The following is an 87,079-nucleotide window of genomic DNA, read 5'->3' as shown; positions in this document are numbered from 1 at the left end:
CAAGCAGGCCCGGCTTTTTCATATTCGCCCTTGCGAGTCGGCTGTCAGTCGTTCTGTCGGATGACTGATTCCATGCTCGTGTGCTTAAGGCGCTTTATTCCTTGTGATCCTTGCGCTTGCGGGCTTCGTCGGACGCTTCCTCCAGAACTTCCTCGATCATGGTGGTGGAAGATGGATTTTCTTTGTCCGGTTCCGGAATCGGATCCACTCCCGGGAATCGTTCTTCATGTTCGTGCGGATCATGTTTTTCCATGACAATCCCTTCCTTTCTCTATCGGCTTCGTATAGGTTGAACCAAAGATTATATCCCTATGCAGCCGGAGCTGTGCTATATGTAACGATAAACCGGAAGGAGAGGGCTTGAATCAATCCGTTGTTCATGACGGCAAAAGAAAAAAACTGCCGCATCCGCAGCAGTCGAGTAGTTGTTATTTAATATGGATCAGGCGCGACACATGGCTTACTTCATCCATAGGGATCCAGAAGGAGCCAAGGGCGGTACGCATTTTTAATTTGTTCGGGTCACTCGATTGTTCCGGGATGCCTGTCAGTGTGCTGCCGTCTACACTTTTGACGAATACGTAATGTCCGCGTTTGATGGCGAGCTCGATTTCCTTTTCCATGCGACTATTCTCCTGTAATAAAGACTTTGGAATCATTTTCTATTCCTATCATACGGGAAACGAAGCCGGATATAAAGCATTAATTTGTTACAATACTAAGAAAATAGACCTACAAAATTGCAATCCTTTCAATACTGAAAAAAACCTGGCTCACATCCATTAAGCGGTTTTCTTGGGATTGGGCCCATATTGATTTTCGTCTTCCTCGCTATCTTGGCACGTGAATATGAGTAAAATAAGGGTGCCGACGATGGGAAGGAAATTGATAAAAAACCAAAACCCGCTTTTCCCGGTGTCATGAAGCCTCCGGACGGTAACCGCTAAGGTCGGCATAAAAACAGCCAATGTATACACCCAAGAAAGCCCCGACGATAGACCTCTAAATGTTTCGTACAAGGACAATGCAATGGAGATGATACCACTGATTAAAGTAAACATCCAATATTCCTGGCGTCTTGCTCTACCTTGAAAACCTATATAATTTTTTAACACTTTAAAATACCATATCATGTAAATGGCCCACCTCAGAGAACATTATACCTTGACGATATTTACTCTTCATATGAGTAAAATATTCCATCCTAGTAATATGATCCCCATCGATCCTCCCCCAAAGGTCACAGGGTCAGCTGGTGAGTAATAGAATAATAAAAAGAAAAAAGCCCTTGATTATCAAGGGCTTTTTGTGTATGATCTGCAGTGGGCTCGAACCACTGACCCCCACCCTGTCAAGATGGTGCTCTCCCAGCTGAGCTAGCAGATCATGTGAAGCAAAGAAGATATTTAATATATTATCAGCGAGAAGAAGGGGTGTCAATTGTTTTTTTGCATAACGAATGAATGAATACATAACAGCATGAGGCGTGAATACTGAAGTCATCCTGTCGTTATAATAAACAGGGTGTTAGAAGCAGTGAATTAGGTTAAGAATATCAGGTATACGGACTTTAAAGGAGTGGCATGACATGCCCAGAAAATGGTGGTTAGCCTTGCTCAGCGGACTCCTGTGCGCTGCGCTCGCAGGCTGTTCGGGCAGCTCGTCCAGCAAAGGCTCAAGTTCTCCGGTCATGAAAGATATGTACAACAGCGGTCAATCCGTCTCCGGAGACGTTTATTCCAAGGGTCAAATTTCACCTCCGTGATCATGCATAATATAGCAGCAGAACAGCAAGAGAGCCGGCGGCATGCCGGCTCTCTTCGTTTTATTCCTCATCCCATTTGCGGGAATATCCTTTTTTCGTCACGTATATGAACGAGTAAATCAATGCAGCAGCCATAACTGCGCAAATAACAATGGTGGCTCCCATACCCATCGATCCTGCCGCTCCTCTCCTCATGGCTCTAGCCTAAACTATACATGAAAATCTTTTTTTTGTATAATAATTCAATCGTGTTTTATCGAAAGACCGAAGAGAGGCAATACGGAATGACGAAAGTGAGGGGTATTGGATGGCTGCCGAAATCATCAACGTAACAACGCAAGATCAGCTGCAACACGGACTGGAGATCCGAAAAAAGGTTTTTGTCGAGGAGCAAAAGGTTCCGGAGGACCTCGAAATTGACGAATACGACGTGATCAGTGACGATGTGCATCATATTCTGGTTCAGGACGAGCATGGCGAATATGTCGCGACCGGCCGCGTGATTTATTACAATAACGAGACCGCCAAAATGCAGCGGATCGCCGTGCTTCAGCCTTACCGGAAGGGCGGCTATGGCCGCATTCTGCTCATGGCGATGGAAAAACGCGCGCGGGAGCTGGGCTTGTCTTATTCGATTCTGGATGCGCAGTGCCAGGCAGAGCCGTTTTACGCCAAGCAGGGCTATGAAACGATCTCCAAGGAGCCGTTTGACGATGCGGGAATTCCGCATGTGCGCATGAAAAAATCGCTATAAAAGGGATAGCTTCGGTCATGTCAGGGGAACCTAACGATAGCCCACAGGATGGGCATCTCACCTGACAAAGGAGCGGATCACGATGGGAACTGCAGGGCGTGAACAATTTATCGCAGTGCAAAAAAACGGCGACGGTGACTTGACCGCCTTCAAAACCTCTTCTGGACGCGTGCTCAGCTACGACGAGGCGCTGCAGGAAGTTAAAGCCGGAGCCATTGCCGGCGTGAATGTATTCAAAGGAAGAGACGGAGGCATGTATATCCGCGGCGACGCCGACGGAGATCCGTCGAACAATTTGGATCAGCTGCCCCGCTTTGAATAGAAGTAAGCTGCGCGACAACTTAAAAGCCGGCAACAAGCATGGACGATGCCTGTTGCCGGCTTTTTTCTGGTATGAGGGCCAATGGAGGATGTCTATCATCTATAGCAAATACGTGCGCCCCTGCTCCATAAAGACCATCTCACCGGTTCTCCCTGCGAATTCATCCTTGGTATCTCCGTAATGCATCAAACGGATGATGCGGCGGATTTCCTCCGGCAAAGCCATCAGCTCGGTGAGCGTAGTATGTACGACTCCGGGACCTTCGAGCTGACAGTCATGGAAAATCACGCTGCAGCCGCGCTCCTTCACAAGTTGCTGCAGCAGTTCGGGGTGATGGATCATGTCGGCGCTATAGAAGATATGATCGTTCACGTACAATGAATAGCTGTTTTTGCCGGGGATATGCTCGGTTCGGATCAGTTCGATCCGTATATGCTCTGACAACTCGTAAGGCTTCCCGGGCACAAGCGGACAGACCTCGAACAAATCCTCCAGGGAGGCGATTTCGCCTGCTTGATACAGTCCGCCTTTGAGGGAGTGATCCCATAAAATCTGCGTCAGCGTTTCGGCAATATACAGCTTGATTTTGCGTTTATAAGTAAATTTCATCTTGAAGGCAAGCTCCTCTAGACCCCCGACATGATCCGCATGGATATGGGTGATCAGCACCGCGTCGATGTCCGCGAAGGATTTGCCCAGCTGATGCAGCGCAAGGGGGGCGGTAACTCCGCAGTCGATCAGCAATGTGAACTCCCCGTCCCGCAAAAGGGCGTTGTTGTTGAAATACGATTTGGCAAAGGCACTGCCGGTTCCGATCATTTGCAGTTCCAAATTCAAGGTTCCTGTCACCTCCTCATGTTGATAACATCATTATAACTCACAGTTCCACATTGTCATAAATCTCCATACTATGCACCATAGGCTTTTAGGAAATGGGGATTGAGGCATGGTTAAGTCAAAAGGTAAAAAACCGTCGCAGGCCAAAGGCGAAAAAATGCATAAAGGCATGAAGCTGGTCACCTCCCAGGTATGCGAGGCTTGCAAAACGCCTTGCACGCGAGGAATGGCTTATGCGGAGCGCATGAGAGAGCCGGGTGCCGTCGGCAAAGGCGTTCCCTGCATTTTAACCAAAGTCAACTAGACTACGCAGACCGTAAAAAGCCTGTGCCCCCAGCCGGGCTTTTTTCATTTTTAATCGGATTAAAAAAATCATCACGGAATGTACCGAAGCACCGCAACTTGCATACTTACTTTTCGTATATACATACAACATCATGAAGGAAATGGAGGGAATTCAAGGGTGAGAAATTGGAAAAAGATTTTGGTATGCGTTTTTGCTTTCTCTCTGATGGGCAGTTCCGTCATGTTCGCGGACTCCGTATCCCAGAAAATCAGGGTTTGGATTAACGGTCAGGAAGTGCAGGACGGCGGCTATGTGATCGATGGTAAAACTTACGTCCCGATTCGGGAATTCAACGGTGTGGTGAATTGGGATGGAGATGCCAACAAGGTGAATTTCATCAAGCCGAACGTACATATTTTCCTGTTTAAAGGCGATACCGTATTTGGCAACGTCAATAAGGGCAAGCTGAAGTTCAATGTATTCTGTCAGGTGGACAGCCTCTCCGAGCGCGTCTCCTCGGTTAAGGTTGCGATTACGGATCCGTCGGGCAACGTGAAGGATATCCAGTCCCAGGACCTGAGCGAACAGAAGGATAATTTCTGGTTCCGAACGTACGACTTTACGTATGATTTCAAAACAGCAGGCAAATATAAGGTTGGGTTCTACGTTAAGGCTTCCAAAAATGACGACTATGCATTGGTTTCGGAAAAAGTGATTACGGCCCTGAATTAGTGATGCCAGGAAAACAGGATAAATTGACCAGGGAACGGGTACGTGATACGATACGATGGTATGACTATATAACCTAAAGCGAGGTTTTTTGTAATGAGCGATCACAACCACGTGCATGATGAAAATTGCAACCATGATCACGATCATGAGCATGAGGAATTTGTACTGACTTTGACTGACGAGCAAGGCAACGATGTGGAAATGGTGCTTGTCGAAACATTTGACGTTGGCGAGAAACTGTACGCACTGCTGCTGGAGCGCGAAAACCCGGAAGCCGATGGCATCATCCTGCGCGTTGAGGAAGAAAACGACGAAATGATGCTTTACAATATTGAAGACGAGCAAGAATGGAACGAGGTTGAGGCGGCTTATAACGAGCTGGTCGCTCAGCAGGATTCCGAAGACTAATTTTCTCAGCATGTGATAAAAACCCGGACCGCGCTTCTGCGGGACCGGGTTTTTTGTCTGCTTTATTAAAAAATCGGATCGGTTTCGACAATAACTTTTACGTTATTGATATAGCGGTCTTCCGGGCCTTTTACAGGCAGCCCCACGTCAACATGATCCACGATATAATCGATGTTGTCCTGGGAGATGACTTCACCCGGCAGCAGGATCGGGATGCCCGGCGGATAGACATAAATGAATTCGGCGATGATCCGGCCGGCCGATTCCTTGAACGGAATCACTTCGGTGTCTCCGTAGAAGGCGTCTCTTGGAATCAGCGACAGCTGCGGAATCTCCGGAATTTTGACGATCAGCTCATTGGCGGTGTTCACGTTATAATACGTTCCGGCAAGCTCGCGAAGCGCCGTCAGCAGAATCGAAACGGTTTCTTCGTTATCGCCCGGAGTGACCAGGCAGAGGATGTTATACATGTCGCTCAGTTCGACTTCGATATTATAATGCTCGCGCAGCCAGTTTTCGGTTTCGTATCCGGTGATGCCCAGATGCCGAACGTGAATGGTCAGCTTGGTCGGGTCATAATCGAAGGTTGCCTCTCCGCCGAGAATTTCTTCACCGAAGCAGTACAGCCCCTCGATCTGATTGATGCTCCGGCGGGCATTTTGCGCGAGATCGATCGCTCTTTGCGCCATTACGTGACCGTTGATCGCCAGATTGCGTCTGGACGTATCCAGGGAACCGAGCAGAATGTATGATGTTGATGTGGTCGTCAGCATGCTGATGATCGTTTGCACGCGCTGCGGGTTCACAAAGCCGTTTTTCGTGTTGAGGTTGAGTACAGAGCTCTGCGTCATGGAGCCTCCAAGCTTGTGAACGCTTGTTGCGGCCATGTCCGCACCAGCTTCCATCGCGGAAATCGGAAGATCTTCATGGAAGTGGATCAGAACGCCGTGGGCTTCGTCAACCAGGACAGGCACATGTCTGCTGTGCGCGAGTTCCACGATCTCTTTCAGGTTGGCGCATACACCGAAATAAGTCGGGTTGATGACCAGGACCGCTTTGGCGTCCGGATGGCGGTCCAAGGCGCGCTGAACGGATCTGGTGGTAATGCCGTGATCGATACCCAGATTCTCGTCCTGAGCGGGGGATACGAATACCGGCTTCGCTCCCGAGAAAATAATGGCGGACATGACTGATTTGTGCACGTTGCGAGGCACGATGATCTTGTCTCCGGGCGAGCACATGGAGAGGATCATGGTCATAATGGCACCGCTTGTCCCCTGGACGCTGAAATAAGTATAATCCGCGCCGAAGGCGTCGGCTGCAAGCTTCTGGGCTTCCTCGATCACGCCGGTCGGCTGATGGAGATCGTCCAGAGGCGCAATATTGATCAAATCTATGGATAGGGCGTTATCACCTATAAATTCTCTGAACTCGGTGTCGGTTCCCATGCCCTTTTTGTGTCCGGGAATATGAAACTGTACGGGATTGCTGGCCGCATGTTCCTTCAGAGCAGTAAATAGCGGCGTACGGCGGTGGTCCATTTTATGCTGTCACAACCTTTCGTCTGTTAAAATTACAAGGATGAGTATAGCAAAATGGGGGGCGATTGCAAGCGTACATTTCGTCAAGAGTGAAAATATGGAGGGAATTCGGGGTACATTATAAATATGCTCTGTTCAGACAAGCGTTCAGCAATACGAGTAGAGGATGTGAAAAAGATGCCGCAAAGAGCAGAAGCAGCTGCCGTTAAACGGCTCAGATCCCCATTTTTTGTCGGACTGCTCATAATCCTATTTCTAGTTGAATTTATGAAAGGCTCGCTGCTGGTGGCGGTACTGCCCGTCTATATGAAAAATTCGCTCGGGCTGTCCGCGCATACGATCGGCATCGCGTTTTCTCTGCAGTATATCGGGGATAACCTGTTCCGGAGTCCCTTCGGTTGGATCGGGGAGCGTCTCGGATACCGCAAAACGATGGCCGGCGCGCTCCTGATGACCGTCATCGCCGTATGTATCATCGCGTTTTCCTCCGGGGCTTTCTGGCTGGCTGTTGCCTGCTTCATCCTCGGACTGGGAACCTCCCCGCTGTGGCCGACCGCCATGACGGGAACGACGGAAATATCGGGGCCAAACAACAGCAACGGCCAGGCGATGGGGACGCTGGAAATGGCTTCGCTCGCAGGTACGGGGTCCGGACCGATCGTCATGAACTTACTGATGGACCGAACGGAGAAAAATTATCATACGGCATTCCTGATTCTGATCGGCGTCGGCATCATTCTGGTTCTGGTCGCGCTGACGCTGCCGTCCAAGGTCAGAATTCCGCTTCAGACGGCAGCTTCGTCCGCTGCGGGAGCCGGAAAAGGCTTTGTGGCACTCATGGGCCATAAGCTCTTGCATCTATGGGAAAGTGTGAAAAAAACGCTGCATGAGGTCAGACATACGCTCAAGGTCAGCTGGATGGTATATCCGGCGCTTTTTCTCCAATCATTCGTCATCGGTCTCCTCAGCCCGGTCATCACGCTTTACGTGCAAAATGAGCTCCACATTTCGCCTAATATGTACAGTCTGCTGCTCGTCGCGGGAGGAGGCATCACGGTGCTTGCTTTGATTCCATGCGGAAAGCTGATCGACAAGTTCGGCACGAGGCCGTTTTTGAATGCCGGGTTTCTGCTCGCCGCCTGTTCGCTGAGCATCTTTTCCATGGTCCATTCGCTCGCACTCGTGTTCATTTTCGTATGTATCGTCGGCGTGAGCTATGCCATGATTCTGCCGGGCTGGAATACGTTTGTGTCGCATCTGGTTCCAGAAGGAGAGCGCGGCGCGGTATGGGGATTTTTCCTGACGCTTCAGGGCTCGGGCATGGTGGTGGGTCCGATCGTGTCCGGTCAGCTGTGGGATCGCCTGGGACATTCGTCGCCGTTCATGGCAAGTGCCATCGTGATGGCTCTATTGTTTGTGATCCACTTTATTCTGTCGCGCCGAATGAAAACCGCAGGCTGAGTGAAGAAATGGGTACGACGCAAAAAAACTGTACCGGCAGGGGATGCTTCCCATGCACCGGTACAGCTTTTTGTTGTCCGCGGCTTTAAAATGCCATTTTATACAGCGGCAGCAGCTTCTCGAACGTGGATTGGATGACGGAAATGAGCTCCGGTCCTTGATCGAGGACGGCTTCGCCCTTCGGTATGCGCAGTCCGCACAGCACTTCGGATTTTTTGACACTTTCGAGCTTCTCGGCCATCTGCGTGAAATCCTTGGAGCTCATATCGCCATGCGGCGTAAAGCCGGGATCCATATGGTCCATCGACCAGTAGAAATCATCCGGCAGGCTCTTTTTGACCTTGCTGAGGTTTTTCTCGAGATGCTTGGCGAAAATGGTCTTGTTCGAGCTCTCGTAAATGACGGCGAATATAATGAACAGGTGGGATTCAAACATGCCGACCTGAAAATGCGGCAGTGCCTTATAACCTCTTTTGCTCGCGGCCCATGCGACCCAGGTATCATTCGGGGGATTGATGGTGCGGCGGGCGTGCTTGGCTACATGGGGGAACATTTCTTCCCCGCAAAGCGCGGATAGAAACGGGGCAAGCTCGCTACCCAGCATTTCCAGCTTGGGACGCACGTTTGCGATCAAGGCCTCCATGCGGGGCGCAAGTCCGGGAACGTTGAATACTTCGAAATCCTTGGTGTTAAAACCTTCAAATGACATGCTGCGGCCTCCTATGATCAATTACGGTGTATAAGTTGTCCTATGATATCATACCCCTCCGGGCTGTTTGGCTCCAATACGGAAAGGGTAAAAATAGTCAATAAACCAAGTTACCGTTACATAAGATAAAGTATAAAATAGATCAAAGCTTTTAATCAATTTCAATCTGCAGGGTTGTTTTTTTGAAGCGCAGGTTTCTCTTGGATTTAGCGGTCCAAAACTTAAGGGAGGGAGTGCCGTGAACAAGAGCTATGAAGTGGAATACTGCAATCTGGAGCTTCGGTTTAACCGGCGGCATATTCAGGACCTGATTAAGGATTTGATTCAAGAGGGATATTCCCTCTATTGGAGTGAAAACGAATCTTTATTCATCGTTTCCGTCAGAAAGGGGCGCAAACTCGTCAAGCTGCGGTTTAATCGTACCAAAAACGGTTATAAGATGGTGGGAGATTATATTATCCGCGATGCCAAACTGGCGGAATGGATGGAGAAGCTGATCGAGGATACACGCGGCCATGCGGTCGTGAAGCGGTTCAAGGACCGTCAGATTCTGGTGGAGAGCATTTTATTCGGCGAAGTCATCCGCTTAGTTGAAATTTCCGGATACCAGCAAAGGGTGCTGTATCAAAAGGGACCGTTCATGACGGAGCAGGAGATTTCCAAGCTGTATTTTTCGAAGGAAGGGGAAATGCGGCTGCTGCTGCTGAAGCTTGAGGTGGATGATGAGCTTGAGCGTCTTCATGAAGCGCTACAAAACGGAGATGAGGAGAAAGCTGAGCTGTGCCGCAAGAAGCTTTCCGAATTGTCGAAACAGCTGTTCATGCTTGAATGGTAAAGCTCCGTTTGTATGACAATATAAAGAAGTGATGAAAGCACCTCAGCCCAAGGCGAGGTGTTTTGTCACGCATCATTTACAGGATGAGGGGTTCACTTTCACGCGTAAACACGCTAAAATAGCTGTATTCTAGATTTTTTCACAAAATAAAGAGGTAAAGGATGGAGGACCATATGTCGAAGCAACAAATCGGTGTCATCGGCCTTGCTGTTATGGGCAAAAACCTGGCTCTCAATATTGAAAGCAGAGGCTTTACTGTTTCCGTGTTCAACCGTTCCCCGGAGAAAACGGAAGCCCTTTTGGAAGAGGCGAAAGGCAAAAACCTGACCGGTACGTTCTCTATTGAGGAATTTGTCGAGTCGCTTGAAAAGCCGCGCAAAATTTTGATCATGGTACAAGCCGGCAAAGCGACGGATGCTACGATCGACCAACTGATTCCGCATCTGGATCAAGGTGATATCATTATTGACGGCGGCAACGCCTACTTCCCTGATACGCAGCGCCGCAGCAAGATGCTGGAGGAAAAAGGCTTCCGCTTTATCGGAGCAGGCGTTTCCGGCGGCGAAGAAGGCGCCCTCAAAGGTCCTTCCATCATGCCGGGCGGGCCGAAGAGCGCATATGAGCTGGTACAACCGATCCTCACTTCGATTTCCGCTAAAGTGAATGGTGAACCATGCTGTACATATATCGGACCAGACGGTGCCGGACACTACGTGAAAATGGTGCATAACGGTATCGAATACGGCGACATGCAGCTGATCGGTGAAGCTTACCATCTGCTGAAGGACGTGCTGAACCTGGGCGCGGACGAACTGCATGAGATTTTCAGCGACTGGAACAAGGGCGAGCTCGACAGTTACCTGATCGAAATCACCGCCGACATTTTCGCGCAAAAGGATGAAGACACCGGCAAACCGATGGTTGACGCCATTCTGGACGCAGCCGGACAAAAAGGCACCGGAAAATGGACAAGCCAAAGCTCCCTCGATCTTGGCGTGCCTTTGTCCATGATTACCGAATCGGTGTTCTCCCGTTTCCTGTCCGCCATGAAGGAAGAGCGCGTGGAAGCAAGCAAAATCCTGAGTGGTCCTAAAACGGAAGCATTCCAGGGCGACAAAGGGGAATTCATCGAAAATGTGCGCAAAGCGCTGTTCGCGAGCAAAATCGTATCTTATGCCCAAGGCTTCGCGCAGCTGCGCGTGGCATCCGATGAGTACGGTTGGGATCTGAAATACGGCGAGCTGGCTAAAATCTGGCGCGGCGGCTGCATTATCCGCTCCCGTTTCCTGCAGAACATTACGGATGCTTACGAGAAGGATCCAGGCTTGAAAAACCTGCTGCTGGATCCGTTCTTTACAGATATTATCGAAAATTACCAGGGCGCATGGCGTTCTACGGTGTCCGCTGCTGTAAGCCGCGGCATTCCGGTGCCGGGCTTTGCCAGCGCGCTGGCATATTTCGACAGCTACCGCACGGAAAGACTTCCTGCGAACCTGCTGCAAGCGCAGCGCGACTATTTCGGCGCGCATACGTTCAAACGTGTGGACAAGGAAGGCGTCTTCCACCACAACTGGATTCAGGAGTAACATCCGTAACCGGAGGATCTATGGCTTGTCTTCATAATCATCCGGAGGGATAAGTCCGTGCATGGCTTCCTGAAGGCAGGTCCGGATGCGTTCATCCTGCGCATGTCCGGATGAGGTTCGGCTTAGCAGCAGCAGTGCCGCTTCGCCGAAATACTGGAAGTTTAACAAGATTCGTGGCTTAGAGAGCTCCAGCAGCGCTGGTTCTCTCTGAGCCACTTTTTGTTGCACATAATGCAGCACCCAATGCATGTCTTCGCGGCAAAGAATATGCCGCGGATCGGCGATCTGCCGGATTCTTGCGGCCGTTTCCGGCGAAAGGGGACGGAATTCTGGCATAATGGTACGTTCCACTCCTTACGAACAGCGGATTTTCCTAGCGGGGCAGCTGAGGAACCAGGAAATTATGACGGGATCTATGAAATGAACTAAAGCTTGATCTTCCGGCTCTTCCGATTCATGATCACTCTTTCTTTAGTTCAATGTATCTATATGATAGACTCAGAGAAAATAGACTTCTTTGCTGCAAGGGAGTTTGCAAGATTGTCGAAAGTTTTTGGCCTGTGTTATGATATGAAAAAGCTTTTGGGGATGGCAAGGGAACAGAAGGGGTGTCGCATTTGCATCAATTGAATTCACATATCATACTGATCGGAATGATGGGAACCGGGAAATCCACGGTCGGCGGGATCCTGGCTGAACAGCTCGGCTATTCGCTCGTCGATTTGGATGCGGCGGTCGTGGCCGAAGCGGGGATGACCATTCCGGAGATGTTCGATCTGCACGGCGAAGCCTTCTTCCGGCAGGCGGAAACGGACATGCTCCGCAAGGTTCTATCGAGAGGCGGACGGCAGATCATTGCCACAGGCGGAGGAGCCGTGCTGAACCCGGCCAACTGCGAGCTCATGGTTAACGGAGGTTTCGTCGCCGCGCTGACGGCGGAGGCGGAGACGATTATTGAGCGGGTCAAGGAGGATACGAATCGTCCGCTGCTGGCAGGCAATGCCGAAGAGCGGATCCGTACCATTCTTGAGGAGCGGAAGCACGCCTATCAATTTGCCCACTGCACGGTGGATACGAGCGGCCTTAGTGCGGATGAAGTTGCGCAGTTTATTTTAACGCATTACCGCGTCTAAGCTTTTTGTGGTAAAATCTATAGGAGGCGGCATTCCGAATAAAAAACGGCAGGCCCTTATAGGACCTGCCGTATCATTGCGGTTTATTCTTCTTCGTTCCAGCGAAGCATGCCGCCGGTCATGTTCGTGCACTCAATACCATGCTGCTGGAGAAATTGGCAGGCTCTCATGCTGCGGCCGCCGCTGCGGCAGATCATGATGACTTCGCCTTCCTTCGGGATTTCATCCAGACGATCCGGAATTTGTCCAAGCGGGATATGTTTGGCGCCGCTGATCATTCCCTGCGCGACTTCTTCGTCCTCGCGGACGTCGATCATTTGCGGGGTCTCTCCGTCCATCAGCCGTTTTCTGAGCTCGGATGGATCTATTTCATGGATGGGTGTCATATGGAATAACCTCTTTTCAATGGTTTTATCTGCAGTTAAGTATATGATAACCAAGCTCTAAATGGGCTGTCAAATCAAGCGCGTGCCTTTTTGGTACATGAAAATAAAAGAGAAGGAGACAAGGGGATATGGATTTGATTGTTAAACCGACACCGCGTTTAGAGGGGGAGATCGGAGCGCTTTCTTCCAAAAATTATACTACCCGTTATTTGCTGGTCGCAGCTCTTGCCGAAGGAACGAGCACGGTATATTTCCCAGCCCATAGTGAAGATAGTGATGCGATGCGCCGCTGTATTCAGGACTTGGGAGCGGTGCTGGTGGAAGATGAGGAGAAGGCGGTAATTACCGGCTTTGGACGCCATCCGAGGGATGTCAAAGAGCTCAACGTCGGCAATGCAGGAGCCGTTCTCCGTTTTTTGATGGGCATTGCCTCGCTTTGCCCGGATGTAACGTTCGTCAATACATATCCTGACTCGCTCGGCAAACGACCGCATGATGATCTGATCACGGCTTTGGGCCAAATGGGCGTTCAGGTGGAACACCATGACGGCCGCCTGCCGATCCGTATTCGTGGCGGGCAGCCGAAGGGCGGCTTGATTCAAGTATCCGGCACCGTCAGCTCGCAGTATTTGAGTGCATTGCTGTTCTTGACGCCGCTGCTGGCCGAGGATAGCGAAATCGAGGTTCTGGATGACCTGAAATCGAAGGTTGTCGTTGGACAAACGCTCGAGGTGCTGGCACAGGCGGGAATCGTGATTCACGCAAGCGAGGATTACATGCATTTCCGGATTCCGGGCAATCAGTCGTACCAGGCCAAGACGTATACGGTCCAAGGCGATTATCCGGGCTCTGCGGCCGTGCTGGCTGCTGCGGCAGTTACGGAGTCCGATGTCCTGTTGAAGCGCCTGCCCGTGGAGAGCAAGCAGGGTGAGCGCGCGGTCGTAGACGTGCTGCGCATGATGCAGGTGCCTTTGACGCATGACAACGATGAAGTTCATGTCCGGGGCAACGGCAAGCTGAAGTCCGTGGAGTTTGACGGTGACGCGGCTACGGATGCGGTGCTGGCGATGGTCGCCGCTGCCGTGTTCGCTGAAGGAACCTCGCGGTTTTATAACGTCGAAAATTTGCGCTACAAGGAATGCGACCGCATCACCGATTATTTGGCCGAGCTGCGCAAAGCCGGCGCCAACGTAGAGGAACGGCAGGCGGAGATCATCGTTCACGGCCGTCCGGAAGGGGTCGAAGGCGGCGTGGAGATCAACGCGCACTACGACCACCGCGTCATTATGGCGCTCACGGTTGTCGGGCTGCGGGCCAAGCAGCCGCTCAAAATCAAAGACGCGCATCACGTGGCCAAGTCGTATCCGCAGTTCTTCGATCATATGCAGGCGCTTGGCGCCTGGGTGGAATGGGTAAAATAACTGCGAAGAAGAACATAACATAACATAACATAGGAATAAGGGAAGGGCGGGCTGAAGCATGTCATTTGAAAATCCGACTCGCGATGAGATCAAAAAGATTTTGGAGAATGCAGGCAATATCGCCGTTGTCGGTTTATCCGACAAAACGGACCGGACATCCTTTATGGTAGCCCAGGCGATGCAGAGCCGCGGTTATCGTATTATTCCGGTGAATCCGGCAGTGGAAGGCAAGCAAATACTCGGCGAGAACTGCTATGCATCGCTGAAGGATATCCCCGAGCCGGTGGATATCGTCAACGTGTTCCGGCGCAGTGAATACTGCGCTGACGTGGCCCGCGAAGCTGCCGAGATTAAAGCGAACGTGCTGTGGCTCCAGCTTGGGATCGTCAATGATGAAGCGGCGGCGATCGCTGAGCAAAGCGGCATGAGAGTGATTATGGACCGGTGCATCAAAGTCGAGGAAGCCGTCACGCAGCCTGACAGATCCGGCAAACGGTAAATACCTCGTTGTAATCCGGCACCCCCGCCACGTTGGATGGCCCGGGGGTGTTTTTTCTTTTTGACAAAATCTTGATGAAAGCTTACCATTTGAAATATGTGCAGATTTTGCAGGAATCGGCGAGCATGAATTTTGCAAACTCTGATGTGCTTTTTGAAAGGAGAGTGCCTTTCTTGAATTGGCTCGGATCTCTGCAGCAGCTCGGAAGAGCGGTCATACTGCCCACGATGGTACTGCCGTCGGCCGCCATACTGCTGAGCGTAGGCAGTCTTCCCTGGGCCGCCTGGGGCCTCCCTCATGTCGCTGAGGTAAGCACCTGGGCAGGACAGGGCATCTTCTATTTTCTACCTTATTTATTTGCGGTCGGCGTCGCCTCAGGGCTTGCGAACCAGGCAGGACTGGCGGGGCTTGCAGCTCTGGCAGGCATGTTTATTTATGATCAGATCACAAGGCATATGGGGAACGGCCACATCCAGCCTACGACCCTGGTCGGAATCCTTTTCGGAATCGTATCGGGCGTAGCTTATAACCGGTACAAGCATATTAAACTGCCCGAGGCTGTGCAGTTTTTTGGCGGATCGAGGTTCGTCCTGCTGTTTATGGGATTATTCTCGGCCATATTTTCATGGGCGCTGCTGTTCATAACCCCTTATTTACAGAAGGGGTTGGACGAGCTGACGCTGATGATGAGTCATCTCGGGGGCTTCGGCCTGTTTTTGTACGGTATTTTATACAGAATCCTGACCGCGTTCGGTTTGCACCATCTTCTGAATAACATCTTCTGGTTTCAAGTGGGATCTTATCAGACGCCTTCAGGCAATATCGTCCAAGGCGATCTGCCGCGCTTTTTTGCGGGAGACCCGACGGCGGGGAACTACATGGCCGGCCTGTTTCCGATCATGATGTTCGCGCTGCCGGCCATTGCGCTGGCGATTATTCAAGAAGCGCGGGAAGACCTGAAACCGAAGATTAAGAAGACTTTTTTGACGGCAGCCCTCGTATGCTTTTTAACAGGAGTGTCCGAGCAGATCGAATTTGCGTTCCTGTTCGCGGCGCCTTATCTGTTTATCCTGCATGCCGTGCTCTCGGGCGCGGCGATGTGGCTCACTTACGAGCTGGACATTCATCACGGCTTTTCCTATTCGGCCGGGGCAATCGATTATTTTCTGAACCTGCATTTGTCGCATCACGCCTGGCTGCTGATCCCGATCGGCATTGGCTATGGTATGGGATACTACTTCTTGTTCAGATGGGCTATAAGGCGGTTTCAGATTCCGACGCCGGGGCGTGAGGAAGGATCGAACCTCGAGGATTGGGCAGGCAGCATTCCGTATCAGGCTCCGCTTATTCTTGAGGCGCTGGGCGGTAAGGAGAACATCGTTCAGGTGGAATCCTGCATCACGCGTCTGCGGCTGACGGTTAAAAACGACAGGCTTGTGGATGGAAACGCGCTGAAGATGCTTGGCTCCGCCGGTCTCATTAAGCTGGGAGGCGGAAACGTTCAGGTCGTGTTCGGCACATATTCGGAGCTGATCCGCGAAGAAGTGAACAAGCTGATGCAGCGGGATCTGCCGCAGGTGCTGTTCAGCGCGCCCGTGCAGGGCCGGATGCTGCCGATCGAGGAGGTTCCGGATCAAATTTTTGCCGCCAAGCTGGTCGGGGACGGCGTTGCCTTCATGCCTGAACGCGGGGAGCTTGTTTCCCCGGTTTTCGGGACCGTGATGCACATTTATCCGACGATGCATGCTGTTGGCATTTCCACGCCGGAGGGTCTTGAAGTGCTGCTGCATATCGGCATCGACACATCCCAGCTCAAGGGCGGTCACTTTCAGGCTGTCGTCGAGGAAGGCGATTCGGTCGAACCGGGGCAGCTGCTCGTCAAATTCGATCTGGCCTTTATCCGGGAACATGCCACCTCGATTGCGACGCCGATGGTCATCACGAATCCGGATCGCGTCAAATCGTGGAGCTTCGCTCCGTTCAAAGCGGTGAAGAAGGGACAGACGTCCGTCATGTCCGTAGTATTACACGACAGAAATGTTGGAGGTTTGGAATCATGATACAAGGCATCGGAGCATCTGCCGGCATCGCAATTGGAAAAGCATTCGTTCTGCCGAACTGGGAATGGGATCTGCCTGAGACCGGAATAGACGCAGTCGATCTGGCCAATGAGTTTGAGCGGCTGTATGAAGGGATACGCACCTCCAAAAATGAAATCGAGTATATCAAAAACGAATTCCGGGATATGGTCGGGGAAGAGGAATCCAGTATTTTTGACGCTCATCTGGCGATTCTGGATGATCCGGTCTTCATGAACGAAATACAGGGGGTCATCGAGCGTCAGTACAAAGCAGCCGAAGTGGCTGTAAAAGAAGCGATTGACCATTTCGTAACGATGTTTGATCTGCTGGATGACGAATACATGAAAGAGCGGGCCATGGATATCAAGGATGTCGGCAACCGACTATTGAAGCATCTGCTCGGCGCACCGGAAATTACGCTGCCGTCGGATACGCAGCCTTATGTGCTCGTTGTCAAGGAATTGTCCCCGTCTCAATTGGCGCATCTGAATCCTAGCCATGTGCTTGGCGTCGTGACCATGCTTGGAGGCAAAACCTCGCATTCCTCCATCATGGCGCGTGCGCTGGGCATTCCGCTTGTTGCGGGACTGGAGGGCAAACTGGCTGCGCCGATTCAAACCGGCGATTTAATCGTGCTTGATGGGGAATCCGGACATTTGTTCGTCAATCCCGATCAACGGACCGTAGAGCAATTTGAGCTTGCGCGAACGGAGCAGCAAGCCAAACGGGAGCAGCTGGAGCTGCTGTCCATGGTCGAATCCGTCACGAAAGACGGTACGGCCATGCGCCTTTCGGCCAATATCAGTTCGGTCAAGGAGCTGGATATGGCCGTGAAATACGGCGCCCTTGGCGTCGGATTGTTCCGAACCGAGTTCTTGTACATGGACCGGAGCAGTTTCCCGAGCGAAGAGGAGCAATTCGAAGTGTACCGGCAGGTCGTTCAAAAAATGGACGGCCGCTCAACCGTCATCCGTACGCTCGATATCGGCGGAGATAAGCAGCTGGATTATTTTCCGCTGCCGCAGGAGGACAATCCGTTCCTCGGCTTCCGGGCGATCCGCATCAGCCTGGAGCGTCAAGAGCTGTTCCAGACGCAGCTGACGGCCATTCTGCGTGCGAGCGCATATGGCAAAGCCAAAATCATGTATCCGATGATTTCCTCGGTGGAGGAGGTCAGACAAGCCAATCAAATTCTGCGCCGCGCCATGGCAGATCTCGATGCCCGGGGCATCGCTTATGATACCGACATTCAGGTCGGGGTCATGATTGAGATTCCGGCAGCCGTGATGATTGCCGATCTGCTCGCGCAGGAAAGCGACTTCTTCAGTATCGGCACCAATGATCTGGTGCAGTATGTGCTGGCTGTTGACCGGATGAACGAGCAGATAGCCCATATGTATCATCCCTATCATCCGGCGATACTGCGCATGCTTCGTACAATCGTCGACGCCGCTCGTCAGGCGGACATTCCGGTCAGCGTGTGCGGGGAAATGGCAGGGGATGAACGCTCCATTCCGCTCTGGCTTGAGCTTGGAGTTCATGACTTGAGCATGTCGATCCAATCGCTGCTTCGGGTGAAGCACCGGATATTGAATACATCGGCACAGGATGCACGCGAGACGGCCCGGCAGTGCTACAAGCTTTCGACGAACGCTGAAATCGAAAAGCTTCTGACGGACTTCAACGAATCCATGCGAACGGCTAAGCAGGCCGAAACGGAACAAGGGAAAGACAGCCACGTATCGTAAACATAAATTTCATGTGCGAAGGCCGGAACATCGATGGATGTTCCGGCCTTTTTAGATGTCAGAAAGTTTAGTATCCGGAGCGGCACCATCCAGACTTCGCAAGAAAAACATCATCTGAATGCGCTCTGCGGAATTCTGTTGATCACATTTTTTTACTGGCTGCTCCAGTGCGGGGGAGATGTAGGAGATGGGCTATTTGGTAAATAAAACAGCAGGCCCGGACAGGAAGGAATCAGGGGAGTAGGGAGCGAATAACATCAGCAGCTGAAATATGTGCTCTCTTGAGCCGATATATAGAAAAAGCCTGAGGTGGTAACATGTCTATGAAGTGTAGCTGCGAGCAAAAAATGAAACTGGAGCTTCGCACGGTGATGTACACACGGAGCGTCATGATTCGTCATGTTCCCGTGCTTGTCTGCGACCATTGTTTAACGTATGAACTGATTCCTTCCATGAGGCCGGATTTGAAAAAATGCGTAGATTTGCTCGGCCCGGACCCCTCGATAAACAGCTTTTCTCTGACTGAATACCATGAGCTGGCCCGATTGATATACGAAGTGCTGGCTGAAGGGGACTATTCAGAAGATAGTTTGAAACAGATATTGGAGCATGAAATCCAGGAACGCATCAATTTGCTGCTTGATTTGTACGGCATGGCCGAGTCTCTTCAGGATCAGGCATGGGTTTCGGACCTGCGCCTTCGCCTGTCCCAGCTGTCGGTCATTCTTCCGGAAATGAATGTATTTCATGCGGATGTTTGAAAATTTAACGATTTTCAGATAATTTTCATAGTAAGTTGGATTTTTCACGAGGATTTTGTTACGATAGAGTAAGGAATTTAATCGAAAAAAGGGGATGTATATCAAATGGCGACGATGACCAAACTGACTACTAGCGATCAGCTGCAGACCGCATTGGAAGCCTCAAAAGATAAGCCTCTGCTTCTTTTTAAACACAGCACGCGCTGCCCGATCAGCAGCAGGGCCTATCAACAGGTAATGTCATACTTACAAAACGAGCCGAACGAAGCCGTGGAGTACGGTTTAATCCATGTCGTCGAGGATCGTCCGGTTTCGCTCGAAGCTGCCGATCTTCTCGGTATACAGCATGAATCCCCGCAGGTGATTCTGGTTAAGAATCAGGCGTCTGTCTGGCATACATCTCATTCCCATATTACTGTGGATGCTCTGAAACAGCATTTAGAAGGCTAGTAAAGCGTTATCATTGCAGAATGCGACAATTTGTCGTATCATTATTTTAATGGGTTGACGAATGAAAATTTATTGGCAATGGAGAGAAGGAATTTGACGGTAACCATTTACGATGTGGCGCGTGAAGCAGGCGTATCGATGGCGACGGTATCGCGGGTTGTGAACAACAATCCCAACGTAAAGCCTCAGACCCGGAAAAAAGTATATGAAGCAATCGAACGTTTGGGATATCGTCCGAATGCGGTGGCCAGAGGCCTTGCCAGCAAAAAGACGACAACGGTCGGGGTTGTAATTCCCGATATCTCGAACTCTATTTTCGCGGAAATTGCTCGGGGCATTGAAGATATTGCCAACATGTACCACTATAATATTATTTTGTGTAACGCTGACAAGAAGAAGGAAAAGGAAATCCGTGTCATCAATACCCTGCTCGAGAAGCAGGTGGACGGGCTGCTGTTCATGGGCGGCACCGTAACGGAAGAACATATTCAGGCGTTCCAGACCTCTGCGGTTCCGATCGTGCTGTGCGCGACACGGGATGAGAACGGAACATATCCGTCCGTGGATATCGATCATGAGGCTGCTGCCTTTGATGCAGTGAATACACTGATTCGCCATGGTCATCGTGAAATTGCCATGATCAGCGGCACGCTGCAGGATCCGGCGAATGGTTATTCGCGTTTCCAAGGCTACAAGAAGGCGCTGGAGAATGCGGGTATTGAATATCAAGAGGATCTGGTGCGCATCGGTAACTATCGTTATGAGTCCGGCGTGGAAGCGATGAAATATTTCCTCGGTCTGAAGAAAAAGCCTACGGCTGTTTTCGCGGCCACGGACGAAATGGCGATTGGTGCCATTCACAGCATTCAGGATGAAGGTCTCAAGGTTCCAGACGATTTCTCCGTCATCAGTGTGGACAATACACGTATGGCGTCGATGGTTCGTCCGCTTTTGACCACGGTGGCTCAGCCGATGTACGATCTTGGCGCGGTTGCGATGCGTCTGTTGACCAAGCTGATGAAGAAGGAAAACGTGGACAACCCGCGGGTTATTTTGCCGCATGAAACGATTCTGCGCCTATCCGTAAGCCATGTGAACGAATAAGAAATAGATGCTTTGACATGAGATGAAAAAGGTTGGAAAACGCTGAAAAAAGCTCCTTACGGGAGCTTTTTTTAACGTGCGGAGCAATAAACTTTAATGAAAAGGGAGAATGCAAAGATGCCTGAAACGATCGGAATTATCGGGGCCATGGACGAAGAAGTGGAGCTGCTCTTGGCCGGGATGCAAAATGCGGAAACGATGGATAAAGCGGGCATCCGCTATTATAAAGGCACATACCTTAATCGAAATGTTGTCGTGTGCAAATCGGGGGTGGGTAAAGTCAATGCGGCTGTCACGACGCAGGTCCTCATCGACGCCTTCGGAATATCCAAAGTGCTGTTTACGGGTGTCGCAGGGGCTGTACATCCGGAGCTGAACATTGGGGATATTGTCATATCTTCCGAGTGCTTGCAGCATGACATGGATGTCACGGCTTTGGGGTATGAACGAGGAGTCATCCCGTATCAGGAGGTTTCGGCGTTTCAGGCGGACAAGGACTTGATGCTGCTGGCCCAAAAAGTCTGCGGGGAGCTCGGCGAGGTGAACTGCAGAGTCGGACGCGTGCTTTCCGGAGATCAGTTTATTGCCAGCGTAGAGCAGGTATCCTGGCTCTATGAGCATATGCAGGGCGCATGCGTCGAAATGGAAGGGGCTTCCGTCGCGCAGGTATGCTTCATGAACGGGGTACCGTTTGTCGTGATCCGTTCAATGTCCGATAAAGCGGACGGCTCCGCACACGCGAACTTCGCGGAATTTACAGTTGCCTCATCGCGCCGCTCCCATGCGATACTGGATTCTATGCTCGCTCAAATGTAAGTGAGCGTAAAAAATCATCAACATACAAACAACTCCGGAGGATTCTCCGGAGTTGTTGTCATATATGCGAATGGACATCCCTAGTACATAAAACGCTGCTGAAAACGAATTCGGTCAAACTGCTCTTTGGAGGAAATCGGCACGTCTCGGCCGATTCGAACCATCAGGCAGTTGGCCGGATGCGAGCATATTTCCGGATCATCGGTTGCGTACCAGACCATGTCGACGACCTTCATGAGCCGTTCCATCATTTTGCGGTAATCCCACACATTCAGGCCGCTGGTTTTTAAGTCCCAGTGCCAATAATATTCGGTGGTGAACACGATATATTGTTCCATTTGGCCATCCTCGAAGGCGGTTTTGATCATTTTTTGCCCCAGGCCAAGCGAGCGGTAGTCATTGGCAACTTCTATAGCTCCCAGCTCGATCAGATCCTCCATATTGCCCTGGGACCAGCGTTCCTGCTCGTCCGGGTAATGAAAGGTCACGTATCCGACGATTATGTTTTCCTCACGGGAAATGATGATCCGGCCTTCCTTGAGGCCTGCGATCTCCACTAGCGCCTTATGCTGCTCAGCCGGGCGGCGGAAAGCATCAAGGTCGGGGTGCATGGTCAACTCTGCCAATCTCTCGGGCGGTACGGGCCCTTCGACGACCAGGCAGCGCTCTTCTTGAGGTATGGTTTGTACATGGTACAGTTTAAGGTGTTCCATCTGGACGCTCCTTTCTGCTTCTAATCCTACTTATAGCAAAAAAACAAATAAATGAAAAGCGATGGCAGGAACTTTCATCCTATGCTATAATGATTCCTGACATAAAATAGCCACAACTTTTGATTTTTATAACCATCAGCCAGACCTGCTGTACCATATGTTTTTACGCTTACCTAAATAAATTGAACCACAGAATGGATAGCCCGTTTTTGTTTGTGAACTCTATCAAAGTTTAAAGGGTTAAACTTTCGGTTTAATTTATATAGCAATCAAGAGAAATTTTGTTTTACAGAACTGATTTCGTGTGTATGTTGTCATTTCCATGGCATGAATTCATACAAGATTGTAAGCGCTGCCCTAGCAATTGGGAGAACAGAGGGAGGATGAAAGTATGGAACAAAATCAAAATGAAATTTTACCTAGCGTAGCTGAAACGTCCAATTTGGGCGATTATGAACAGGCCCGCTCGCAATTCCAATGGGAAGAGGTGGAGAAGCATTTTAGCTGGTATACGACCGGCAAGGTTAATATGGCGTATGAGGCCATTGACCGCCACGTGGAAGAAGGACGTGGCCATAAAAATGCTTTGCTCTATAGCGACGCGAATCGCGATGAGAGCTATACTTTTGCCGATCTGAAGGAGCAGTCCGATAAATTCGGTAATGTTCTCCGTGAGCTTGGCGTCGGTAAAGGTGATCGGGTATTTGTTTTTATGCCGCGCAGTCCGGAGCTTTACTTCTCTCTCATGGGCATTTTGAAGGTAGGGGCTGTCGTAGGTCCGCTTTTTGAGGCTTTTATGGAAACGGCTGTTAAGGACCGTCTTGAAGACAGCGGTGCAGTTGCACTGGTGACGACGAGCCAGCTTCTCGGACGCGTGAAGCGTGACGAGCTGCCTGACCTGAAGCATATTATCGTGGTGGGCGACGGCGTTGAAGAAGATGACAAGGTCGTGGACTACGCGAAGGCGATGCAGGGGGCATCCTCGGATCTCCAAATGGAGTGGCTGGACCGCAATGACGGATTAATTATACATTATACTTCTGGATCGACGGGTAAACCGAAAGGCGTATTCCATGTACAGAATGCCATGATACAACATTATTACACGGGCAAAATGGTCCTGGATCTGCAGGAAGACGATATATACTGGTGTACGGCTGACCCGGGCTGGGTAACAGGTACTTCCTACGGTATTTTCGCACCTTGGCTGAACGGCGTTACAAATGTGATCCGCGGCGGGCGATTCAGTCCGCAGGACTGGTACGGAACGATTGACAAATACAAGGTGACGGTATGGTACAGTGCTCCAACGGCATTCCGCATGCTGATGGGGGCAGGCTCGGACGTTATTTCCCAGTTCTCCTTGAACAGTCTGCGTCATGTCCTCTCCGTAGGTGAGCCGCTTAACCCAGAAGTGGTTCGCTGGGGACAAAAGGTATACGGCCAGCGTATCCATGACACTTGGTGGATGACGGAAACCGGCGGACATTTGATCTGCAACTATCCATCCATGGATATCAAGCCAGGATCTATGGGACGTCCTATTCCGGGTGTGCAGGCAGCGATTCTGGACGATAACGGCAATGAAGTTCCGCCTTACACGATGGGGAATCTCGCCATTAAAACACCATGGCCGTCCATGATGAATCAAATTTGGAAGAATCCTGCCAAGTATCAGGAATACTTCCGTATTCCTGGCTGGTACGTTTCGGGCGATTCCGCTTATATGGATGAAGAAGGCTACTTCTGGTTCCAGGGCCGGGTCGATGACGTGATCAACTCCTCCGGTGAACGGATCGGACCGTTCGAGGTCGAGAGCAAGCTGGTCGAGCATCCTGCGGTGGCTGAAGCCGGCGTTATCGGTAAACCGGATGCGACCCGCGGCGAGATCATCAAAGCGTTCATCGCCCTCCGAGAAGGCTACGAGGAATCCGAAGAACTGAAGAATGAAATCTATAAATTCGTGAAAGAAGGATTGTCCGCTCATGCGGCGCCGCGTGAAATCGAATTCCGCGACAAGCTGCCGAAGACGAGATCCGGTAAAATCATGCGCAGGGTACTCAAAGCATGGGAGCTGAATCTGCCAACCGGCGATCTTTCGACGATCGAAGATTAATTATATCGCGTAAACAGGAAGCACCGGATTATGAATCCGGTGCTTTTTGTTTTTGTAGTGCACTGTGAATATGAAAAGACCCCGCCGCGGCAATCCGCGAACAGGGTCTTTTTACAACGGTATCGAGTTATTTCTTTTCAAAATAGGATGCCGCGGAAGGTCTGGAAGAGCCAACCGCATTGATCGCCGTTACCCGAAAGTATCCTTTGATCGGAGTGGTGGTGATAAACTGGAAGCCGGCTTCACGGCTGGTACCGATCGGGTTATATGGGCCGCCCGGCTTTTCACTGAAGGATATCGAATACTCGGTTACCTTCTCTTCCGGACGTGCCGGATTCCATTGGAACATAATTCCGTTATCGAGCGGTGCGATCTGCAGAGCAGTCGGCGATGATGGTTCATGGGTCGGTTCCTGCCCTGGGTCCGGAGCATTCGGATCCGGAATTTCGGTGCCTGGATTACCCGTGTCGCCCGGGGTGGAAGGATCTACGATGTCTCCAGGGATATCAATGATACCTCCAGTTGATCCGCTCGCCATTTCGCTTGGTGTTGATTCTTTGCCTGCTACATCCACGGCCGTGATATAAAAGCTGGAGCCTGTATCAGCCGCACTCGTAAAGGAGTATGCCTCTCCTGTCAATATGACACTGCCCGTATTCTGATAAGATCCTCCGTTTTGGGAACGGTACAAGCGGTATCCAACCACATCTGCTTGAGGAGACGGGCTGAAGGTAATGGTAGCCTTGCTGCCGTTCAGAGCCATCCTGACGCTTCCAGGAGCCGAAGGCGCGCTGCCGTCATCGACACGCGGATCGATCTCGGTCGGCATATCCTCGCCGGCGTCACGCGGGATATAGTAGGATAAAGATTCGTGGCCGCCGCGCATTTTTTCAAAGGCTGCCTGGAGCTCTTTGATCAGATCCGGGATCGGCTTCTCTCGTTTGATCACGACTTTTTCCTTCAGCATATCATCAGGCGTTTGATCCTTCGGAATATAGTTGACTCCGTTAAATGTGATGTATTTGACCTTGGCAATCCCGTCATCACTGTCTTTAGGAACGTATTTAATATTAAAGATATCCGTAACAAATTTATCCGTCAGTGATGTCGGAAGCTTGCCGCTGTATGCAGATACTGTTTTGGACACAATGCCCTCAGGCTTTTCGAATTTCGGCGTTTTGAATAAGTCGGGTTCTTTATCCGCGACTTCGTTCATAATGAGTGCCCATATCGATTGGGCACGCTTCTTGGCGGGCTTGCTCGTCAGCGTATTGACAGGCTCCTTGTAGCCTACCCATACGCCAAGCGTTACGTCAGGCGAGAAGCCCATAAACCACACATCCGCGTAGTTTTGGGTAGAGCCTGTTTTCCCGACGACCGGTATACTTTTGAAGTGCTTATAAGTATCCCGGACGGTACTACCCGTGCCGTCCGTAATGACCGTGCGGAGCATATCCGTCATCAGGTAAGCGGTTTGCTTGGAGAACGCCTGGACGGGTTTGGCTTCATGCTGATACACGATATTGCCGTTGGAATCCACGATTTTTTCAATCATGTATGCATCGTTAAAAGTCCCTTGATTGGCAATAGAGCTATAGGCATTCGTCAGGTCTTCGACGGTTACACCATATCTCAAACCGCCCAGAACACCCGTTGCAGCAGAATAGTCTTCTTTTTGAATGGTATTGATACCGACCTTTTTGGCAAAGGCCCAGGCATTGTCGATGCCGACGACGTTATTGAACAGCTTCAATGCAACGGTATTCACCGATTTGTTGAGTGCAGTCCGCGCTGTCATTAAGCCGCTGTATCCCGCAGTCGAGTTTTTCGGGATATGGAAGCCTTTCTGGTAGTCCTTCAAAATGATCGGTGCATCATCCAAAATGCTTGCAGGCTGGATCGCCCCGGATTCGATGGCAGGCAGGTAGGCCGCAATCGGTTTCATGGTTGAACCCGGCTGCCGGATCATCTGCGTGGCATAGTTCATCTGTTCTTTGTTGAAGTCCCGTCCTTCCAGCATGCCCAGAATGGCGCCTGTCTTGTTGTCAATCATCATGGCCGCGGTTTGCTCCGGTCCTTTGGTTTTGCTGTCAGGACCAAAGTTATCCTTGTTTTCGCCGATCTTATGCATGGAGTTGTACACCCGCTTATCAATCGTGGTGTACACACGGTATCCGCCGGTTTTAAGCTGTTGATTGGCAGCTTCAAGCAGATCGCTGGTATCGTTCGCATCCTTCTGATCGGTGCCGCCTTCCTTGAGACTCAGCTTCATCAGAATGTCGGAAGCCTGACGTTCAGTCTCCATCATCAGGTAAGGATAAGTGGCATAGGCTTTATCCATGCGCGGTGCCAGTGCCTTACGAATGTCGAATGCCAAGGCTTCCTTGTACTCGGCATCCGTAATCTTATTCTCTTCCATCATCCGCCGCAGCACGAGATGCTGGCGGTCCACAGCCCGCTTGAAGGCGTCCGGATTGAATTCGCCCGTGGAGGTGAAGGCGGAATATTTGGTTGGAAGCTGCGGAAGACCGGCCAAATAGGCCGCTTCGGCGATATTCAGCTTGCTTAAATCGTTTACGTTAAAAATGCCTTTGGCTGCAGCCTTGATCCCGTAGAGGTTGTACCCGCTTGATCCCTTACCGAAAGGAACCTTGTTCAGGTAGGCGGTCAAAATTTCCTCCTTGGTCATAAACCGTTCGAGCCGGAGCGCCAGCAAAATCTCTTTGAATTTGCGGTCATCCGTCTTATCCAGGTTCAGGAAGACGCGCCTGGCCAGTTGCTGGGTCAATGTGCTTCCGCCGGTTTGCACGGATTCTTTGAGCACCTTTTGTTTTACGGCACGCAGCGTACCCTTCAGGTCCACACCATTATGATTGAAAAAGTTGTTGTCTTCTATAGAAACAACCGCATTGATGACTGTCTTTGGAATCTGCTTGTATTCCACGGGACGTCTGTCCTCGTCCGTGCGGATCTGGCCGATCGGCGTCGTCTGATCGCGGAAATAAGCAAAGCTTGTAATGGAGTTTTCACTCATTTTTTGCTCGATCAGATCCCTGGACCGGACCGGATCGTCCTTCACAATGGAAGTGACATAACCCAGGGCGGCACCGCCGGCAAAAAGGGCGCCCATCAGGCCGACGACAAACAGCCAGAGAATGACGAGACCGGTTATCCGGGCGTAGGATCGTCGCCTCGGTGCAGGCTGTTTGTCAGGCGTCTTATTGTTATTTTCAACCATTCGCGTGCGTTCCTCCTTTTAACGGAACTATTATAGCATAATTTGCGGGTTTTGAATGCAGAGAACGAATGAGGGCTTTTTTTTAGAATATTTGACAGTTTTTCGGTGCATATGTTATAAATAATGCTAAATTAAACATCGGAAAAAGCGTGGATAGACATCAGTAGACAGGTTGTAAGCTCGATCAGAGAGCCGGTGGGTGGTGCGAACCGGCAGCTCTTCCTGTTGAATTACCGTCTGGAGCTGTCAGGAGGAACGCGGGTGCCTGCTTGCCCGCAAGTAGTCCGGTACCGGATGCAAGGTCCGTTATCTGAATGAAGTGAAAGCTGTCATCAGCGAGCCCGTATAATCGCGGCTTTTTGCGGCAGCTTTAATTAGGGTGGTAACGCGAGCGCTCCTTCTCGTCCCTTGGGATGAGAAGGAGCTTTTTTGCGTTTTAATCCTAGGATATGACGGAAGGATGAGGAACATGAAGTGGGATGAGTTGAATGTGCAGCAGCAGCGCGCGGTTGAAAGGCAGCTGGAAGTCATCACGAGGGGAACCGCGAATATTGTTCCGCAAGAGGAGCTGAAGCAGAAGGTGATGAAATCGGTCGTGACGGGCGAACCGCTTCGCGTGAAGCTTGGTCTGGATCCGTCTGCACCGGATATTCATCTCGGACATACGGTTGTTCTGCAGAAGCTGCGCCAGTTCCAGGAATTCGGTCATGAGGTTCAGCTCGTTATCGGCGATTTCACCGGACGGATCGGGGATCCGACAGGAAAGTCGGAAACCCGGAAGCAGCTGAGCGAAGAAGACGTCCGACGCAATGCCGAGACTTACAGGAAACAACTCTTTAAAGTGATGGATGAAGCAAAAACAACGATATGCTTCAACTCGGAGTGGCTAAGTCCGATGAATTTTGAGGAAGTTATCAATCTGGGAGCCAAAACGACTGTCGCCAGAATGCTGGAGCGCGACGATTTTCAGAAGCGGTACAGCAGCGGACAGCCGATCAGCATCCATGAATTTTTTTACCCGCTCATGCAGGGAATGGATTCGGTGGCGCTTAAAACCGACATTGAGCTTGGCGGCACCGACCAAACATTTAATCTTCTAATGGGGCGCACCTTGCAAAAGGAGTATGGGGAGGAGGCGCAGATTGCCATTACACTTCCCGTGCTCGAAGGTCTTGACGGCGTCAATAAGATGAGTAAAAGCTTGGGCAATTACATTGGAATCGATGAAAAGCCGGCTGAAATCTATGGCAAAGCGATGTCCGTACCAGATGAGCTGATGCTGAAATACTTCGAGCTTGCGACCGATCTTCCCCATGACGAGCTGGAGGTGTTGAAGCAGGGTCTGCAGGACGGAAGCGTTCACCCGCGCGATGCCAAAATGCGGTTGGCCCAAACGATCGTCCGCATGTATCACGGATCGGAAGAAGCCGAAGCCGCGAAGCAGCACTTTGTCACGGTGTTTCAGCAGCATTCGATTCCGGATGAGTTGGATGAGCATATCATTCCGGCCGGAGAGCTGAGAGAGGGGAAGATTCCTTTGGTTCAACTGCTGCATCGGCTTGGTTTCGCCGCTTCGAACGGCGAAGCCAGACGAAGTATCCAGCAGGGAGCGGTGAAGCTGAACGGACAGAAGCTGGAGGAGATCCATTCGGAAATAGCTCTGTGCAGCGGGGATGTGATCCAATCGGGTAAACGGAAATTCGCGAAAATCCGAATCGTCTAATAAAAGCGCATGAAAAAGGCAGAAGGCCAAAACGCCTTCTGCCAAACGCTGCCGCAAAGCAGCAAAAAGCCCAGAACCATTGGTTCCGGGCTTTGTTCAATGCAACGATTAACGGTTGTAGAATTCGACGATTTGTTTTTCGTCGATGTCTTGGGAAAGCTCAGCACGTTCAGGCAAACGGATGAATTTGCCTTCCATAGCTGCATCGTTGTACTCCAGGTAACCTGCAAGATGGCTGCGGTTTTCCAGAGCTTCTTTAATGGAAGAAAGCGAACGGCTTCTTTCACGAAGGCCAATCACGTCACCAGTGCTCACCATGTAAGAAGCAACGTTAACCTTTTTGCCGTTTACAGTGATGTGACCATGGGATACGAGCTGGCGTGCGCCTGCACGGGAGTTTGCGAAGCCAAGACGGTAAACGAGGTTGTCCAGGCGGCTTTCGAGCAGGAACATGAAGTTCTCACCGGCGATACCTTGCATTTTTTGCGCTCTGTGGAAGAGGGTGCTGAACTGCTTTTCACCCAAGCCGTACATATGACGCAGTTTTTGTTTTTCAGCGAGCTGCATACCGTAGTTGCTTACTTTTCTCCGTTGGTTAGGACCGTGTTGTCCTGGAGGAAAAGGACGCTTCAATTCTTTGCCAGTACCGCTCAGGGAGATGCCCAGACGGCGGCTCAATTTAAATTTAGGACCAGTGTAACGTGCCATGTTATAGTAGACTCCTTTATTTTCAAATAAATTGTGAAGTAGGGCTCTATTTGCGCCGGGTATGTTGATTGTGCTAGCCTTATCGGCAAACGCACCTGATGGAAAAGTTCAGCCGCTGTTCGATCAGTAACAAACCACGTGAGGGTGACACAACGTTACGCCCAAATTTCAGACTGCATAACAGTCTTGTTCAACAATAGATTTTAAACGAAAGACAGTATGCAAGTCAAGTCCTGATAAATATCGATAAACGTCTAATTTTGTCGATAGGGCTTTGGTCCCAAAAAAGTAGGACGAATCTCTGAAATATTGATGCAAAATTGGTTTGAAGAGAGTAGAATAAGGTTATTATAACACGAATGAAACTACCCTTTTTCAATTGCGCAAATAGGTGTCAGATCTATGAGTCTAAAGTCTGCTTGCGGCTGAAGGTTTTTATATAATATCCCGATCGAACGGTGCCGTGCAAGACACCTTTAAACACGGTGTAAAGGAGCGCCTGCTTATGTCAGAACACCAACAGGATTTTTCCAGACATCAAAGTCTATTTCAGACAAATATCGAAGTGGCGTCTCCGAGCGAGTCTTCTGAATTATGGTTGAAGGAGATGGACATTTCACCATATGATCTTCCATATGTCCACGAGGCCTTGCAGCAATCCTTCGAGGATTGGCGGAAGGAAACGGGCTCGCTGCCCCTTTCGAAGCACTCCTCGTGGGTGATCGTCGATCATGAAGGGGCATATACCTCAGGCGAGGAAGCCGTGTATTCGCTGCTCGATGGCCCGCATGCGGGATTGCTGCAGCACTGCTTGCTGTCACATGAGCTGGTATACGACGTGATTGAGCATGCCGACTATCCGCTTTTCAAAGGACAGGTGCTATGCGTGGTTCCGATTCTGTCCCGGAGCGGGCAGCTCGTTATATCCGTTCTTGCCTGTGTGATCCCGAGGCATATCTCCGACAGCTCGGGCCTCGATGCCATTGAGGCGACGGCTCTGCATTATCATTCCTGTTTCTTTAGACGCTACGAATACATATTCGTTTCCGATGTTATGAAAATTCAAAAGAATGCGGAGCGTGAAGCAAGCAGACGCTCGATACTGTTTCAGATCATGCAGCGGATGCATGACCAGATTGATGTGGATACGGTTCTTACGGAGGTGCTCGACAGCATCGCCGTGCTCTATCCATCGATCAAGCTGAGTCTGCTGATGTCGCAGGATCACCAGCACAGTAATCCGAAGGTCAGACCGCTGGTATTTCATCCGTGGGGCGAGGATATCTGCGTGAGAGCTTTTATGGATGGCCGCCTTATGATTCAGGACTGCAAGGAGGCCGGGGAAGAGGATATGGTCGAAATCGGCATTCCTCTCGGCGGCAAGCAGGGAATTTATGGCGTGTTTCATTTGAAAATGACGCGGGATCTCAAGGAAGACCTGGATCTGCAGCTGATTACCATGGTCATCGACACGGCGGGGAATGCCTTTGAGAATGCCAAGCTGTATGAACAGTCCAATCTCCTCATTCATGAGCTGCGGCTGATCAATGAGCTTACCCAGCGGCTGAACCAAAGCCTGCAGCTGGCTGATATTTACCAGTTCGCCAACGAGGAGCTCTTGAACATTTTCAATGCCGATTTCTGCTGTTTCCTTCAGTATAATGAGGAGCGCGATATGCTTGAGGTGGTATCCTGTAACGAGCCGTCGCTGTCCAAGGATATGTTTAACGCGAGTTACGGCTTTGGCGGGCTTGTATTCGAAAAAAAAGAGCCGGTCATTTTGTCGGATTACCATTTGAACACGAAGGTATCCTCCAAGCTGATGGAGGTCACCGGTTCCCAATCCCTGATTGCGACGCCTTTGACGGTGAACGGCAAAGTCATTGGAGCCATTTTGCTGACGCACCGCAGTCCGCATTTCTTTTCCTATGATAATTATCGGCTGCTGCAGACGCTTTCGAGCCATATCGGCTTGTCGGTGAGAAACGCGCTGCTGCATGCGGAGCTGCGCCGGATGGCGAACCGGGACATGCTAACGGACATGTACGCCCGCCACTATCTGGATGAAGCGATTCAGGAGTATCAAACGAATGATTTTTGCGGCTCGCTGATCGTCGTCGACATAGACCAGTTCAAACAGGTGAATGACACCTACGGTCATCAAAAAGGAGACAAAATACTGAAGCAAGTCAGCGAAATTGTGAAAACCTCCATTCGGCAGGAAGACATTCCTGCGCGCTGGGGAGGGGAGGAGCTGGCCGTTTATTTGCCGCAGATGGGGGTCCATCAAGCGATGAAGGTGGCCGAGGTGATCCGGTCCCGAGTGGCGCAGGAGACGAATCCGGGCGTAACCGTATCGAGCGGAATCGCGGAATGGTGCATCGTCGATGATAAGATTAGCGTGGACAGCCTCTTCTACCGGGCGGACATGGCATTATACCGTGCGAAAAACAGCGGCCGTAATCAGATTCAGATTGAAGACATCAATGAATAAGAGGGTGACCTGTACTTGCTGCAGACGCCCTTTTTTCGTGAGAATGTTCTGCATAATTGCGCACCTGGAAGGCAAGCCTAAGGCAAAATGTTTCTACATAAAGAGGTATAACAGGATGAGAAAATGGAAACTTGGCCTTGGCGCAGCCTTTTTGCTGTGGGTCGGCATGAACCTGACAAGCTGCGGGCTGCTGCAAAATGACAAAAATCCGGAAGGCTGGTTCAAGCAGACGCTTGCCGGACTGGCCGGAAAGGACTCTTTTACGTTTAAAGGCGAGGCAGCCGTACGTACCCAATCGCAGACAAGCTTCAAGGAAAGCCTGGTATATGAAGGCATGCTCACCGAGCATGACAAACTGACGATCCGCAGCATGCTGCCATCCGGCTCGGGAGGGACAGCAACGAAGCTTTCCGCGAAAAACGTGCATGCAGCCGAGTCGGGCTTCCGGCGCCAGGATGGACAATGGGTACACTTATCGAGCGAAGGCAACACCATGCTGAATTCCTCGCTGGCCCGGTTCAACCCCTTGGCGCAATTGGACGCGATCAGCCGTCTTCCCAAGCAAATGAAGGAAGCTTCAGGAGCTGCCAGAGGCACGAAGGTGCTGCGCATCGAACTGGAGCCTGCGGCGGCCAGACAGTGGCTGTCAGAGCAGCTGGAGATGGAGATGGGCACCATCAGGCAGCAGGCGGAGGACGGAATGCCGAAGCGTTCTTCCCAGGAAAGAAGGCAGCTGGCCGATGTATGGAAAAAGGGCGATGCCCAAATGAAGCAGATGCTCGCGAATTCCGAGGTGGGCATGACCTACTATTTGACGATTGACAAGAAATCCGGTTTTCCTGTCAAATTGTCCTCTGAGAGCGTAATCCACTATTTAAATCTGCATCAGCAGGGAGAGCAGGAGACGCTGATCAACGACGTCGATTTTAAGCCGTAATGTTTTCTTGCTGGTTCCGGTGACTGCGGCGGGCAGAAAGTGCTACAATAGAAATCGATTAAAAATTAACCTTTGTTCAAATAGATTTTGTGCGGGGTTTAGGAGGAATAAGTCATATGCGTGATCCAAGAATTCAAAAGCTGGCGGAAAATCTCGTTGGTTATTCCGTAAGCGTCCAGCCGGGAGAAAACGTACTGATCGAAATGATCGGGCCCGAACGCGATTTGCTTAAAGCTGTCATTGAAGAGGTACATAAGCGCGGAGGCAATCCGTTCGTCGAGCTGACGGACCGTTCGGTTCAGCGCACGATGCTCATGAACGCAACCGAGGAGATGGTTAGAACCTGGGGCGAGCTTGATCTGGAGCGTATGAAGAAAATGGACTGCTACATCGGTATCCGTGCGGGCGAGAACGTCAACGACCTCTCGGATGTGCCGGACGATAAAATGCGCTTGTACAATACCCTGTACAATCATCCTGTCCACAGCGGACAGCGTGTCAACCATACGAAATGGGTCGTTCTCCGTTATCCGAATGCGAGCATGGCTCAATTGTCCAACAAGAGCACCGAGGCGTTCGAGGACTTCTATTTCGACGTATGCAACCTGGACTACGCGAAAATGGACAAAGCTCAGGATCCTCTGGCCGAGTTGATGAGAAAAACGGATAAAGTCCGCATCGTGGGCCCTGGAACGGATCTCAGCTTCTCCATCAAGGGCATTGGGGCGACCAAATGCGCGGGCGAGAAAAACATCCCTGACGGCGAAGTGTACAGCGCGCCTGTTCGCGATTCCGTCAACGGAACGATCAGCTACAATACAAGCACGGTTTACCAAGGCATTACCTTTGAAAATATCAAATTCACGTTCAAAGACGGCAAAATCGTCGAGGCGACCAGCAATGATACCGAGCGTTTGAATCAGATTCTGGATGCCGACGAAGGCGCTCGTTATATCGGGGAGTTCGCGATCGGCTTCAATCCGTATATTTTGCACCCGATGAAGGATATTTTGTTCGACGAAAAAATCGCCGGCAGCATTCATTTCACGCCGGGACAAGCCTACGAGGATTGCGATAACGGAAACCGTTCTTCCATTCACTGGGATATCGTGCTGATCCAGCGTCCGGACTACGGCGGCGGCGAAATCTATTTTGACGATGTGCTGATCCGCAAAGACGGCATTTTCGTGATCGACGAGCTGAAAGGTCTAAATCCGGATCAATTGGTGTAATCTACAAAAATGACATAGAAATCCCTTGCGCAGGTAAGCGGATTCAATGTATCATGAAAGTGGTAAAATGATATTATTACCTGATATCAAAGCTACGGAGGGATCGATATGTCCAGTAATAACGCAGCTGTTGTGGAAATCGCTCAAACGGCGAGCAAATTTACGTCTTCAATCGTACTTCAGGCAGACAACAAGTACATTGATGTGAAAAGTATTCTGGGATTGTTTACAACCCTTGTTAGCAATAAAGGCTATGAGCTTCATGTTCATGGACCGGATGCGGATGAGGCCAAAGCGGCAATGCAGGAAGTGTTTGCAAAACACGGACTCAATGTTGAGCTTGTAGAAGACTAAGATAAAGGAAAGCGCCCTGCCGGATTTCGGTAGGGTGCTTTTTTTAGCAGGTTCTTGTATTGGGTCGTGATTTCGTCTAATATTAGAGAAGAGAACAAGGGTGTGACTTTTGGACATAGGGGGGAAGATGCATGACTTCTTCTGAGCTGCAGGAACAGTTGAACATGAAAGCAGTAAGTCTTCTGCAAGAAGATGCAGATAAAATACAGAAGCTGATCGAAGTACAAATGGAGAATCTGGCGACCCGCTATTGCCCTCTCTATGAGGAAGTGCTGGACACCCAGATGTACGGATTTTCTAAAGAAGTCGATTTCGCTGTGAGAGCGGGACTTCTGCCTGAAGCTACCGGCAAACAGCTCGTCAGTCAGCTGGAACGTAATCTGGCCATCCTTTACGAGGCCTTGAATAGCAAAGAAGCTTAAAAACAAGCTTAATAACCCTGTTTCTTTAAGCTTACATGGTAAAAGCATGAGCTCCCGTATCGGAGCCCATGCTTTTTTTGTGATATCCGTATTCATTTATCGAGGCGTCCTTACCGCTATACCATGAAAAAGGATACGCCTAGAATGCAGTACACGACCAGCAGAAGCAGCCCCTCGTACCAATTTGTTTTGCCGTCCTGAATGATCGACTTGGCGATAAACACGGCGACGCCGATGGCGAGCAGCTCGATCGCGGTGAAGACCAGGTTCATCGTATTGCCGAAGAAAAAGCTGGCGAACACGAGCACCGGAGCGACGAACAGGGCGATCTGCAGGCTGCTGCCTACCGCGATTTCGACGGCTGCCCCGATTTTGTTCTTCATGGCGAGCATGATGGCTGCACTGTGCTCGGCAGCGTTGCCGATGATAGCCACGAGGAAGGCGCCGACAAACAGTTCGCTCAGTCCGAAACGGGTGGTGAACGTCTCCAGCGTTCCAACCAGCCATTCGCTCACGAAGGCAACCATCACGGTAGCGAGGATCAGGTACAGGATGGATTTGCCTTTGGACCATTCCGGCTCATGCTCATGCGGGAGCTCTTCTTCGGAATTTTCCGTGACGTCGGCCAGGTAGTTTTTGTGGGTAATCATGGAGAATACCAGCCAGGCTATGTATGCTACGATCAAAATACCGGCTACGATCAAACTTAGCGTTTGGGTGTCTCCCGTCGTAATCGAGTGCGTGTTCAGGAACACCGCGGGAACGAACAGGGCGATGACCGCGACGATCATGAGCGAGCCGTTCATGCCGGCGAGAGAGACGTTGAAGCTTTGGATTTTGAATTTGAGTCCGCCCGCAAAAATACTCAAACCAAGCACGAGCAGCAGGTTGCCGATGATGGAACCGGTCAAGCTGGCCTTCACCATATCGAACAGTCCCTCTTTGACGAGGAAAATGGCGATGATCAGCTCGGCCGCATTGCCGAACGTAGCGTTCAGAAAGCCGCCAAGGCGCTGACCGGCATAATGTGCGACATTTTCAGTCGCTTTACCGAGGAATCCGGCTACAAAGATGACGGAAATCGCCGCCAGGGTGAACTGGATCGTGGCATCCCAGCCCGCATAATGCGCGACTGCACTAAGTACGAAGAATGCGATCAGCAAAAAAGGGCTCAACCATTTTTTCAATATTCGACACCTCGGTGTGATGTGGGATGAAGATTCTTTTTCAATATACCCAAAACCTATGGGGTTGTAAACAAATCTTGGGGCCAATATTTGCTTTTTAGCCCCTCTAGGATTTACAATAACGGATAATGAGGTGAAGGAGGAAGGGGTATGACTGAACAGCTTCAACTGGAAACGGGAACGATCCGGATATCGGATGATGTCGTATCGAAAATCGCCGGTTTAGCGGCTCTGGAAACCCCCGGCATTGCTGCAATGTCCGGCGGTTTATCCGAAGGATGGGCCAAGCGCCTAAGCGGAAAAAACGTGCAGAAAGGCGTGACCGTGGAAGTGGGTCAGCTGGAGGCTGCCATTGATCTGCGCATTATCGTATTGTATGAAACACCGATTCATGAGGTTTGCCGCATGCTGCAGCAAAACGTGCGGGAAGCGGTGGAAAGCATGACGGGGCTTCGCGTCGTTGAAGTCAACGTCAAGGTTGAAGGCGTGGCATTCAAGGATGACGAAATCGAGGACAGTGCGTCCCGGGCCAAATAACGAAACATTTGTGTAAGGAAACCATGCATAAGAAGACGCAGCACACACATAAGCTTGGACCGCATTCAGCGGCAGTTTTCCCGGGAGATAAGGAAATAGGCCAATAAAGCTATACGTTCCTATCTCTATAAAAAAGAGACTACACGGACCTCCGGTAGTCTCTTTTAATATTTACGGACTTGACAACCTCCTGCGGGGCAGGCAGATTGACTTGTCTGGAAATGCTGAGCATGATCCCCATGGAAAACATCATGATGAGCAGCGACGTGCCTCCGTAACTGATGAACGGAAGCGTGACCCCCGTCAGCGGAATCGTCTGTGAGACGCCGCCGATGTTAACGAAGGCCTGAATGGCGAACAGCCCCATGATGCCGATTCCGACGAGTGTTCCGAAAGGATCGGTGCACCTCAGCGCGATAAGAATTCCGCGCCATATGAAGTAAATGTAGATCAACAGGAACAAGCTTGTCCCGATGAATCCGAATTCCTCGGCCATGACCGGGAAAATGAAGTCATTATACGGGTTTTTGATATAGTTCAGCTTCTGGATGCTTTTTCCGAATCCGGCGCCTGTCACCTGACCATTGCCGATCGCCGTCAAAGACTGGATCAGATTGTAGCCGTCGCCCTTCTCATCCTGATAAGGGTCGATCCAGGCCGTAATTCTTCCCATCTTGTAATTGCTGCCGCTCTGCTCCTGAGCACTATCGCTGTGCGTGATCGACTTGATCAAATAATTGGCGCCGAGCACCAGGCTGGCTCCAAGGATCAGCAGCGCTGCCGAGGCGAGCATATGCTTCAGGCTGGCCCCGCCGGCATAGATAATGATCGCGCTCGTTGCGACAAGGATCATTGTGGAGCCCAGATCCGGCTGCATCATGATGAGGCCGGCCACGAAGCCGACGATGACCATGACGGGAATGTAGCCTGTCCTCAAATCCCTGAAGCGCTCGCCTTTCTTGACGATCAGAGCAGAGAGATACAGGATGATCGTTATTTTAGCCAATTCTGTCGGCTGAATCCCCATTCCTGCCACACCGAGCCAGCTTCTTGCGCCGTTGACGCTCTTGGTAAACGGCACGATGGCCAGCATAACGACCGTCACGAAAAACATGGGCACAAAAAGCTTTTTGTACTTGCTGTAATGGATGTTCATTGCGATAAACATCACGATCGTGCCCAGCAATGCCCATACAAACTGCTTCTTCGTAAAATAAAGCGGATCATTATTGAATTTACTGCTGGAAATGGTGAGACTTGAACTGGCACTGAACACCATCACCAGCCCAAAACCGACCAACAGAAAAGTAAGGATAAGCAGTTGGAAATCCGGCGTCCCTCTCTTCCTCAGTTGGGGTTTCTCCTGATTCATAAGGGACCTGCCTTACGCTTCCAGAGTAGCTTTGAATTGCTGGATTTTTTTATTGGCAATGTTAAGAATTTTGGAAGGAACTGGTGATTCATATTCCAGACCGTGAGGGAAGGTCGCTTTTCCCAGGTAAACGGCTTCGATTTCAAGCACGGTATCCGGTTTCTCAAGCTTGCCTTCGATAGCGCGTGTGTTCATGCGCACGTAGTACTCGGAATTGGTATCCGTATCTTCGATTTTATATTCGTATGTAGCGCGGTAATATTCCCACTGCCAGCGTACAAATCCTGTTTTTTCGGCAACTTCATCCATAAATGCCAAGTCGCTTTTCAGTCCGACCAGTCCTGTATTTTCAAAAATCATCCTATAAAATCCTCCTTATTTAAATGCCTGTAAAGTTCTTTACTCATGATATTATGTTTCAGGCGCTTGTGCAAGCCTTGTCACTGTAAGGGGGACATACCCCATTTCACCCGTTTCTGCTACAATGGAAAAAAGGCATTGTGGGCAGGCCAATGGAAAAACAATGCAAAGGACATTCTTTGGGCGAGAGGACGTGTGGACATGAGAGAAGAGGCATTGTTAAATGCGCTGCAGCCGCAAATGGTGGAATGGAGACGTTATCTGCACCGCCATCCCGAGCTATCCTACCACGAAGAGAAAACATCGCTATTCGTCGCGGGGAAGCTGAAGGAGCTCGGACTCGACGTATCCACGCAGATCGGCGGGGGGCATGGCGTTCTGGCGGTTTTAAAGGGCGGCAAGCCGGGGAAAACGGTCGCGCTGCGTGCCGATATGGATGCGCTTCCGATCCAGGACGAGAAGACCTGCGATTACGCTTCCGAGGTTAAAGGCGTGATGCACGCATGCGGCCACGACGGACATACATCGACGCTGCTGGCAGTGGCGACTTATTTCAGCCAGCGTCAGAAGGATGTGGAAGGAGAAATCCGGTTTATATTCCAGCCGGCGGAGGAAGTATGCCCGGGCGGGGCACAAGGGATGATCCAGGCAGGGGTGCTGGAGGGCGTCGATGTCATTTACGGAGTTCATTTGTGGACACCGTTTGCCGCGGGGACGGCGGCCAGTGCACCCGGTCCGCTGATGGCGGCGGCCGATGAATTTTTTATAGATATTCTCGGTCAAGGCGGACATGGCGGCATGCCGCATGTGACCGTGGACAGCGTGGTGGCGGGAGCGGCGCTGGTGATGCAGCTGCAAAGCATCGTCAGCCGTTCGGTTGATCCGTTGAAGCCGGCAGTCGTGACCATAGGTACGATCCAGGGCGGAAGCGCGCAGAACGTCATTGCGGAGTCCTGCCGCATCACAGGCACCGTCCGTACATTCGATGAGGAGACCCGGGAGCTGATCCGCAAACGGATTGAAGAGATCAGTCTTTTGACGGCCCAAACCTACGGCGCGGAGGTTAAAATCGACTATTTGATGGGCTATCCGCCGCTCGTGAACGATGACGAGGAAACCGGCCGTTTTTTCCGCGAAGCTCCGGGCGTGTTTGGGGAGGAGCAAGTCAGCCGGTGCGAAAAAATTATGCCTGCGGAGGATTTCTCCTATTACCTGCAGCATGTCCCGGGCTGCTTTATGTTCGTCGGCGCCGGCAATCCGGATATTCAGGCGATTTATCCGCATCATCATCCGCGATTCGATTTTGATGAATCGGCCATGCTGAGCGCAGCCAAGCTGCTGGTAACGATGACCCAGTCCTATCAAGGGTGGGAATAGCTCTACCCGCTAAGGGCAACGCCAAGCATACCGGAGAATGATATGGCGAACTTTGGGAAAATATAATGAATATGAAGCAAGATCAAAAGTTCATTCCCTGATCAGGGAATGAACTTTTTTCTCGATATGGAAAGGAGACGAGTCATGAACGACGTGAAGGCCTGCATCGTACAGAGAGACCGCACGATTTTGCTGGAATGCGGCCACCCCGGATTCGAAGCGGCAAGGGAGAAGCTGACCCGGTTTGCGGAGCTGGTGAAAAGCCCTTCCTCATTCCACACCTATCGGATAACGCCATTGTCTCTTTGGAACGCGGCTGCGCTGGGCTGTACCCGGGAGGAGATCGAGTCGGACCTCAGCTCCATCTCCAGATGGAGCCTGCCGGCAGGACTGCTCCAGGAGATCGGCGAGCTGATGTCCAGGTATGGCAAGCTGAAGCTTCAGAAGGAGGAGAAGGACACGCTGCGGCTTACGTCCGTAAATAGCGAACTGCTGGACGAAGCGCTGGCTGTACCTGCACTCGCTTCGTTGAAATTATCCCGCATATCCCCGCATGAAGCCCGGATCCATGCTGATTCCCGGGGAAGGCTGAAGCAGGAGCTTATGCGTTACGGTTATCCGGTGCTTGATCTGGCGGGCTACCATGAAGGACAAGCGCTCAAGCTGGAATGGAAGAACAGCGGCGAAGGAAGCGGATTTTCATTGCGCGGCTACCAGGAAGATGCGGCTCAATCCTTTCAAGGCGGAGGCAGCGGGGTACTGGTTCTGCCCTGCGGCGCAGGCAAAACGGTGATCGGTATTGCCGCGCTGGAGCGACTTCAGTGCGAATGCCTGATTCTCACTTCGAACTCGACTTCTGTGGAGCAGTGGCTCCAGGAGCTGACAGGGAGGACCTCGCTGCAGGCTTCCGACGTTGGCCAGTATACCGGGCAGAAAAAAGAAGTGAAGCCGGTGACGGTCGCCACGTATCAAATTTTGACGCACCGGCGCTCCAAGGATGATGAATTCGAGCATATGAAGCTTTTTAATGAACGGAACTGGGGACTCATCATTTATGATGAGGTGCATCTTCTGCCGGCGCCCGTGTTCCGGGCTACGGCCGACATTCAGGCAACGCGCAGGCTCGGGCTCACGGCTACTCTGGTGCGCGAGGACGGCTGCGAGCAGGATGTGTTCTCCCTGATCGGTCCGAAGCGCTATGAGATGCCTTGGAAAGAGCTTGAAGCTGAGGGCTGGATCGCGCAGGTGGAATGCTGCGAAATTCGCGTGCCGATGGAAGCGGCGCTCCGTGAACGATACCTGTACGCGGAAGGCAAGGAGAAATTCCGGATTGCTGCCGAAAACCCGGGCAAAACAGCGGTCGTCAAGGAGCTGCTGGGGAAGCATCCATCGGCGGGAATCTTGGTCATCGGTCAGTATCTGGACCAGCTGTCCCATATTGCCGAGGCCATCGGCGCGCCGCTGATCAGCGGCAAAATGCCGCAGCAGCAGCGGACCGCCTTGTATGCGTCATTCAGGAAAGGGGAGACCCCTGTGCTGGTTGTGTCCAAGGTAGCCAATTTTGCCGTAGACCTACCGGATGCATCCGTTGCGGTTGAAATATCAGGCAGCTTCGGGTCGCGCCAGGAGGAGGCGCAGCGGCTCGGAAGGCTTTTGCGTCCGAAGGCAGGGGATAACCGGGCATACTTCTATACCCTGGTCTCCGAAAGCAGCAAGGAAGAGGAATTTGCGGTCCGCCGTCAGATGTTTTTGATTGAGCAGGGTTACGAATATACGGTCCATTCCGCCAAGGAGGTGCGATCCGGCACATGACAGACAAGAATGCTGAAAGATCGGCTGGAATTCCGGCTTTGGATACGAGCGAGGGCGAGCTGCTGCGGAAGCTGATCTGCCATTTCGGTGGCCATTCCTTCAGCGAGCAGGGCTGGGAGCGGATCGGAGATCTTCATCGCACCGGAGCGGAACGAAAGATTTCATTCATCAGGCTCAGACAAGGCGGCTGGATTGAAGCCGTGAAAAAATCATGGGGCGAAAGGCTATATTATATCCCGGTGGACCAGCTGCTTCGGATACTGCCAGCATACTTCACACCGGTTCCCCAGCCGTTGAGTCCTGCGGGACTGGAAATCCGATGCGAATCCGGGCCCGGGCTGACACTGGACCTGCTGCATGCGCTCGCTTTTGCGGCTGAACAAGGGCTCCCCTTAACAGCAAAAGGAACGGTTCACAAAAAAAGCTTGCAGCGGCTGCAGGATATGATCTGCCTGCGGGAGGAGCATATCAAGCCGTTATCGCTGCAATATGCTTACCAGGAGGCGTATGGATCCGCGTCGGCGGTGATTCTCGACTTGATGTTATGCATGGGGCTGTTGTCTAAAACGGCAACATCGATGCCGGTAAATTGCGATCGCCTGCGCACATGGCTGAGCCTGACGGAGCAGGAAATGAATCGGTTGCTGCTCCGTACGGTCATCGAACGTTACGGTCAAAGCGCAGCTGACACGCAGCTGTTCCGCTATTTTCTCTGCATGCCGGCAATGGAGCAGGGCGTCTGGTACGATATGACCTCCATCTTGCAATGGATGACAGCGGAAGGGATTACCTGTGAAGAAGGTGCCGGGAGGGCATGTACCGCATGGCTCTATGCCTTGGCTGGATTCGGCTGGGGAGACGTTGCCGTGGACCCGGAGGGCAACCCAGCTTTTCGCTGGACCCTGGACCCCGCTTCACTTCTCTTCGGTCCACAAGAAACGAGCGGAATGGAGCATGAACCTTTGTATGTTCAGCCTGATTTCGATATTATCTGTCCTCCGGGCGTACCGTATATCCGGCGGTGGAAACTGCTTGCCATCGCCGATTTGGTACAATGCGACCGTGTCTCCGTCTACAGGCTCACGAAATCAAGCGCGGCGAGGGCGGTGGAGAACGGACTGGATACGGCTGAAATATTGGACTTTCTGGCGGAAAGCTCTGCGGCCGATATTCCAGGCCATGTCGCAGCCGCGCTGCGGCAGTGGGGCAAGGAGCTCGGGCGCACGCGTTTTGACGAAGTGCTGCTGTTATCTTGTGCGGGCGAAGAGGAGGGAAATGCCATCGCCGCGCATCCGCAGCTCGGCGATGAGGCAGAGCGGATCGGACCCAGGCATTTTATCGTCAAGGCTTCCAATACGTCGAGGCTGCGCAAGCTGCTCGAGGGTATGGGTCTCGCCCCTCTCAAAGCGATGGGCAGCAGGGACGGCGAGCCATCGGAATATCCTCTTCTTCATGATGTGGAAGGTCGCATGGAAAACGCAAGCCTGCTTGATGAGCGTTTGTATGAAAATCAGGGAATGGTATACAGCGGGAGGAATGTTCATTTCTTCGAGCCTGATCACGACATTCCGGCACCCATTTCGTTGTTTCCGGGTTATGAGCGGATTCCTTCCCGCTGGCTGCAGGATTATCGCAGCTATCATGCTTCGACCGCGCAAAATATTGTGGAACAGGCTCAAAGCTGGCAAACCCGGGTTCTTTTGCAGCACAAGGGAAGAACGGCTGAATTTGCACCGCTGTCGATCGGTTCGGGCCCATGGCGCGCAGAGGGGATTTTGCATGATTTGGAAACGGGGAGGCTCGAGCAGCTGGAGCTGTGCGCCGAGGATTTAAGGGAACTGAAGCTGCTTCTTCCCGCTTTCGAATGATTCCTTCTTGGCCGGGAGTTTGAAATCCCTCTTCTTAAGGAGAACGGGTTATGATATGATAGAAGAGTCCACTCCAAGGGAGTGGAACTTTTATAGAATTGAGATGACTTTCATGAGCGTATCAGAGGTGCAGACGATGGACATGGCTGCGGTACTGATGAACGCCTATGAATTAGGCGATATGATCAATCAGTCCGTTGAAGTGTCTGATTATTTATATTGGAAGCAGCGCGTGGACAGCAATCCCGGCGTACAGGAGCTTGTCCGGCTGCTTTCAAAAAAGAAGGAGCTTTTCGAGGAAACCCAGCGGTTCGGACATTTTCATCCGAATTACCACAGCGCCAAGGACGAGGTTGCAGCCGTGGAGAAACAGCTGGAGCAATTCGAAGAGGTGATCCGCTTCAAGCAGGCGGAAAAGGATCTGGATGACATGCTGCACCAGATGTCCGAAATGATCGCCTTTTCCGTATCGGATACGATCAAGGTTCCGAGCAATGACCCGAATCCGAAAGGCGGCTGCGGAGGCGGCGGCAAATGCGGCTGCGGCGGCTAAACGCTAAATAGAGACAGTATCATAAAGTGAGGTGGGAAATGATGTTTGCAGAACGGACAGGTTACATTATTTGGGTCACGGACGTGAAGGCGGCCAGAAATCTTGAGAAATACGGGACCGTCCATTATATTTCGAGGCGCATGCACTATGTGGTCATGTATGTGAATGCCGACCGTGCCGAGGAGGTTGCCAAAAACATACGCAGGCTTTCCTATGTACGAAAAATTGAGCGCTCCTATCGGAACGAAATCAAAACGGAATATACCAAGGATATTCCCGACAAGACAAGATATTACGGTCTGTAGTCTAGCCACGCCGTTTCTAACGCCACGAACGTGGCTCCCACCTGAACGAACCATAGCATTTTGCGAAAGGCAGCCCTGAGGGGCTGCTTTTTTTTTAATGTGAAAAAGACTCTTCGCTCAGCGATATCGATATCCACCGTCCATTCCTAGTAAAAAAGGTCTATCTGGATCCTCGGCTGCCTGCAAAAAATTTAATATGAAAAAGTAGCAAGATTCATAGGAATGATGCATATATTCTATATATAAGCTGCGCGGGAAGAGCAAACGAGAGGCTGGAATTCTATGAATTTAAGATATTTTTGCTTGTGTAACATGTGGTGATGTTGTAATATAATAGGTAAATATACTTAGATAAAAAGTCCTATGTGGTGGAGAGTGATGTTCCATGCGCGACAAAGGAATGGAAAGATGGAGCACTTATGAACCATTCTACGTTGTTCTGGGCGATAAGAGAGTCGCTGACATTGTCATAACCAATCATGCCAAGACCAGATATAATGACCGTATTCAAGTCGGGGAAACCGAGGTCGACGACATTGCGGCATGGATGTGGGAATGTCTGAAGCAGGACCGGATGCTTCCCTATTACCGGAATGAACAGGACGTTTATCTGATTGATGAGGATATGGTCGTGGTTGCCGAATTCACGGAAATCGAAGGAGAGCATGACATCAGCGGGAATCCCCTTCATAAAATGATTATTGTCACTTTCCTGGGCCGCATGTCTGAGACCATCGAGCTTAGGGATCTGAAATCGTATTATTCCTGGCTGCGCCATTCCCGCAGAATGACCTTGATTAAAAACACGCGTAAACGCAGATAATGCATACATAAAAAAACGACTTTCACAGCCTGAATCCGATCAACGGGTTCAGGTTTTTTGTATGGTGCCGTTCGATCCTATACAATAAAAAGTAGAAGCAAGATGTATTAACAGGGAGGGAAGCGCTTTATGAATCATTCGGAAGGAAAATGCGACCTGCACACCCATACCCAGGCTTCCGACGGAATGCAGCGCCCTGCGGACAACGTAAGGCTTGCCTGCGAAAAAGGGCTGGCGGCTGTGGCCATTACAGACCATGACACGGTAGCCGGCGTAGCGGAGGCGCTGGAGGAAGGGGGGCGCTGCGGAATCGTCGTGGTGCCGGGCGTGGAGATCAGCACCCGGGCGGGGGGAAAAGATATTCATGTACTCGGATATTATATCGACTGCCGGGATGAGGTTTTTCTGAAGCGGCTGAACGATTTACGGAGTACCAGGGAAAAGCGGAACGGGCGCATCATATCCCGGCTGCAGGAGCTTGGCGTGCAGATTACGTTGGAGGAAGTCGTTGCCGGGCTGGGCAGGGATCTGCGTCCGGATGAAAGCGTCGGAAGGCCGCATATGGCGGACGTCCTAGTAAGCAAAGGTTACGCGAAGGATATGAGGGATGCATTCGACCGTTACCTTGGGGAGGATGCGCCCGCGTATGTGTCAGTGCCGCGGATTTCCCCGAAGGAAGCCTGCGGCTGGATCCGCGAGGCCGGCGGGGCGCCCGTACTCGCTCATCCTGGAATATACGGCGACGATGATCTGGTAAGGCGGATTTTGGAGGAGGCCAAGCCAGCGGGAATTGAAGTCTTCCACTCCGATCATGGACGGGCCGAAGAGGAGCGCTATCTGACGATGGCGGATCAATACGGCTTGATCGTCACGGGAGGCTCTGACTTTCACGGCGCAAGGCAGGGCATCGTGTTCCACGGCGATATCGGCAGCCGTTCGGTACCTTTTTCCGTGCTGGGGGAGCTGAAGCGGGTAAGCTCAGAGTCGTGAATGTTGTTGTTGCTATAGCCAAAAAAGCTGCGCGACGCTGTCCTACAGGGACAGGTCGGCAGCTTTTTTTTTCTTTTCGCAGGCTCTGCTATTTCAGCGTGCTCGCAAGGCCCTTTATCCGCTCCTGATCCGGCGTAATCACAAGCGTCTTCTGATGATCATAGATCACGAATCCCGGTTTGGCCCCGTTCGGTTTATGGACGTGCCGAATCAGGGTGTAATCGACAGGAACGCTGCTGGATTCCTTGGCCTGGCTATAATAAGCCGCCAGTTGAGCCGCTTCCTCCAGGGTTGAATCGCCAAACTCTGTGCTGCGGATGACGACATGCGAACCCGGAATATCCTTGGTGTGAAGCCAGGTATCGTTTGAGCCCGCCAGCTTGTTCGTTAAATACTCATTTTGCAGATTGTTTTTGCCGACGTAGATTTCAATCCCTTCCGATGACGTGAACACATGCAGGGCAGGGCGGTCATTCTTTTTCTTCTTCTTGACTTTTTTGCTGCGGTCGCGAAGATATCCCTGCTGTATCAGCTCCTCGCGAATTTCGTCGATATCGCTCATGGACGCATAGGACAGCTGCTGCAGCAGTTCATCCATGTAGCGGATTTCTTCCTGCGTTTTCTCCAGCTGCTCTTTAATGACGATCAGGCTGTTTTTATATTTATTGTATTTTTTAAAATAGCGCTGCGCATTGTCCGAGGGCGATAACAGCGGATCAAGCGGTATGGTGACTTCCTTTTGCTCTTCATCGTAGAAATTGACGAGCACCGCGGTCTTGTCGCCCTTTTGGAGCGTATGGAGCGAAGCGAACAGCAGCTCTCCATATATGCGGTATTGATCCGCATCATCGGCTTCGGCCAGATCGGCATGCAAATGATCCAGCTTTTTAATGTTTTTGGTGCGTTCGTTTTGCAGGAACCGTAGCAGATCGCTGACTTTTTGCTTGACCGTATCCCGCTCCGCTTTTTCGCCGTAATAATCCTCCATGCATGCACTTACCGTATCGTAACGCTTGATATCCTTTTGGAGCAGGGTCAGGTCTATTGCCGAAAATACCATTTTTCCCTTCGCATTCGCTCCGGTGACGGGTGCGTACTCGTGTTTCCGGACAGGCTCCATCACGGACTCGAACGCATCCCACAATGCGGTGCTGCGCTGGTAAGCTGCTTCTTCACTTGCATCAAGCTCATATGTGACATCCGTGCCGGATCGATGAACCATTTCCTGAGCGACGAGCGGGCTGAGACCGCTGAAGGTGTCGACAATCCAGGATATCGGTTCTTCGATGGCGGAGGATTTCACGACGAAATCCTTGCGCTCTGCCGTGAGCGGATCCAATTTATGCTGCTGCGGCGGCTCCGTATAGGCAAAGCCCGGCATCACAATCCGGTAGCTGCTGATGCTCGGCGTAACATGATGAATGCCGTCCAGAATGCTGCCGGTCGCCAGATCGGTCAAAATAATGTTGCTGTGGCGTCCCATCAGCTCGAGGATAATTTTTTTGGTGGACACATCTCCGAGCTCATCGCGCTGGCGGACGGTGAGATGAATGATTCTCTCCATCCCCACCTGGCTGATTTCTTCGATGATTCCCCCCTCGCAGTGCTTGCGCATCAGCATGCAGAACATCGGCGCCTCCTGCGGGTTCACGAAGGTCCGGTCCGTATAGTGAACCCGCGGATACGTAGGATTTGCTGACAGCAGCAGCTTGGTATTCCCGTCGCGGGTGCGCAGGTGAAACAGTATATCATGATCGCTTGGTTGGTATATTTTGCTGATCCGGGCTCCCCGGCAGGCTTCGAGCTCATGCACGATCGCCCTGGTTACGATTCCGTCCAATGCCATTGTATCTATCTCCCATCTTTTCTTTGCAAAATGCAATATTTCGTTCATCCGAATCTTTCGTGCACATCATCGAAAACGAGTCTTCTCTATGATGCCATAGTTTGCCCAAAAACTTAAGAGGCGCCTTCTGTGATATTTCAGGTCCTGTCCGAATACATTTACGTTAGAACAGGTGGAAAAGCTGTCTAGCACCTTAAAGGCAGCAGCATAAAGAGCGGGAGGGAAAGGGTAGCATGGAACAAAAAGCATGGCATCAGATGAATGCCGAAGATCTCCAGCAGGTTCTGGACGTGCATCCGCAGCAGGGGCTTACGGAAGAACAGGCTGACGAACGAAGAAGGCAGCATGGAAGCAACGAGCTGTCCGAAGGCAAGAAGATATCACTGTTCGCGCTGTTTTTGAACCAGTTCAAGGATTTTATGGTTCTGGTGCTGATGGGAGCTACGCTGGTGTCCGGCCTGCTGGGCGAATACCTGGACGCCATCACCATTATCGCGATCATTCTGCTGAATGGTGTGCTCGGTTTCGTTCAGGAATTCCGGGCCGAGCGTTCGCTGCGGGCGCTGAAGCAGCTGTCTGCTCCTTCCGCAAAGGTGCTGAGGGGCGGCAGAAGCGTTTCCGTTCCGGCCAAAATGCTCGTTCCGGGCGATATCATCCTGATGGAAAGCGGCGACCGGGTTCCCGCAGACGTGCGCTGGCTGGAAACGAACAGCTGCGATATCGAGGAATCGGCGCTCACAGGCGAATCGGTGCCGGTAAGTAAGCACAACCAGGTCATTGCCGAATCCGATGTGCCGCTAGGCGACCAGAAAAATCTCGGCTTCATGGGAACGATGATGACAAGAGGAACCGCCAAAGGCGTGGTGGTCCGCACCGGGATGAATACGGAAATGGGGAAAATCGCCGACCTGATCCAAAACACGGATACGCAGCAGACGCCGCTGCAGTACCGCCTGGAGCAGCTTGGCAAGCTGCTCATCATTCTTGCCCTCGGCCTGACCGTCATGGTCGTGATTGCGGGGATTTTGCACGGACAGCCTCCGGTCGGCATGTTCCTGGCGGGCGTCAGCCTTGCTGTTGCCGCGATCCCGGAAGGTCTGCCTGCCATTGTAACCGTCGCTCTTGCGCTTGGCGTGCAGCGGATGATCAAGCGGAAAGCGATTGTGCGCAAGCTTCCATCCGTTGAGACGCTGGGATGCGCTTCGGTGATCTGCTCCGACAAGACAGGCACCCTTACGCAGAACAAAATGACAGTCACCCGCCTGTGGATCGGTGGACGCGAGCTGGAGGTTACGGGAGACGGATATGCGCCGACCGGTCAAATATTGGAGAAGAACAAGCCTATCGATATCCGCAACGATCAGGGACTGCGCCGCCTGCTGCAAATCGGATCGCTGTGCAACAATGCAGAGATCTTCGAAACCCAGCCTGCGGAGCAGAAAGGCAAGCGCAAAGGTAAAGATGAGCCGGCGGATTCGATTTGGGGACTCAAGGGGGATCCGACCGAGGGCGCGCTCATTACGTTGTCCTCTAAAATGGGGATGACATCCGATTCGTTGTCCGGATTGTACAAGCGTGACCAGGAATTTCCGTTTGATTCCGAGCGCAAGCTCATGTCCGTCGTGGTCAGCCATCAAGGCGGCAGACTGCTGTGCACCAAAGGCGCACCGGATGTGCTGCTGAACAAATGCACCTATATTTTATGGGAAGGCAATGTCGTTCCGTTTACCGCCACGCTGAAACAAAAAGTGCTTGCAGCCAATGAGCAGATGGCTTCGGAGGCGCTGCGCGTACTGGGAACGGCTTACCGGGATATCCGTGTCCACGATGTATTGGGCAATGAGAAGGAAGCCGAGAGCCAGCTCGTATTCGTCGGCCTGGCCGGCATGATTGATCCGCCGCGCCGCGAAGTGCGTGATGCCATCGGCACATGCCGACGCGCCGGCATCAAAACCGTGATGATAACGGGCGATCACGGCACGACGGCGGAAGCGATCGCCCATCAGCTGGGCATTATTCCCCGTGGAGGCATGGCCATGTCGGGGCAGGAGCTCAGCCGGATTACGGATGAAGAGCTCGACGCCAAGGTCGACAATGTGTATGTGTATTCGCGCGTGTCGCCTGAACATAAACTGCGGATCGTGAAATCTTTGCAGCGCAAAGGGCATGTTGTCGCCATGACGGGGGACGGCGTGAACGATGCACCGGCCATCAAGGCGGCCGATATCGGAATCGCCATGGGCATCACCGGCACGGATGTAACCAAGGAAGCCTCGGCGCTTGTGCTCAGTGACGACAACTTTTCAACGATTGTGGCGGCGATCGAGGAAGGACGGAGCATTTATGAAAATATCCGCAAGTTTATCCGGTACCTGCTTGCCTCGAACGTCGGCGAAATTTTAACGATGTTTTTCGCGATGATGCTCGCACTGCCGCTTCCGCTGCTTCCGATTCAGATTCTGTGGGTCAATCTCGTGACCGACGGTCTGCCTGCGATGGCACTTGGTATAGATCAGCCGGAGAAGGATCTGATGGAACATAAGCCGCGGGGAGCAAGAGAGAATATTTTTGCCCGGCGGCTGGGATGGAAAATCATCAGCCGGGGGTTCCTGATCGGCCTGTGCACGCTAGGAGCCTTCTGGCTTACGCTGAGAACAGATCCAAGCAACGCCGGCCAAATCGCCAAAGCGCAGTCCGTGGCGTTCGCTACGCTGGTGCTGGCACAGCTGATTCATGTGTTCGATTGCCGGAGCTCGCGCTCCATATTCCATCGCAATCCGCTGCAAAACAAATATTTGGTGCTGGCCGTGTTGTCCTCGGTCGTGCTGATGTTAGGCGTCATGTACATCGAAGCGCTGCAGCCGATCTTCAAGACCGTGCCGCTCGGCTTCCGTGAATGGGCAATCACCATCGTTGCGGCAGGCATTCCGACCTTCCTGATGGGAGCCGGCAGCGTATGGGGCGGCAGACGCCAGAAGCGCAAAAGCGGAGGCGGCCGCTTCGTGGCGAAAAGTACAAATATTTCGGCATAAAGTTAATTCGTTTTCGCCATTCCTTACGGTATGCTTTATTGAAATCAAGCCGAAGTTAAGGAGTGGCAGCAAATATGGAATTTACGAAAATGCATGGTCTTGGCAATGACTTTATTGTGATATACGGCGAGCAGGCTCTGCCCGAAAACGCGGCAGAGCTTGCCATTAAGTGGTGTGATCGTTACTTTGGGATCGGGGCAGACGGCTTGGTGTATATCCTGCCATCCGAGAACGCGGACTACCGGATGCGCATCATCAATTCGGACGGCAGCGAAGCCGAGCAGTGCGGCAATGCCATCCGCTGCGTAGCCAAATACGTGTACGATCACGGATACATGCAACGGGAAGAGATTACGATCGAAACGCTTGGTGCAGGCGTACAAAGGGTTTCCATTCAAACCGAAGACGGTAAAGCGGCTACCGTGACGGTCGATATGGGACAGCCTGTGCTGGAGGGGCTCCAAATTCCTACAACGGTCGATGCGAACCCGGTCGTGGACGTACCGATCGAGTCGGAAGGAGCATCCTTCCAGTTTACCGCGGTTTCCATGGGCAATCCGCACTGCGTCATCTATGTTGAGGATGCCGTGAATTTTGATCTGAACGCCTGGGGGCCTAAGCTGGAGGTACATCCGATGTTTCCGAAAAAAGTGAACGTGGAGTTCGCAACCGTGCTCGACCGCCGTACGGTGGACATGCGCGTCTGGGAGCGCGGCGCAGGCCCGACACTGGCCTGCGGCACCGGAGCGTGCGCCACGCTCGTATCCTCCGTTCTGAACGGCAAAACGGACCGGGAAGCGGAAGTGCGCCTGAAGGGTGGCAGTCTCTTCATTAAGTGGAACGAGCAGGATAACCGGGTGTACATGACCGGGCCGGCAGCATTTGTGTATACAGGCCTGATCACGGCATAGACCCGAGCATAGTTGAACGTTGAAATAGCTTGCCGAATTTTGCCGCTGTGGCGGTGATCGGCAGGCTTTTTTTAACTGCCCGGGAAGCGATTTTTAAAATTCCGTTAATTCCGTGCTAACTTGTGGGAATATAAAAGGTTTTGTGATACATTAGTATGAAACTACGGTCAGGTTGGGGGAATTGTTGATGAAGCCGGATTTGCGCAAGGCATTGGATACTCGCGTGCTTGTCGGGGATGGAGCGATGGGCACTTTCTTATATCAAATGGGTTTTCCTGTAGGTATTTCTTATGAGGAATTGAATTTGGTCTCTCCGGATGTGATCCGGGATGTGCATCGGCGTTATATGGAAGCGGGAGCGCAGGTGCTTGAGACGAATACCTTTTCCGCCAACTTCGACAAGCTGTCCAAGTATGGGCTGGAATCCCAGGTGAACGAAATTAACCGCGCGGGGGTGCGGATCGCCCGCGAAGCCGCAGGAGAAGAGGGCTATGTGGTCGGAGCGGTGGGCTCGATTCGGGGCGGCAAACGGACGAATGTGTCCACGGTAGAGCTGAAAAAGTACTTCGAGCAGCAGCTGCAGGCGATTTTGGGCGAAGGCGTGGACGGCATTCTGCTTGAAACCTTCTATGATGTGGAGGAGCTGTCGCTGGCACTGTCCATTACGCGCCGGTTGACCTCCTTGCCGGTCATCTGCCAGTTTGCGGTCGAGGATGTGGCCAGAACCCTGGACGGATACACGATGCCGGAAGCCTTCCGGATGATTCAGCAGGAGGGGGCCGACGTCATCGGCTTCAACTGCCGCACGGGCCCTAACGGCATCATGAGCGCCATGAAGACGCTGGAGGGCCATCTTCCGGCTCCGATGTCGGTCTATCCGAACGCCGGCGTCGCCGACTATGTGGACGGAGAATATCATTACGGGGCGGGTCCAGATTACTTCGGCCAGATGGCCTTGAAATTTGCGGATTTGGGCTCCCGTATTATCGGCGGCTGCTGCGGGACGACGCCTGCGCATGTCGCTGCGATTGCCAAAGCGCTTGAGGGATATATTCCGCAGCAGGTGGCGTATGAACCGATTCCGGAGCAACCGGCTCCGCTGGTTGTCCACGAGCATCTCGCTGAGGAACAAAGCCAGGAGGAACGTGAGCCTAACCTGGTCGATTTGGTGAAACAGCGTCACACGGTGATCGTTGAGCTGGATCCTCCGCGGGACCTGGATATCACTAAATTTTTGCAGGGAGCCGAGAGACTGAAGCAGGCCGGTGCCGATGCGCTGACGCTAGCCGACAACTCGCTTGCGGTGACCCGCATGAGCAATATGGCGCTGGGGCATCTGGTACAGGCCAAGACGGGCCTCAGACCGCTCGTGCACATTGCCTGCCGTGACCGGAATCTGATCGGAACGCAGTCGCATATGATGGGGTTTGATGCTTTGGGCATTGACCATGTTTTGGCCGTTACCGGGGATCCGGCGCGTTTTGGCGATCTGCCGGGTTCGAGCTCCGTATATGATTTGACCTCATTTGAAATTATACGCATGATCAAGCAATTAAACGAAGGCATCGCCTTTTCGGGCAAGCCGCTCAAGCAAAAAGCCAAATTCGTGGTTGGCGCGGCCTTTAACCCGCACGGGAAGCACTTGCACAAAGCCGTAGCAAGGCTGGAGCGCAAAATTGCCGCTGGAGCGGATTACATCATGACCCAGCCCGTATACGATCCTGAACTGATTCGAGCGGTCGGCGAGGCAACGAGCCATCTCGACGTTCCGATTTTTATGGGCATCATGCCGCTGGCCAGCGGAAGAAATGCGGAATATTTGCATAACGAGGTTCCCGGCATTCAATTGTCTGACGACGTCCGCGGCCGCATGGCGGGGCTTGAAGGAGAGGAAGGCCGGGCCATGGGGGTTCAGATCGCGAAGGAGCTCCTGGATGTGGCGATGGATCACTTCAATGGTATTTATTTGATGACTCCATTCATGCTTTACGAAATGAGCGCGCAGCTCATCGAGCATGTTTGGGCCCGATCCGGCCGCCAATTGTCCCCCTTGTTTCGTTGATCGTAATCAATTACAATAGTGTAATGGATGTGGTGCCGATGTCTTTTAGTATGACCGGGTACGGTCAGTCTGCCCTTCAGCACGGAGGGTATAAAGTAGTATTTGAAGTGAAGTCCGTCAATCACCGATACTGCGAAGTTGTGCTTCGTCTGCCGCGTGAGTGGACATGCTTCGAGGACACTTTGCGAAGAACGGTGCAGCAGTATGTGAAGCGCGGAAGAGTTGACGTTTACGTCAACAAGGAAGAAGGCGACGAGCATGCTCCACATGCTTTGCTCAATGAGCAGGCCGTACAGACGTATTTGCAGGCGGCCCAGGATCTTTCGCATCGGTTTGGCCTTGACGGGGAGCTGACTGTGAAAGATTTGTTGTCTCTTCCCGGTGTATGGATCGCTCCAGAGCACAGTGCCTTGGATGGCGAAACCGACCTTGAGGAATGGGGTTCCGTTCTGGATAACGGTCTCCGGAAGGCGCTGGAAGGACTCACCTCCATGCGCAGCCTGGAAGGCAGGCACTTGATTGCGGACGTGGAGCAGCGCTTGCGGAAGCTCCAGATTCTGCATGGCGAGATGCTGCAGCTCGCACCAACAGTCGTCGAGGATTACCGCAATAAGCTCAAACAAAGGCTGTCTGATCTGAATGACGGTTCGTTTGCCTTTGATGAACATAAATTTGGCATGGAAATTGCCATTTTCGCAGACCGTTCCAACATTGATGAAGAACTGATACGTCTGCAGAGCCATTTTGAGCAATGCAGTGGACTGCTGCATGCGGATGAACCGGTCGGAAGAAAGCTGGATTTTCTGATTCAGGAAATGAACAGGGAAGTCAATACGATTGGATCGAAGGCCAATCATCTGACTCTGGTAAACCGGGTTGTCGAAATGAAGGCGGAACTGGAAAAAATTCGCGAACAATTGGCCAATATAGAATAAACAGGCAATTTCGACAGAAAAGACAAGAGTCAAATGTATAGGGGGAAGAACCTGATTATGGCAATCAAACTCATTAACATCGGCTTCGGGAATATTGTATCGGCCAACCGAATCATTTCCATTGTAAGCCCTGAATCAGCACCGATTAAGAGGATTATTCAGGAAGCAAGAGACCGTCATATGCTGATCGATGCGACTTACGGACGCCGGACGCGTGCCGTGATCATTACCGATAGCGATCATGTCATCCTTTCCGCGGTGCAGCCGGAGACCGTTGCACACCGCTTGTCCAGCAAAGACGACGATAATGACGAATAACGAGTTGGGGAGTAATATGGCAAAGGGAATATTATTTGTGTTATCCGGACCTTCCGGGGTCGGAAAAGGAACCGTATGTACCGCATTGAGAGGGAAGCTGCCGAAGCTCGTATATTCCGTTTCGGCTACGACCCGGAGTCCGAGGGTCGGCGAGGAAGAAGGAGTTAATTACTTCTTCAAAACCCGCGAGCAGTTTATGAATATGATGCAGAACGACCAGCTTTTGGAGCATGCGGAATACGTGGGGAACTATTACGGTACGCCACGTGATTTTGTGGAAAAGACGCTCGAAAGCGGCAATGATATTATTTTGGAGATCGAGGTACAGGGAGCGCTGCAGGTAAAGGAAAAGTTCCCGGAGGGCGTATTTATCTTCCTGCTGCCGCCATCGCTTGACGAGCTGAAGGACCGTATCCAGGGACGCGGTACGGAAAGCCAGGCGACAATTGATCACCGCATGTCGGTTGCAGTCGATGAGATCAGTTTGATGCAGCATTACGACTATGCTGTCGTGAATGACGAGATCGACTCCGCTTGCAAACGAATAGAATCGATTATTGTGGCCGAACATTGTAAGGTGAGACGATAGGACGTAAATACAGACATTTGAATAAGAAGAGGTGGCAGTTACATGTTGTATCCTTCGATTGATGAAATGATGAATAAAGTCGATAGTAAATATTCGCTGGTGGTTGCGGCTTCCAGACGTGCCAGACAGCTGCGCGAGGGCGAAAAAACCGAGCTTAAGCATCCGAGATCCCATAAATACGTGGGTGTGGCTCTTGAGGAAATCTACGGCGACCTTCTTCGTATCATTCCTGAACCTGCAACCGAGAAAGACGAAATCAAGAAACCTTAAGCATGAATTGACCTGAGTCTTGAAGGCTTCAGCGGTGCTGAACCATTCTATGATCGCGAGGAGGGGGGCACGTTTGCCTGCTTCCTGTCCAAGCGTCAATAGACGCTGTATGAAAATACAACCGCAAGGTTGTATTTTTTTCTCTATTCCTGGGTGAAAGAGGGGATTTGCATGTTAAACGGGAAGACGATTGTTCTGGGCGTTACAGGCGGAATTGCGGCGTATAAAGCGGCCAGTCTCTGCAGCAAGCTGGTGCAAAAGGGGGCGGATGTGCATGTCATCATGACCTCCTCGGCCAAAGAGTTCATTACGGAAATGACCCTTCAGGTATTATCCAAAAACGCGGTCTTCAGCGATACGTTTGACGAAAGGGACCCGTCCGTGGTCAACCATATCCGTCTTGCGGATGCAGCGGATTTAGTGCTGATTGCCCCGGCGACGGCCAATATGATCGCCAAAATGGCTCACGGACTGGCGGATGACATGCTGTCGACGACGCTTCTGGCGACCATGGCACCGGTGATGATCGCTCCGGCCATGAATGTGCATATGTATGGGCATCCGGCGGTACAGGAGAATATGAAGACGCTGGAACGGCGCGGCGTCATGATGATCGAGCCGGGCGAAGGACTGCTTGCTTGCGGTTATGTCGGCAAAGGACGCATGGAAGAGCCCGAGAGCATTGTAGCCGTGGTGGAACGCTTTTTTGCCGAGAAAGAGGATGACGGGGCGAAGCTTTTAGAAGGAAAAAAAGTGATTGTCACGTCCGGCGGGACGATCGAACGGATTGATCCGGTTCGCTACATCACGAATGATTCCTCGGGCAAAATGGGCTTTGCCCTTGCCAAGGCAGCCCAGCAAATGGGGGCCACGGTTCACTTGATCCACGGACACACCGATTCGCCGCCGCCAGCGGGGATCGATGCGGAAGCGGTGCAATCCGCGGAAGATATGTATGAAGCGGTCCTGAGACATTGGCAGGACAGCGATCTGGTGATCAAGGCCGCAGCGGTGGCCGATTACCGGCCGGCCGAAACGGCGAGCAGCAAGATCAAGAAAAAGGGCGACACGATGACGCTTGAGCTCGTCAAAACGGTAGATATTCTCGAGCAGCTCGGCAAAAGCAAGACGAATCAATTTTTGATCGGCTTTGCGGCCGAGACCCATCAAGTGGAAGCTTTCGCCAAAGACAAGCTCGTCCGCAAAAATTGCGATCTGATCGTAGCCAATGACGTGACGGCTGAAGGGGCTGGCTTCCGTTCGGATACGAATATCGTCCAGGTGTATGACGCCGGAGGTCTTGTCGAGCAGATGCCCGTGATGTCCAAGGACGAAGTCGCCCGCAGACTTCTTACCATCGCAGCACGCCGCATGAACGGAGAGGCGAATTGATGATGCTGCCGCAAGTGGCCAAAGTGATCGTCGATGTTCCCGTGAAGGACACCGACCGTCCTTTCGATTATCTTATCCCGGAATCCATGCGGGCTTGGATCGAGATAGGAAGTCGGGTAGGCGTTCCTTTCGGACACCGGACCGTGCAGGGATTTGTTGTCGGGCTGCAGGATAAGCCTTCACCGGGGGGCATGCGGCTGAAGGCCATTCAGGAAGTGCTGGATGTGGTTGCTCCGCTGTCGCCGGAGCTTGTGCAGCTAGCTGAATGGATGAGCCGCAAATATGCATGCCGGTATATTACGGCGCTGCAGGTCATGGTGCCGACGGCTCTGAAAGGCAAGGCTGAAAGATATATTTCTCTTGGAGCTCCTTCTGACGCTGATCCTGATGAGGGGGAGTATGCTGGCTCGCTGGTACGCATTTCATCAGAACCGCCGGAGGAAGTCCGGACCATAGTAGCGTATGTCGGCCAAAAAGGGGAAGTTCCCGCTCAGCATTTGAGCCGGACTTTCCCGGATCATGCGGATACGATCAAAGCCCTGCTCCGCAAAGGTGTGCTGCAGGAGAATCAGTCCATTAAGGATAAGCTTCAGAAGAAAATGCTCAAGGCCGTGGATTTGGCCGTGGATGCCGAGGCGGCGGAGGCTGCGCTGGACGAGTTTCCAGCCAAGGCGCAGCGGCAGCGGGAGGTGCTGCAGTTCATTCTCGAAATGAAGGAGCTGCTGCCCCTTCCATTAAAAGAAATCCTTGCCTCGCTGCAGGTGTCGGCAGCAACCGTGAAGGGCCTGGCTGACAAGGGGTATGTGACGATCGAAGATGTGGAAGTGTTTCGCGATCCGTACAGGGGGCGCCGGTTCAAGCCGTCGGTTCCGCTGGAGCTCAACGAGGAGCAGCAAACGGCCTATGACCGCATTCGCGAAACGCTGGATGCCCGTCGTCATGGCGTGTTCCTGCTGCATGGCGTAACCGGGAGCGGCAAAACGGAAATCTACCTGCAGACGATTCAGCACTGCATCGCACAGGACCGTCAAGCCATTGTGCTTGTACCGGAGATTTCGTTGACACCGCAGATGGTGGAGCGGTTCAAGGGCCGCTTCGGTGACCAGGTAGCCGTCATGCACAGCCGCCTTTCCGGCGGAGAACGCTACGATGAATGGCGGAAAATCCGCGAAGGCAGGGTGAAGGTAGCGATCGGAGCCCGCTCCGCGGTGTTTGCGCCATTTGAACATATCGGACTCATTATTATGGATGAAGAGCATGAAACTTCCTACAAACAGGAGGAAAGTCCCAAGTACCATGCGAGAGACGTAGCGGTCAAACGGGCGCAGCAGCAGGGAGCCGCCGTTATTTTGGGCTCGGCGACGCCTTCGCTGGAAAGCTATCACGCGGCCCGGTCGCAGTCGGACGACAACTTCGCTCCGATGCTGCTGGAGATGAAGCACAGGGCACTCGGCAACGAGCTGCCGGCCGTGCAGATCGTCGATATGCGCGAAGAGCTGAAGGAGGGCAACCGTTCGATGTTCAGCCGCGACCTGCATCAAGCGATTCAGGTGCGTCTGGATCGGAAGGAACAGATCGTGCTGCTGCTGAACCGGCGGGGATATTCGACCTTTGTCATGTGCCGCAGCTGCGGTTATGTGGCCGGCTGTCCGGAATGCGATATCTCCTTGACCTACCATCAAAAATCAAACCATTTGCGCTGCCATTATTGCGGTTACGCCGAACCGGCACCGTCGGTCTGCCCGGACTGCGGGAGTGAACATATCCGCTACTTCGGCACAGGCACGCAGCGGGTGGAGGAGGAGCTGGCTAAGCTTTTTCCCGGAATCCGGGTTATCCGCATGGATGTGGATACGACCACGGAAAAAGGCTCGCATGAGAAGCTGCTGAAGCAGTTTCGCGACAAAAAAGCCGACGTGCTGCTCGGAACGCAAATGGTTGCCAAAGGCCTCGACTTCCCGGATGTGACGCTGGTTGGGGTCATTACCGCGGATTCGGCACTCAATCTCCCGGATTTCCGGGCTGGCGAGAAAACCTTCCAGCTCCTGACGCAGGTCGCCGGAAGGGCGGGACGCCATCAGCTGCCGGGCGAGGTGTTTATCCAGTCTTATACACCGGATCATTATTCCATTATCCATGCCAGTCAGCATGATTATCTTTCCTTTGTGCGAGATGAGCTGAAGCATAGAAGGAATCTTCATTATCCGCCGTATTGCCGCCTGATTCTCGTGACCCTGACCCATGAGCAGCTGCCGCTGCTGGTGCGAATGGCCGAGAATATGGTGTCCGTGCTGCAGGGGAAAGCAAGGCAGCGCGGCTGGTACGGCAGCCTGGACCGGCTGACGGCCGATGCCTTTGACGTGCTGGGACCGGTCGCTTCGCCGATTCCCCGGATAAAAAATAGATACAGATTTCAATGTATGGTAAAATGGCGTGGGAATATCGACGCCGTCGGACTGGTGCAGGAAGCTGCCGAGCAGCTTGAGGATACCGCCCAAGGCCAGAAGCTTCAGATCAGCATCGACGTAGACCCGCAAATGTTGATGTAATTCCCGTCATTTCTAAAGAAATCCAATGAATGCAATACATGAGGATGCAGTAGGATCCACACATGAATACCCATAAGGAAGGTGTCACCATGGCAATCCGCATTATCGTAAAAGAACCGGATGCAGTTCTGCATAAAACTGCAAAAGAAGTGAAAGAAATTACTCCCAACGTAAAAAAACTATTGAACGATATGGCAGAAACGATGTACGACGCAGAAGGCGTCGGCCTTGCCGCTCCTCAGGTCGGCATTTTGAAGCGTCTCATTGTGGTGGACGTGGGTGACGAACAAGGGTTGATCAAGATGGTAAACCCGGTGATCGTTGAAAAAGAAGGGGAGCAGTTCGGTCCCGAGGGCTGCCTGAGCATTCCAGGCTTTAACGGGGATGTGCGTCGCGCAGAGAAAGTCACGGTAAAGGGACTCGACGAAAATGGAAAAGAAGTGACCATTACAGGTACGGGCCTTCTGTCGCGTTGTTTCCAGCACGAAATTGACCATTTGGATGGCGTGCTGTTTACCGATATCGCGGAAAAAGTATATGAGTACGTGCCTGAACGTTCCGGAAGGGAGTAATGGCTGATGAATATCGTATTCATGGGGACGCCGGCTTTTGCGGTCCCCAGTCTGCGGATGCTGCTGGCCGAAGGGTATAACGTCGTTGCCGTCGTAACCCAGCCGGACCGGCCGCAAGGCCGCAAAAAGGTGTTGACGCCCACGCCGGTCAAAGAGGTGGCTCTGGAGCATGGCATCCCGGTGCTGCAGCCGCAGCGCATGCGCAATCCCGAAGCCGTGGCGGAGCTCGCCGCTTACAAGCCGGATCTGATCGTGACGGCGGCTTATGGGCAAATCCTTCCCAAAGCGGTGCTGGACTTGCCTGCAAACGGCTGTGTGAACGTTCACGGCTCGCTGCTTCCGAAATATCGGGGCGGAGCCCCCATTCAGCGCTGCATCATTAATGGTGAAACCGAAACGGGTATTACCTTGATGTATATGGCCGAAGGATTGGACACCGGCGACATGATCGCCCAGGTCAAGGTATCGATTGAAGAAGAGGACACGTCCGGTACGCTGTTTGACAAGCTGAGCATCGCCGGCGCGGACCTGCTGAAGGAACAGATGCCGCGGCTGACCGCTGGAAAGCTTGAGGCGCAGGTCCAGGATGAGCAGCAGGCTACCTATGCGCCCAATCTGAAGCGCGAAGACGAGAAGATCGACTGGAACCGGTCGACGGTCGATATCTACAACCAGATCCGTGGTCTGGTCCCTTTCTCAGGCGGCTTTACACTCTGGAACAGCGATGTCTTTAAGGTATGGTCTTCCCGCAAAGCGGAAAAAGCGTCCAAGGAGGCAGCGCCCGGGACGGTGCTTCAGCTTGCCGAGCAGGGAATCGAGGTCAAAACCGGGGACGCGTCCCTCTGGCTGACGCGTATCCAGCCCAGCGGTAAGAAGCAGATGGATGCCGCCGAGTTCGTGCGGGGCAACACGATGACACCGGGGACGGTGCTCGAGTGAGCCCGCATCAAGGTCAAGGCAAGCCGCGGACCTCGGCACGGGAGCTTGCCATGGATGTATTGACCCGTGTGGAACAGGAAGGGGCATACAGCAATTTGCAGCTGAACGCTGCCCTGCAGCGAGCCTCCCTGTCGAGAGAGGACTCGGGCCTTGCTACGGAGCTGGTATATGGCACGATTTCACGCCTGAATACGCTGGACTATTTTTTGGAACGCTTTGTAGCCAAAGGACTGAAAAAGCTGCAGCCATGGGTACGGAGTTTGCTGCGGCTCAGCTTGTATCAAATGATGTACCTGGACCGGATTCCTCCGCATGCCGTCGTGAACGAGGCGGTCAATCTGGCGAAGCGCCGGGGACATCAAGGAATATCCGGCATGGTGAACGGAGTGCTCAGGAATATTCTGAGAAACCGGGAGGAGCTGGTCCTGCCGCATGACCTGCCTGCGGCCGAACGGATCGCGCTTGCGCATTCCCATCCGCAGTGGATGGTCGAGCGCTGGATCAGCCAGTATGGCGAAGAAGGAGCGGAAGCCATCTGCCGGGCCAACAACGAGCCTCCGAGCGTAAGCGTCCGGGTCAACACCACGATGATCAGCCGGGATCAGATGCTCGCCGAAATGAAGGAAGCCGGATTTGAAGCGGTTCCTTCCGACTTGTCCCCCGAAGGGATTCTGGTACTCAGCGGCGGCAATATGGCGCTTACCGATTGGTATCGGGAAGGACAGATTTCCGTTCAGGACGAAAGCTCCATGCTGGTCGGAGGCGCGGTCGGTCCGGCACCCGGCATGAAAGTGCTGGATTGCTGCGCCGCACCGGGCGGTAAAACCGCCCATATGGCGGAGCTTATGCAGGATCAAGGTGAAATCATCGCCAACGATCTGCATGAGCACAAGCGCAGCCTGATCGGCGAACAGGCGGAGCGGCTGGGCTTGGACAGCATCCATACCGTAACGGGGAACGCGCTGGAACTTGCGGAACAATACCCTGCCGGCTCGTTCGATCGGATATTGCTTGATGCTCCCTGTTCAGGTCTTGGCGTCATCCGGCGCAAGCCTGATCTGAAGTGGACAAAAACGGCAGGGGACATCAGCGAAATCGCAAGCCTGCAGCGCAAGCTGCTGGACTCGGTTTCCGCTTTGCTCCGTGTCGGAGGGGTTCTCGTGTACAGCACATGCACCATTGATCCGGAAGAAAATGAAAGAACGGTGCAGCATTTTCTGCAAACCCATCCCGGATTCGGCATTGCGGAGGATTCCAGCGAGGAATGGGGCAAGCTTCGTTCGGTCGGTCAGGGGGCGGGCGTGCAAATTCTGCCGCAGGACTATCATAGCGACGGATTTTATATTGCCAGACTCCAAAGATTCTTCTAAACTATTGCAAGACGCAATCGAAGCAGCTTAAATGATCCCGCTGGGCCTTTAGCTTTGGCGGGCTTTCTCTTTTACCGCTACTTTTATTTGTGTTAAAATAGGAAGAATGAGAAACAATATGCATATGAATGATAAAAGACAGGTGTGATAAAATGAAGCCTTTTATATATGACTTGAACCTGGATGATCTCCAGGAATGGGCCAAGGAAAACGGAGAGCCCGCGTTTCGCGCCGGGCAGATCTTCGACTGGCTCTATGTAAAAAGAGTAGATAACTTTGAGGAAATGACGAACCTGTCCAAGGAGCTTCGCAAGAAGCTGGAGGACCAGTTCGAGTTCGTTACGCTGAGCGAGATTACCAAGATGGAGTCGAAGGACGGAACTGTGAAGTTCCTTTTCGGCCTTCATGACGACCATGCCATTGAGACGGTTATCATGAAGCACAACTACGGCAACAGCATATGCGTCACGACGCAAGTGGGCTGCCGCATCGGCTGCACGTTCTGCGCTTCGACGCTGGGAGGTCTCAAGCGGAATCTGACGGCAGGCGAAATCGTCGCCCAGGTGGTTCAGGCCCAAAAAATTCTGGACGAGAAGGGCGAACGCGTCAGCAGCATCGTGATCATGGGCTCCGGCGAGCCTTTCGAGAACTATGAAGCGACGATGAAGTTCCTCCGCATCATGATCCATGAAAAAGGACTGAACATCGGCCAGCGTCACATTACCGTTTCGACCAGCGGCATCGTGCCGAACATTTACAAATTCGCGAATGAGGACACCCAGATCAATCTGGCGATTTCCATCCATGCTCCCAATGACATGCTGCGTTCCAAGCTCATGCCGGTAAACCGCCGTTATCCTTTTGAGGACGTCATGGAGTCGCTTCGCTTCTATTTGGCGAAAACGGGCCGCCGCATCACGTTCGAGTACGCCTTGATCGGCGGCGTGAACGACCAGCCTGAGCACGCGGCCGAACTGGCAAGCGTTCTGAAGGACATGCTCTGCCACGTCAATTTGATTCCGGTGAACTATGTGCCTGAACGTAAATACGTTCGCACATCGCGCAATGATATTTTCAAGTTTCAGAAAGTACTCGCAGAAAACGGCGTGAACGTCACGATCCGCCGGGAACAGGGCCACGATATCGCGGCGGCATGCGGACAACTGCGTGCAAAGCATATGGAGTTGAGGTGAGAGAAACTTGATCAAAACAGTTCATGCGAGTAATATCGGGCGTGTTCGCTCGGTAAACGAGGACTCGGTCTGGATCGGTCAGCTGCCGCAAGGATACACCATCGGCATCGTTGCTGACGGCATGGGCGGCCATCAGGCCGGCGATACCGCGAGCAGGCTTGCTGTGGACACGATTGCGGGAGATTTGTCTTCGCTCGAGGAAGGAGTCTCTCCTGAGGGACTGAACGCTGCGGTAAGCGATGCTATTTTGCATGCCAATGAGGTCATCTACAGCGAGGCATCCAAAAATGAAAAATATCACAACATGGGAACAACGGTCGAGGTTCTGCTGCTGTACGGCGAGTCCGGCATTATCGGGCATATCGGCGACAGCCGGGCTTATAAAATCGTGAATGGAGAAGCCATTCAGCTTACGGAAGACCATACGCTTGTCAATGAGCTGTTTAAAAGCGGGCAGATCAGCCTGGAGGAAATGAAAACCCATCCGCGCCGTAATGTCATCATGCGCGCGCTGGGAACCGATCCCGAGGTATCTGTCGATCTCTATCCTGTCACACTATCTGCCGGGGAAGTACTCCTTTTGTGCAGCGATGGACTCAGCAGTCTGGTTAGCGGCGAACATATCGCCCAAATATCAGGGATGCAAGATGTTCCGCTGGATGAACGGGCGGACCGACTTCTGCAGCTGGCACTTCTCGCCGGAGGCGATGACAACATTACCGTCGCCCTGTTTGAACTTCAAGACGAAGTCGCCGGGCCAAGTATAAAGGAGTGGGATTCATGATCGGACACGAATTGGGCGGCCGGTATGAAATTATAGAACGAATTGGCGGCGGGGGGATGGCTCTCGTCTACAAGGCTCATGACTTGCTTCTGGGCCGGAACGTTGCCGTCAAGGTGCTGCGCCAGCAGTTTGTGCACGATGAGGAGTTTATCCGCCGCTTCCGCCGTGAGGCACAGTCGGCTGCTTCGCTTTCGCACCCGAACGTTGTCAGCATTTATGACGTAGGGCAGGAAGACGAAGTGCACTATATCGTCATGGAATACGTGGAAGGCCATAACCTGAACGAAATTATTAAGGAACGTGCGCCGCTGCAGGTGGATGAAGCGGTGCGGATCGCATCCCAGATTTGCGACGCGCTGGACCATGCTCACCAGAACCAGATCATTCACAGGGATATCAAGCCCCATAATATCCTGATCGGACGCAACGGCAGAGTGAAGGTAACGGATTTCGGGATTGCCCGGGCCGTCACTTCCACGACGATCACTCAGACAGGGTCGGTCGTCGGTTCCGTGCATTATTTCTCACCGGAACACGCCAAAGGCGTGGTAACCGGCGAGAAATCGGATTTATATTCTCTTGGTATCGTACTGTATCAAATGCTGACGGCGCAGCTGCCATTCCTTGGCGAAAGCCCGATTAGCGTGGCGCTTAAGCATTTGCAGGAGGAATTCGAGGAGCCTCGCAAAATGAATCCGCTCATTCCTCAGAGCGTGGAAAATATTATTCTCAAGTCGATGCGGAAAAATCCGCAGGAGCGTTATCAGAGTGCCAAGGAGATGCTCCATGACTTGGATACCTGCCTGCTCCCGGAGCGCAGAAACGAGAGGAAAATGGATTTCATGGATCTGGACGACGAGGACCGTACACGTGTGATTCCGGCCATTAAACCCCAGCAGATCGGGGCGGTTCCGGTCAGATCAAGACCGGCGGCTCCAACGGCGGAAGAAGAGGAACGCCATGAGCGTCCGGCAGCCCCGGCGCCAGCGAAGCCCCGGAAGAACGGGCGCGCCGCGCTCTGGATCAGCTTGACGCTTGTGATTCTGCTTGCGATGGGCGGCCTGGCCTGGTACGTCAACCATTCCCTCACCGTTCCTGATGTGAAGGTGCCGAATTTGGTCGGCAAGACGGAAGATCAGGCAAGGCAGGAGCTCACCGGCTTAGGCCTCGTGGTGGATCCAAATGTCATTCGCAAATACAAGGAAGGCGTAACCGCAGGTTATGTCTTTGCACAGAGCAAGGAAGAAGGGGCCGAGGTCAAGAAAGGCGCCAGCATCCAGCTGTCCGTCGGGATGGACAAAGAACTGAAAAAGATGCCGGACGTTAAAGACTCCTCTTATGAGGATGCGGTTAAGGCATTGGTGAGTTTCGGGTTTAAAGAGGACAACATCAATCAGGACGATCCTAAGTTCAGCGATAAACCTGTGAATACGGTCATTGCCCAGAAACCGGGTGCAAATGAAGAGGTGGATCCGGACAAGGATCAAGTCACATTGACCGTCAGCAAGGGGCTCGCTCAGGTGAAAATGCCAAGTCTGATTGATCTGACGCAGGATAAGGCAGTGCAGAAGCTGAAAGCGAACGGCTTCACAGCCGATCCGGTCATCGAGCAGGAAGCGAGTTATACGGTGGATAAGGGCAAGGTCATCAAGCAGTTCCCTTACGATCCGGGCATGGAAGCCGATCCTGCAAGCAAAATTACGATCACGGTCAGCTCGGGATATCCGCAGGATTCCCTGAAATATACACTTAGTCTGCCCGTAGCGCCGGCCGTTGAAGGCCAAAGCAGTAAAATCAGTGTCGAGTACAGCGACGCACGGACGAGCGGCGAGAACAAGGCATGGGGCAATCGGACGATCAAAACGACGCAGGTGCTGTCCGTGGACCTGGTGCTTTCTCCTAACGTCAATGGCATCGTGACGGTAAAACGCGACGGACAGGTGTTCGACACGTATTCGGTGACCTACGAGGATGCCAAGAACGGAACGGTACCGCCCATCACGCTCCCGGATAACGGGGGAGGCGACCAAGGTGCGCCGGATGATAACGGAGACAGAAACCAGGATAACAACGGCGATACCACCGGCATGAATTTCCCGGGAAACGGAAACGGCCATGGTAATCCCGGCAAAGGCAAGGGTAAAAATAAAGACACCGAAGCGGTAATATACAAAAAAGACCATTAAGGTTCCGTGGAAGAATGCACACGAACCTGTCGGAGAAAGTGAGGCCTTTCATGTATGCCTGAAGGAGTTATCGTGAAGGCGTTAAGCGGATATTATTATGTTAAACCATTGGAAGACGGAATGGCTGCTTCGGGAGGCGACGATGCTATCCAGTGCAGAGCACGCGGCATCTTTAAGAAAAAGGGCGTGACTCCGCTGGTTGGAGATCATGTTCTGTACGCTCACACCGAAAACGGAGAGGGCATGGTGGACGAAATTCTGCCGCGCCGCTCCGAGCTTATCCGCCCTCCGGTTTCCAATGTGGATCTGGCTGTCCTGGTATTTTCGGTGCGGGAACCGGATTTGAATCTGCAGCTGCTGGACAAGTTCCTTGTCCATATCGAGCACTCGGGTTTGGATACTGTGATTTGCCTGACGAAGCAGGATCTTCTGAACCCGGATTCGGAGATGGATGATCCGGCCGCCGTGGTCAAAGCGCTCTATGAGAATATCGGATACCAGGTTATCGTATCAAGCTCGCGCTTAGGGCTGGGAACGGATCTGTTAAAGGAAAGATTGAAAGGTCAAATCAGTGTCTTCTCCGGTCAATCCGGCGTAGGCAAATCATCGCTTTTGAACCGGCTTGTGCCTGGGCTTGAGCTCGAAACGAGTGCGATCAGCATGAGACTCGGGCGCGGTAAGCATACGACGCGTCATGTGGAACTGATCGAGCTTGAGCAGGGCGGATTCGTGGCAGACACGCCGGGCTTTAGTCAGCTGGATTTTCTGGAACTGGGCGTGGAGGAGCTGTCCACGTGTTTCCGGGAGTTTGCCCCTTATGCGGAGCAGTGCAAGTTCCGGGGATGCAGCCACACCCATGAGCCGGGCTGCAAGGTTACCGAAGCCGTGGAAGAAGGCAAGATAGCAGCAAGCCGCTATGAACATTACGTGCTGTTCCTAACGGAAATGAAAGATAAAAAGCGGAGGTATTAACGACCATGATTAAAATAGCGCCATCGATACTGTCAGCGGATTTTGCCCAGCTGGGCCAGGAAGTTTCGGCCGTGGAAAAAGCGGGAGCCGATTGGATTCATGTGGATGTGATGGACGGACATTTCGTGCCGAACATTACACTCGGACCCCCGATCATTAACGCGATCAAGCCGCATACGAGCTTGCCTCTGGATGTTCACCTCATGATCGAGGAGCCGGAACGGTATATCCCTGACTTTGTAAAGGCTGGCGCGAATCTGATTACGGTTCATGCCGAAGCCTGCACACATCTGCACCGGGTTATTCATATGATCAAGGAGCATGGGGTACAGGCAGGGGTGGCTATTAATCCCGCCACGCCTGCCGCGGCGATTCAGGAGGTTCTGGAGGATATCGACTTGGTGCTGATCATGACGGTGAATCCGGGCTTTGGCGGACAAGCGTTCATTCCGCGCACGGTCCACAAAATCCGTCAGGTACGCCAATGGCTGAATGAAGCATCACGCTTCGACGTTCACATCGAAGTGGACGGCGGCATCACGAGCGAGACGGCTCCACTGGTCGTGGAGGCCGGAGCAGACGTCCTGGTTGCCGGCAGCGCTGTGTTCGGCCAGAAGGACCGCGAAGCGGCGATTTCGGCCATTCGCGGCAGCGTCAGCGGAAGATAAAGATTGGGTGGGCTTCACTTGTCTGCCTGAGTCATAGGCTGCGTAGTTTGCGCATACATTGGTTACATGAGCAAGGTTCTCATGTAACCTTTTTTTGTCCGTTTTTTGCTGCAAACAGGCTCAGGCATACCATACGCGATGACATGAGAATGATGGGGAGGGTGGAATGGATTATGAAATTTTACACATTTAAGCTGCCGAAGTTTTTGGGAGGATTCGTAAAAGCCATTTTAAACACATTTCATAAAAGCTAAATACTCCTTATGGTATGCCGCTCAAATAGAAAAAAACCTCTGGCACCATGGCGGCATGTAAACCACCGAACAGGACCAAAGGCATTAAAAAAGCACCTGCTGCAAACAAGGTGCTTTTTGCTTATATGCTATTTTTAAAGATATAATCCTTCGCATACAATGCGGTATTACTTCTGTAGTTAACGTGATTATACGCGGGTAACTTTACCAGCTTTGAGCGCACGAGTGCTCACATAAACACGCTTCGGTTTGCCGTCAACAAGAATGCGAACTTTTTGCACGTTTACACCCCAAGAACGACGGTTACGGTTGTTAGCGTGGGATACGTGGTTACCGCTTCCTGGCTTCTTGCCAGTTACATAACATTTGCGAGACATAGATTACACCTCCTTGTTCCAAACACCTGCATAAAACAATACTTGTTTATAATATCATAGCAAAAAATGCTTCGTCAACCATCGCGCAAAAACATTTATTTCTACTGCTTCTTATAGTACAATGATGATTAGCCCATACTTGGATTATGATGGGATGATAACCTGCTTAAATCAGAAGAATCGCAAAATACCGATTTATAACGCAAATGGCGAAACGTAAACGTGAATGTTACGTATGAATAAGGACGCCAGTCGCTTTGGGATCAAGCTAGGAAGGGGATTTATCATTGAGTAAGCGTTCTTTGAATGGGACAGATTTTACCGCTATGGTACTTGCCGGAGCGGAGCAGCTGCAGCAGCATGCTGAGCATGTCAATTCCTTAAACGTATTCCCGGTACCGGATGGCGACACGGGAACCAACATGAATTTGACGATGAGTGCAGGTGTAACCGAATTAAAACGAAATAATTCCGATTCAATCGGGCACAGCGCGGGTGTATTGTCCAAGGGACTCCTGATGGGCGCACGCGGAAATTCCGGTGTAATCACATCGCAGCTGTTTCGGGGATTCGGGCGTTATGCCGCCCCTTACAGCGAGCTGAATGCCATGCAGTTCGCCTCTGCCCTGCAGACGGGCGTGGATGCTGCATATAAAGCCGTGGTGAAGCCGGTGGAAGGAACGATCCTGACCGTTGCCAAAGAGGCTGCCAAGCACGCGGTTTATTATTCGCGGCGGACAAACGACATCACCGAACTGATGGAGCAGGTACTGCTCAAGGCGCAGGAGACGCTCTCCCAGACGCCGGAGATGCTTCCTGTGCTGAAGCAGGTAGGCGTCGTGGATTCAGGCGGACAAGGACTTGTCTATATTTATGAAGGCTTCCTCCGCTATCTGCAAGGCGTGCAGGGATCGCCGGAGTATACGGCTCAGTTGGCTGCGAAACCAACCTACACGGTTAACCATCAGGAAACGGCAACCGCTGCCGTGACGGGAACCGCAGCTTTTGCGGATCGGCACGAGCTCGCGCAATCCAAGATCGAAACCGAAGATATTGAATTTTTATATGACATGGAATTTTTCATTAACCGGCAGCTGGGAGGCAGCACGGCAGCGTATTTTGACGAGGATCAATTCCGGAAAGCGCTGTCAATAAATGGTGACTCCATCATTATTATCGCTGATGATGAGCTGATCAAAGTGCATGTCCATTCCAAGGCGCCGGGCGAAGTGCTGAATCTTGCGCTCCGTTACGGTGAGATTACGCAAATCCACATTTTGAATATGCGCGAACAGCATCGGGATTTGTTAACGACAGGACTTGATATTGCGCCGATGCCGGAGCTTTTCGCGGACATTCCGTTGGATCCGGTGGGAGAGTCCCGCGAGCAGGCTCCGGCTACGCCTCCGGCGGATGAGCTGGCTCCTTACGGGTTCATTGCCGTAGCTTCCGGTCAGGGTATCGCCGACATTTTCAAGAGCCTTGGCGTTGACGTCGTGCTTTCCGGCGGACAAACCATGAACCCGAGCACGGAGGATTTTGTCAATGCGATTGGATCCATTTCGGCGCAGCATGTATATATTTTGCCGAATAATTCCAACATCGTCCTGGCTGCCCAGCAGGCCGGGGAACTGCTTGAAGGCGAACGCAGCGTAACGGTGATCCCGAGCAAGAGCATACCTCAAGGCATCGCCGCAGCGTTTGCCTTTTCCGAGGAAGAGGCTCAGGATATCAATACGGACAATATGATGGACGCGATCGGGCGGATCAAATCAGGTCAGGTTACTTACGCGGTGCGCGATACCCAAATTGATCAGCTCGACATCAAGGCTGGGCAGTATATCGGCATCGAAAATTCGAAAATCGTGACTGCGGCTGAAGATTTGCTCGGTGCGTGCCAGGAATTGCTCTCCAAGATGCTGGTCAGCGGCGATGAGATCGTGACGGTGCTGGCGGGTGACGAAACCAAGTCCGAAATGACAGCTGAGCTGGCCGATTGGCTTGGAGACCATTATCCGAACGCCGAAGTGGAAGTCCATCAAGGCGGACAACCGGTGTATTATTATATTTTCTCTGTGGAGTCTTAAATCATCAGAGCAACATCTTATATCGTGAATTATTTTAAAGGAGGCCGTTCGCATGGCTCATGCGGTAATTGTGACGGACAGCACCTCGGACATACCGGAAGAACTTGTCAGCAAATACGATATTCATGTCGTACCTCTTCGCCTGATGTTCGGTGAGGAAACTTTTCAGGACGGCGTGGACATATCGGCTGAGGTGTTCTACAAACGACTTGTCCAGTCGGAACAGCTGCCTACAACGTCGCAGGCTTCTCCTGCCGATTATATGCAAGTTTACGAGAATATTATGACCCTGCATCCCGGCAGTCCGATTATATCCATTCATATTTCATCGGGCCTCAGCGGCACGTACCAATCGGCAGTACTGGCCAAATCGCTGATGGAGGATCCACCGGAAATCACGGTGGTCGACTCGAAATCGGCGTCTTACGGTTTTGGCCTGCTGGTAGTGCAGGCAGCCCGGCTTGCGGCCGAAGGCCAAAGCGCGGATGAAATTTTGGCATCGATCGAACAGATGCGCCAGCAACGAAAGCTTTATTTTCTCGTGGATACGCTGGAATATTTGCAAAAGGGTGGACGGATCGGCAAGGCGGCTGCCATCATCGGCAATTTGCTGAACATCAAACCGATCCTGTCCATTGATGAGGACGGCATTATCTATGCGGTGGAAAAGGTCAGAGGCCGCAAAAAAGCAATAACCCGGATGATTGAACGGTTCCAGGAGGATCTGGGCGGAATCCGGAATATTAATGTGGCAGTAGGCCATACGGCAGACCCGGCTTCGGCCGATCCGGTCCTGGAAGAGCTATCCCGGCATTACAGCCTGGAGGAAGTGGTGCTGACCAATGTCGGACCGGTCGTCGGCAGTCATGTCGGACCCGGGACTTTGGCCGTATTTATATGGCCGGCTTAAAAATGAGGGATGGAAATGAGTCTTAGCTTGGATCAAATTTCAATCCGTCAAGTGCGCGGCGTGAGTGCTCTCAAAGAAGGGGAGCTTCACGCCTTTGGCATCTTTACGGTCAAGGATTTGCTGGAGTATTATCCTTTTCGCTACGAGGACTATCGGCTGCGTTCGCTTAGCGAAGTCAAGGACGGCGACAAAATCACCATTCAAGCCAAGGTGATGGGGGTTCCGGTGCTCCAGCGATATGGGAAGAAATCCAGATTAACCTGCAAAATGATGGCGGAAGACTGGATGTTTACGGCGACCTGGTTCAACCGGCATTTCCTGAAGGAGCAGCTGGCGAGCGGCAGGGAAATCGTGCTGGTGGGCAAATGGGATCAGCGGAGAATGCAGATGACCGTATCCGAATCCGAATTTCCGGACCAGGGAGCCTGGCGCAGTGGAACGCTTCAGCCTGTATACTCGGTCGGCGGGAAAATCACACAGTCCTGGATGCGCAAGACGATGGGACAGGCGCTGGTTCAATACGGCGAAATGATCCCGGAGATATTGCCTCAGTCGATTATGCAGAAGTATCATTTTATGCCGCGCAAGCAGGCGATCATGACCATCCATCAGCCTCAGGATACGCGCGAAGGCCAGCAGGGGCGTGAAAGGATGGTCTACGAGGAGCTGTTTTTGTTCCAACTGAAAATGCAGGCTTACCGCGCATTGAACCGGAGCCGCATGGACGGGGTTGTCCATACCGTGGACAACAAGACAATGCGGGAATTTGTACGGAGCCTGCCCTTTGAGCTTACGGATGCACAAAAGAGGGTGGAGCTGGAGATTTTACAGGATATGCGCTCCCCTTACTGCATGAATCGTCTGCTGCAAGGGGATGTGGGCTCGGGCAAAACCGTGCTTGCGGCGATCGCTTTGTACGGCGCGGTCCGTTCCGGATATCAGGGGGCCCTGATGGTGCCGACGGAGATTCTGGCCGAGCAGCATATGCGTTCCCTGCAGAAGCTGTTTGAGCCATTCGGCATTTCGGTGGCGCTGCTGACGGGAAGCGTGAACGGGCGCAAACGGAAGGATCTGCTGGCATCGCTGCAGATGGGCATGATCGATATTGTGGTGGGAACGCATGCCTTGATTCAGGAGGATGTATTTTTCCGCCAGCTCGGTCTTGTCGTTACGGATGAACAGCATCGCTTCGGGGTCAATCAGCGCAGCGTTCTGCGCCGAAAAGGGTATAATCCGGACGTGCTGACCATGACGGCCACCCCGATTCCGCGGACGCTGGCCATCACGGCTTTCGGGGATATGGATGTATCGACGCTGTCCGAACGCCCGAAAGGGAGAATTCCGATTACAACCTATTGGGTGAAGCATGACATGATGGAACGCGTTCTTGGGTTTATTTCCAAGGAGATCGATCAAGGGCGTCAGGCCTATCTGATTTGCCCGCTGATCGAGGAATCCGAAAAACTGGATGTGCAGAACGCAATTGATCTGCATATTCAGATGCAGCAGGCTTTTCCGCATTACCGGGTTGGACTGCTGCATGGACGGATGACGCCGGCCGAGAAGGAAGAAGTGATGCGGGCCTTCAACGAAAATGAAGTACAGCTGCTCGTATCAACAACCGTTGTCGAGGTCGGCGTGGACGTACCTAACGCGACGCTCATGATAATCATGGATGCGGACCGCTTCGGGCTCTCCCAGCTGCATCAGCTGCGGGGAAGGGTCGGACGCGGAGAGCACGCCTCCTACTGCATACTGATTGCCGATCCCAAATCGGAAGTAGGACAAGAGCGCATGAACGTCATGACGGAAACGGATGACGGCTTTGAAGTATCCCGGCGTGACCTGGATCTTCGCGGTCCGGGGGATTTTTTCGGAACAAAGCAAAGCGGACTCCCCGAATTCCGTTTGGCGGATATGGTCAGCGATTTTGCCGTGCTGGAAAAAGCCCGGGATGACGCGTCGCAGCTCGTTGGGGACAGCTCCTTCTGGACCTCGCCTTCATTTGATGGTCTCCGGGATTATCTTCAGAAGGAGCAGATTTTTCAGGGAGATTTGGTAGATTAGGCACTTGGGACAGGCACCACGTCATATACTTAGACGAATTGTATTTTGACGGGAGGTGCCATTGTTTTGGGTTATCAGCAATATGGAATCAGTCCTGCACTCGTGGCAAGAGTCAAGCAAAAGATGAAAAATTCCGCGACCAAAGAACGGATCAAAGGGATCCTTGATGGGGTCACCAAGTCCGATCTTCAGGATCCGGCAAAGGTCCAGCGCCTTGTCAAATCGGCAGCGGGCGTGTTAAAGGAGCCTCTTTCGCAGGCGGAAGAGCAGCAAATCGTACGTTTTGTGGTGGCTCAGCGGATTGATCCGAACAATACATTTCATTTAATTAAGCTTTGGGGCATGTTCCGTTAATGAGACGGATAAGCCATAGGGTGACAAAGACCTCCCAGGATATACCGGATTCGGTATTTCTGAGAGGTCTTTTTTTGATATCCATGCGAAACCGGCCATTCCGACAACGCAGGAAAACTAACCGTCTAAAAGCGGCCCTGCCCTATTGGGAATTACGCGGATTGACGGTTTTTATGGGGCTATTGCATAGTTCATTCGTTATCGGTCAAAAATAATACAGGTGGAAGGAAGCTTTCTTATTCGAGTGAAGCGGCCGGACGAATGTCAGCATGGTCATCAGGTTCTCCCTGAATTCATGTTGATTAATAAGATGTCAACTGGTTTAAGTAATACGTGTCACATTCATTATTATTTTACTGGAGGTCTTAGACATGAAGAAATGGATGACACTGGGGTTAACATTGATGCTCGTATTCGTGCTCAGCGCCTGCGGCAGCAAGACAAACAATAATACCTCGAACGAATCTGCCGGAGGAACGACCGGAGCGGGAGGAACTCAGGATATCAAGGTCACCGCGACCAACTTCCAGTTCCAGCCTGCGGAAATCAAGGTGAAAAAGGGCGATAAGGTCAAAATTACGCTTGTCAATAAAGAAGGCGCACACGGTCTGGAAATTCCGGACTTCAACGTGAACCTGCAAAAGGACGGCTCTGCCGAATTCACGGCGGACAAAGCCGGAGAGCATGAATTCCACTGCTCCGTGATGTGCGGCGCCGGCCATGACAACATGGTGGGCAAAATCATCGTCGAATAACGTGGAGTGCAGCTAAATAGATTTAAAAAAACCGCTTGGCCTCTATGGAGAGACAAGCGGTTTTTTGTGCCTGTGCCATGTGATTCGGCATGCTGGACGAGGCTCAGGAGCTCTTTTCGATACAGAGCGGGGAATCATTCCGAACCGAGTTTACGGTGCTGTTTACCGGGTAAGCCTCCATGTCTTCAGCAGGATAAGGGATCAGGAGCTGCTGCAGCTCTTTCGGGTCCTCGGCTCCCCGCCGTACCCAGCGCAGCTCGTCCTCCCGGCGCAGAATCACCGGCATGCGGTCATGAATGGGCTCCATCAGCGCATTGGGGCGGGTGGTGATGACAGTACAGGTGGCTACCTTGCTTCCGTCTTCACGTACCCATATGTCGTATAGTCCGGCCATGCTGAACAGCTCGCTGCTCTTCAGCTTAATCCGGTAGGGCTGCTTACCGCTTCCGGTTCGCTGCCATTCGTAAAATCCGTCCGCAGGGATCAGGCATCGCTTCCGTTCAAAAGGCAGCCGGTATGCCGGCTTGTCGAGCAGCGTTTCGCTCCGCGCATTGATCATGCGGCTTCCCATGCTTTCGTCCTTCGCCCACGAAGGCACAAGCCCCCATTTCAGTTCTCCGAGCCGGAGTCCTTTGCCGTCATGGATGATGGATAGAACCATCTGTGTGGGCGCAATATTATACTGCGGCCGGTGGTAGGGGACGGAATTCCCGGGATCCAGCTCATACCGCAGCATCAGCTCCTCCATGGACACAACGAGCGTAAAGCGTCCGCACATGCGATATCCCTCCTTGTCGGCTGCCGGGGTATGAGGTGCGGCAGCCATGCTTCTTCCAGTGTACCGCGATCAGTCGTTTTCTGCCACTGCGCCGATGATTTGGTCGAGTGCGATCCACCGGGAGCCTTCGCCGTCGCCACCGTCCCAGCAGATTCGCCGCCGTCCGGGATCGATGCGCAGCACTTGGCCCGTCAGACGAATGTCCTCCGGGTCATCAAACAGGGTAATCGTCACCGCCGAGCCGCTGTGCATAGCTTCCGCCATCACGCGGGCCATCTCTTCCTCGGCCTGCGGGTCGAGCAGCGGCGGCTGGCGGGGTGCCAGATGCTGCTGATGCCGGATGTAGGCTTCCCGATGCTCGGGCAGCATCATCCGGGAGGATTCGAATAATCCGTTTCCCTGAAGTTTTTTGCTCATTTATAGTGACCTCCTATTCGAAGCGAACGTTCCTGCGCCTGACCGGAATCCTGGAGCGAGGAAGCGCGGAGAATGGCTGTCTCGCCGAATCTGCGTTTAATGCCGTCGGTAGCCTTTTCCAGCTCCCGCTTCCGGTCGCGGTCTCCGAACAGCGTCAGCTGCACGAGCGAATCCGGGCTGAGGTCGGATAAAGCGACAGCGATTCTGCGGATCGGCAGGTGGTTCCAGTGACGCTGGAACAGCAGGCAGGCGGCCCTGTAGATTTCGTCGGTAATGTTGGTGGGGTCGGAAAGCTTCATCTGTCTGGAAAAACCCGTCGGATGATCATAATCCGCCCCTTGGCAGCCGACGCTCACGACAAATCCCATCAGTCCCTTCTCCCGGCAGCGTCGTCCGACCTGCTCGCACAGCTCAAGCAGGACGACCCGGATTTCCTTCCAGTCCGCATAATCGCGCGGGAGCGTCATTTGATGGCCCACGCCTTTTTGCTGCTGCAGCTGGCTGTGGGGCGTCACCGGGGAGGCATCTATGCCGCGGGCTATGCGCCACAGCACCTCGCCGTTCACGCCCCAGCGCTCGGTCAGCCGGGGCAGAGGCGTTTTCGCCAAATCTCCGATCGTGTGGATGCCCATCTTATACAAATGGCGCGTCATTCGCGAGCCGACCATAAACATTTCATGGACGGGCTTTGTCCACAGCGTTTCCTCCAGATGCTCCCGTCTGAGCGTATAGATGCCGCCTGGGACCTTTTTGGCATAAATGTCGCAGGCAATTTTACTCAGGACCTTGCAGTCGCTGATGCCGACACGGACGTACACGCCGGTCTCATACAGCACACGGTGCTGGAGCCGGCGGGCGATTTCCTCAGGTGTGCCGAAGAGGGCAAGGCTGCCGGTGACATCAAGATGCTGCTCGTCGATGCTGTATGGCTCCACGAGATCGGTAAAGGATTGGAAAATTTCCGTAATTTGCAGGGATACCCGGATATATTCGGCCATACGCGGACGGACGACGATCAAGTCGGGACATTTTCGCAGCGCATCGCCCAGGCGCTCGGCCGTGGTGACCCCGTACTTTTTGGCCAGCGGGCAGGCGGCCAGGATAATGCCCGAGCGGCGGGCCGGGTCGCCGGATACGACTAAAGGCTTGCCTTCGTATTCCGGATGGGCCGCCTTCTCGACGCTGGCATAAAACGACTGGCAGTCGGCCAGCATAATGACACGGTTTTTGGAATTGGCCATGGGACTCGCTCCTTATCATTCGTCAGTAGCAGGAACACATGTTCTTATTTTATAAGAATAACGGAGAAATATTCTATTTACAACCGGAATTATTTTGTAAAATGGCTATTCTGGATTTGATTTTCCGTTAACAATGGCTGTTTTCCTAGTTAAAAAGGAGCGGAATTGAGCCGGGGAGGGGACGTAAAAATACCCGGATAGTCATACCAATCATGTCCATATTCTTCCATTTTAAACGCTGCTGGGACCGTCAGTCCCGCCCGGGACTCTTTCCTTATTTTCAGAAAATGCGTATTTTTCAGAAACCCTGTAACGGCGCGGTTTTTCGCTGCTGCTTTATCGGACTATAGTATCAATTTTGTAATCTTTATGGATAAAGATGTTAAAACGACCACAACTTTAGCAATTATTCGACGTATACATAACCAGTTGTCGCTTCGGCCAAGGGAAGTTTGAGTCATTCAGCGATTCAAGAAGACGTCAGTGCCGGAGCAAGGCTGCTGCCGTTTTTTTGTCTGAATGTAAAAAGGAATAGGTCGCCAGGTTCTGAAATTTCCTTCCAGCAGCCTAGTTTACAGATTGGTAATCTTCGTTAAAAATGAATTTATGACAAAAAAATCGAGAGGGCCGGGCCAAGGTTGACAGGCCATGCCAAAGCAGAGGTGAGAACTTAAAGGCGATGATCAAACGCAGAACACTATTCATCTGGATCACAGCAGCCGCCGTTCTCATTGCCGGAGGATTGGTTGCCGGTTTTACGGCCAAACCATCTCCGGTGACGGCTTACAAGGATCAAGATGGAACCCGATTCACCTTTAAAACCGAGGGTGACCGTTTTATGCGATACAACAAAGACGGAAGCTGGAAAGAAATATTTGTGAAGGGCGTCAATCTGGGTGCGACCGTACCGGGCCATTTCCCGGGCGAGCTTCCGGCCACCGAGGAAGACTACTTGCGCTGGTTCAAGCAGATCGATGAAATGGGGGCGAATGTGATCCGTGTGTACACGGTGCATCAGCCAGTGTTTTATTCGGCGCTTGTGAAGTACAACAAGGATAAGGGCGACGATCCGTTGTATTTCATGCAGGGCATCTGGTCCCCGGAGGAAGAGTTGATCGAGCGTCAGGACGCCTACGCAGATGATATCGGCCAGCAGTTCAAAGCGGAAATCAAAAAGGCGGTCGCCGCCGTCTACGGCGATGTGACCGTGCCGGAGAAGCAGGGTGCTTCAAGCGGGGAATATACCGCGAATGCCGGTAAATATTTAATGGCCTGGCATGTCGGAACCGAATGGGATCCGGAGATGGTCAAGAACACCAATAAGAAGCACGGCGACGTTCCGGTGTATAAAGGCAAGTATTTTGAAGGAACGAAGGAGGCCTCTCCGTTCGAAAGCTGGCTCGCGGGGCTGCTTGATTATACGGCCCAGCAGGAGCAGCAGTACGGCTGGGAGCACCCCGTCACCTTTACCAACTGGGTAACGACCGATGTGCTTACGCATCCCGGGGAACCGCTGTTTGAAGAGGATATGGTGAGCGTCGACGCAAGGCATGTTCAGCCAAGCGGCTGGAAGGGCGGATATTTCGCCGCATATCATGTGTACCCGTATTATCCGGATTTCTTCCGGACGGATTCCACGCTGCAGACCATCAAGGACAAGCAGGGGGATTTCAACACCTACAAAGCATATCTGCATCAGCTGAAGGCGAAGTTCAAGGATATGCCCATCATGGTCACCGAATACGGGGTGCCTTCATCCGTAGGCGTTTCCCATTTCGGCGCCGGCGGCAGGGATCAAGGCGGGCATAACGAGCAGGAACAGGGTGAAATCGATGCTTCGCTCACCCGGGACATTTATGACGAAGGCTATGCGGGAGCCATCTTGTTTATGTGGCAGGATGAGTGGTTTAAAAAGACCTGGAACACGATGCCGTTTGAAATACCGGCTGACCGCAGAGCTTACTGGATCAATGTGCTGACCAACGAAAAGATGTTCGGCGTTCTCGGCATGCTGCCGGGCAAGGAGAAGCAAATCACGATCGACGGCAAGCTGAGCGATTGGGACGGGCTGGCGCAGGACGAGGTGAAGCATTGGCAGGGTAAAGTGCCGGGCATCCGGGATATGCGGATTACGCATGACGAAGGATATCTGTACCTTGGAATCCAGCTCGACAAGAGCTTTGATCCGAAGACGTCCAAGCTTTACATCGGCGCGGATACAATTGCGGGCGGCAACCAGCCATCCGCGGCTCAGCTACCCGGCAAAAAGCTCGAAGGCGGTGCGCCTGAAACGCTGATTGAAATCGGGAATGACAAGGAGACGCAGGTGGAAATCGCGGCCGACTATGATTTTCATGCACGCTTGTACGGCAAGGAAGGCTACTGGATGCTGCCGGAAACGAAAGCGGGGCAGGAGACGCCGTTCCATCCGTGGAAGCTTGCGATCAGCCTGCAGATGAATCCGCCGGATACGCGCTTTGCGCATCCGTTTATCGACAAGACCATAGGAATGCTGAAAAGGGGGACAACGGACCGCAGCAAGGCCGAGTTCGACTCACTGACTTCTTGGCAGTACAGCGGTAATGTGATAGAGATGCGCATTCCATGGATGCTTCTCGGCTTCTCGGACCCGAGCTCGCTGCAGGTCATCGATTATAGCCCGCTGAAGGAAGGCCGCGCGTTCAGTACGGCCAAAACGGACGGCATCCGGCTGATTCCTTGGCTGGTGGACCGGGGCAGCGGCCAGGTAAGCTGGCCGGGCGGAACGGCGAGTACCCTGAATGTCCAGGATATCGTCCCGTACACTTGGAAGCCATGGGATACGGTCCAATACACCGAACAGCTGAAACAAAGCTATTACACGATGAAAGACGTGTACAGCCAATTGAAATAGAGCGAATTAGAAAGAAGAGAAACAGGATAGGAACCAATCAATCAAGACAGGATTTTGCAAAGTAGATCTCGTGAAACCGGATATTTGCAAAATCCGAAAGGAGGAAACTGCAAAGATGTTCTCGCATTTAACCGTCGCCTATACGTTTATCTATGTATGCCTCGGGCTGATCGCACTTGGAATCATTCTTCTGATCCAGATGAAAGTATCGCATAACAAGGAACAGCAGCGCAGGGAAATGTATGAGCGCAAGCATCATGATTACTTCATGTATATCCAGGCTCATGTTGAAAATGAAGGGGCGCTGAGGCTTCCTCCGGGCAAGCTGAAGCCGCTCGAGCGCAGGGTGATCCAGGATAAGTTTATGGAATGGATCGAGCAGTTCAAGGGAGAATGCCGTGACCGGCTGATCCAGATGTGCCGGGATGCAGGCTTCGTGGAAGCCGATCTGAAGGCGCTGGGCAGCTTCCGTTACGGCCGCAGATTGGAGGCTGCATACCGCCTTGGGGGCATGCGGGCCGAGGAAGCGGTGCCGGCGCTGCTGAAGATGCTGCAAGAAGGCAAATACAGCTCGATGTCCATCATTATCGCGCGTTCCATTGCGAAGAGCGCGCGTAAATCCGAGGACGTGCTAGAGATGCTGCGCAGCCTGTTATCGCATGGCAAGCCGATTCACCATTTGGCGGCTGATATTATGCTGGAGACAGGACTCGATGCGGGCAGCCTTCTGATGAAGCTGCTTGATGATCAGGATCCGGCGCTCATCAAGGTTGGCCTGGTAGCCATGTGGGGACAGGCCGTGCCGGAAGTCATGCCGGTCCTTGGCAGACTGGTTGGCTCCGAGGAGAAAGATGTCCGGGCCGAAGCGGTCAAGCTTTACCTCAGCTCGAATCCTGCGCTTAAGGACGAGACGATCGTCCAGCTGATGAACGACCGCAATTGGGAAGTGCGCGCGGCTGCGGCCAAGGCGCTCGGTCCGCTGCACGCTGCGGGCAGCATTCCGCTGCTGGTCAAAGCTCTGCAGGATGCCAACTGGAAGGTTCGGCATAACAGCGCCGAAAGTCTTGCGAAGCTTGGCGAGGCCGGGTTCGAAGCCCTGTGTCAGGCGGCGCTCAGCGGAGCTGGCATCCAGCGCGAGGCCGCGCTGCAGCGCATTGAGCTGGAGATGGAAAAGGAGCAGGAGCACAGCGCGATCGAGCAGATGGTCGCCTACAACAAAAAACGGCTTATCCATGACCGTTATTTCGGAGTGAAGAGACAACCGGTCGCACGCGTCACGGGCGTAGCCGCGGTAGGAGGGGATTACACTGCTTAGAGAGACATTACTGGTTTACGGTATGGTGGCCATTTATTACGTCATGATCGTCAATATTTTATATTTCACCATCACGGGACTGTCATTCCGCAATATTTTCAAGATATACAGAAGGTCCAAATATTCCAGCTACAACACGCTCTCCGGCTCCGAGCTGGTTCCATCGGTTTCGCTGCTGGTTCCGGCCTATAATGAAGAGCTGACGATTATCGAGAATGTGTACTGCCTGATGACGCTGAATTATCCGACATACGAGGTGATCGTAATCAATGACGGGTCGAGCGATCACACGCTCTCCGTCCTGATCAAGGAATTCAAGCTCGTGAAAATGGTGAATCCCGAAATCCGTGGCACCATCGACACGAACAACGTGAGAGGCATTTACCATAATCCCGATTATCCACAGCTGTTTATTATAGATAAGGAGAACGGGGGCAAGGCGGATTCGCTGAATGCGGGCATCAACTTTTCGCATTACCCGCTGATTTCCTCCATTGACGCGGATTCCCTGCTGGAGAAGGATGCTTTGATCCGGATGGCGCGCATGTATATGGAAAATCCGGAGGAAATGGTGGCCATCGGCGGCGACGTGCGTATTGCGAACGGCTGTCTAATCGAGAACGGGGCCGTGCAGAAGGTATCGCTGCCGCGCAAAATATGGCCGATGTTCCAATCCATCGAATATCTGAAAGCATTTCTCGGGGGACGGATCGGGTGGAGCCATATCAACGGTCTCGTCATCGTATCCGGCGCTTTCGGGCTGTTCCGCAAGGATTACGTCATTGCCGTGGGCGGTTACCGCGGCGGGTATCCGGGGGAGGACATGAACATCATCATCAAGCTTCACCGGTACATGCTCAGCCACAAGCTGCCGTATAAAGTCGCGTTTTGTCCCGAGGCTGTCTGCTGGACGCAGGCGCCCGATTCATACAAGATCATCTCCAACCAGCGGATGCGCTGGGGGCGGGGGAATCTCAAGAACATGATCGAGAACCGAGGGATGCTGTTCAATCCGAAATACAAGGTCATGGGCATGATTACGATGCCGTACAACGTGCTGTTCGAAACGCTGAACCCTTATTTTAGAATCACGGGCCTGTTGGCTCTCTTAGGATATACGCTATTGGATATGACGCATTGGCGCATACTGCTTACTTTCTTTCTTCTGAACTTCCTGAGCGGATATCTGCTGAGCGTGGGTGCCATTATTCTCGAGGAGATCGCCTTCCGCAGGTTCAAGAAGCTTTCGGATTTGTGGAAAATGCTCCTTTTCTCGGCTCTCAAATTCGTCGGTTACCATCAGCTTGGCGTGATATGGCGTGTACAAGGCCATATTCAGTACCTTCGAAAAAACAATTCGTGGGGCGCGATGACCAGACAAAGCTGGAAGGAAGAAAGCGAGCCTGCCTAACTTGGCGTGATTCGCTGATACAAATGCTTCACTATTCTTTGAAAGGTGGGAATTAATAATGCCGGAGTCCGTAACATTGCAGCGCGAAAAAGGAGAAGGCTTGTATCAAAACCTCGGCGAGCGTCTCAAAGAGACCTCAAGGGAGCTATGCGGAATCATGTTTCTGTATTGCAGCGCCGGTTCTCCGCAGCTGGAAAGCCTGGTGCGAGACTTTCTGCAGCATGAATCCGGGATGGAATTTGAGGTGCTGAAGGATGCTTCCACGCAGACGCTCGCTATTCTGCTGCCGGGCCTTACGCTGGATGCGACCCATTATCAGGCGCTGCTGCTGAAGCAGCATCTTCAGGAAACGATGGAGGGCGCGGATCCGCGGATCACCTTGACGGTCTTTCCCGGGCAGGTCGACCCGACGCCGGGCGTCCTGAGGCAGATGGCCGAGTCCACAAGGCTCAGCACATCATCGGATATTCATATTTTCACCAAAGAGGAAGCCATTCAGGAGCCGGGACGGATTCTGATCGTCGATAACGATGACACCATCCGCGAGTTTCTGACCATCCGCCTGAAAATGCAGGGCTTTGAAACTCTTGAAGCGCTGGATGGAACGTCGGCACTCGAGCTGATTGAAAAATGGGAACCGGACCTCGTGCTGACGGAGCTGAATCTGTACGGCATCGACGGACTGCCCTTCATCCATCAGATTCAGCAGCTTCCCGTTGAAAACACGCCGAAAATTGTCGTGCTCACGGAGCAGCGGGTGGAACGCACGATCAGCCAATGTTTCCAAAACGGGGTTGACGATTACGTAACCAAACCATTTTCCCCGGTTGAGCTGGACGCCCGGATTCACCGGTGTTTTCACTAAAATATCATCCGTTTTAAGCGCCTAACAAAAATTACATCATATGGAGGTTGAATGCTAGTGAATCAGGAATATGAGCAGCTATTGAATGCGATTGAAGATAAAAAAGCAGTACTTGGTGTTGTCGGACTGGGTTATGTCGGATTGCCGCTTGCGGTAGAAATGGTCAAGCAGGGCTTTACGGTGATCGGGATCGACGTGGATCCTGCGAAAATTGAGCAAATTTACCACGGCGATTCCTATATCTCCGATATTTCCTCGGAGGAGCTGCAGGCATGCGTTGCCAGCGGGCGGTTTAAACCGACGACGGATTACAGCATGATCGCCGTGATTGACGCGCTCAGCATCTGCGTGCCGACGCCGCTCAGCGAAAACCAGGATCCCGATACGTCCTACATTACGAGCGTCGTGGATCAGATTAAGCTCCATATGAAAAAAGGACTTCTGATTACGCTTGAAAGCACGACGTATCCGGGAACGACGGAAGAGCTGATCCAGGAAAAAATCGAAGCTCTCGGCTACCGCGTAGGCGAAGACTTCTTCCTGTGCTTCTCGCCTGAACGCGTCGATCCGTCCAATACGCGCTTTAATACCTTCAATACCCCTAAAGTTATCGGGGGAACAACCGAAGCCTGCCTGACACTCGGCACCGCCCTCTATTCAAAATACGTGGAAAATGTCGTGCCTGTCACGTCGCCAAAGGTTGCGGAGATGTCCAAGCTGCTGGAGAATACGTTCCGCAGCGTTAACATCGCCTTCATCAATGAAATGGCCATGATGTGCGACCGGATGGGCATCGATATCTGGGAAGTCATTGATGCGGCTGCGACGAAGCCTTTCGGCTTTATGCCGTTCTATCCGGGACCGGGCATTGGCGGACACTGCATCCCGCTGGATCCGATGTATCTGTCCTGGAAGGCGAAGGGCTTCCGCTTCTACAGCAAATTCATCGAGCTGGCGCAGTCGACCAATGACAACATGCCGTATTACGTCATTAACAAGACGTCTACGATCCTGAACGAATATGCCAAGTCGATCAAAAAATCAAACATTCTCGTGCTCGGCATGGCTTACAAACCTGACATCAGCGATCTGCGCGAGTCTCCGGCCCTTGAGGTATACGAGCTGTACAAAGAGAGCGGCGCCAACGTGGAATATTACGATCCGCATGCCGTCAGCTTCCGCGACAAGAACGGCGAGACCGTTCACAGCGTGGCTTATGATCTGGCGAAATTCAAGACCTATGATTGCATCGTTCTGACCACCAACCACAGCGGATTGGATTACGGTGAAATTGCGGCCATGGGCGTGCCGATCCTCGATACGCGCAACGCATTCAAAAACTTTAACGAGCCGCATATTTATAAAATCGGACATTCCGTTCAGCACGTCCATGAGCCGAATATGGCTCTGATCGTATAAAAAGACAAAGGAGGAGGAGGATGGGAGAGCTGCTGGCAAAAGCAAAAGCGAAGCCTCGCCTGGTCCTGGTCATCTGCTGCTTGCTGCTCCTGCCCTTCCTTTTCAAATCCTCATCGATGGAAGAACATAAAGCGACCTGGCTGTGGGATGCAACCTTGATCGAAAATCCCGGGAAGGTACTGGATTTCTGCAAGGAGCAGGGGGTGAGCGTCATTTTTCTGCAAATCCAAAAAAATGTGGAAGAGAATCAATACCAGCGCTTCATCGCCGCAGCGCATGCAGAGGATATTTCAGTCCATGCCTTGGACGGGCGGCCGCAGTGGGCGTATCAGGAACAGCACAAGGAAGCGGATCAATTTATCGAATGGGTTCTCGATTATAACGGTAAATCGGCCCCCGAGGAACGGTTTGCCGGCATTCAGCTCGATGTCGAGCCGTATCAGCTGAGACGCTGGGAGCGTGATCAGGACGGCGTCGTAACGGAATGGATTCGCAACATGGAAGGCTGGACGGCGAAAGGACGCAGCGGGGGGCTCTATATGAGCGCCGCCGTGCCGTTCTGGCTGGGGAAAGTCGCAGCGCCAGGCTCGGG

At 52.4% G+C, this 87,079-nt stretch carries 81 protein-coding genes, 1 tRNA gene and 1 other annotated feature (1 of these 83 running past the window's edge); of the genes, 62 read left to right on the top strand and 20 right to left on the bottom strand.

From position 1 onward, the window contains the following. Positions 1 to 94 precede the first annotated feature (94 nt). The 4 genes from PCH05_RS27295 to PCH05_RS14350 form a co-directional block, all read right to left on the bottom strand. Entirely contained in the window at positions 95 to 253 is a 159-nt protein-coding gene (locus PCH05_RS27295; RefSeq protein ID WP_164766650.1) for a hypothetical protein, read from the bottom strand. A gap of 175 nt (positions 254 to 428) precedes the next feature. Continuing rightward, positions 429 to 623, bottom strand: coding sequence for a hypothetical protein (locus PCH05_RS14360; protein WP_127603083.1), 195 nt, complete (start codon positions 621 to 623; stop codon positions 429 to 431). A gap of 159 nt (positions 624 to 782) precedes the next feature. Then, positions 783 to 1,133, bottom strand: a complete 351-nt coding sequence (locus PCH05_RS14355) for a DUF805 domain-containing protein (protein ID WP_127603082.1) — start codon at positions 1,131 to 1,133, stop codon at positions 783 to 785. A gap of 180 nt (positions 1,134 to 1,313) precedes the next feature. Beyond that, a tRNA-Val gene (locus PCH05_RS14350) sits at positions 1,314 to 1,386 on the bottom strand. A gap of 202 nt (positions 1,387 to 1,588) precedes the next feature. Between PCH05_RS14350 and PCH05_RS27290 the strand changes: the two genes are divergently transcribed. The 3 genes from PCH05_RS27290 (at position 1,589) to PCH05_RS14340 (ending at position 2,841) form a co-directional block, all read left to right on the top strand. After that, entirely contained in the window at positions 1,589 to 1,765 is a 177-nt protein-coding gene (locus tag PCH05_RS27290) for a hypothetical protein (RefSeq protein WP_164766649.1), read from the top strand. Between the two features lie 307 nt (positions 1,766 to 2,072). Continuing rightward, positions 2,073 to 2,519, top strand: coding sequence for a GNAT family N-acetyltransferase (locus tag PCH05_RS14345; RefSeq protein ID WP_127603081.1), 447 nt, complete (start codon positions 2,073 to 2,075; stop codon positions 2,517 to 2,519). An 82-nt stretch (positions 2,520 to 2,601) separates the two neighbouring features. Beyond that, the gene (locus PCH05_RS14340) at positions 2,602 to 2,841 is read left to right on the top strand and encodes a DUF3892 domain-containing protein (protein WP_127603080.1); all 240 of its coding nucleotides are present in this window, start codon (positions 2,602 to 2,604) and stop codon (positions 2,839 to 2,841) included. 99 nt (positions 2,842 to 2,940) lie between these two features. On the opposite strand, the gene PCH05_RS14335 is transcribed toward PCH05_RS14340, so the two are convergent. Continuing rightward, complete coding sequence (locus PCH05_RS14335) at positions 2,941 to 3,678, bottom strand: MBL fold metallo-hydrolase (RefSeq protein WP_127603079.1); 738 nt, start codon at positions 3,676 to 3,678, stop codon at positions 2,941 to 2,943. 109 nt (positions 3,679 to 3,787) lie between these two features. Here PCH05_RS14335 and PCH05_RS14330 point away from each other — a divergent pair, with 109 nt between their 5' ends. The 3 genes from PCH05_RS14330 to PCH05_RS14320 all read left to right on the top strand — a co-directional run bounded on the left by PCH05_RS14330 (position 3,788) and on the right by PCH05_RS14320 (position 5,104). Continuing rightward, positions 3,788 to 3,982: a hypothetical protein gene (locus PCH05_RS14330; RefSeq protein ID WP_127603078.1), complete on the top strand. Its 195-nt coding sequence runs from the start codon at positions 3,788 to 3,790 to the stop codon at positions 3,980 to 3,982. A gap of 207 nt (positions 3,983 to 4,189) precedes the next feature. Further along, a complete protein-coding gene (locus tag PCH05_RS14325) occupies positions 4,190 to 4,696 on the top strand; it encodes a stalk domain-containing protein (RefSeq protein WP_127603094.1) in 507 nt (168 codons plus the stop codon). Positions 4,697 to 4,789: 93 nt separating this feature from the next. Beyond that, positions 4,790 to 5,104, top strand: a complete 315-nt coding sequence (locus PCH05_RS14320; protein WP_127603077.1) for a DUF1292 domain-containing protein — start codon at positions 4,790 to 4,792, stop codon at positions 5,102 to 5,104. A gap of 65 nt (positions 5,105 to 5,169) precedes the next feature. Here the strand turns inward: PCH05_RS14320 and PCH05_RS14315 are convergent, their stop codons facing one another. Further along, positions 5,170 to 6,645, bottom strand: coding sequence for an aminotransferase class I/II-fold pyridoxal phosphate-dependent enzyme (locus PCH05_RS14315; protein WP_127603076.1), 1,476 nt, complete (start codon positions 6,643 to 6,645; stop codon positions 5,170 to 5,172). Between the two features lie 177 nt (positions 6,646 to 6,822). Here PCH05_RS14315 and PCH05_RS14310 point away from each other — a divergent pair, with 177 nt between their 5' ends. After that, positions 6,823 to 8,106, top strand: a complete 1,284-nt coding sequence (locus PCH05_RS14310) for an MFS transporter (protein ID WP_127603075.1) — start codon at positions 6,823 to 6,825, stop codon at positions 8,104 to 8,106. 85 nt (positions 8,107 to 8,191) lie between these two features. Here the strand turns inward: PCH05_RS14310 and PCH05_RS14305 are convergent, their stop codons facing one another. Then, on the bottom strand, positions 8,192 to 8,815 hold the full coding sequence (locus tag PCH05_RS14305; protein WP_127603074.1) for a DUF1054 domain-containing protein: 624 nt from the start codon (positions 8,813 to 8,815) through the stop codon (positions 8,192 to 8,194). A gap of 238 nt (positions 8,816 to 9,053) precedes the next feature. On the opposite strand from PCH05_RS14305, the gene PCH05_RS14300 reads away from it, so the two are divergent. Next, positions 9,054 to 9,650: a YkzI domain-containing protein gene (locus PCH05_RS14300; RefSeq protein WP_127603073.1), complete on the top strand. Its 597-nt coding sequence runs from the start codon at positions 9,054 to 9,056 to the stop codon at positions 9,648 to 9,650. 173 nt (positions 9,651 to 9,823) lie between these two features. Next, a complete protein-coding gene (gnd, locus tag PCH05_RS14295) occupies positions 9,824 to 11,236 on the top strand; it encodes an NADP-dependent phosphogluconate dehydrogenase (RefSeq protein WP_127603072.1) in 1,413 nt (470 codons plus the stop codon). Between the two features lie 18 nt (positions 11,237 to 11,254). Here gnd and PCH05_RS14290 read toward each other — a convergent pair whose 3' ends face one another. Continuing rightward, positions 11,255 to 11,572 carry a hypothetical protein gene (locus tag PCH05_RS14290; protein ID WP_127603071.1) on the bottom strand — a complete coding sequence of 106 codons (318 nt, stop codon included), beginning with the start codon at positions 11,570 to 11,572 and terminating at the stop codon, positions 11,255 to 11,257. 281 nt (positions 11,573 to 11,853) lie between these two features. Between PCH05_RS14290 and PCH05_RS14285 the strand changes: the two genes are divergently transcribed. Then, the gene (locus tag PCH05_RS14285; RefSeq protein WP_246049563.1) at positions 11,854 to 12,369 is read left to right on the top strand and encodes a shikimate kinase; all 516 of its coding nucleotides are present in this window, start codon (positions 11,854 to 11,856) and stop codon (positions 12,367 to 12,369) included. A gap of 83 nt (positions 12,370 to 12,452) precedes the next feature. Here PCH05_RS14285 and PCH05_RS14280 read toward each other — a convergent pair whose 3' ends face one another. Beyond that, positions 12,453 to 12,755: a rhodanese-like domain-containing protein gene (locus tag PCH05_RS14280; protein ID WP_127603070.1), complete on the bottom strand. Its 303-nt coding sequence runs from the start codon at positions 12,753 to 12,755 to the stop codon at positions 12,453 to 12,455. A 128-nt stretch (positions 12,756 to 12,883) separates the two neighbouring features. Between PCH05_RS14280 and aroA the strand changes: the two genes are divergently transcribed. The 8 genes from aroA to PCH05_RS14240 all read left to right on the top strand — a co-directional run bounded on the left by aroA (position 12,884) and on the right by PCH05_RS14240 (position 21,635). Next, a complete protein-coding gene (aroA, locus tag PCH05_RS14275; RefSeq protein WP_127603069.1) occupies positions 12,884 to 14,176 on the top strand; it encodes a 3-phosphoshikimate 1-carboxyvinyltransferase in 1,293 nt (430 codons plus the stop codon). Between the two features lie 58 nt (positions 14,177 to 14,234). Continuing rightward, on the top strand, positions 14,235 to 14,675 hold the full coding sequence (locus tag PCH05_RS14270; protein WP_127603068.1) for a CoA-binding protein: 441 nt from the start codon (positions 14,235 to 14,237) through the stop codon (positions 14,673 to 14,675). A gap of 173 nt (positions 14,676 to 14,848) precedes the next feature. Continuing rightward, a complete protein-coding gene (locus tag PCH05_RS14265) occupies positions 14,849 to 16,735 on the top strand; it encodes a glucose PTS transporter subunit IIA (RefSeq protein WP_127603067.1) in 1,887 nt (628 codons plus the stop codon). After that, the gene (gene ptsP, locus PCH05_RS14260; protein WP_127603066.1) at positions 16,732 to 18,504 is read left to right on the top strand and encodes a phosphoenolpyruvate--protein phosphotransferase; all 1,773 of its coding nucleotides are present in this window, start codon (positions 16,732 to 16,734) and stop codon (positions 18,502 to 18,504) included. Before PCH05_RS14265 ends, ptsP begins: the two co-directional genes overlap by 4 nt. A gap of 323 nt (positions 18,505 to 18,827) precedes the next feature. Next, positions 18,828 to 19,265: a hypothetical protein gene (locus PCH05_RS14255; RefSeq protein ID WP_127603065.1), complete on the top strand. Its 438-nt coding sequence runs from the start codon at positions 18,828 to 18,830 to the stop codon at positions 19,263 to 19,265. Between the two features lie 105 nt (positions 19,266 to 19,370). Beyond that, positions 19,371 to 19,715 (top strand): bacillithiol system redox-active protein YtxJ, encoded by a 345-nt coding sequence (gene ytxJ / locus PCH05_RS14250; RefSeq protein ID WP_127603064.1) that lies wholly within the window; start codon positions 19,371 to 19,373, stop codon positions 19,713 to 19,715. A gap of 93 nt (positions 19,716 to 19,808) precedes the next feature. Next, positions 19,809 to 20,819, top strand: coding sequence for a catabolite control protein A (gene ccpA, locus PCH05_RS14245; RefSeq protein ID WP_127603092.1), 1,011 nt, complete (start codon positions 19,809 to 19,811; stop codon positions 20,817 to 20,819). Between the two features lie 117 nt (positions 20,820 to 20,936). Then, positions 20,937 to 21,635, top strand: coding sequence for a 5'-methylthioadenosine/adenosylhomocysteine nucleosidase (locus PCH05_RS14240; protein ID WP_127603063.1), 699 nt, complete (start codon positions 20,937 to 20,939; stop codon positions 21,633 to 21,635). An 80-nt stretch (positions 21,636 to 21,715) separates the two neighbouring features. Here the strand turns inward: PCH05_RS14240 and PCH05_RS14235 are convergent, their stop codons facing one another. After that, entirely contained in the window at positions 21,716 to 22,348 is a 633-nt protein-coding gene (locus tag PCH05_RS14235) for a GNAT family N-acetyltransferase (RefSeq protein ID WP_127603062.1), read from the bottom strand. Between the two features lie 391 nt (positions 22,349 to 22,739). On the opposite strand from PCH05_RS14235, the gene acsA reads away from it, so the two are divergent. After that, a complete protein-coding gene (gene acsA / locus PCH05_RS14230; RefSeq protein WP_127603061.1) occupies positions 22,740 to 24,464 on the top strand; it encodes an acetate--CoA ligase in 1,725 nt (574 codons plus the stop codon). A gap of 127 nt (positions 24,465 to 24,591) precedes the next feature. Here the strand turns inward: acsA and PCH05_RS14225 are convergent, their stop codons facing one another. Continuing rightward, the gene (locus tag PCH05_RS14225; RefSeq protein ID WP_127603060.1) at positions 24,592 to 27,702 is read right to left on the bottom strand and encodes a penicillin-binding protein 1A; all 3,111 of its coding nucleotides are present in this window, start codon (positions 27,700 to 27,702) and stop codon (positions 24,592 to 24,594) included. A 141-nt stretch (positions 27,703 to 27,843) separates the two neighbouring features. Next, positions 27,844 to 28,114, top strand: a binding site (T-box leader). A gap of 57 nt (positions 28,115 to 28,171) precedes the next feature. Here PCH05_RS14225 and tyrS point away from each other — a divergent pair. Further along, entirely contained in the window at positions 28,172 to 29,425 is a 1,254-nt protein-coding gene (gene tyrS, locus PCH05_RS14220; RefSeq protein ID WP_127603059.1) for a tyrosine--tRNA ligase, read from the top strand. A gap of 108 nt (positions 29,426 to 29,533) precedes the next feature. On the opposite strand, the gene rpsD is transcribed toward tyrS, so the two are convergent. Next, positions 29,534 to 30,133, bottom strand: coding sequence for a 30S ribosomal protein S4 (gene rpsD / locus PCH05_RS14215; protein ID WP_127603058.1), 600 nt, complete (start codon positions 30,131 to 30,133; stop codon positions 29,534 to 29,536). 505 nt (positions 30,134 to 30,638) lie between these two features. Here rpsD and PCH05_RS14210 point away from each other — a divergent pair. From PCH05_RS14210 to PCH05_RS14190, 5 genes are all read left to right on the top strand, one after another. Next, positions 30,639 to 32,627: a sensor domain-containing diguanylate cyclase gene (locus tag PCH05_RS14210; protein ID WP_127603057.1), complete on the top strand. Its 1,989-nt coding sequence runs from the start codon at positions 30,639 to 30,641 to the stop codon at positions 32,625 to 32,627. Between the two features lie 115 nt (positions 32,628 to 32,742). Further along, on the top strand, positions 32,743 to 33,564 hold the full coding sequence (locus tag PCH05_RS14205; protein WP_127603056.1) for a hypothetical protein: 822 nt from the start codon (positions 32,743 to 32,745) through the stop codon (positions 33,562 to 33,564). Between the two features lie 116 nt (positions 33,565 to 33,680). Then, on the top strand, positions 33,681 to 34,796 hold the full coding sequence (locus PCH05_RS14200) for an aminopeptidase (protein ID WP_127603055.1): 1,116 nt from the start codon (positions 33,681 to 33,683) through the stop codon (positions 34,794 to 34,796). A gap of 108 nt (positions 34,797 to 34,904) precedes the next feature. Beyond that, positions 34,905 to 35,150, top strand: coding sequence for an HPr family phosphocarrier protein (locus PCH05_RS14195; protein WP_127603054.1), 246 nt, complete (start codon positions 34,905 to 34,907; stop codon positions 35,148 to 35,150). A gap of 131 nt (positions 35,151 to 35,281) precedes the next feature. Then, positions 35,282 to 35,572, top strand: a complete 291-nt coding sequence (locus PCH05_RS14190; protein WP_127603053.1) for an Fpa/YlaN family protein — start codon at positions 35,282 to 35,284, stop codon at positions 35,570 to 35,572. 116 nt (positions 35,573 to 35,688) lie between these two features. On the opposite strand, the gene cax is transcribed toward PCH05_RS14190, so the two are convergent. Then, positions 35,689 to 36,759 carry a calcium/proton exchanger gene (gene cax, locus PCH05_RS14185; RefSeq protein ID WP_127603052.1) on the bottom strand — a complete coding sequence of 357 codons (1,071 nt, stop codon included), beginning with the start codon at positions 36,757 to 36,759 and terminating at the stop codon, positions 35,689 to 35,691. A 150-nt stretch (positions 36,760 to 36,909) separates the two neighbouring features. Between cax and PCH05_RS14180 the strand changes: the two genes are divergently transcribed. Continuing rightward, entirely contained in the window at positions 36,910 to 37,296 is a 387-nt protein-coding gene (locus PCH05_RS14180; protein WP_127603051.1) for an Asp23/Gls24 family envelope stress response protein, read from the top strand. Positions 37,297 to 37,435: 139 nt separating this feature from the next. Here PCH05_RS14180 and ftsW read toward each other — a convergent pair whose 3' ends face one another. Beyond that, positions 37,436 to 38,668: a putative lipid II flippase FtsW gene (gene ftsW / locus PCH05_RS14175; RefSeq protein ID WP_127603050.1), complete on the bottom strand. Its 1,233-nt coding sequence runs from the start codon at positions 38,666 to 38,668 to the stop codon at positions 37,436 to 37,438. A 12-nt stretch (positions 38,669 to 38,680) separates the two neighbouring features. Then, a complete protein-coding gene (locus PCH05_RS14170) occupies positions 38,681 to 39,028 on the bottom strand; it encodes a YugN family protein (protein WP_127603049.1) in 348 nt (115 codons plus the stop codon). A gap of 201 nt (positions 39,029 to 39,229) precedes the next feature. On the opposite strand from PCH05_RS14170, the gene PCH05_RS14165 reads away from it, so the two are divergent. The 7 genes from PCH05_RS14165 to PCH05_RS14135 all read left to right on the top strand — a co-directional run bounded on the left by PCH05_RS14165 (position 39,230) and on the right by PCH05_RS14135 (position 46,756). After that, a complete protein-coding gene (locus tag PCH05_RS14165; RefSeq protein ID WP_127603048.1) occupies positions 39,230 to 40,405 on the top strand; it encodes a M20 family metallopeptidase in 1,176 nt (391 codons plus the stop codon). Between the two features lie 144 nt (positions 40,406 to 40,549). Then, a complete protein-coding gene (locus tag PCH05_RS14160; protein ID WP_127603047.1) occupies positions 40,550 to 42,217 on the top strand; it encodes a DNA repair helicase XPB in 1,668 nt (555 codons plus the stop codon). Then, the gene (locus PCH05_RS14155) at positions 42,214 to 44,085 is read left to right on the top strand and encodes a helicase-associated domain-containing protein (protein ID WP_127603046.1); all 1,872 of its coding nucleotides are present in this window, start codon (positions 42,214 to 42,216) and stop codon (positions 44,083 to 44,085) included. The genes PCH05_RS14160 and PCH05_RS14155 overlap by 4 nt, the downstream gene beginning before the upstream one ends. A gap of 112 nt (positions 44,086 to 44,197) precedes the next feature. Beyond that, positions 44,198 to 44,638 (top strand): YlbF/YmcA family competence regulator, encoded by a 441-nt coding sequence (locus PCH05_RS14150; RefSeq protein ID WP_127603045.1) that lies wholly within the window; start codon positions 44,198 to 44,200, stop codon positions 44,636 to 44,638. 41 nt (positions 44,639 to 44,679) lie between these two features. Further along, entirely contained in the window at positions 44,680 to 44,943 is a 264-nt protein-coding gene (locus tag PCH05_RS14145) for a YlbG family protein (protein WP_127603044.1), read from the top strand. A 385-nt stretch (positions 44,944 to 45,328) separates the two neighbouring features. After that, on the top strand, positions 45,329 to 45,766 hold the full coding sequence (locus tag PCH05_RS14140; RefSeq protein ID WP_127603043.1) for a hypothetical protein: 438 nt from the start codon (positions 45,329 to 45,331) through the stop codon (positions 45,764 to 45,766). 129 nt (positions 45,767 to 45,895) lie between these two features. Beyond that, positions 45,896 to 46,756 carry a PHP domain-containing protein gene (locus PCH05_RS14135; protein ID WP_127603042.1) on the top strand — a complete coding sequence of 287 codons (861 nt, stop codon included), beginning with the start codon at positions 45,896 to 45,898 and terminating at the stop codon, positions 46,754 to 46,756. A gap of 88 nt (positions 46,757 to 46,844) precedes the next feature. Here PCH05_RS14135 and PCH05_RS14130 read toward each other — a convergent pair whose 3' ends face one another. Continuing rightward, entirely contained in the window at positions 46,845 to 48,602 is a 1,758-nt protein-coding gene (locus PCH05_RS14130; protein WP_127603041.1) for an Rqc2 family fibronectin-binding protein, read from the bottom strand. A gap of 233 nt (positions 48,603 to 48,835) precedes the next feature. On the opposite strand from PCH05_RS14130, the gene PCH05_RS14125 reads away from it, so the two are divergent. From PCH05_RS14125 to spoVM, 18 genes are all read left to right on the top strand, one after another. Next, positions 48,836 to 51,634: a calcium-translocating P-type ATPase, SERCA-type gene (locus PCH05_RS14125; RefSeq protein WP_127603040.1), complete on the top strand. Its 2,799-nt coding sequence runs from the start codon at positions 48,836 to 48,838 to the stop codon at positions 51,632 to 51,634. 74 nt (positions 51,635 to 51,708) lie between these two features. Continuing rightward, positions 51,709 to 52,545, top strand: coding sequence for a diaminopimelate epimerase (dapF, locus tag PCH05_RS14120; RefSeq protein WP_127603039.1), 837 nt, complete (start codon positions 51,709 to 51,711; stop codon positions 52,543 to 52,545). 187 nt (positions 52,546 to 52,732) lie between these two features. Next, complete coding sequence (locus PCH05_RS14115) at positions 52,733 to 54,607, top strand: bifunctional homocysteine S-methyltransferase/methylenetetrahydrofolate reductase (RefSeq protein ID WP_127603038.1); 1,875 nt, start codon at positions 52,733 to 52,735, stop codon at positions 54,605 to 54,607. Between the two features lie 38 nt (positions 54,608 to 54,645). Next, positions 54,646 to 55,542 carry a YicC/YloC family endoribonuclease gene (locus PCH05_RS14110; protein WP_127603037.1) on the top strand — a complete coding sequence of 299 codons (897 nt, stop codon included), beginning with the start codon at positions 54,646 to 54,648 and terminating at the stop codon, positions 55,540 to 55,542. 57 nt (positions 55,543 to 55,599) lie between these two features. Further along, the gene (gene remA / locus PCH05_RS14105) at positions 55,600 to 55,860 is read left to right on the top strand and encodes an extracellular matrix/biofilm regulator RemA (RefSeq protein WP_006209218.1); all 261 of its coding nucleotides are present in this window, start codon (positions 55,600 to 55,602) and stop codon (positions 55,858 to 55,860) included. A 16-nt stretch (positions 55,861 to 55,876) separates the two neighbouring features. Further along, positions 55,877 to 56,449 (top strand): guanylate kinase, encoded by a 573-nt coding sequence (gene gmk, locus PCH05_RS14100; protein ID WP_127603036.1) that lies wholly within the window; start codon positions 55,877 to 55,879, stop codon positions 56,447 to 56,449. A 42-nt stretch (positions 56,450 to 56,491) separates the two neighbouring features. Continuing rightward, positions 56,492 to 56,719: a DNA-directed RNA polymerase subunit omega gene (gene rpoZ / locus PCH05_RS14095; protein WP_127603035.1), complete on the top strand. Its 228-nt coding sequence runs from the start codon at positions 56,492 to 56,494 to the stop codon at positions 56,717 to 56,719. A 171-nt stretch (positions 56,720 to 56,890) separates the two neighbouring features. Next, the gene (gene coaBC, locus PCH05_RS14090) at positions 56,891 to 58,111 is read left to right on the top strand and encodes a bifunctional phosphopantothenoylcysteine decarboxylase/phosphopantothenate--cysteine ligase CoaBC (protein ID WP_127603034.1); all 1,221 of its coding nucleotides are present in this window, start codon (positions 56,891 to 56,893) and stop codon (positions 58,109 to 58,111) included. Next, entirely contained in the window at positions 58,111 to 60,660 is a 2,550-nt protein-coding gene (gene priA, locus PCH05_RS14085) for a primosomal protein N' (protein ID WP_174806266.1), read from the top strand. Before coaBC ends, priA begins: the two co-directional genes overlap by 1 nt. An 89-nt stretch (positions 60,661 to 60,749) precedes the next feature. Further along, positions 60,750 to 61,232 carry a peptide deformylase gene (gene def, locus PCH05_RS14080; protein ID WP_218030524.1) on the top strand — a complete coding sequence of 161 codons (483 nt, stop codon included), beginning with the start codon at positions 60,750 to 60,752 and terminating at the stop codon, positions 61,230 to 61,232. 6 nt (positions 61,233 to 61,238) lie between these two features. Continuing rightward, positions 61,239 to 62,171, top strand: a complete 933-nt coding sequence (gene fmt, locus PCH05_RS14075) for a methionyl-tRNA formyltransferase (RefSeq protein WP_127603032.1) — start codon at positions 61,239 to 61,241, stop codon at positions 62,169 to 62,171. Positions 62,172 to 62,221: 50 nt separating this feature from the next. Beyond that, entirely contained in the window at positions 62,222 to 63,541 is a 1,320-nt protein-coding gene (rsmB, locus tag PCH05_RS14070; RefSeq protein WP_127603090.1) for a 16S rRNA (cytosine(967)-C(5))-methyltransferase RsmB, read from the top strand. Between the two features lie 152 nt (positions 63,542 to 63,693). Continuing rightward, positions 63,694 to 64,734 carry a dual-specificity RNA methyltransferase RlmN gene (gene rlmN / locus PCH05_RS14065; RefSeq protein ID WP_127603031.1) on the top strand — a complete coding sequence of 347 codons (1,041 nt, stop codon included), beginning with the start codon at positions 63,694 to 63,696 and terminating at the stop codon, positions 64,732 to 64,734. A gap of 7 nt (positions 64,735 to 64,741) precedes the next feature. Further along, complete coding sequence (locus tag PCH05_RS14060; RefSeq protein WP_127603030.1) at positions 64,742 to 65,518, top strand: Stp1/IreP family PP2C-type Ser/Thr phosphatase; 777 nt, start codon at positions 64,742 to 64,744, stop codon at positions 65,516 to 65,518. Continuing rightward, positions 65,515 to 67,704 (top strand): Stk1 family PASTA domain-containing Ser/Thr kinase, encoded by a 2,190-nt coding sequence (pknB, locus tag PCH05_RS14055; protein WP_127603029.1) that lies wholly within the window; start codon positions 65,515 to 65,517, stop codon positions 67,702 to 67,704. Before PCH05_RS14060 ends, pknB begins: the two co-directional genes overlap by 4 nt. Before the next feature lie 54 nt (positions 67,705 to 67,758). Continuing rightward, entirely contained in the window at positions 67,759 to 68,676 is a 918-nt protein-coding gene (gene rsgA, locus PCH05_RS14050) for a ribosome small subunit-dependent GTPase A (RefSeq protein ID WP_127603028.1), read from the top strand. A 5-nt stretch (positions 68,677 to 68,681) separates the two neighbouring features. Beyond that, positions 68,682 to 69,344 (top strand): ribulose-phosphate 3-epimerase, encoded by a 663-nt coding sequence (rpe, locus tag PCH05_RS14045; RefSeq protein ID WP_127603027.1) that lies wholly within the window; start codon positions 68,682 to 68,684, stop codon positions 69,342 to 69,344. 173 nt (positions 69,345 to 69,517) lie between these two features. Further along, a complete protein-coding gene (spoVM, locus tag PCH05_RS14040; RefSeq protein ID WP_034273235.1) occupies positions 69,518 to 69,598 on the top strand; it encodes a stage V sporulation protein SpoVM in 81 nt (26 codons plus the stop codon). Positions 69,599 to 69,786: 188 nt separating this feature from the next. Here spoVM and rpmB read toward each other — a convergent pair whose 3' ends face one another. Beyond that, positions 69,787 to 69,975, bottom strand: a complete 189-nt coding sequence (gene rpmB / locus PCH05_RS14035; protein ID WP_047910965.1) for a 50S ribosomal protein L28 — start codon at positions 69,973 to 69,975, stop codon at positions 69,787 to 69,789. Positions 69,976 to 70,262: 287 nt separating this feature from the next. Here rpmB and PCH05_RS14030 point away from each other — a divergent pair, with 287 nt between their 5' ends. The 5 genes from PCH05_RS14030 (at position 70,263) to PCH05_RS14010 (ending at position 76,148) form a co-directional block, all read left to right on the top strand. Further along, positions 70,263 to 72,062, top strand: a complete 1,800-nt coding sequence (locus PCH05_RS14030; protein ID WP_127603026.1) for a DAK2 domain-containing protein — start codon at positions 70,263 to 70,265, stop codon at positions 72,060 to 72,062. A gap of 52 nt (positions 72,063 to 72,114) precedes the next feature. Then, entirely contained in the window at positions 72,115 to 72,972 is an 858-nt protein-coding gene (locus PCH05_RS14025) for a DegV family protein (RefSeq protein ID WP_127603025.1), read from the top strand. Between the two features lie 15 nt (positions 72,973 to 72,987). After that, positions 72,988 to 75,039 (top strand): ATP-dependent DNA helicase RecG, encoded by a 2,052-nt coding sequence (gene recG, locus PCH05_RS14020; protein ID WP_127603024.1) that lies wholly within the window; start codon positions 72,988 to 72,990, stop codon positions 75,037 to 75,039. A 66-nt stretch (positions 75,040 to 75,105) separates the two neighbouring features. After that, a complete protein-coding gene (locus tag PCH05_RS14015) occupies positions 75,106 to 75,393 on the top strand; it encodes a stage VI sporulation protein F (RefSeq protein ID WP_127603023.1) in 288 nt (95 codons plus the stop codon). Between the two features lie 371 nt (positions 75,394 to 75,764). Further along, the gene (locus PCH05_RS14010; protein WP_127603022.1) at positions 75,765 to 76,148 is read left to right on the top strand and encodes a cupredoxin domain-containing protein; all 384 of its coding nucleotides are present in this window, start codon (positions 75,765 to 75,767) and stop codon (positions 76,146 to 76,148) included. A 103-nt stretch (positions 76,149 to 76,251) separates the two neighbouring features. Here PCH05_RS14010 and PCH05_RS14005 read toward each other — a convergent pair whose 3' ends face one another. The 3 genes from PCH05_RS14005 to PCH05_RS13995 all read right to left on the bottom strand — a co-directional run bounded on the left by PCH05_RS14005 (position 76,252) and on the right by PCH05_RS13995 (position 78,584). Then, positions 76,252 to 76,926 (bottom strand): SOS response-associated peptidase, encoded by a 675-nt coding sequence (locus PCH05_RS14005; RefSeq protein ID WP_127603089.1) that lies wholly within the window; start codon positions 76,924 to 76,926, stop codon positions 76,252 to 76,254. A 69-nt stretch (positions 76,927 to 76,995) separates the two neighbouring features. Further along, positions 76,996 to 77,343 carry a YolD-like family protein gene (locus PCH05_RS14000; RefSeq protein WP_127603021.1) on the bottom strand — a complete coding sequence of 116 codons (348 nt, stop codon included), beginning with the start codon at positions 77,341 to 77,343 and terminating at the stop codon, positions 76,996 to 76,998. After that, positions 77,340 to 78,584, bottom strand: a complete 1,245-nt coding sequence (locus PCH05_RS13995; protein ID WP_127603020.1) for a DNA polymerase IV — start codon at positions 78,582 to 78,584, stop codon at positions 77,340 to 77,342. The genes PCH05_RS14000 and PCH05_RS13995 overlap by 4 nt, the downstream gene beginning before the upstream one ends. 679 nt (positions 78,585 to 79,263) lie before the next feature. Here PCH05_RS13995 and PCH05_RS13990 point away from each other — a divergent pair. The 6 genes from PCH05_RS13990 to PCH05_RS13965 all read left to right on the top strand — a co-directional run. After that, positions 79,264 to 81,477: a hypothetical protein gene (locus PCH05_RS13990; protein WP_127603019.1), complete on the top strand. Its 2,214-nt coding sequence runs from the start codon at positions 79,264 to 79,266 to the stop codon at positions 81,475 to 81,477. Positions 81,478 to 81,592: 115 nt separating this feature from the next. Next, on the top strand, positions 81,593 to 82,792 hold the full coding sequence (locus PCH05_RS13985) for a HEAT repeat domain-containing protein (protein WP_127603018.1): 1,200 nt from the start codon (positions 81,593 to 81,595) through the stop codon (positions 82,790 to 82,792). Positions 82,793 to 82,814: 22 nt separating this feature from the next. Further along, positions 82,815 to 84,203: a glycosyltransferase family 2 protein gene (locus PCH05_RS13980; RefSeq protein WP_246049561.1), complete on the top strand. Its 1,389-nt coding sequence runs from the start codon at positions 82,815 to 82,817 to the stop codon at positions 84,201 to 84,203. Positions 84,204 to 84,261: 58 nt separating this feature from the next. Further along, positions 84,262 to 85,068, top strand: a complete 807-nt coding sequence (locus PCH05_RS13975) for a response regulator (RefSeq protein ID WP_127603017.1) — start codon at positions 84,262 to 84,264, stop codon at positions 85,066 to 85,068. A gap of 57 nt (positions 85,069 to 85,125) precedes the next feature. Then, positions 85,126 to 86,487, top strand: coding sequence for a nucleotide sugar dehydrogenase (locus PCH05_RS13970; protein WP_127603016.1), 1,362 nt, complete (start codon positions 85,126 to 85,128; stop codon positions 86,485 to 86,487). 20 nt (positions 86,488 to 86,507) lie between these two features. Then, positions 86,508 to 87,079, top strand: the 5' portion of a protein-coding gene (locus PCH05_RS13965; RefSeq protein ID WP_127603015.1) for a hypothetical protein. 349 nt of this gene lie beyond the right edge of the window; only the first 572 of its 921 coding nucleotides appear in the window; the start codon lies at positions 86,508 to 86,510; its stop codon lies beyond the right edge, outside the window.

Origin of the sequence: Paenibacillus chibensis (assembly GCF_004001045.1) — a bacterium.
GTDB lineage: Bacteria > Bacillota > Bacilli > Paenibacillales > Paenibacillaceae > Paenibacillus_AQ > Paenibacillus_AQ chibensis.
This window is presented reverse-complemented; position numbering and strand designations above follow the sequence as displayed.

Excerpts from the sequence above, each read along its gene's own strand:
- PCH05_RS27295 (WP_164766650.1), bottom strand. The coding sequence starts at position 253 with ATGGAAAAACATGATCCGCACGAACATGAAGAACGATTCCCGGGAGTG.
- PCH05_RS14360 (WP_127603083.1), bottom strand. The coding sequence starts at position 623 with ATGGAAAAGGAAATCGAGCTCGCCATCAAACGCGGACATTACGTATTC.
- PCH05_RS14355 (WP_127603082.1), bottom strand. The coding sequence starts at position 1,133 with ATGATATGGTATTTTAAAGTGTTAAAAAATTATATAGGTTTTCAAGGT.
- PCH05_RS27290 (WP_164766649.1), top strand. The coding sequence starts at position 1,589 with ATGCCCAGAAAATGGTGGTTAGCCTTGCTCAGCGGACTCCTGTGCGCT.
- PCH05_RS14345 (WP_127603081.1), top strand. The coding sequence starts at position 2,073 with ATGGCTGCCGAAATCATCAACGTAACAACGCAAGATCAGCTGCAACAC.
- PCH05_RS14340 (WP_127603080.1), top strand. The coding sequence starts at position 2,602 with ATGGGAACTGCAGGGCGTGAACAATTTATCGCAGTGCAAAAAAACGGC.
- PCH05_RS14330 (WP_127603078.1), top strand. The coding sequence starts at position 3,788 with ATGGTTAAGTCAAAAGGTAAAAAACCGTCGCAGGCCAAAGGCGAAAAA.
- PCH05_RS14325 (WP_127603094.1), top strand. The coding sequence starts at position 4,190 with ATGGGCAGTTCCGTCATGTTCGCGGACTCCGTATCCCAGAAAATCAGG.
- PCH05_RS14320 (WP_127603077.1), top strand. The coding sequence starts at position 4,790 with ATGAGCGATCACAACCACGTGCATGATGAAAATTGCAACCATGATCAC.
- PCH05_RS14315 (WP_127603076.1), bottom strand. The coding sequence starts at position 6,645 with ATGGACCACCGCCGTACGCCGCTATTTACTGCTCTGAAGGAACATGCG.
- PCH05_RS14310 (WP_127603075.1), top strand. The coding sequence starts at position 6,823 with ATGCCGCAAAGAGCAGAAGCAGCTGCCGTTAAACGGCTCAGATCCCCA.
- PCH05_RS14305 (WP_127603074.1), bottom strand. The coding sequence starts at position 8,815 with ATGTCATTTGAAGGTTTTAACACCAAGGATTTCGAAGTATTCAACGTT.
- gnd (WP_127603072.1), top strand. The coding sequence starts at position 9,824 with ATGTCGAAGCAACAAATCGGTGTCATCGGCCTTGCTGTTATGGGCAAA.
- PCH05_RS14290 (WP_127603071.1), bottom strand. The coding sequence starts at position 11,572 with ATGCCAGAATTCCGTCCCCTTTCGCCGGAAACGGCCGCAAGAATCCGG.
- PCH05_RS14280 (WP_127603070.1), bottom strand. The coding sequence starts at position 12,755 with ATGACACCCATCCATGAAATAGATCCATCCGAGCTCAGAAAACGGCTG.
- aroA (WP_127603069.1), top strand. The coding sequence starts at position 12,884 with ATGGATTTGATTGTTAAACCGACACCGCGTTTAGAGGGGGAGATCGGA.
- PCH05_RS14270 (WP_127603068.1), top strand. The coding sequence starts at position 14,235 with ATGTCATTTGAAAATCCGACTCGCGATGAGATCAAAAAGATTTTGGAG.
- ptsP (WP_127603066.1), top strand. The coding sequence starts at position 16,732 with ATGATACAAGGCATCGGAGCATCTGCCGGCATCGCAATTGGAAAAGCA.
- PCH05_RS14255 (WP_127603065.1), top strand. The coding sequence starts at position 18,828 with ATGAAGTGTAGCTGCGAGCAAAAAATGAAACTGGAGCTTCGCACGGTG.
- ytxJ (WP_127603064.1), top strand. The coding sequence starts at position 19,371 with ATGGCGACGATGACCAAACTGACTACTAGCGATCAGCTGCAGACCGCA.
- PCH05_RS14240 (WP_127603063.1), top strand. The coding sequence starts at position 20,937 with ATGCCTGAAACGATCGGAATTATCGGGGCCATGGACGAAGAAGTGGAG.
- PCH05_RS14235 (WP_127603062.1), bottom strand. The coding sequence starts at position 22,348 with ATGGAACACCTTAAACTGTACCATGTACAAACCATACCTCAAGAAGAG.
- acsA (WP_127603061.1), top strand. The coding sequence starts at position 22,740 with ATGGAACAAAATCAAAATGAAATTTTACCTAGCGTAGCTGAAACGTCC.
- PCH05_RS14225 (WP_127603060.1), bottom strand. The coding sequence starts at position 27,702 with ATGGTTGAAAATAACAATAAGACGCCTGACAAACAGCCTGCACCGAGG.
- tyrS (WP_127603059.1), top strand. The coding sequence starts at position 28,172 with ATGAAGTGGGATGAGTTGAATGTGCAGCAGCAGCGCGCGGTTGAAAGG.
- rpsD (WP_127603058.1), bottom strand. The coding sequence starts at position 30,133 with ATGGCACGTTACACTGGTCCTAAATTTAAATTGAGCCGCCGTCTGGGC.
- PCH05_RS14210 (WP_127603057.1), top strand. The coding sequence starts at position 30,639 with ATGTCAGAACACCAACAGGATTTTTCCAGACATCAAAGTCTATTTCAG.
- PCH05_RS14205 (WP_127603056.1), top strand. The coding sequence starts at position 32,743 with ATGAGAAAATGGAAACTTGGCCTTGGCGCAGCCTTTTTGCTGTGGGTC.
- PCH05_RS14200 (WP_127603055.1), top strand. The coding sequence starts at position 33,681 with ATGCGTGATCCAAGAATTCAAAAGCTGGCGGAAAATCTCGTTGGTTAT.
- PCH05_RS14195 (WP_127603054.1), top strand. The coding sequence starts at position 34,905 with ATGTCCAGTAATAACGCAGCTGTTGTGGAAATCGCTCAAACGGCGAGC.
- PCH05_RS14190 (WP_127603053.1), top strand. The coding sequence starts at position 35,282 with ATGACTTCTTCTGAGCTGCAGGAACAGTTGAACATGAAAGCAGTAAGT.
- PCH05_RS14180 (WP_127603051.1), top strand. The coding sequence starts at position 36,910 with ATGACTGAACAGCTTCAACTGGAAACGGGAACGATCCGGATATCGGAT.
- ftsW (WP_127603050.1), bottom strand. The coding sequence starts at position 38,668 with ATGAATCAGGAGAAACCCCAACTGAGGAAGAGAGGGACGCCGGATTTC.
- PCH05_RS14170 (WP_127603049.1), bottom strand. The coding sequence starts at position 39,028 with ATGATTTTTGAAAATACAGGACTGGTCGGACTGAAAAGCGACTTGGCA.
- PCH05_RS14165 (WP_127603048.1), top strand. The coding sequence starts at position 39,230 with ATGAGAGAAGAGGCATTGTTAAATGCGCTGCAGCCGCAAATGGTGGAA.
- PCH05_RS14160 (WP_127603047.1), top strand. The coding sequence starts at position 40,550 with ATGAACGACGTGAAGGCCTGCATCGTACAGAGAGACCGCACGATTTTG.
- PCH05_RS14155 (WP_127603046.1), top strand. The coding sequence starts at position 42,214 with ATGACAGACAAGAATGCTGAAAGATCGGCTGGAATTCCGGCTTTGGAT.
- PCH05_RS14150 (WP_127603045.1), top strand. The coding sequence starts at position 44,198 with ATGAGCGTATCAGAGGTGCAGACGATGGACATGGCTGCGGTACTGATG.
- PCH05_RS14145 (WP_127603044.1), top strand. The coding sequence starts at position 44,680 with ATGTTTGCAGAACGGACAGGTTACATTATTTGGGTCACGGACGTGAAG.
- PCH05_RS14140 (WP_127603043.1), top strand. The coding sequence starts at position 45,329 with ATGCGCGACAAAGGAATGGAAAGATGGAGCACTTATGAACCATTCTAC.
- PCH05_RS14135 (WP_127603042.1), top strand. The coding sequence starts at position 45,896 with ATGAATCATTCGGAAGGAAAATGCGACCTGCACACCCATACCCAGGCT.
- PCH05_RS14130 (WP_127603041.1), bottom strand. The coding sequence starts at position 48,602 with ATGGCATTGGACGGAATCGTAACCAGGGCGATCGTGCATGAGCTCGAA.
- PCH05_RS14125 (WP_127603040.1), top strand. The coding sequence starts at position 48,836 with ATGGAACAAAAAGCATGGCATCAGATGAATGCCGAAGATCTCCAGCAG.
- dapF (WP_127603039.1), top strand. The coding sequence starts at position 51,709 with ATGGAATTTACGAAAATGCATGGTCTTGGCAATGACTTTATTGTGATA.
- PCH05_RS14115 (WP_127603038.1), top strand. The coding sequence starts at position 52,733 with ATGAAGCCGGATTTGCGCAAGGCATTGGATACTCGCGTGCTTGTCGGG.
- PCH05_RS14110 (WP_127603037.1), top strand. The coding sequence starts at position 54,646 with ATGTCTTTTAGTATGACCGGGTACGGTCAGTCTGCCCTTCAGCACGGA.
- remA (WP_006209218.1), top strand. The coding sequence starts at position 55,600 with ATGGCAATCAAACTCATTAACATCGGCTTCGGGAATATTGTATCGGCC.
- gmk (WP_127603036.1), top strand. The coding sequence starts at position 55,877 with ATGGCAAAGGGAATATTATTTGTGTTATCCGGACCTTCCGGGGTCGGA.
- rpoZ (WP_127603035.1), top strand. The coding sequence starts at position 56,492 with ATGTTGTATCCTTCGATTGATGAAATGATGAATAAAGTCGATAGTAAA.
- coaBC (WP_127603034.1), top strand. The coding sequence starts at position 56,891 with ATGTTAAACGGGAAGACGATTGTTCTGGGCGTTACAGGCGGAATTGCG.
- priA (WP_174806266.1), top strand. The coding sequence starts at position 58,111 with ATGATGCTGCCGCAAGTGGCCAAAGTGATCGTCGATGTTCCCGTGAAG.
- def (WP_218030524.1), top strand. The coding sequence starts at position 60,750 with ATGGCAATCCGCATTATCGTAAAAGAACCGGATGCAGTTCTGCATAAA.
- fmt (WP_127603032.1), top strand. The coding sequence starts at position 61,239 with ATGAATATCGTATTCATGGGGACGCCGGCTTTTGCGGTCCCCAGTCTG.
- rsmB (WP_127603090.1), top strand. The coding sequence starts at position 62,222 with ATGGATGTATTGACCCGTGTGGAACAGGAAGGGGCATACAGCAATTTG.
- rlmN (WP_127603031.1), top strand. The coding sequence starts at position 63,694 with ATGAAGCCTTTTATATATGACTTGAACCTGGATGATCTCCAGGAATGG.
- pknB (WP_127603029.1), top strand. The coding sequence starts at position 65,515 with ATGATCGGACACGAATTGGGCGGCCGGTATGAAATTATAGAACGAATT.
- rsgA (WP_127603028.1), top strand. The coding sequence starts at position 67,759 with ATGCCTGAAGGAGTTATCGTGAAGGCGTTAAGCGGATATTATTATGTT.
- rpe (WP_127603027.1), top strand. The coding sequence starts at position 68,682 with ATGATTAAAATAGCGCCATCGATACTGTCAGCGGATTTTGCCCAGCTG.
- spoVM (WP_034273235.1), top strand. The coding sequence starts at position 69,518 with ATGAAATTTTACACATTTAAGCTGCCGAAGTTTTTGGGAGGATTCGTA.
- rpmB (WP_047910965.1), bottom strand. The coding sequence starts at position 69,975 with ATGTCTCGCAAATGTTATGTAACTGGCAAGAAGCCAGGAAGCGGTAAC.
- PCH05_RS14025 (WP_127603025.1), top strand. The coding sequence starts at position 72,115 with ATGGCTCATGCGGTAATTGTGACGGACAGCACCTCGGACATACCGGAA.
- recG (WP_127603024.1), top strand. The coding sequence starts at position 72,988 with ATGAGTCTTAGCTTGGATCAAATTTCAATCCGTCAAGTGCGCGGCGTG.
- PCH05_RS14010 (WP_127603022.1), top strand. The coding sequence starts at position 75,765 with ATGAAGAAATGGATGACACTGGGGTTAACATTGATGCTCGTATTCGTG.
- PCH05_RS14005 (WP_127603089.1), bottom strand. The coding sequence starts at position 76,926 with ATGTGCGGACGCTTTACGCTCGTTGTGTCCATGGAGGAGCTGATGCTG.
- PCH05_RS14000 (WP_127603021.1), bottom strand. The coding sequence starts at position 77,343 with ATGAGCAAAAAACTTCAGGGAAACGGATTATTCGAATCCTCCCGGATG.
- PCH05_RS13995 (WP_127603020.1), bottom strand. The coding sequence starts at position 78,584 with ATGGCCAATTCCAAAAACCGTGTCATTATGCTGGCCGACTGCCAGTCG.
- PCH05_RS13990 (WP_127603019.1), top strand. The coding sequence starts at position 79,264 with ATGATCAAACGCAGAACACTATTCATCTGGATCACAGCAGCCGCCGTT.
- PCH05_RS13985 (WP_127603018.1), top strand. The coding sequence starts at position 81,593 with ATGTTCTCGCATTTAACCGTCGCCTATACGTTTATCTATGTATGCCTC.
- PCH05_RS13980 (WP_246049561.1), top strand. The coding sequence starts at position 82,815 with ATGGTGGCCATTTATTACGTCATGATCGTCAATATTTTATATTTCACC.
- PCH05_RS13975 (WP_127603017.1), top strand. The coding sequence starts at position 84,262 with ATGCCGGAGTCCGTAACATTGCAGCGCGAAAAAGGAGAAGGCTTGTAT.